Source organism: Enterococcus sp. DIV0561 (assembly GCF_050539875.1).
Lineage (GTDB): Bacteria > Bacillota > Bacilli > Lactobacillales > Enterococcaceae > Enterococcus > Enterococcus faecalis.
In genome coordinates, this window is the sequence record NZ_CP172927.1 from 1,481,544 (window position 1) to 1,596,886 (window position 115,343).

Consider the following 115,343-nt stretch of genomic DNA (forward strand, 5'->3'; position numbering starts at 1 on the left):
AGCTGATTCTCTCAAACGTTCTGCTAAAATTTCGTAAGAAAAATTTGTCGTAGAGAAAATGGTGTCGTCAGGTAAAAAAGTAACGGAGGTGCCGTTGCGTTTTTTTGTTTTGCCGATTTTTTTTAAGGTACCAACTGGTTTACCGCCATCCTCAAATCGTTCCATGTATTCTACGCCATCACGAACAATATGAACTTCTAACCACTTAGATAAGGCATTAACAACACTGGCACCCACCCCATGGAGTCCGCCTGAAGTTTTATAGCCACCTTGGCCAAACTTACCACCCGCATGTAAGACAGTAAAAATGACTTCTACTGTTGGGATACCAGAAGCATGCATCCCTGTTGGCATTCCGCGGCCAGAGTCTGCAACACAAATACTATTATCTTTTTGGATAGTTACGTTGATTTCATTCCCGTAGCCAGATAACGCTTCATCGACTGCGTTATCGACAATTTCATAGACTAAGTGATGGAGTCCACGGCTATCGGTTGAACCGATATACATACCAGGTCTTTTCCTCACTGCTTCTAATCCTTCTAGGACTTGGATAGAGGCATCATTGTACTCATTGTTAATTTTTTTAGCCAAAGAAAAAACTCCTTATACTTAGATTCTCGTTTAGTTAATAAGCGTACATTAACTATTTCTTAAAGAATTAGAAGAAGAGTGAGCCGGTTTCTTGCGTTTTCCGTTCGCTCCTTCTAAAACCATCATTACAATAATACTCTATCTGGGTCAAAAAAAAAAGAGCTTTCCGTTCAGGACGCTCTTTCTTTATAAAATTACACGTGTTTATTCAGCATCTGCCATTTTTGCCAATTCAATTTTAATACAACGGTTCATAATAACTTGACGACCTTCATTTAATAACAAGTTCGCTGCCTCTTCATTTTCCAAACCTAGTTGGGCCCAAAAGACAGGCGCTTCTGTTTTCAATGTTTCTGCGGCCACTTCTGGCAAAAATTCACTCCGCCGAAAGACGTCAACAATATCAATCTTTTCAGGAATCTCTGTTAATGTCCCATAAACCGTTTCGCCAAGCACCGTTTCACCTTTTAAAACTGGATTGACAGGTAACACACGATAGCCATGTTGCTGTAAAATTTCCGCAATTTTGTAACTCGTGCGGTCGGGCTTGTTACTCAAACCAACCACCGCAATATTTTTTGCTTGTTTTAAAATATCAAAAATTTGATTTTGACTTGGATTCTCAAATGTCATTCACTCAACCCCTTTTTTTCGTTCTTATTTATTATAACGCTGAGTAAAGGGTTTTGGCAAAATTATTCTCTGACTGCCGGTAAAATAATTATTGGCTTTGCCAATCTGCTGGATAAGTCACGTAGACAAAGCGGGCATCACCCGTCACTGAAAATTGAATTTTGCTACTTTTCGGGATTAAAATAATTTCACCGGCTGTTGCAGAAATTTTACGTCCGTCAATCAGTATATCCAGTTGTCCTGAAATAATATAATCAATTTCATCGTATTCTAGTGTCCAATCGAAGGTGGTATCTTTCATCACCATTAAACCGCAACCAAGGCGCGGGCTTTCTTCTAAAGAAAACAGATCTTTTGTGTAAACAATGTCCGCTGGGTTGCCTGTATCTAAGCGATCGTCTTCTGTTACGTCAATTTCGGGTAATTTGATGGACATAATTCCACTGGGATCCACTTGTTTAGTCGGCATTAATTTTTCTGTGACAATTTGTCGAACAAGCGTTTCAATCATTTCACGATTTAATTCTGTCATATTTACACCTCATTATTTCACTTCTGTTTCGGGTTTCCCTAGCATTCGATTTGCCATAAAGATAGCCACAAAAATGGCGGTAATCCCTCCAACTAATTTTCCAACAATCATTGGAAAAATCATTTCTTTTGCTACGCCTGCAGTAAAACCAAGGTGATCACCCAAAACGAAAGAAGCCGAAACAGCAAAAGCGATATTAATAATTTTTCCTCGATTATCCATGTCTTTTAACATTTGGAACATGGGAATATTGTTAGCTAATGTAGCAACCATTCCTGCAGCCGCTACTTCATTCATTCCTAAAACTTTTCCTAGTTTCATCAATGGTTTATTAAAGACTTTCGTAATCACAGCTACTAAACAGAAAGCGCCAGCTAAAGTTAAAGCAATCCCGCCAACGACTTCAATACCTTCAGTAACTGGTGCAATACCAGGAATCACTGTAATTCCTAATAATAGTTGAATCGCCCCAACAACTAAACCAAAGATAGCGACAATCACTACGCCTTGACCAAAAATTTGGAAGCCTTTAATCATGCCATTTGGCGCTAACCACAAACCTAAAATAATTAAAGCGGCAACAATAATAATTGGAATTAAGTTAGGAACAATCAATGACAATGGCATGCCAGCTGTTAAACCACCTGCTAATAAACCAAAAGGAATTGTAATAATCCCGCTCAAAACACCCGTTGCTAAGAATTGTTGGTCGTCTTTTTGGATAATACCAAGCGCTACTGGAATTGTAAAGACTAACGTCGGTCCCATCATTGCACCTAAGATTGCCCCCGCAAATAAACCAGCTTGTGGATCATTGGCTAATTGTTGTGCTAACGCAAAGCCGCCCATATCATTAGCCAATAAGGTTGTGGCAAACATTGCTGGATCAGCACCTAGTAATTCATAGACAGGAACGACAATCGGACTTAAAAGATTGGCTAAGACAGGCGCTAAAGTGATAATCCCTACCATAGAAAGCGCTAGAGAACCCATAGCCATAATCCCTTCCTCAAATTGCTCCCCTAAACCTAGTTTGTTGCCAATACATTTATCGATTCCTCCAATAATCATGAAAAGAACCATAATATACATAATAATTTCATTAATGCTCATGTCTCGTCCTCCCTATTCTTCCTCTGTAGAATCAATGACACCAACAATCATTGCATCAATTGGGACATTCGGATCTTCTGCCGAAATACGGGCAGCATTGCCTTGACTAATTAACACTTTGTCCCCGACACCAGCTCCAGCGTTGTCAGCAGCAATTAAAAATCCTTGCTTTTCGTCCTCTTGATTCAAAATATCAACCATCATAAATTTCCAGCCATTTAATTTTTCATCTTTTCTTGTTGACCAAAGGCTACCAGTCACTTTTCCTAAAAGCATCGTTTTTCCTCCTTACGTCAGCAATTGATGTTTCCTAGCATAATCTTTCGCTAACGGGGTTAAATAGGCATTTTTACTTAAAGAAACACCTGCTTCTGTCATTCTTATCAATTGTTTTTCAGTAATGTAGGTTCGTTTGGTCTCCGCCAAAGAACGAAATTGTTTTTGACAGGCCGCCTGAAACATAGCATAATTTTCTGAATCATGATAAAAAATCATCCCAAACTGTTGGCACATGTCCACGTTTTCCTGAATCGTTTGTTTCAAACGATACTTCAATCGTGAATTTTTAATCACTGAAGGTATTGGGGTTAAAACCAATACCGGCTTACCTTCAAATAAGAATGCTAAGATGTTTTTGACTAATTCATCCGTTTCCTGTAAATGCGCAATCGCATTTACTTGGGAAAGCGTTAGCCTCTTTACAATCAAACCTCGTGCTTGCTTCTGCTCCTTGGTTACCCAATTTACATCAGGAAAACGAATAAACATCTCTTCAGGAAATGCTTCTTTTGCTTCTGCTAAAGCCACTGAATAAGACGACGACAACAATTGTTGGCAAATTCGATCAGTAATCTGTTGAATCAAATTTTCCATTTCAGAAACGTTCATTGTCCTTCCTCCTTTTACTTAAGAATATAGCCACGAGCTCCTTTGGTTAAGCCGCAAGCGTTGGCTTCATCGTAGTCAATATGCATGTACGTTGCAAATCGCGGACTGATTCGCACAACTACATCATCAAAGATTAACGGACGTGTGCCTTCCACTTTGACTTGCACAATTTGGCTATTGCTTACTTTATTTTTCAAGGCGTCTTCGGGTGTCATGTGAATATGACGTTTGGCAACAATTAAGCCGTGACTTAATGTCACAACTGCTGATCCGTTCATCAGCGTGACACCTGGTGTCCCTTCTGTCTTGCCACTCTCTCTAACTGGGGCGTTAATTCCTAAAATACGTGTATCCGTCATAGAAACTTCAACTTGTGATTCGCTACGTTCAGGGCCTAAAATAACCACATTTTGAAAAAGTCCTTTAGGTCCAGCAACTGTAATTCGTTCTTTACAAACGAACTGTCCAGGTTGTGATAAATCTTTCACTTTTGTTAGTTGATATCCTGGTCCAAATAATGCATCAATCTCTTGACGAGACAAATGAACATGTCGGCCAGAAGCTTCAACTTCAAAAGTATTTTGTTGTTGTTGCTGAATTCGTTTAACAACTTCTTCAACAATTTCATTCATTGAATCCAATTTGTTCATCTCCTAGTTTCGTGATATTTCAGCCATGGTGCTAATTAATTCTGCAGCCCAAGATTGAAAAAGGCCGAACAGTTGTGATTCTCCTTTTAACTGGAGAATAATTTTATCTAGTTGTAATTGAATTTCTTTTGAGGAATAGCGCCATTGTCTCTGTTGGTTAGTTAGAATAGTTACCTTTGATTCCAAAATGACTGGCTCCATTACAAGCGACTGTTCTAAAATAAATTTCTCTAACCACAGTTGTTGTTGTTCGAAATATAACCAACCTTCTGTTGATAACGCTTCATTCGTTAAGAAAGGCAAATACAATAGATGGCTTAAGTGCCGAATCTCATAAATTGTTTCTTTTGATAAATGTTCTTGTTTTTGTTTTTGTGAGGAGGCCTTCACTGAATGAACCTCAGAAAGCAATGGGTTTGTTGAAGAGAAGCTGCTATTAATCCGATGCTCGCGTAGATAGCTTTTGGCGGCTGGCGTCAGAAAACTGCCTACAGGAAACACAAAATCCGTGCCATCTTCTAGTTCTTTTTTAAGCCTTTTGTTGCGAAGCATATCTTCTGTAATAACTGTCATAACACCCCTCCTCAATGAAAGTTTAGGACAGAAGTAATGAACCTACCTCTGCCCCAAAAAATCAAAATTATAATTCAGTTGTTGCGTGTGGTAAAATAGCGTCTACTTCTGTATGTGGACGTGGAATTACATGGACAGATAATAATTCGCCAACACGTTCTGCTGCGGCAGCACCAGCATCTGTTGCTGCTTTTACAGCACCAACGTCACCGCGAACCATTACTGTAACTAAACCGCCACCGACTTGTTCTTTTCCAATTAAAGTAACGTTTGCCGCTTTCACCATTGCATCGGCTGCTTCGACAGCACCTACTAAACCACGAGTTTCGATCATTCCTAAAGCATTTGTACTTGACATTATAATTTCCTCCTAAGATGTATGTTTTATTTTTAAAAATTTGGGACAATTAGCAATTTGACTTAGGTCCCAAACCCTAAATCCAATAATTTATTTGTTTTACTTTTACTCGCTCGTTTCTTGTTAGTTTAAGCGAGCTAAAACTTGAGCCACCACGGCATTTACTAGTTCTTCTTGATTGGTTGTTTCGCAAGAAGTAGCCACAGACGTGGTTGATGTTTGACCAAATTCTTGACGGATCTCTTCTAAATCACGCACGCCATATGCAACACGACGTAAATTGAACAGATTTTCAACCCCAATATTATCAGAAGTTGAGCTGCCACCAACTGCGCCACAGCCAAGTGTTAATGCTGGCACTAAGTTAGTTGAAGCACCAATTCCGCCAAGTGTACCAGAGGTGTTAACAAGTAAACGAGAGACGGGTTTTCTTAAGCCAAATTCACGAATGACTTCTTTGTTTTCTGTGTGAATACCCATCGTATGACCCGCACCTTCACCTTTCAAAATTTCAATTGATAACGCGCAAGCTGCTTCCCAGTTTTCAACTGTATAGAAAGCAATAATCGGCGCCAATTTTTCTCTTGAAAATGGATATTTCAAGCCTACATGTGTTTCCTCGGCAACAATTAAGCGGCGATCTTTTGGAATAGATAAACCAACTAATGAAGCAATATGTTGAACGGAACGTCCTACGATTTGCGGGTTCATTGTACCGTTTGGTCGTAAAATAAATTTAGCTAATTTGTCGGCTTCGGCTGGACTTAAGAAATACGCTCCCTGCTTAATTAACTCTTCTTTGACCGCTTCACGGTTGACAGTTTCAACAATAATTGATTGTTCCGATGCACAAATTGTACCGTTATCGAAAGTTTTTGAATCCATTATTTGTTTCACTGCATGAGGAACATTTGCGCTTCGTTCGATGTAGGCTGGTCCATTACCAGGCCCAACACCGATTGCTGGTGTTCCAGAAGAGTACGCGGCTTTAACCATTGCGTTTCCACCAGTAGCTAAAATTAAATTTGTTTCTTTATTTTTCATTAATTCGCTGGTCGCTTGCATAGTTGGCGTTTTGATGACCGAGACACAACCTTCTGGTGCCCCTGCAGCAATAGCCGCTTTTTGGATAATTTCTACTGTTTCAATAATCGATTTCAACGCATTGGGATGTGGTGAAAAAACAATGCTGTTGGCAGCTTTTAATGAAATTAATGCTTTGTAAATGACTGTTGATGTCGGGTTGGTAGAAGGAATTAATCCTGCAATTACACCAACTGGGACAGCAATTTCAGTGACTTTTTTGGCAGCATCATCATTGATCACACCAACTGTAGGTTTGTCCTTCATTTCGTCATATACTACTTTTGAAGCGAAAGCATTTTTGATGATTTTATCTTCATAGATACCAAATCCTGTTTCTTCATTGGCCATTTTCGCTAACTTTTCTCGTTGGTTAAACGTAGCCTCTGAAACTGCTTGGACAATCGCATCGATTTGTTTTTGCGAAAATGTTGCTAATACTTGCTGTGCCTCTTTGGCTTTTCTGATTAAATTTCTTGTTTCTTGGATGGAACGTAAGTCTTTATCTACTAATTCCACTCGTCTTCACTTCTTTCTATTTCAGCCATGATTGCTTGAATTAAAGCTTCTTTATTGGCAAATTTAATCTCACTTTTCTTTAAACTACTTAGGTTCATTTTGTAGGCTTGTTTGCGTAAATCAACCACGCGTTGTGTTTCTAATTTTTGGCGTGTGCCAGTGTGTTCTTCCAAGTCTGGTGTTTCAATCTCTTCTTCAATTACTTCTATTTGTTCCATCGGTTCAGGTGCTGACTTGGGTTCTGGATCTGATAAAATCACTTCCGTTTGAGCATCAACCCGTGAGATCACATGATGAGCAATTAAACAATTTAATTCTTTAGCTACTTCCGTGCCTACTTCAACGGCAGCTTGAACCGCGGCAACGTCACCAATCAGTTCCACAGTTGTTAAACCGCCATTAATAATTTCAGCTTTTAACAAAGTAACGTCGGCGGCTTTTAATGCCGCATCGGCCACACTAATGGCACCTAAAAACCCTTTGACTTCGACCATTCCTAATGCTTTCATTCAGGTCACATCCTTAATAACTCAACGGATTGTCAGCGATATTTTGAATGACTTGTTCAAACGCACTGCAAGCAGCTTTACATGCAGATTGACTACCTGTCAATAAGGCGCCGCCAAAGTTCGTTTCAGAAGGTGGGCCATAAAAGACACCCATTTGAACATCGGCAGCTTTCATTGCTGCATCTAAGCCAACCATTGCTTCTAGCGGTGGAGCAATCAGATAAGCAATCGCTTCACCTTCAGGAATATTCGCTTGTTCAGATAAAAAGCTACCCGTTCTTGATACTACATGTGCAAAATAAACAATGCTGTCATCTTCGTTAGCACTATAGAAGCTGGCTTCTTCTTCAATGACTTGCGTAATGACACTCAAGCCACTATTGACTTCGGCAGGACTCGGACCAGCAATAATGCCAATCACTTCACCGGCTAATTTGGTTGAAGCATTTGCTGCGCCAGCATACATACTTTTACCGTAAACTACAGTAACATCGGCGGCTTTAGTTGCTTCATCTAATGCAACATAAGTGACATCATCACAATCGGAAGTAACAATTCCTAATGAGCGATGTTCTGGTTTCAATGATAATTCTTTTGCTAATGCCGGATCGACATTGGGAATGACTTTCATACTTAGGACATTTGCACCTAGACGATCATTTTTCATGAGAAATCCTCCTTTATTCAGCTTCTTTTAAATCAATACCAGATTTTTTCTTGTCTAACATTTTTTTAATAATTTCGGCAATGTAGGCGCCTGCTTCAACAGCCGGTGTCCCACCTTTGTGAATATTTGAAATAACTGTCCGCCGTGCTTCTGGCATACCGACAGTTGGTTTGTAGGCAATGTAGGCACTCATAGATTCTGCTGTTACTAAACCAGGACGTTCGCCAACTAGCAAACAAACAACATCAGCGTCAGTGATTTCACCAATTTTATCCATTGCTGGCACGCGACAATATTTAACAAAAACAACATTGTCGAAATCTAAGTTGTACATGTTTAATCCTTGTTTAATTGCTGGTAGGACTTCTTTAATATTCGCTTCGATAGCTGCTGAACTAAGGCCATCCCCTACGACCATTTGGATTTTGGCTTTTGGTGTCGTATTTTTCCGAATGATTTCACTATTTTCTTCATCAAATTGACGACCATAATCTGGACGTGTTAAATATTCATCTTTACTGTTACAGATTGTTTTTGTAGAAATAAAATTCATTTCTTTTACCAAGTCTTCGCTTACGTCTGAAAAGACCGCATCTTGTGCTGCCGCATGGTCTGCTCGGAAACGTAATGTTGAACTAGTCATATAACGCGTCCCTGCACGACCAACGCCTAAACGAGCTGGCGAGAAAGCTTTCATTTTTAATAGTGCTTCAGGATCTACGGCATTTTTCAATAGTAATTGTTTACGTAAATCTACTTCAGTAATGTCAGGAATTAGGCCTTCTTCAATTTCTGTCGTTTCAGTGACGTGTGTTGTGACTGGTTTTTCTTCAGCAGTCACAGTGGCAGTCGAAACCGCTTGATTGTCAGCGACCATTTCTGTTAAAATTCCGGCAATCATTTCTTTTAATTCTTTTTCGTTCATTTGTATTCTCACCTCGTTTATTTAATAAATACAGATGCATCGCCAGCGCGACTTGTTAATTTTCCGTTTTCCATTAAGCCCATTTTTTCCATCCATTCTTCAAATTCTTTAATTGGACGTAAGCCTAATGTTTCACGAATCGTCGCAGTTTCATGGAACCCAGTTGTTTGATAATTTAACATGACATCATCGCCATGAGGAATCCCCATGATATACGTACAACCAGCTGTTGCTAATAACATTGCTAAGTTTTCCATATCATTTTGATCAGCTTTCATATGGTTGGTGTAGCAGACATCACAGCCCATTGAAATTCCAGTTAATTTGCCCATGAAATGATCTTCTAAACCAGCGCGGATGACTTGTTTTGAATCGTAAAGATATTCTGGTCCAATAAAGCCAACAACGGTATTTACAATATACGGATCAAATTTTTTGGCTAAGCCATAACAACGCGCTTCCATTGTGACTTGGTCTGCGCCAAAGTTCGCTTCAGAAGAAAGTTCTGAGCCTTGACCTGTTTCAAAATACATCACATTAGGACCAGCTGCTTGACCACTGTGAAGTGCTAAATCTTGTGCTTCAGCTAAAATTTCTGCATTTAAACCAAATGCTGTGTTCCCTTTTTCTGAACCAGCGATGGATTGAAAGACTAAGCCAGTTGGCGCGCCTTGACGCATGGCTTCCATTTGTGTCGTTACGTGAGCAAGCACGCAAGTTTGTGTTGGAATTTCCCATTCGCTACGGAACTCTTCAAATTTGTTTAAGATTCGTTTAACACTTTCTGTAGAATCATCAACAGGATTCAAACCAATTAAAGCATCACCGGCGCCATAAGAAAGACCTTCCATAACTGAAGCCATAATGCCATCGACATTATCGGTTGGATGGTTCGGCTGTAAACGATTTGAAAAAGTTCCGGGACGGCCAATCGTTGTGTTGGCGGTTTTTTCAATATTGATTTTTTTTGCGCCAACAATTAGATCCATGTTGGACATTAATTTACAGACAGCAGCAATCATTTCAGAAGTGAGTCCACGGGAAATTCGTTTGATATCAAAATCGGTTGTTTCCGAAGATAAGATAAATTCGCGTAATTCTGCGACTGTCCAATGTTTAATACTTTCAAAAATTCGCATATTGACTTGGTCAATAATAATGCGTGTCACTTCGTCTTCGTCATAATCAACAACGGGATTGTTAAACAAGTCATTTAAGGACAATTCCGATAAAACGACTTTCGCTGCCACGCGTTCTTCGGCTGAATTAGCAGCTACGCCAGCTAACTTGTCGCCAGACTTTTCTTCATTGGCTTTGGCTAAGACTTCTTTAACGGATGTAAATTGATAGACTTTGCCAAATAGTTTGGTTTTTAAAATCATCTTTGTGTCGCTCCTTTTTAATTAAATACTAAGGTCTTAACAATGACTGGAAGGACGGCCCCTTCTGCCACTGGTAAGCCGATATCTACATAATCACCGTTTTCTACTTTGACAGAGTCAAGACAGATAAACGGATAGTCTTTTGGCAGATGGGCACTTAAGGCATGCCCTAAAGCTTTCGCCATGTCTTCATCCACCATAACAATAATGGGAATTTGTTCAGCAACTAAACTAGCTAATCCTTCCACAATCCCTTGACCATAGCGTTGAATATCAGCAAATGTTGGATTGCTCATGCCTCTAATTGCTAGGGCAATCTGGGGTGTTTCTTCAATACGATGCCAATTGAGTTTTTCTTGGATTCGCTGGCCTAGTTCTGTCACAGTAAGGGTTTCATCCTCTTGCGCTAATTTTAGAATTGGGATATTTTTTACCGGCAAAATTTGCTCACGGTAAGCAATCGTGCTTCCGCTAATTTCAGCAGTATGTGAACCTGCTCCGACGACCGTTGCTCGGATTGTTTCTGCGCTTTCTAAGACTTCTTTTTCCGAAAAAATCAGTGACTTTCTCAAGTATTTCCCTAAAAGTAAGCCGATGTCCCCATATTTAAAGAGATTCGTACTTGTCGTATTTAAGCAATCAGCCACACCACCAGAAAATGTTACAATTGGTAATTCCTCACCTTTTCGTAGTGGATGGTTGGTTACTAATAACTGGTAGAACGGACTTTGTGTCCCCAAGCCAATGCTATTTTCTAACACGGCAACTAATTCCGAAATAATTGGCAGTAAGTTTTGTTCGGTGGCTTGGTCACCAAGGTGCAAGGTTAGCCCTTTTTTATTTATAATTTCTTGAATTTTCGGAGCTATATAGGTGATTTTTTGTTGTTGATCTAATTTAATTAAGCGTCCGCCAATGTCAAAACAAGCCGTGTCAATCACTTCACCATCTTTAAAGACAGCTAAATTTGTCGTTCCACCACCAATATCTAAATTAACCACCGGTCGGCGTTTCGTCTCAGAATAGGTTTGAGCGCCAGCGCCTTTTCCGGCAATGATACTTTCTAAATCGGGACCAGCCGTAGCAACGACAAAATCACCTGCGTAGCCACTAAGTGCTCGTAGCACATTGTTGGCATTGCTTTTTCGAGCAGTTTCACCTGTGATAATTACCGCACCCATTTGAATATCTTGTTTATGAATGCCTGCTTGGCGATATTGCTCCGCTACAAACGCTTTGATAGGTTCTGCATCAATTTCTGATTGGTTAAGTAAGGGTGTAAAGATAATGTCACTTCGGTAAATGACTTTTTTATCAGAAATGCTGATACGTGGTACTGTAAACGCAGAGGCAAAATTTTCAACAGTTAATTCTGACAAGACTAATTGGGTTGTAGACGTCCCTAAATCAATCCCTACGGTTAAAAGTGTTTCCTTCGACATCGCCTGACTCGCCTCCTTTTGCATACAAAAAGGCACTTAAAGAATCGTTAGAAAATTTCTTTCTACTTTTCTTTAAGCGCCTTTGCTTAATCAATGAACAACATCACTGGTGTTCTGTTCGAAATAGAAACAGGTTTTAGTTCCCTGTTTATTGGATTCAATTGTAATTTTTCCTTTTAATTTATCTTTTACGTAGCTTTTGACAATCATCAAACCTAAACTGGTCTCGTTACTTTGATGAACGTCATAGCCTTTACCATTATCTGTAACAGTAATGGTAATCATTTTATTATCTAATGTTCCACTAAGTTTAACAACGCCACTTGTTTGTGGCTCAAATGCGTGATCAAAAATGTTTTGTAATAGTTCGTTGACAACAAGGGAAATGGTAACCATTTGTTCGCTAGAAACCATAATGGCTGGATCAACATCCATCATCATCTCAATGGGTTGTGCGCCTTGAAAAAGATGTCTAAAATTATACATCACTGCTTCCAATGTTTGCCGTAAAGCAACGTCATCTTTGACTTGTTTTGACAGCAATTCATGGGTGGCTGCAATCGCCATAATTCGATTGACACTTTCATGAAGGACTTTCTTTGCTTCGGGGCTTTGCGTTCGCCGTTCTTGAATACGCAATAAGGAAACCACCGATTGCAAGTTATTTTTAACACGATGATGAATTTCACGAATCGCAACAGATTTGGAAATAATTTCCGCTTCTTTTTCTTTAAATTCTGTATTGTCTTGAATAATCATAATCAGTTGTTCTTCTGATGCCAACCACACTTTCCGAACCTTAAAATAATAATTAAGGTAGGTCGTTTTGCTTTCAATTGGTTGATTACTCATTTTATATTTCATTTGATACAACACATATTCAAAAGTTGTATAATCGATGGACAAATTGTCATAACTCATTCCAATGATATTGTCCCGATAACCAAGTTTGCGATAAAGCTCTTGTGCATTGTGATTGGTAATTAATAAGTGACCCGCCGCATCAAAAATCAAAACGGCTTCTGCCAATTGATCAATAAATAATGCGTCGACTTGACTAGTTGATTTCGCTACTTTTGCTAACTGGCAGTTATTTAGCTCCTCTTTTTGTAAGTCCGCTTGAATCTCTTCATCTGCCGCAATCTCGACAATAATGACACCAATCGTTCGATGTTCATTGCGAATGGGATAGATATTTTGCTTAATCAAACGATTTTCCTGAGTCACTGCTAACAAACCAATGCTATTTAAGCTAGTTTGCATGGTACGCAGAACACCAGGTTCATTTTTTAATAAAGCTTCCATCCCGACGACATCTCCGCTATATAAAGAAGTTGTTTTCGCAGGCGGCTTATGATAAACGACTAGTGCTTGTTGTGACATTTCCTTATACACATCAATAAAAACATCTGCACTTTGATAGAGTGTCGTCGAAGAAAGATAACGTGCTGTACGTTGTAATTCTTTAATGTCTGATTCTGAAAGATTGGTATATTGGTGACATAATTGCTCTAATCGTTTCATTTATTCATCATCCATTACAATCAATTCTGCAATTTCACTCATACGTGCGCGTTTGTTCATACTTAACGTACGCAACATTTGGTAGGCTTCTTCTTCCGATATATGATTTTCTTTTACAAGAATACCTTTGGCTTTTTCGATAATTTTACGTTCTTCTAATTTTAAACTTAATTTATCGATTTGATTTAGTAACAGCTGCGTTTGTTTGCCTCGTTCAATGCTCATTTCAATTGTAGGTATTAATGATTTTTCATCTAGAGGTTTAACTAAATAACCCAGTGCGCCTAATTTTTTAGCCTTGTCCGTATTTTGTACGTCACTGTATGCAGATAAAAAGACAATACTACTGGCTAGTTGGTCTTGAACAATTTTTTTACCTGCTTTTAGACCATCTAAAATTGGCATTTGAATGTCCATTAATACTAGGTCAGGTTGTGTTTTTTTACATACTTCAATTGCTTCAAAACCATCGGCCGCTTCACCGACTACTTCGTACCCTGCTTCTATCACAATATCACGAATATCGAGTCTCGTAATAGGTTCATCATCGACTATTACAATTCGTCCATCCATTTTCTTCACGCCCTTGTCCTTTCAACGCTATGTTCTGGTAATTTTACAAGTTACAGAAAAGTTTAAAATCTGTTGTAAACCTTCAATCACCGCTTGTAAGGCCGCTTCCACTGAGCTTACGTCACCAGAAATGACCACCGATCCAGAAAAACGATCAATAAAACCGATTTGGATATCTCCGCTTTTAGTCGCAATATCAACAGCGATAATTGCCGCTTCGCTCGGAGTGATTGTCAAAATACCTAGTGCATTGCTGGTGCCTTCTGGCAATCCTAATTTTGTATAAATTTCTTTATTAGGACTAGCAATGATGTGCGCTAACGTTACTTGTTTCCCAGGAACATATTCTTGAATCATTCGTTGTTTTTCTTCCAACCAGACTCGCTCCTTTAATTTAGCAAATAAAAAATCCTCAATAAAAAACGTAAAGGTTCCACTTTCGCTTTCTACTAAGGAGCTTCTTTGCTCTTAAATTTTGAAGCACGCCGTTGTGCTACCCACATTATATGTTATCGATTTCATCCTGTCAATCGCTTATAAGATAGAATTTAAAATTTTTGTCACTTCTGCTGCTGTTGGTTGGACAGGATTTGTTTTGGTGCAGCCATCCATCAATGCGCCTTCAGCTATTTTTGGGATTGCAGTTTGGACTTCTTCTTTTGGTAAACCATAATCACTAAAAGTGGCAGGCATGTTTAATTTGTGACGGAGTTGCTTGATTTGTCGAATAAATTGTTGAACACCAATCCGTGCATTGGTTGTCTGTGTATCATTTAGACAATTTGCTAACTGCGCATAACGTTTGGCTGTTGGTTCGTTGGTGACTTTGCCATTCGCTAAGCCACTGTTATATGCAATGACTTCAGGTAAGAGCATTGCATTCATTCGTCCATGTGGCACATGTAAACGCGCACCGGCCGCATGAGCAATACCGTGATTCAAGCCTAACGAAGTAACATTAAACGCCATCCCTGCCATACATGAAGCTAAATGCATATTTTCACGAGCTTCTTGGTTGCTACCCTCATTAAAGGCTATTTCTAAATTGTCGAATACCAGGCGAACGACTTTTTCGCACAACGCATCTGAAATCGGATTTGCTTCTGTTGAAACATACGCTTCAATAACATGCGTTAAGACGTCCATTCCTGTATCCGCTGTGATTTTTGGTGGCACACTCATCACTAAATTTGTATCTAAAATCGCAATTTCTGGTTGAATTTCATCCGTTACAAGCGGGATTTTCGTGCCAGTTTCTGCAACCGTAATCACTGAAAAATTCGTAACTTCTGAACCAGTTCCACTAGTTGTAGGAACCGCAATAAACTCAGCAATCTGAGTTTGCAAAGTACGTTTGCCAAAAAATTTCATTGCTTTGGCCGCATCAATAGCGGATCCCCCACCTAAAGCTAATATCGTATCTCCTTGAAATGTCGCTAACTGCTTAATTCCCGCAGCGATTTTATCAATTGGTGGATCGGGGATGATGTCACTAAAAATTTGCCATTCACTTTTTGTTAAATGCTTTGTCACTTCATTCACAAATCCAGAGTCAACCATGAATGGATCTGTGACAATGAAAACACGTTTATCATGAAGTGTTTCCAAATTGGCTAATGCGCCTTCTCCTACCCATAGTTCGGTAGGGAAATGAATTGTTTTCATCTAAATTCCTCCTTAATAAAATACAAAAAGACACTTCAAACAAACGAAAAATCATCTGTCTGAAGCGTCTTTGCTTCCTTATGTATACGCCATTGTACACGAAACCTTATCCATAGAGTACAACGCCTTTAATTAATTGTCAATAAAAAAAGGGAATATAGCAGTACGTCATTGTACCTGAAATCTCCTTCAACATTGAAAGACCAGCCCAAAATTCCCAAAAGCACTTCCTCGTGCCATTAATTGGATTAATACAAATATCTTGGGCTGGATTTTCAACACAAGCGTTGTTAAGAAACATCCTGTTTTGCCTCGAAACAGCATGCCCAATAATGAAAAAATGAAAAGACCTGACTTAAAAGCAACCTTGCTTCTTCACAGTGGCGGGACCGTGCCAGATTCTCACTGGCTTCCATTCATATTTTTCATAAAATATTCGTTTAATCTATCTGAAATTTACCATAAGTTTTTTAGAAAAGCAACTGTTTACAATCCATCCTCTTTAATTTTATGGAAAACCTTTTCGCTTCGTTCATAAAAAACATCAGGTCGTTGTGCTTGAACATTTAAATAGCGAGCCAACGCATAAAAATAATCTGATAAACGATTGGTAAAAATTAATACCTCTTCGTTAATTTTGGCTGTCCAATTTAAACGAACAATGATGCGTTCTGCGCGCCGTGCAATCGTCCGAGCCACATGAACCATACTGGCTGCTGAGGTTCCGCCAGGTAAAATAAAACGATCAATATCTGGTGATTGTGCAGTGTAGAAATCAATCCGCTGTTCTAGCCAATGGACACTTTCCTTTTGTAATTTAAATGGTCGTTGTGCTTCAATCGGTGTTGACAAATCTGTTCCCGCATCAAAAAGTAAATGTTGTAAAGCTTCTAGTTCTTCTTTAATTTCTTGATTTTCTTGTGGAAGTTGGCTGATAATGTAGCCGACCCAAGAATTCAATTCATCAATTGTTCCATAACTTTCAACTCGATCAGAATCCTTAGCGACGGTTGAGCTGCCGACTAATTTCGTCATTCCCTTATCGCCAGTTTTTGTATAAATTTTCATTCTGCTTCATCCTCCTCTAAATAATCTACTAATTCTTGCAAGCCAATTTTTTCAACAGAAGAAATTTCAAAAATTCTTGTTGCACCCGCACTTTTTAATTGTTGCCGAACAATCTCTAACTGCTGAGAATCTTGTGCTAAATCAATCTTGGTTAAAATACCAATGATTTCTTTCGGGAAAATACTACCAAATCCTGGTGAAAAAACTTGTTGTGTTTCTACAGCACTTTGAACCAAACCGATCACATCTGCTTCTGCCGCTGTGACGTTTAATGCATTATAATATTGCCGATGCAAAATAAACTCGCCCGGTGTATCAATCATTTCTGTATGAAATTCCACCGCCTGTGTTTTATCATAAATTAATTCTTTGCCTTGCAGAGCTTGACATAACGTGGTTTTGCCACAACCGATAGCTCCCATTAAAATGATTCGTTTCATCGCTACCTCCATAAAAAAGGAGCCCAAAGCAAGTACCATCACGTACTTAGTCTTGGGCTCCTTTGCCGATTTGTTAAAACACGCCATTGTGTTTCTGATTCTTTGCCTTTATCTTACCTGTTTCCAAAAAACTTGTCAAAGTTATTGAATAGTTTCCCAAACTTTATGTTGTTTCTGAAAATAGGAAACAATATCTGTTTCAAAAATCGTTTGTAAAAATTCTTTTGAAGCCAACGTTTGAAAATCACCTTGCGCGGCCACTTTCCCTTGCTTCATAAACACAATTTTTTCACTTAGCGTTAACGCTAAACGGATATCATGAAACACCCCGATTAACGTTTTCCCTTCTTGCGCACTCCACTCATTTAACTGCTGAATCAATTCTTGTTGATACCGAATATCCAAATGATTATTGGGTTCATCCAATAAAATAATTTCTGGATCTTGTACAAATAATTTAGCCAAAAATACTCGTTGTTGTTGTCCTCCTGAAAGCTGATTGACAACTTTATCTTTTAAAGGCAATAAACCCGTGCGTTCTAAATAATAAAGGACTCGTTCTTTTTCTTGTTTAGAAACAATAGGTAAAAAACGTTGTGCTTGTTGTCGATACGCCCCCATCAAAACTGTTTCGTAAACCGTATAATCAAAAGCAACTGTCGTGAATTGACTCATCATCGCTACTTTCGTTGCCAATTCCTTCCGCTTTTGTCCATGAACTTCTTGACCATCAATTAAAACAGAACCACTATAAGGGACAAGTCCGGCAATCGTTTTTAAAAGTGTCGTTTTACCGCAACCATTTGGACCTAAAATACAAGTTTTACTACCTGTCGGAAAAACGAGGGAAATATCTTTTAAAATGGGGGTTTGTTGGAGCGTTACAGCTGTTTCTTTTAATTCAATCATGCAGCAACGCCCCTTTTTTTAAAGTAAATATACAAGAAGAATGGCGCTCCAATCAAGGCTGTTACGGCCCCGATGGGAATTTCTCTTGGTGATAAAATCGTGCGAGCAATTGTGTCCCCTATTACCATGATGGTCCCACCTAAGATTGCTGAACCGGGAATCAGCCAGCGATGAGTCGCCCCTAGATAGCGACGGACAATATGTGGTGCTATTAAATCAACAAAACCAATCACACCGACAAATGAAACCGCACTTCCTGCTAGTAAACTAGCCAAAAGAATAATGCGTAGTTTTGCTGTTTTGACTTCTACTCCCGCTAACATCGCATGTTCTTCTCCTAAGCCAAGAACATCCAATGCGTTGGCATCAAACCAAAGAAACAGACTACTGACAAGCAAGATTGGACAATAAATAGCAATTTTTTGCCAATTACTGCCAGAAAAACTACCCATTTGCCAAAAGACTAATTGTTTCAAATAATCTTGGAAAAGTGCTGTAATCAACGTCAAAATAGCACCGACAAACAAGGTCATAATCATCCCCACTAAAACAACTGTTTGATTGGACATTTGACTATCCATTGTTTGCGTAAATAACAAAACTAAAAAGACCGTTGCTAAGCCAAAGATAAAACCAGTTAAAGGCAATAAAAATGCCCCTAAGATCGAAGCAGTTACTCCAGTTACCATGATTAACGCAGCGCCTAAGGATGCTCCCGCTGATACGCCCAAAGTATACGAAGAAGCTAAAGGATTACCTAAGAGCGATTGCATCACCGTGCCACTTACTGCTAAGCCTGCGCCCACGAGATAGGCCATCACGACACGCGGTAACCGAACATTCCAGATGATTCCCTCTAAAATCCCGTCTTCTGAAACCGTCTTTTTCACTAAAATTTGAAGCAAATCCGTTAACGAAATCTGAACACTTCCAATTTTAATACCCAAAAAGAGCATGCTCATACTGATCAAGAGCATCAGTATGAGACACGTTTTTTTACTCATCTTTTAAATCCTTATATTCCTCTGGATAAACAGCTTTTGCCATTTGTTTTAATGCTTTGGTAATGTGGTTATTTGGTAAAGAGCTAGACATATTATCAATTTCGAAAACTTCTTTGTTTTGAACTGCTGGAACGCTTTCCCAGTTTTTACGAGCTAAAATTTCTTTGGCGGGATCTTTCATATAGTTAACATTGGTTAAAATGACTTCTGGTTTTGCAGCAATGGCCGCTTCTTCTGTCACTGGTAACCAGCCTTTTTCATTTGCCAAAACATTTTTTGCCCCAATTGTTTCAATCATTTCATTTAAAAATGTCCCATTACCAAAACTATAAATGTCTGGTAAGGCAGCTACTTCAAACAAAACAGTTTTTGGTTTTTTAATAGTTTTCCCAATTTTCGCTACTTCGTCGATTTCTTGTTCCATTGTTTTGATTAACTTTTGTCCTTTTTCATGTTCGGATAAGCTATCCGCGATGAATTGGACGTCTTCTTTGATTGCTTTGATACTTGTACTAGTGGGGATATTAACGACTGTAATTCCAGCATCTTCCACTTGTTTCCAAACACTTTCTGAACTAGCTAAATTGATGTCATTCACATAAACAATTTGTGGTTTCAAGGCAATCAATTTTTCTGCATCGACAGCCATCATATCCATTTGTGGTAATTTTTTTAAATCAGTCATCATTGTGCTACTTTGAGTATCAACTGCGATTAATTGGTCGGTTTTACCTAAGTCTTCAATCACTTCTGTTGTTGAAGGCACTAGAGAAATAATTTTGGTTGCTTCTTTGGGTAAAGTAATTTCTTTGCCGCTACGGTCTTTGGTTGGTAACGTTACTTCTGTTTTTTCAGAAGAGGTAGTTGCTTTCTTTTCCTGTTTACCACACCCTGCTAAGCCAAGCGTTGCTACTAAACCTAAAGTCATCATTGTTAAAGTAAATTTTTTCATTTTTTCATCCTCGCATTCGTCTATTTTATTTTGGGGAAAATTTTCTGAAATGAACCTCCTTTGTCTCAACGTCAAAACAATACAAAAAAACCACTTTTTTCTCCAATAGAAAAAAAGCAGTCACTTAACTATGCTAATGATATACTCAGCCAGTTATCTTCAAAGCCCCTTCTTTTTCCTACAAAAGAATGATTAGACTTATCAAGCCGGTATCCTGACTTAGCTTCTTCTTACTCCCAATCCTTCCAGAATAATCTGTGGTCTTATTGGTTTCATCCACCATACAGTAGGTAGGTCTGTAGAGGATTCGCACCTCTTTCCCTGACACTTCATAAGTACATATATATTGTATCTTCGTTGATAACTAATTTTCAAACCAGTGATTAGACGTCTTTGTCTAATGACACACATTTATTATAACGGTTATCAACCATTTGTCAACGCTTCCTCAAGCAAAAGAAAAACTTTTCTTGTTTTAGTTATTAGACGTTGTTCCGTTTTTCTATTCATGATAAAATAAATCCTAGTTTGAATAAGAAAGAGGTTAACTTGATGAAAATCGTCATTTTGTTACTTGTTGCCTATTTATTAGGTTCGATTCCCTCAGGTGTTTGGATTGGTAAACTTTTCTTTAAAAAAGATATACGCCAATTTGGGAGTGGGAATACAGGAACAACCAATACATTTCGTGTCTTAGGGAAACCTGCCGGAATTACGGTATTATTAATGGATATCTTGAAAGGAACGTTAGCCACTTCATTACCCTATTTGTTTGGTTTACAAGGCGTGAATCCGCTCTTCTTTGGGGTAGCAGCTGTTTTAGGGCATACCTTCCCTATTTTTGCCAATTTCAAAGGTGGTAAAGCCGTAGCCACTAGCGCTGGCATGTTATTAGCATACAGCCCCACATTTTTTATTTATTCTGCTCTTATTTTTGTGATTTGTCTGTATCTAACCAGTATGGTGAGTTTAACAAGTATGATTAGCGCTGTACTAATTACACTTTCTACTATTATTTTGCCTTTCACTGTCCCAGCTATTTTACCAACATTTAACTGGTTATTAACCGTGATTGCGATTGCTTTGACTACTTTTATCTTTGTCCGTCATCGTGAAAACATTCAGCGAATTAAAAATGGAACAGAAAGTCGCCTTTCTTTTGGCTTACGTGCAAAAAAATAAAGAAAAAGGCTGTGAACAAATAATGTTCACAGCCTTTTTCTTTATTTTACACTAATCATATACTGTGTTTTAAATAGTTCGTTAGCTGGTAACTTATTGATGCCAAATTTTTCAGCAAGTTGGCCAGTTGCGTCGACAGCATCAGCAATCCCGCACCAAGGTTCGATACAGACAAAAGACGCTTCTTTCGGTGTCGGTGACCAAATCCCCACAAAAGGCATTTCTGGATAACTCAAAGTGACTTGATGGTCACTTTCGTCTGTGGCAATCGTAATTGCTGTTTGACCTTTTGTTTCAAAAATCATTGCATCATTTTCAAATAATTGATGCGTTAAGTCAAAGCTGGTATTCGTTTGGGCTAGCGTTTTATTCGCTAAATCAATAAACGGGCCTGCTAAGGGAATTTGTGTCCGTGATTTTTTAGGTGAAAAACTTAGATAATAATCTTCAAACGTTAGTGAAGATTCTAAAGGTACATTAAAGGCTGGATGACCACCAATCCCAAAATACATCTCTTCTTTCCCTGTGTTTTCTACTTGGTAGTTTACAGTCAATTCTTGATGTTCTAATGTATAAGTAATCACTAGTTCAAAATCAAAAGGATACTTTTTCTTGGTTTCTTTTGTTGATTTTAGTGAAAAAGAAACTTCTTCTCCACCTTTTTCAATCACATCAAATACTTGATCACGAGCAAAACCATGTTGAGTTAAATGATACGCTTGATTTTGGTACATATACGTATCTTCTTTTAGACGACCGACAATCGGAAAAAGTACGGGCGCATGGCGGGCCCAAAATTCAGGATTTCCTTGCCAAATATATTCAATGCCGGTTTCTTTTGATTGTAAACTTACTAATTCTGCTCCTTCTTCAGCAAATGTTGCGATTAGAAATTCATTTTCAATTTGTACAGTCATTGCGTTGTCCTCCTAGTTGATACGAGCAATTGCTTATTTTTCCAACTCTTTAATAAATTGTTGATTTAATACTTTTAAATAAGTCCCTTTCATACCAAGAGAACGTGATTCAATAATTCCAGCTGATTCTAATTTTCTTAAGGCATTCACAATTACGGAACGAGTAATGCCTATTTCGTCTGCAATACTTGAAGCAGTTAAACGACCTTCTTCGCCATCTAAGGCTTCAAAAATGGCATGGACGGCTTTTAATTCACTATAGGAAAGAGTGTTGATGGCCATTTGCACGGCAGTCGCACTGCGAACTTCTGCTTCAATTGTTCTGGATTGATGATACAAAATTTGCATGCCGACAACGGTCGCACTATATTCAGCTAACACTAAATCATCCTCGTTAAAGGATTTTTCAACACGCGCTAAAATAATCGTACCCAAGCGTTTGCCGGCACCGTACAAAGGCACAATAGTGGTTAAACCAAACGGATATAGCTCTCGTGATTCAAAAGGAAATGCAGTTAAATCACTATCTATTGGAATATTGGCTTCGGTTACTTTGAGCATATCCACGGCCTCGGTGTATCCTTGAGGAAATTTTTTCTCTTTAAACATATTTTTGATACGGGTATTATTAACATCTAATTTTTCAGTATACCCCAACAAATCCCCTGAACTGCTAATAATATACGCATTACTTTCTAAAATATCCCCTAAAATCATTGCCATTTTGTTGTACGGAAGTTCTGCTTGTACGTCAAACAGATTGTTTTTTTGCAAAAGCTCGTTCACTTGACGTGTTTTTTCTAATAATGTAGCCATCTTTTCTCCTCCAGCCTTTTTTATAAGATGTAACGACTTAAATCTTCATTTTGAACAATGTCATTCAATTTTTCATTGACATATGCTTCGGTAATCGTAATTTCACCCATTTGCATATCTGGTGCTTCATATAATAAATCTTCTAATAAACGTTCTAAAATTGTGTGTAAACGACGCGCCCCAATATTATCTGTATCACGGTTTACATCATAAGCGATGTGTGCTAACCGTTCAATTGCTTCTTTTGTAAAGATGACTGAAACATTTTCTGTGCCAATTAATGCTACATATTGTTTAATTAAAGCATTGTTTGGCTCAGTTAAGATACTTACGAAGTCATCAGCCGTTAAATCATCTAATTCAACTCGAATTGGGAAGCGACCTTGTAATTCTGGAATCAAGTCACTTGGTTTTGACAAGTGGAAAGCACCTGAAGCGATAAATAAAATGTGATCCGTTTGTAAAGGACCATACTTCGTGTTAACTTGGGAGCCTTCAACAATTGGCAAAATGTCTCTTTGTACTCCTTCACGAGAGACTTCGCCCGAATTTTGTTGGCTTTTAGAGGTGATTTTATCAATCTCATCGATAAAAATAATTCCGCTTGATTCAGCTAAACGAATCGCTTCACTATGAATATCAGCGTCATTGACAATTTTTGCTGATTCTTCTTTCACTAATAATTCTTGTGCTTCTTTCACCGTTACAGTACGTTCGATTTTTTTCTTTGGTGACAGAGCGCCTAACGTTTCATTTAAGTCGATGCCCATTTGTTCTAGGCCATTATTCATAGCTGGCATCGTTTTCTTCGGTTCTTCAATTTCAATTGTTACTTCACGATTATCTAATAGACCTTTTTCCAGCTGTTCCAAAATTGTTCGGCGATTCGCTCGAATATCTTCCGTTACTTCTTCTTGTGCTTCTTGCTGTTGCTGAGCCATGTTAAACATGTTCATCATTTGTTCAAATTGATTACCACCAGCCTGCTTTTGTTCTTTTTTAATTCCAGGCACTAATACTTTGACTAAACGTTGATTGGCTTTTTTCAACGCTTGCGCATACACGCGACTGTATTGTTGTTTTTCAACAATTTGGATCGCATTTTCTACTAAATCTCGAACCATTGATTCGACATCCCGACCAACATAGCCGACTTCTGTAAATTTGGTTGCTTCAACTTTTACAAAAGGCGCATTGACAATTTTTGCAAGACGACGAGCAATCTCAGTTTTACCAACACCTGTTGGTCCAATCATTAGTAAGTTTTTAGGCGTAATATCTTGTTGCATATTTTCTTCTAATTGCAAGCGACGATAGCGGTTACGTAAAGCTACCGCCACTGATTTTTTGGCAGCTTGCTGTCCAACAATATATTGATCTAGTTCTTTGACTATTTCTTTTGGTGTTTTGTTTAATTCATTCATGGATTTTCCCTCGCTTATAATTCTTCTACAATGATATTATGATTCGTAAATACACAGATATCTGCAGCAATATTTAAGGCATTTTTAGCAATCTCTTTCGCTGGCATTTCTTTATCGCCAAAGTTTTTCATGGCTCTTGCAGCGGACAAAGCAAAATTACCGCCAGAACCAATTGCTAAAATACCATCGTCTGGTGTGATGACTTCCCCAGTTCCTGAAACTAAGAGCATTTCTTCCTTATTCATCACAATCAGCATAGCCTCTAATTTTTGCATAGACTGTTGTGTCCGCCACTCTTGGGCTAACTCAACCGCAGCTCTCGTTAAGTTTCCGTTGTATTCATTTAATTTTCCTTCAAACTTTTCTTCTAATGTAAAGGCATCTGCCACACTTCCTGCAAAACCGACAACGACTTCATCATTGTAAATACGGCGCACTTTTTTGGCTGTACCTTTCATAACGACAGATTCGCCCATTGTTACTTGGCCGTCACCAGCCATTGCAAATTTTCCATCTTTTTCGACTGCACAAATTGTTGTAGAGTGAAATTGTGATTCAACCATTATTGTTCCTCCTAGACGTTTCCCTCCATTATGCACGAGGATGAAACGTTCGATAATTTTTTTGTAAACTTTCTTTTGTCACATGCGCATATATCTGAGTTGTTGATAAATTAGCATGTCCTAATAATTCTTGAACTGTCCGCATATCGGCGCCATTATTTAATAAATGTGTCGCAAATGTATGGCGTAACATGTGGGGATGAATTTCCGCATTTAATGAACTTTTTTTAATTAGTTGGTTTAAGACATATTCAATCCCTGTTGGCGTGATTTGTTCACCATGATGATTAACAAAGACATACGGATGTTTTTTTTGATATTTTGTCATTAGTAGCGCGCGGCCATTCTCTAAGTAATCCTTTAAGGCGTCTTGTGCAAATGAACCAAAAGGCACATAGCGGTCTTTATTTCCTTTTCCGTGAACCAATAAAACAGAAGCTTGAAAGTCAACTGCGTCCACCGTTAAGTTCGCACATTCACTGACCCGAATGCCAGTCCCATACAGAACTTCTAGCAACGCTTGATTTCTCAAATCAAGAGGTTGCTCACCTTGTGCGCTCTCAAATAATGCATCCATTTCTTTTTCATAAAAAAAACGGGGCAACCGTAACTGTTTCTTTTTCATATGAACATAGGAAAAAGGATTTTCTTGGATTGCTTCATTTTTTAATAAGAATTGATAAAAAGAACGCAGACTGGCAATTTTTCGACTAATCGAATTGCGGCTATATTCCTGATCGTATAATTCGCTCAAATAAGCCCGAACATCCAAATGTTCCACAGTCAAATAATTGTCACTACCTGAAGTCTTTAAAAACGAAAAAAAATGTTGTATATCTTCTTGATATGCTTTTTTTGTTTTTTCTGAATAGCCTCTTTCGACAATAAGATAACGAGCAAATAACTCAGGCCAATTCTTTTCTTCCATGTGATAGCCCTCCTCATTCGATTACAAAGTAACTTTAGCATAACCTTTTTCAAAAGACAATTAAGTTGTCAGAATTTAATCAATATTTCTAAATATGTTCACAATTTTAACTATTCTTTAGCTTTTGTTATTTTTTTCTAAAAATTAAAAGACTGAGTATCATCGCATTTCTTAGCAATGATGCTCAGTCTTTTCTCATATTTTTTCTAATTTAGTCTAAAGATTGGATAACTTGAGCTTGGACATCTAAGGCCCGATTAGCAATTGCTTCATAGCGTTCTTTTTTGTCACGAATTCGTTCAGGTAACTCTGGGAAAAGCCCAAAGTTTGCATTCATTGGTTGGAAATGTTTGCCTTCTGCATGTGTAATATAATAAGCCATACTTCCTAAAGTCGTTTCGCGAGGGAATTCAATCGGCTCTTCCCCTTTGGCAAGACGAGCTGCGTTAATACCTGCAAGTAAACCACTTGCCGCGCTTTCAACATATCCTTCAACACCAGTCATTTGTCCAGCAAAAAACAGATCGTCACGTTTTTTTGATTGGTAGGTTGGTTTTAGCAACTCTGGAGAATTCATAAAACTATTACGATGCATGACGCCATAGCGAACAAATTCAGCATTTTCTAATCCCGGAATCATACGGAATACTCGTTTTTGTTCGCCCCATTTTAAATGCGTTTGGAAACCAACAATATTGTATAAAGAAGCTGCAGCATTGTCTTGACGTAATTGAATTACAGCATAAGGGCGTTTACCTGTTTTAGGGTCTTCTAGTCCGACAGGTTTCATCGGGCCAAACAACATGGTTTTAATGCCACGTTGCGCCATTACTTCAATGGGCATACAGCCTTCGAAAAACTTCTCTTTTTCAAACGTGCGTAAAGGAACCACTTCTGCATTGACTAGCGCTTCATGAAACGCATTGAATTCTTCTTCAGTCATCGGACAGTTTAAGTAAGCCGCTTCGCCCTTGTTATAACGAGATTTTAAATAAACTTTATCCATGTCAATTGTTGATTTATCAATAATTGGTGCTGCTGCATCGTAAAAATAAAAGCCTTCAGAACCATTAAATTCTTGAATTTTTTGTGATAAGCTTTCAGAAGTTAAGGGACCCGTTGCAATAATTACAATCCCTTCTGGAATATCGGTAATCTCTTCATTTTTGATTGTAATTAATGGATGACTTTTAATTTTTTCAGTGATTGTTTCAGAAAAAGAATCACGGTCAACTGCTAAGGCGCCGCCAGCTGGTACAGCGGTTTGATCCGCACTACCAATAATAATTGAATTTAAACGGCGCATTTCTTCTTTCAAAACACCTACCGCATTGGTTAAACTATTTCCACGTAATGAATTAGAACAAACTAACTCTGCAAAATTTTCTGTTTGATGCGCTGGTGTCTTTTTGACAGGGCGCATTTCATATAAATCAACTGGTACGCCAGCATTGGCCACTTGCCATGCCGCTTCACTTCCGGCTAAACCGGCACCAATAATTGTGACTTTTTTTGTCATGTATAAAAATTCCTTTCTATGTCAAGAAGTTAAGAGCTGTCTCTTACAAACTCAATTCATTTTACTAAAAGAGAAGACCGAAGTAAATTCTTCGGTCTCAATTTTTCTTATTTTTGGACGTTTTCTTCATAATCGCCATTGATACAAACGACTTGTTTGCCGCCTTTAACTTTTTTCTCTACTAAATATTGCCCACATTTTGGACATGGTCGGCCAACTGGTTTGTCCCAAGAAGTGAAGTCACACTCTGGGTACCGACTACAGCCATAGAAAATCCGATTTTTCTTTGATTTCCGTTCAATAACTTGTCCTTCGTGACACACAGGACAAGTCACGCCAATTTCTTTGACAATCGCTTTTGTATTCCGACAATCTGGGAAATTACTACATGCATAAAATTTCCCGTAGCGACCCAGCTTAATCACCATTGGATGTCCACATAGTTCGCAGTCAAAACCTGCTGGTTCATCTTTAATTTGGATTTTTTCAATCTTTTCTTCGGCATTTGTTAATTCTTTTTCGAAGGGCTTGTAGAAACGATCGACAACTTCAACCCATTTTTCTTGACCTTCACCGACTTTATCTAAGTCCGTTTCCATTGTCGCTGTAAAATGTGTATCGACAATTTGTGGGAAAAACTCTGAAACTAGGGAATTCACAATTTCACCTAATTCCGTTGGTTCAAACCGTTTATTCGTTAGCTTCACGTAATAACGCCGTTGAATGGTTTCTAATGTTGGCGCATATGTTGATGGTCGGCCCACACCATTTTCTTCTAAAGTCCGGATTAACGTGGCTTCACTAAAACGAGCCGGTGGTTGAGTAAAGTGTTGTTTCGGTTCGATATCGACCGATTTAACAACGTCACCTTCCACTAATTCAGGTAAAATATTTTCCTTGTCTTCTTTACCATCATCGCGTCCTTCAACATATACTTGCATAAACCCTTTAAATTTCACTTTAGAGCCATTGGCAATAAACGTTACGCCGTTTTGTTGAAGCGTGACCTTCATGGTATCTAAAATCGCTGGTGTCATTTGACTAGCAACAAAGCGCGACCAAATAAGAGTATATAATTTTAATTGATCTTTATCTAAATACTTCTTCATTTCATCAGGTGTTCTTAAAACGCTTGACGGACGAACCGCTTCATGGGCATCTTGTGCACCTTGCGTATTTTTTGCTTTGCGACCGCCATGTGCTGAGAACTCATCTCCGTAGGTCTTTTCAATGAATTCAGCAGCTTCTGCTTTGGCGGAATCGGCAATTCTGGTTGAGTCTGTACGCATGTAGGTAATCAGCCCCACAGTGCCTTGTTTCCCTAAAGCAATTCCCTCATACAATTGTTGCGCAACCATCATGGTTTTACGGGTACGGAAATTTAATTTACGTGCCGCTTCTTGTTGTAAACTACTGGTTGTAAAAGGTAATGCAGGATTACGTTTCCGTTCTTTTTTCTCAACTTTTGTAACATCGTAATCTTTACCGTCAATCCGAGAAGTGATTTCTTTCACCGCTTCTGCATTTGGTAATTTTTTCTTTTTACCATCTACGCCCCAGAAATTTGCTTTGAATTTCTTGCGACCTTTTTGGAAATTCCCATCAATGCTCCAATATTCTTCAGGTTTAAATTCTCGAATTTCATTTTCTCGATCAATAATCATTTTTAAAGCAACAGATTGCACACGACCAGCACTCAAGCCTTTTTTGACTTTACGCCATAAAATAGGACTAATCGAGTATCCGACTAAACGGTCTAAAATGCGCCGTGCTTGTTGTGCATCAACTAAATCAACGTTGATGGTTCTAGGTTCTTTAAATGCCGCTTTTACCGCTTCTTTAGTGATCTCATTGAATACCACACGGTTTTTATCTTTTAAATCAAGGCCAAGAAGATAAGCTAAATGCCAAGCAATTGCTTCACCTTCTCGGTCCGGATCGGCTGCGAGATAGACTTTTTCCGCTTTTTTTGCAGCCGCTTTTAAACTTTTGATGACATCGCCTTTTCCGCGAATCGAAATATAATGAGGTTCATAATTATTTTCAATATCAATCCCCATTTTACTTTTTGGTAAATCGCGAATGTGACCAACACTGGCAACCACCTTGTAGTTTCTTCCTAGATATTTTTCAATTGTTTTGGCTTTGGCAGGTGATTCTACAATCACGAGATACTTATAGGCCATTCAATTAGCTCCTTTCGCGTTCGCTTTCCTACTATATAATATATGTAAAAAACGCACAAATCGTAATACATCATATGCTATATAGAATAGGTTTGTCAAGACTAGGCTTTCTAACATTTCTGTCATTTATGTTTGACTGTCCGAATTTATAAATAAAAAATGCCTATGATTTATAGATTTTATCCTAAAGCATTAAAATACCCAAAACATTCCAAATAAAATGAGTCAAGACAGCAGCTTCAAAGCGACCCGTGCGTAGATAGACCCAACTTAACGCTAAACCCATGCCCCAATAAATAATAAAACTACCTATATCTGTGGGTGTGTGCACAAGTGCAAATAAAATAGAAGAAACGAGTATTCCTATTTTTGAAGCTGGCTTGAAAAACGCTTGAATCCCGACACGAAAAATTCCCTCTTCAAAAATTGGTCCAATCACACCTGCAAAAATAAGTATAAGCCCTTTAGGAATGGCTTGAACAATTTCTTCAACACTTTGTTGGTTAGAGGTCGTCTCTAGTCCTTCCAGACGTAATAAGAAATCACCAAGTATTCCCACACAAAAGATTATCACCAAACCTAACAAGACCACTGGCAAGGTTTCTTTGATTCCTAAAAAAGTCCAAGTTATGAGCTTTTTCTTTTTCAAAAAAGCAACAAATAGATAGACGAAATAGGCACCAAGTCCAACAGCCACTAATCCACTAACAAAGCGAAACCAAAAGTTTTCTGTAGAAACTTGAACAACTGAGACCATCATCAAAGGAATTTGATCCAAAACCAAAAAGCCCAGTAGCTGCATACCAAACAACCATCTTTTCCTAACAACCGTTTCCATTTAGACACTCCTAACTGCCAACCAAAAGATTAAAATCTGATTAAATAGTACCGAAGTGAACGTAGGTTGTCAATTCACAATTAGTAAAAGTCACAATTCTTCACAAATATCATCAATTGTCTGAACACATTTAGCGCCGTCCTGAATCAATTCATGGCAGCCTGTTGAAAAAGACTGGAAAATACTTCCCGGTACGGCAAATACCTCGCGCCCGTAATCCATCGCCGCTTGTGCAGTAATTAAAGAGCCACTATTCTTACGAGCTTCCATCACGCAGACCCCTAAAGATAATCCAGCAATAATGCGATTACGTGCAGGAAAATGATATTTTTTCGGCCCACTCCCATTCACATATTCTGTTAAAACAAGCTGATTCTGCTTCATAGTTTGCTGTAATTCTTTCTTTTCGTACGGATAATATACATCTAATCCAGTGCCTAAAATTCCAATTGTCTGACCCCCGCTCTGGATGGCCATCTCATGGCTACGACTATCGATACCTTTGGCAAGACCGCTGACGATTGTGAACCCTTCTTTGACTATTTTAGGAACCAGAGCTTCAGTCACTCTTAACCCATACGAAGTGGCATAGCGAGCGCCGACGATGCCAATTTTCCTTCTGCTTAACAATTGTAAATTTCCTCTATAAAAAAGAATTGCTGGTGGATTATAAATTTCTCGTAATAATTTAGGATAGACGGCATCTAAAATTGTCATAAATTGGTGTTGGCATTGTCGTATATATAACGCTTCACTATGAATCGTATGGTGTAACCAAGATTGTTCAAATAATTCACGATATTTCTTGATTTCAGCAATTCTAATAATTTCTGTACTGGAAAAATCAACACGCTTTTGTGCGATAGCTTCTTGTAATACTTTTAAGATACCTAAATTGCCAATTCCTTGGCATACCGCTAATTTAAATAATAATTGTCGTTGTAAAATTTCCAACAAAAAACACCTCTTTCACATCTTCTTAAAATAAGAATACGTAAAAAAAGTGTTTTATTTTTAAATCATATCTTTTATTGGCGCAAAAGTACGTCGATGAATGGGTGTTACACCGTATTTTTCTAACCCGAGAAGATGTTCTTTTGTTCCATAGCCTGCATTGTTTTTAAATCCGTATCCAGGATATAATTCATCATATTCTTCCATTAATCGATCTCTTGTTACTTTTGCAATAATACTGGCTGCTGCAATTGAAATGGAGCGTGCATCCCCTTTAATCAAACTTTCTTGTGGTTGGGGAACGTCTAACTGCATTGCATCAATTAATAAATAATCTGGTGTAAAAGCTAAATCGTCAATTGCCATTTTCATCGCTTGTTTAGTTGCTTGATAAATATTAATCTGATCAATGACTCCTTGATCAGCGATACCTAACCCGATAGCGACAGCCTGTTCTTGAATCTGGTTATATAACGTTTCCCGTTTTTTAGCAGATAGCTTTTTTGAATCATTTAAGCCTAATAATTGACAATCCTTCGGTAAAATAACTGCAGCTGTCACAACAGGACCAGCTAATGGTCCGCGGCCTACTTCATCAATTCCCGCAATTAAACGATGGCCTTTTTTATAGGCCGCTTCCTCAAATTGACTCATTTCTTTAAAAAGTTGCCACTCTTGTTCTTTGGCTAACTGGCGACGTTCCCATTGTTTGATCGCTTGTTGCACTCCTGAACGTTCATCTTCTCGCCAGCTTGCTAATCGTTCATCGGTTGCATCAGTGACAGTTAACAACGCTTCTTTGATTGCCTGAATCGACTCTTTTGCCATGTTATTCGTCTCCTAGTTCTTCCCAGCGGTCCAAAGTATACGTACCTAATTTTCCACTGCGAATTTCTAAAATAATCATTTCGCTGGCTCGATTATAATCATCTCTAAAACCACGTTTTTGGCTAATTAACATCAACTGTTCTGGGGCAGGTAAAAATAGCTCTTCCTCTGTTAAACCATATCGTTCCGTCAAACGTTGCGGATAAAAACGTGCAAAAAATTCTAATCCATAAATCGCCAAATCATCTAGATGCAATAATTGATCTTTTATAGCGCCAGTTAAAGCTAATTTTTTTCCAATTTCTTCATCTTCAAATTTTGGCCAGAGAATTCCTGGTGTATCCAGTAATTCCAATTGGGAACCAGAGCGTAACCATTGTTGTCCTTTTGTCACGCCTGGCTTGTTCCCAGTTTGCGCAATTTTTTTTCCGACTAAACGGTTCATTAAGGTTGACTTACCAACATTGGGGATCCCAATACACATTGCGCGAATCGCACGCGGTTTCAAACCTTTCGCCTGTTCACGAGCCAATTTTTCTTTTAACGCTTCCTTGGCTGCTGGCACAATTTTATTGATTCCTTTATTTTGTTGGGCATTGATAACTAGGGTTTGGTACCCTTTCTTTTGAAAGTAATGTTGCCATTTTTTATTTTGGTCGTTATCTGCTAAGTCCCCTTTATTTAAAAGGACTAATCGTGGTTTTTGTTGGACAATTTGGTCCATCATTGGGTTACGAGAAGAAAGCGGTAACCGCGCATCAACTAGTTCAAATACAATATCGACATATTTGATTTTTTCAGAAACTTCTCTTCTTGCTTTGGCCATATGGCCGGGAAACCATTGAATGGTCATAATCTGTTCAAATCCCTTCTTTAACACATTGTTTCTTTGATTCAATTCTTCAACGAGTCCTGTGTCCCGCGTAGATTCTTGCGAAAAAAACACCTTCTCTAGTTTAACATATTTTTCACGGATTTGATTTATTTTCTGCAGTGTTCTTTAAAAAACAAAAAAGCTGAAACAAACTCACTTTGGATTTTGTCTCAGACTTATACACTGGCAAAGTATAGAAAGAAGTAGGTCAAGCTCTTCTCAAGACCGACTCAAGAGTATTTCTGTTTTTACTTGTTATTTAGCATGAAGTAAATTTTCTTTACAATGAATTAACTCTGTTAAAAACTGACAGTACGGTGTAGCAATCCCATAAGCTTTCCCTTTGCGAACAATTGCTCCATTGATATAATCAATTTCGGTTAAACGATGATTGGTTATTAAGTCCTGATACATCGATGGATGGTGCAAACCAATTGTTTCTCGATTATAACACGAGCGGATTTGTTGAAGAACTGCTTGTTTATCTAACGTAACTTGTTCCACTTCAGCGACTGCTAAAAATTCATTAACTATTTGTTGAACAATTTGATCTGCTTGCTCTGTTTCGCCAAAGTCTGCCATATTACAATCCAACAAAGTACATAAACCATTCATTGTTCCATTCACACAGGCCTTCTTATAAATGGATGATAAAATATTCTCAGAATAACGTGCATTTAAGCCAGCGTTATTTAATACCTTAATGACTGCTTCTGCTGCTTGTTCACTTTGCGCCCCTAAATTTTGTAAATCAATCGAACCATTACCAAATAATTTTACTTTGCCCGGTCCTTCTAACCCAGCGGTCCACATTGTGTTTCCTAATAAAATATTTTCGTAAGGCACGTATTTTTTGATAATATCTTCGTGCCCAATTCCATTTAACAAGCATAAAACTTTCGTATTTTTATTAAGGAAATGTTCTAATGCTTCAAGCATTCCTTCCAGTTGCATTGCTTTTGTAAATAGGATAACTAAGTCTGCTGTAAAATCGATGCTTGCTACTTCTGTCTGAGGATAGATAGGAATTTTAGCGGTCACCACTTCGCCATTAAAATCAGCAACTAACCCGTTTTTTCTTATTGCTTCAATATGTTCTGGCCAACCATCAACAAAAATAACATCATTTCCTGCTTGATGTAACATTAGTCCAAAGCGACTGCCCATAGCGCCAGCACCTGCGATAATAATCTTCATTTCTTTTCCTCCGTTCAATTTTTTATTTTTAGGTAAAAATCTGCTAAGAAAATCTCTATCTCTTACTTTTATAGCAATAAAAAGGCAAAACATATGTTATATTATAAGTGATCTATTTGTTATTTTTTATCCAAGCACATTCGTGTAAGCGCTTTTAAAAAGAAAGGGAGTTTCTGATGAATATTCAGCTTTTAAAGTACTTCATTGAAATTGTTAATACCCGCAGTTTATCGGCGGCCGCTCGCAATTTATTTGTCACCCAACCAACACTTTCTTTAGCATTGAAAAAAATGGAATCTGAGTTAGGCACAGCGTTGTTTGATCATTCTGATCAACCGTTTCAATTAACCGATACTGGTGTTTATTTATATGAACATGGCCAAGAAGTTGTTTTTCAATTCGATCAATTGGTAACAGATATTCGTGAAATGAACCAGAAACCAGTCAAAAAGCAATTACGTTTAGGCTTAACTACTTTATTTGCTGTACAATTTATGAAAGAAATTTCACGATTTTTAACAACCCATCCACATGTGAATTTAATATTACAGCAAGATGGCTCGCCAAAATTACAAACGATGTTAGCAAATAAAGAAATTGATATGGGACTAATTTCTTTCCCAAATACCTTACCTGAAATTATTCATATTGAACCTTTAGAAACGACTACCAAAGGCTACCATGTTTATGTCGTGGTACCAGAATCAAATCCTCTCTCCCAATATGAAAAATTAACTTTTAAAGATTTGAAAGATCAACGATTTTCATCGTTAAGTGATAATTTTATGATTGGTCGCCTACTGCTAGATCGGACTCGGAGCTTCGGTTATGAGCCGAATATCATTTTGCATAACGATGATTTACAAGTACTTCTTTATAGTTTACAAAAAAATAATTCGATTTGTTTGCTGCCGATTGAATATTATGAAGTGGGAAAAAGTCAGGGACTGAAATGGATTCCTTTAAAAGATAAGTTTGACTATTTCCCCATCGGCATTGCTTTGCGCCGCGATTTTAGTATGACAGAAGATGTTAGAGATTTTATCCAAATCATTAAAGAAAATTAATGGATAATCTAGCCTTGATAAGCAAAGACGACTTTACTATCATAAAGTTTCAACACTTTTTCAAATAAGAATTTTGAGAATAAACCCGCGACAATTGGAACAACAAACCAAGAAAAGAGTAAGGGTAAGATCCCTAAGCCCGCATCCAATGAAGCAAGTGGTCCCACGAGTCCAACCAAGCCAAATCCAGCCGATTGTGGGGTTCCTGAAATGTTGAATAGAACCACAGGAATTGCTGAAATAGTCGCTGTAAATAAACAAGGAATTAAAATAATTGGGTATTTAAATAAGTTAGGCATCATCATTTTCATGCCGCCCAAAGAGACAGCCAGTGTCACTCCCGATTGGTTGACATTCCAAGAATTAATCACAAGAACAACAGTTGTGGCTGCAATTCCCATTGCAGCAGCACCTGCAGACAAGCCATTCAACTGAATCGCCAAACCGATTGCCACAGTAGTGATTGGCGAAATAATCAGTGCAGCAAATGAACAAGCAATTAAAATACTCATGATAATTGGCTGAAAATCAGTAAAATTGTTAATCACTTTCCCGATGGCGACCGTGATTTGTGTCACATATGGATAAATCAACATGCCAAACAAGCCTGCACCTACTCCAACAACGATCGGTAAAGCAATGATTTCCACTGAACCGAATTTTTTATCGATGACCAATAAAAGTAAGACTGCAACAGAAGCGGTAATCATAATATTAATGATGTCACCAGTGCCTGCACCAATAAAGCCTTTCACTTCTGAATTAAATTTAATCACGCCAGAGCCAGCAAATGCTGCACCTCCAGCAATCATCATTTTCTGTGGCGTTAAGCCAAATTGAAAAGCAATCAGTCCACCAATAATTAAAGGGGTGGCTAGTTGGAAAATTTGCGCCGCATGAATAATCATTTCGATAATCTTGTATTCTGCAAAATATTTTAAAATGGCTCCTAATACAGCATTGGGAATTAAGGCGATAATGGTGCCGGAAGCTGTTCCAGCTAACACTTTGTTAAAAAATATTCTTGGGGTTAATTGAGCATCCAGTTTATCAGTGGGCATTTTCAACACTCCTATTGATTATTTTTGTTTTTTTAGAATAAGTTTGAGAATGATTGAACTTTCTGTTAGATAAAGAGCGGCCTCAAAGAAGAGCGTTTATTTCTTTGAGGCGCTTTTTATTTAACTAAAGTAAGGAACGATTTTTAATATACATCCGTATCCGCATTATATTTCGCTAAATTATCTTTAACATCTCGCAAGAACTTACCTGCTTGTTGTCCATCTAAAATTCGATGATCAATAGAAAGACATAAGTTAACCATATCTGCCACTTTAAAGCCTCCATCTGCGGTTGGCACAAGGCGTTTATTAATTGACTCTACTTGTAATATCGCAGCTTGTGGATGGTTAATAATTCCCATCGATTGGACGGAACCTAGTGTCCCAGTATTATTAAGGGTAAAGGTCCCTCCTTGCATTTCTTTGCTTGCCAGCGTTCCTTGTCGGACTTCTTGTGCCAAACGATTGATTTCTTTAGCTAGCCCTGCAATCGAATAGTTATCCGCTTGTTGAATCACTGGCACGTAAAGATGCTCGTCTGTCGTTACAGCTATGGATAAATTAACATCTTTATGATAAATAATTGAGCCATCATCCCAAGATGTATTGATTTTTGGATTTTTCTTTAACGCTTGAATGACTGCTTTGGCAAAAAATGGGAAGAAGCTTAGAGACAGTCCCTCTTGTTGTTTAAATTCATCTTTTAATGAATTTCTAAGTTGGACTAAGTTGGTCACATCCGCTTCCACCATTAACCAAGCGTGAGGGATTTCGTTGACACTTTGTACCATTTTTTTAGCAATCGCTTTACGTACAGGATCTGCAGAGACAATTTTATCTGTGGTTGTTTCAGTTGGACTAGCTGTTGCGGCGCTTTCATTTTGCGAAGCAACTGGCTCCTCTGAAATTGAAGGGCTAGTTCCTGGACTCACTGTTTTCTCAGGTGTTCTTGCCTGTGTTGGTGTAAAGTTTGTGACATCTTTTCTAGTAATTCGACCATCACGACCTGTCCCTGTAACTTGTGTTAAATCAATCTTTTTTTCTTGGGCAATTTTAAGGACTGCTGGGGAATAACGACCATTATTTTTTTGATGGGACGTCGCAGTGCTTGTTGTTTCAGCCGTTTCATGTTCTTGTGCTTGTTCCGCACTTGCTTCTTTCACTGGTGCTAAAGTAGCTACTTCTGTTTCTTCTGTTGTTTCTTCTGTCTCTAACGTCATCACCGCTGTTCCGATGGGCACATCTGTATCTAGAGAAATCAGAAATTCTTTTACTACACCATCAAAATCTGATGGGACTTCCGTGGTGACTTTATCAGAAACGACTTCCATTAAGGGATCATAGCGTTTCACTGAATCCCCTGGTTTAACTAACCATTGAACAATGGCTGCCTCTGTGACACTTTCGCCTAGATGAGGCATTTTGATTTCTTTTGTGGCCATTTATTTTTTCCTCCTTGCTTCAATTAAAATTCTGCTAATTCTTTCATTGCTGCTAATACTTGCTCTTCATTGATTAAAAATTCTCTTTCTAAAGGTAATGCATAAGGCATGCTTGGACAATCAGGTCCTGCAAGTCGTTGAATCGGTGCATCTAAATCAAAGAGAGCATCTTCTGAAATCATTGCTGCAATTTCACTCATCACACTGCCTTCTTTATTGTCTTCTGTTACGAGTAAAACCTTCCCCGTTTTCTTAGCTGCAGCCACTAATGTTTCGCGATCTAAAGGATATAATGAGCGAACATCGACGATTTCGGCATCAATTCCTTCAGCGGCTAGTTTCTCCGCCGCAGCTAAAGCTAATTGCAAGGTCATGCCATAACTAATCACGGTTAAATCACTACCCGTTCTAACGACATTGGCTTTGTCAATTGGTACGATATAATCATCTGCAGGCACTTCATCTTTTAGTAGACGATATAAACGCTTATGTTCGTAAAAAATGACTGGATCATCGGAACGAATTGCTGCTTTAATCATCCCTTTTGCATCATAAGGATTAGAGGGGGTCACCACTCTTAATCCTGGTTGTCCACAAAAAACTTTTTCTGTAGACTGAGAATGATACAGCCCACCACGAACACCGCCGCCATAAGGGGTCCGATAAACGATTGGCGCAGTCCAATCGCCTTTTGTTCTATAGCGCATTGTCCGAGCCTCTGATAACAATTGATTGGTTGCAGGCAAAATGTAATCCGCAAATTGAAATTCACCAATTGCACGATAACCCATTAAACCTAAGCCGACAGCTAAACCACCAATTAAGCCTTCTGTTAACGGTGTATTAAAACAACGCTCGTCACCGTATTTAGCAGCCAAGCCCTTTGTTACACCGAATACGCCGCCTTTGTCCCCGCCGACATCTTCCCCAAAAATAACTACTTTTTCATCACGAGCCATTTCTTCAGAAATTCCTAAGTTAATTGCTTCTAAATAAGTCATCTCAGCCATTATATTTCTTCTCCTCTTCTCTTATTTTGCATACACTTCTTCTAAAATTGATGTCGGTACAGGATCTGGCATTGCTTCTGCTTCATCCGTTGCTTGATTGATTTCTGCACGAATTTCTTCATCAATTTTGGCAATGTCTTCGTCTGTTAAATAGCCCTCTTCTAATAATTGTTTTTCAAAAAGCTTCACTGCATCGTTCTTTTTCATTTCTTCAAGTTCTTCTTTTGAACGATAAACAGATTGATCATCGTCAGCGGAATGAGAAGTCAAGCGAGAAACCATTAATTCAATCAATTTTGGTCCTTTTTTCCCGCGAGCCGCTTTTACTGCTTCTTTAAATGCTAGATAGACTTCAGTAAAATCACTACCATCAACGGTTACACCTTCAAAGCCATAAGCTTTCGCGCGATCGGCCATTCGTTTATTGGCATACTGTTCTTCAATTGGGACAGAAATCGCATATTCATTATTTTCAACAACAAAAATGACTGGTAATTTTTTTACGCCTGCAAAGTTCATAGCTTCTTGGACTTCTCCTTGATTGGCAGAGCCTTCCCCAGTGGTGGTCAATGCAACAAAATCAGCTTTTTGAAGTTGCGCTGCATAACCAACACCTGTTGCTAATGGCATTTGTGTACTTACTGTTGAAGAGAAGGAAACAATATTATGCTCTTTTGAACCATAATGATTCGGCATTTGACGACCATGGGAAGAAGGATCCGCCTCTTTTCCAAAAGAACCCATTAAAATATCTTTGGAGGTCATGCCCCAAACCAAGCACGCGGTCATATCACGATAATACGGTAAAAAATAATCTTTTTGAGGATCAAAAGCCATCGCCATCGCTACTTGTGCAACTTCTGCCCCTTGACCAGAAATATTGAAAGAGGTCTTACCAATCCTTGTTAATTGCCACAACCGTTCGTCTAAACGACGTCCTCTTAGTACTTGACGATATGCCTGAATCAATTCTTCTTTTGATAAACCCGATTTTTTAAGCGCTTTCATTTTCATCAACCTTTCTCTATTTGTGAATCGCTAAGCCATAAGTATCTAAGGCTGCTTCTTGCAATACTTCTGTCATTGTTGGATGCGCATGGATTGCTTCGCCAATTTCAATGGGCGCGGCATCTAAATACATGGCAGTACTTGCTTCGGCAATTAAATCCGTGACATGTGGGCCAATCATAGAAACCCCTAATAAATCATCGGTATTCTTATCACGAATTACTTCTATAAAGCCATCTGTTTCTCCATAAACAAGTGATTTACCATTACCATTAAAATTAAAGGTACCAATCACTACTTCTTTATCTGCTGGTAAAGTTTCTCTAGTATAGCCGACACTTGCTATTTCAGGATTTGTATAAACACCTCGAGGCACGTTTGTATAATTTAAAGGTTCAACTGTCTCGCCTAAAAGATGCTGAACAGCTAACTCTCCTTCTTTCATAGCCACATGTGCTAGTTGGAGTGTATCGATACAATCACCGATCGCATAAATATGTCCTTCTGTGGTTTGATAAAATTCATTTACTTCAATGCCTTTGTCAGTATATTTCACTGAGGTATTCTGTAACCCTAACTTATTGATATTGGGCTGACGTCCAATTGCTACCATGACTTTGTCAACGGTGAGGGTTTCTTGTCCTGCAACTTCTACTTGAACCTTTTGTCCAGTAACTTTCGCTTCTTGGACTTTGCTACCTAATAGAATGTTAATTCCTCGTTGCTCTAAACGTTTCTTTAATTCTTTAGAAATTGTTGCACTCTCATTTATAAGTAAACGATCCAAAAATTCAATGATAGTTACGTTGACACCTAAACTATTTAATAAAGAAGCCCACTCGACGCCAATAACGCCACCACCAATAATTGCAATTGATTCTGGTAATTCTTCTAATTCAAGCATCCCATCAGAAGATAAGATAAATTCTTCATCTAATGGCAAATTAGGTAATGTTTTAGGACTAGAGCCTGTCGCAATAATGACATTTTTAGGAACAATAATTTCTTCTTCCCGTGTTGGATCATTAAACGTAACTGCCACTGCGCCAGAGACTGGTGAAAAAATAGAGGGACCTAAAATCGCACCTTCGCCTGCTAAAATTTTGATTTTATTTTTCTTGCATAAGCCTTCAACACCTTTGTGTAACTGCTCAATAATTCCTTCTTTCCGTTGTTGTATTTTAGAAAAATCAATGGACGATGCCTCTGTTTCAATCCCAAAAGAAGCCGCTTGTTTTAAGGTATCAAAAACCTCTGCGCTTCTTAATAAAGCTTTTGTAGGGATACAGCCTTTGTGCAAACAAGTGCCACCTAATTTGTATTTTTCAACAATTGTGACGTTTAGCCCTTTTTGTGCAGCTCGAATTGCTGCTACATAGCCTCCTGTTCCGCCACCTAAAATCAGTAAATCTGTTTGTTCCGCCATTTTGATCACTCCTGCTCAATTTTTGCTTCACTATAATTTAAAGCTTGTTCTTCCCCTGTTAATACTCGATTGACGCCTTCATATAAAGCAGCCATCTCCATTTCACCTGGGTAAACCTTAATTGGTGCAATCCAAGTGACTTTTTGACTAATTTCTTGAACAACGGTTTGCGAATAGGCTGCGCCCCCTGTTAAAATAATTGCATCAATTGTGCCTTCAAGAACCACGGCCATCTCGCCAATACTTTTTGCGATTTGGTAACACATTCCTTTTAAATAGTAATTTGCTGTTTGATCACCTGCAGCTATTTGTGCTTGGATATGCCGTAAATCTGTTTCACCTAGGTATGATTTAAGACCGCTATTACCCGCAATTAGCTTTTTCACTTGGCTAATCGTCAACTCCTTTTCAAGTATCCATTGCGCAAATTCAACGAGCGGTAAGGCGCCACTGCGTTCAGGCGTATAAGGACCTTCACCATCAAGCCCATTTACCACATCCACCATGCGGCCTTTTTGATGCGCCCCCAAGCTAATGCCCCCACCTAAATGAACAACGATAAAATTGCTTTGCTCATATGTTTTCCCTAAATCCTCAGCGATTTTTCGAGCGACCGCTTTTTGATTTAAGGCGTGACCAACGCTACGCCGCTGAATGCCTTTTAATCCAGAAATCCTGGCTAATGGCTGTAGCTCATCTACAACAACAGGATCGACAATAAAGGCTGACACGTGATATTTTTCTGCAAACTCATTAGCTAAAATCGCCCCTAAATTTGAAGCATGGGTATTAAAGCGTTCTGTCCGCAAGTCTTCTAGCATTTGTTGATCGACAAGATACGTACCGCCAGGAATAGGCTTAAGCAAACCACCACGCCCTACGACAGCGGCTAATTGTGTGATGTTATGTGTTTCTAAAAATTCCGCGATCATTTGTTTTCGAAATGCTGTTTGACTGACAACATTTTCAAAAGGTGCCAATTCTTGGACGCTATGTCTAAGCGTTTCTTCTGCCAAGCAATCATGATTAGCAAAAAGCGCTAACTTCGTGGAGGTCGAGCCAGGATTAATAACCAATACTGTTTCCATTGTTTTCTGCTCCTTTTTTTAAACTTGTCTCATGGCAAATCTTAATGAATGGAATTTGCTTTCTGTCGAATCGCTTCTAGATGTTAAAACGACTGGGACTTTTGTGCCAACAATCGTTCCTCCCACCTTGGCGTGCCCAAACAAGGTTAATGATTTGTATAAACAATTTCCAACATCAATAGTTGGGACCACTAAAATATCTGCATCCCCCATGATAGGACCGCTGTAACGTTTATGCGCAACCGCTTCTTCAGAGGTCGCTAAATCAAGCGAAAGTGGCCCAAAAACCGTAGCCTCTTGTTGATCATTAAAATGTGCCGTGACTTCTTTTGCTAAAACAGACGAAGGCATTTTAGGATTGAAATTTTCCGCTGCGCTTAACAAAGCAATTTTCGGGTGGTGCAGTCCCAATTTTTGGGCGACTTCTTTAGCATTTTCAACAATTTCAATGAGGGTCGCTTGAGTGGGGGCGATGTTCATCGCACAATCGGTTAACAAGAAGGTTTTTCCCGCAGGCAGCTCCACCATTGCTACATGGGAAAGAATCGGTTTATTTTTTAATTGATGCTCGCTTTTCAACATTTCTTTCAGTAATGTGTGGGTCTGAATAATTCCTTTCAATAAAATTTGTGCTTGACCGGTTGCAACTAGACTGACAGCTTCCTGTGCTACCGCGGCCTCATCTGAGCAATGAACATATTTCCAGAGATTTTCAGTATCAAGATTTTCATTTGTATCAAATACAATAAACTGCAACGGTTGCTCGGCTTCTTTTAGCGCTTTTTTAACTAGCTGTAAAATCTCTGGTTGTGAACCTCCTGCAATTGAAACAGTGATCATTTTCTCACCTCATTTTTTCTTCTTTACACTTTAAATCTACCTCATTATGTAAGCGCATACAAATTGTTAATTTTTATGCCCTTATTAATATTTTTTATAGAGAAGGAAAAGCTTAGTAAATCAAGCTTTTCTTTCTCTAAACAATTGTTATCTAATTTACTTTTCATGAAAAAAATTCTTTTCTAAGAATGAAAGGAAAACTTATGCTTCGGCACAGCTGTTTATTTATGTCCGATCCTAAAGCATGTTATACTTTAGATACTTATTTTTAGGAGGAATTAAATGGCACTACTACTATTCTTTTTGTTTATCGCCCTACTAGGATTTGGTATATTAAAAATTAATAACCGCAGTATCCTCGGCGGTATCACTCTGGCTTCTGGCACCTTATTGTCATTAGTCACCTTACTATTTATCGGACTAGACAAAATTTATTTACATTTTAAGAATGGCGACTTAATTACCTTGGCTATTGGTTATCTATTAATTCCCGCTGTGTTTATCGGCATTTGCATTTACTTTATTTTTAACTCACGTACAATGCAAACGAAAGAAGGCAAAAGTGTCACGGCTAAATTGTCGGCGGGCTTAGGACTGAACTTATTAATTGCTTTACCCGCCTTTCTATATTTATTATCAGTTGGCACAGCGCAAATACCTTATGTGCTTTTTCTGTTCTTACTTTTTCTATTGTTAATGGATCTTTTACTGACCTTTCTATTTGCTGCTTACGTCTTGTATTCATGGATGTACCAAATGATTCCTTTAAAAAAAGCGGTTGATTATATCATTGTTTTAGGTTCGGGAATTCGTAGCGAGGAAGTGCCTCCACTTTTGAAGAGTCGGTTAGATAAAGGGATTGAATATTATGAAAAAAATCCCACCGCTAAATTTGTAGTCAGCGGTGGTCAAGGTCCTGACGAACCTGTGGCCGAAGCTTTCGCAATGAAAAAATATTTGCTTTCACAAAATATTCCTGCGGAAGCAATTTTGTTGGAGGACCAATCCACAACCACTTATGAAAATATGTTGTTTTCTAAAGCAATCATTCAGGCGGATTGGCAAAAGATGCCGTCTGATTCTAAACAACCCTCTGTTATTTTTTCAACAAATAACTATCATGTCTTACGAGGAGCTATGTATGCCCATCGTGTCGGCTTAAAAGCTGAAGGTGTTGGAGCACCAACTGCCTTATATTTTTTACCAACTGCTCTAATCCGAGAATACATTGCCTTACTGGTTCATGATAAGCGAATTGTGTTTTTTGTTTTTCTACTTGTCACTCTTCTTTTAGGAATCAGTAGCTTACCCATCTAAAAAAACAGCGGCTCACATTTTGGTGAGTCGCTGTTTTTATTCTTTTATTATAAAAAGTTTAATGAACGTAATTGGCTATTAACGCAATCAGCCATAAATGAAGCGGATAGAATCCGTAAAATAAATATTTGAAAAATGGTGCTTTGCTCCCTCTCTCACCATTGTAAAGCGATATAAATGGTAACACAGTGATAAACATAAAATCAGAATTATAAGCTAACATTTCAATTGTCGTTGGCCAATCTCCCAACCATTGAAAACTTGTAACTAAGAAAAAGAGCGCTAATGCACCATATAAACAGTTCCGTAAGACAAGTCTCTTTCTGGCTAAATACGTAATCAACATAAAAGGTAACATCACAATGCCACCTTCAGCAAACATTGCTCCTATTCCTAAAATGGCTAATATACTAATCAATAAAACAATCTTTAAACTGATTTTTGGCATCTCTAGCATCGCTTTTGTCACAATTAACATACTGACCCCAAGGGCTAAGGTGAAGAAAATATTGTTGTGAACTGCGACAGCTGGATTATTCACTAAATGATTTAGAAGCGTATTTCCAACAAACATGATTGCTGCCCAAATATACAAACGACCATTGTAACGATAAACATTCCGTGTATAGTTGAAACCTTCTACAGCCATGTAACCAAAAAACACGCCGACACAACGAGTAATTACATGAAAAATCAGTGCCCATTCTGGCGGAACAAAATAACTAATATGGTCAAGAACCATTAACCCCATCATCAATAACTTTAAGCGATTTGCGTTCATGAATCGTCTCCTTTATTTTTTCTACAGAAACTATCATATCTTTTTATATAACAGAAAACAACGAACATTCTTGTTAGATTCAACCATTCTTTTTGTCACTTTCGTTAAACTTGGTACCGCAAAGATAAATCTTCAAATAAATAATGTTGGTATTTAAATTGTTCAAAATGAATTTTTCGAATTTCTTGCTTAATGGCTGTTAAGCATTCATCGACCGTCATCAATGATTCTTCTTTTAGAAGCGCCTCTTCTATTAATAATTTGCATTGGCAATCAATCAATAAAAGTTGACTATAGAATGTGTAAAATGTTTCTTTATTTAATTTTTCAATCAAATTTTTAGCTTGATTCTGCAGCTTTTGATAACATTTGGTCAATTTTTGATAATCCATTAAATCAACTAACTGACCTTGTTTTAACATGTTACTAAAGTCTAAATCCCAAAGCATTTCTTTAGTCGGCTGTTGCAATAAATAATACATAGAATGACTACTAATAATTTCAGTGGTCGGTTCTTCAATTGTTTCATAAAAAGTCACAAAATATTCTCGCTCAATCACAGTAATAATTTCTTCTTCTGAAAGCTCACAATCTTCTAAATTTTGATAGAATATCAATAATTTAATCCGCTCATCTATTTTATTCAGCGAAGCGACTAATTCAGGAAAAAGAACCGACTGACAATTCTCTACTAATTCTCTTGCCTTATTTTGTTCATTTTTATAAAAGCTGTATAACTTTTTCCGCTGTTTTAACGAGTTTAGTAAGTTATCGGGTATATTCCAGTAATATTGTTTCTTCATAGCATTCCCACTCTTCTTTTTTATGTACAATTTTACAAAATTGGTCTTAGCCAATTTCGTCTCTAGTTATTCTATCAAAAAAGTGACGCTTTTTTACTGACAATAATTACTCGTTTTACGCCCAAAAAGTGAAAATTCAGCTGTTAAGTAGTTATTGGGGCTTGTTTCCCGCGGGCCGAAAAAACTTTTTCCTTTTAAAAGTCCAGAAAAAGACCTACACTAGATATAGACATATAGACAAACGTTGGAGGGATTTAAATGGATTTACACTTAACGAATAAATTAGCATTAATTACTGGTTCAACCAAAGGAATTGGCAAAGCAATTGCGATTGAAATGGCTCGTGAAGGGACCGATGTCATTATCAATGGGCGCAATGAAGCCGAAGTAATCAAAGTTGTTGAAGAAATACAAACAATGTTTCCAGACACTCATCCTCAAGCAGGAACTGCCGATATTTCCATTGAAAGTCAACGAACTACTTTACTTGAAAAATTCCCTAAAGTCGACATTTTAGTGAATAATATGGGGATTTTTGAACCAATGGAATACTGGGACATCGATGACGCCACTTGGGAAAAATTTTTTACTGTGAACGTGTTGTCAGGCAATGCATTAGCAAAAGCTTATCTACCTAAAATGCTTGCACAAGATTTTGGTCGCATTATTTTCATCGCTAGCGAAGAAGCGGTGATGCCTTCTGGCGAAATGCCCCAATATAGCATGACAAAAACGATGAATCTTTCCTTAGCTAAAAGTTTATCCAACTTAACTGTCGGCACACATGTCACCGTTAACACGGTTATGCCTGGCTCAACCCTTACCGAAGGTGTAGAAAAAATGTTGGAAGATATGTACGCTGATTCAGACATTCCCAAAGAGGATTGGGAAAAAGATTTCATGAAAAATCATCGTTCTCGTTCACAAATCCAACGGCTCATTCGACCAGAAGAAATTGGTCGTTTTGTTACCTTTGTGGCCAGCCCAGATTCTTCTTCCTTCTCAGGAGAAGCCTTAAGAATCGATGGCGGCTTAGTTCCAACGATCTTCTAAAATAAACAAAAAAGACAGCCAGCAAAAATTCACATTTTTTGCTGGCTGTCTTTTTAAGCATATTAATTGATTACTTACCAAAAGTAAGTTATATTTATCTCGAATTCGAAATAAAAAAAGAGGTGAAACAATGAGCCAACAGCAAGAAGCTTTAAAAGCCTATATCGGTTTATTAAGAACCAGCCATCGACTAGAGCAACTTGCCAAGCAAGATGTCGCTTGTTATGACTTAAACATTACAGAATTTTCAGTATTAGAGCTGTTACTCCATAAAGGTCCTCAGACCATCCAAAAAATTAAGGAGAAAATTTTAATTGCCAGCAGTAGCACCACTTATGTTATTGACCAATTACATAAAAAAGGCTATGTAACGCGCACCCCCAGTGAAAAAGACCGACGCATTACTTACGTTGAATTAACAGAAGCTGGAAAAACATTAATTAAAGAAATTTTCCCGACGCATGCAAAGCGAATTGCAGAAGCATTTGAACAACTCTCTTCTGAAGAATTAACTCTTCTTCAAAAAACTTTACGAAAAATAACAAATGAAACGAAATGAGGAAATAATGATGAAAAAAGAAGATCAATTATTAGGAATCCACCACGTTACAGCTATGACAAGTAATGCAGAAAAAAACTATCACTTCTTTACAGACGTTTTAGGGATGCGTTTAGTCAAAAAAACAGTGAATCAAGATGATATCTATACTTACCACACCTATTTTGCCGATGATTTGGGTACACCAGGTACAACCATGACCTTTTTCGATTTTCCCAATAACCCTAAAGGATTAAAAGGAACCAATACAATTTCAAGAACAGGGTTCCGGGTTCCTTCAGATGCAGCTTTGACTTATTATGAAAATCGCTTCAATGAATTTGCTGTCAAACACACAGGTATTTCTGAAGAATTTGGCAAAAAAGTCCTTCGCTTCTGGGATTTTGATGATCAAGCGTATCAATTAATCTCTGATGAATTAAATCAGGGCGTTGCAGCGGGCACCCCTTGGAAAAAAGGACCTGTCCCTACAGAATTTGCGATTTATGGCTTAGGACCTGTCGAAATAGCTATTTCCTATTTTCATGAATTCAAAAAAGTCTTTGAAGAAATTCTAGGCTTTCACGTAGTGGCACAAGAAGGCAATCGCTATTTACTAGAAGTTGGCCAAGGTGGCAATGGTGCCCAAGTCGTTTTGGTAGACGATGATACTAGCTCACAAGCGCAACAAGGATATGGTGAAGTACATCACGTTGCATTCCGCTTAGCGGATCGCAAATCACTTGGGACTTGGCAAACGCGCTTTGATCATTTAGGCTTACAAAACTCTGGCTATGTCGATCGTTATTACTTTGAATCATTGTATGTTCGTATTGGGCATATTTTAGTCGAATTAGCCACCGATGAACCAGGATTTATGGGGGATGAACCTTACGAAACATTAGGAGAAAAGTTATCTCTAGCGCCATTTTTAGAAAACCGTCGTGAATATATTGAGAGTGTGATCACGCCTTTCAGTACAAAACGAGCCTAAGGAGGAAAAAAACATGCATTCAATTTTTAAAAAAGGACATCCTGAAGCACCTGTCTTTGTGCTACTTCACGGTACTGGTGGTGATGAAACATCTCTCCTACCAATTGCTCAAGAACTAAATAAACAAGCTACTGTGCTAAGTATTCGTGGTGATGTTTCAGAAAATGGAATGAATCGTTATTTTAAGCGCCTAGCGGAAGGTCATTATGACTTAGAAGATCTAGAAAAACGCGGCGAGGCGCTTCATAAGTTTATTCAACAAGCCGCTAACGAGCATCAATTTTTATTGGATAAAATTATTTTTATTGGCTATTCAAATGGGGCCAATATCGCTATTCAATTATTGCTTACTCATCCCGATAGTTACCATCAAGCTGTCCTCTATCATCCCATGTTTCCTGTTGAATTGACCAATCAACCAGACTTGACCGACACTTCTGTTTTATTATCTCTAGGAGAGCATGACCCGATTGTTCCACTTCCTGAAAGTATGCGTGTGATTCAATTATTTCAGAATCATGGAGCAACCGTACAAGAGGTTTGGACACAAAGTCATCAATTAACTTATCAAGAAATTAAGGAAACACAAACTTGGTTGGCACATCTGTCCTCTTAACAAAAAAGTGAGGTCGGGACAGAACCGTTTAGCTCCGAGAAATAAGAAGAAATTTCCGAAAATTGCTCTTTAATTTTTGGAGAATTTCGGCTTATTTCCGAAGGAGTTGGTTCTGTTCCCGCCGTTTATCAGGTTTTGAGCCTGGGACAAAAATCTCTTTGGATTTTTGTCCCAGGCTCACTTTTTCTATTTTAAGATAATTCACTGTCTGAGCTTCTTTTATTTTGCCATTTGAACAACTATTTTGCCAACTGCATGGTGCGTTTCACTGAGTGCATGTGCATCATAAATCCCTTGTCTAGAAAAAGGGAAAACTTCACCAATAATTGATTTCACTTTTCCAGCTGCCATCAAATCAGCAATTTTTTGTAATTGTTCTCCATTTGGTTGAAGCCAAATACTTTCAGCAGAAATATTTTTTTCGGCTGCCAATTGTTTGTCTTCAATACCCACAATTGAAACAAGACGACCTGTGTTTGGTTTTAAGACGTCAAAACTATTTTTTTGAACCTCACCACCCATTGTATCAAAGACCAAATCAACATCAGCTAATACCTCTGCAAAATTCGTTGTATGATAATCAATCACTTCATCTGCACCAATTTTTTTCAGTAAGGCATGATTTTTTGCGCTAGCGGTCGTGATGACATGTGCGCCCGCTTCTTTTGCTAGTTGAATCGCATAAGTACCGACCCCACCTGCACCAGCATGAATTAAAACAGTTTCTCCTTCTTTAAGGTGGCCATGATCAAACAATGCTTGCCAAGCGGTTAAACCAGCCAACGGAACGGCAGCAGCTTCTTCAAAGCTAATTGTTTCAGGGATTTTTGCTAATAAATGATCATCCACAATCGTTACTTCTGCATAGGTACCAAAACGAGTAGTTTCAGGACGAGCAAAAACTTTATCGCCAACTTGCCAATCCGTTACTTGACTCCCCACCTCTGTAATCACACCAGCGACATCCCAACCAAGAATAATCGGAAAGGACCAATCAAACATCTGTTTTAAATATCCTTCACGCAATTTCCAATCAATCGGATTAATTGATGTCGCGTATTCTTTTACCAATACTTGATGTTCCGATAATTTCGGTAGTGTTACTTCTGCTTCTTCAAGTACCTCTTTACTTCCGTACTGATTAATCACAACAGCTTTCATAAACCAACTTCCTCTCATTTGTTTCATTTTTCACACTTTTAGTATACGCCTATTGTCTTCTTTTTATATAAGAATATGCTTTAGTTAAATTGAGAGAAAGTGGCTGTTTTTAATCTATTATTCATAACGTAAAGATTCAATTGGATCTAATTTTGCTGCTCTTCGAGCTGGTAAAGTTCCTGCTAAAAAAGCAATAAACATAATAACTAAGATAATCGTTAGTGAAGATGGCAATGAAAATTGAATTAATTTAAATCCTGTTAAAGCCTTTAAAAAAGAATCCGTTGCCAAACGATTAACTAAATTTCCAACCCCAACAGCTCCTAAAATGCCTAACATTGAGCCAAAAAAGCCAATTAAAGCCGCCTCAACACTAAAAATTGTAAAGACTTTCCCATTGCTAAGTCCCATGGCTTTCATTAAACCAATTTCTCGCGTTCTTTCTTGGACAGACATATACAGCGTGTTAATAATGCCAAAGCTTGCAGCTAACAAGGCAATTGCACCAAACATGGTTAAAACACCAGTGATTGCATTGATTATATTACGAATCATACCAATTTCATCTTCGACAGTAGTCGCTAAATAGCCAGCTTTATCTAAATCTTTTTTGATGTCCTTAATCTGCTCTGGCGTGCTGTCTTTTTTAACTTCAGCAATAATCATCGCGTATTGATTTTTTAAATGTTCTGGAAGATCTGCTTGATTGATTGAGACAACTTTATCAATCAATGCTTTATTCATCAGCGAGAGCCCATTTTGAATGACACTGGTATTTCTAACGCCAACAATTTTTGCTTCAATAACTTGCTCTTGTCCTTTCAAGGAACTTGAGATACCTAATTGAACTGTTTCTCCCACGGCAGCTTTACTAGATGTATAGCCGAGCGCCTTTACATATTCTGGTGACAAATTAATTTCGAAGTCCTGGCTCGTTTGCGAAACTTTACGGCCAGCCGCTAAATCAATGGTCATCTCATCTAGCGCAGAAGTTGCTGAAAATACATATTTATGCTTATCTGCTCCTTTTATATAATCGATAGCAACGGATTTCATTGGTTCCACTGATGTAACATCCGAGATTTTTTTAATCTTCTCAATATCTTTTTCAGCAAGCATACTTTGTTGTTGAATCGTACTGGTTTTTTTCTCTGGATTATATTTACTTGGTTCTGTTCCGTTACCAACATTCATCTCCATTTTTGGCTGAATAAATAGCTGATTTGCACCACCGACACTGCCGACTTGTTTGTCAATATAATCATTTACACCAATATTGACTCCTGTAGTTAAAGCTATGGTAAATGCTCCAATAAAGATTGCAATAATGGTCAATACGGTTCGACCTTTATTACGCATTAAATTGGTACTAGCTGATTTTAAAATATCTCTAAATTTCATTTACTCATCTCCTCCTACAATCAAGCCGTCTCGAACATGAACTTGCCGATCACAACGTGCTGCTAAGTCTGGATCATGTGTCACAATAATTAAGGTAATTCCTTTATTTTTATTTAAATCAAATAACAATTCTTCAATTTTCTTCCCAGTGGCAGAATCTAAATTCCCTGTAGGTTCATCTGCAAAAATAATTTGCGGATTATTAACTAAAGCACGCGCTATACATACCCGTTGTTTTTGGCCACCAGATAAATTATTCGCTTTGTTTTGAACTTTATCTTCCAAACCGACTGCTTTTAACGCATCTAAAGCCATCTTTTTCCTCTTGCTACCGGAAATACCACCAATTTTTAATGGTAAAAGAACATTATTTAAAACTGTATCCTTGGCATTCATAAAGAATTGTTGAAAAACAAAACCAAATTCTTCATTTCTCGTTTTATTCAGCACTTTCTTTCTAATACTAGTAACATTTTTACCATTTAAATAAATATCTCCTGAAGTTGGTTGATCTAACAATGCCAAAATGTGCATAAATGTTGATTTCCCAGAGCCACTTTTACCAATTATGGCCACAGATTCACCTTTTTCAACTTTTAAATCAACACCTTTTAACGCATCAAATTTTGTTTCGTTCTTTCCATAACTTTTTTTGATATTTTTTGCTTCAATTACCGCCATGTTACCCCTCCATTTTTCATTCTTTGTCGTTTACTTATTTACAAAGTTTTTTTACTCTTTTCATACTCCTTTCTTCTCTTTCTATTTTGACGGAAGCCCTTTCCTTTGTCATGGTACTTCCGATGTATCTCTCAATTAAAACAATAAGAACATGTTCCAAATTCACCTCATTGAACATGTTCTTATTAATTAGTTATGCATTTACGCGTTTAATTTCACGATGTTTATTCAATAAATAGGCCAAACCAAGATTAATGCCAACAAAGCAACTGATTGTCAGAAGAAGTGGCAGGACAGTAAAACCAGTGGATTGATAACCAACCATTGCTTGCAAGACGTGGAGCATTCTCAGGCGCATTGGTGTCCCCCCTAATTGTGCAATCGTGCCCAGTAAAATAGGAATCATTAATAACAGCAATAAAACAATGAGTTTTTTTACGCCATCTATCCGATCATTAAAGACACCTGCTAACAAGCCAAGTGAGCCGCTAAGCATTAGTAAGATAAAAAAGAGCAACCACGACATGAAAAAGTTTCCTTGAGCATAGACATCAATTAATTTCATTGATAATTGAAAATGAGAAATGAAATTGCCGCTAAATACTTTAATCAGTACAAGTACAGCCAAGGATCCAACCAAAGATAAAATAGCATTACTTACAAAATTCACCAAAAAAATTGTCCAGCGGGAAAGCCCGTTTTGAATAAACAGTTTAAAATCTGTGTTCATCCCAAAAAATGATAGTATCCCCATAAAAACCAGACAAGGAATTACTGCATCAGAGCTGACAGTATTCACGTCGTTAGAAAAGAGCAACCCAATAAGAGGAAAAAGAATGCCGAACAAAGCATAAAAGCCAAAATAAATTGCTAAGGAACGGACTTGATAAATTACACGATACCGCAAAGCTGTTTTAAATTTCATTTTACTTTTCCTTCTTTCTATTGGTTAATTGCACAAAATATGTTTGTAAATTTAGCGGCGCAATTTGAACCTCTGCTTTTTCAGTTGGCAAGTCGCCGTACACGTAAGCCGTAACTGCCCCACCTAAAGTGTCCATGCCTAAGATTTCCAATGACTGAGTATAGCGCTCTACTTGTTCTTTCGGCCCAGAAACAATGCGACCGTTTTTCAAAATTGTTTCAATAGATTCTGCGCGAATCAATTTTCCTTGATCAATGATGATAATATCTTCTAATAAATTCGCAATTTCTTCAATCAAATGGGTAGAAATCACAAACGTACGGGGACGTTCTTGGTATGTCTCAATTAAATAAGTATAAAATAATTCCCGATGATTGGCGTCTAAACCTAAGACCGGCTCATCTAAAAAAATATACTCACAGGGGACGGATAGCGCCACTATTAGTTTAGCAATACTCCGATAACCAGTTGATAATTTTTTGAATGCCTTTTTACTATCTAAACCAAAATCGCTTAACATTTGTTCGGCCAAAGACCAGTCAAATGATCCATAAAAACCTTCAGTCGTTTTAAAAATATCTTTAATTTTTAACTGAGGAGGAAATAAATTATCTTCACTCATTAAGTAAATATGATTCAAAGCAGTCTCATTATCGGTCACTGTTTCTCCCGCCAATTGAACGGAACCTGAAGTGGCAAAACTTCGATTATTAATGATATTTAATAACGTACTTTTACCAGCCCCATTCCTGCCTAAAAGCCCATAAATCGTTTCTTTTTCAAAAGTAATTGAAATATTATCTAATGCCTTTTTTTGATGATATTTTTTGCTTACTGATTCCACCCGCAAACTCATGCGTCATACCCTCTTTCAATTAGTTGTTTTAATTGTTCGGCTGTAATCCCTAATTTTTTAGCTTCTGCGACAACTTCTAAGACTTCTTTATTTAAAAATTCTTCTTTCCGTGCCCTTCTTACTCTCTCTTGAGCGCCTGGTAAAACAAACATGCCAATCCCCCGTTTCTTTTCAATCAGCTGTCGTTCTACTAATAAATTCATTCCTTTTAAAACGGTGGCTGGATTGATTTGGTAACTTTTTGATATTTCTGTGGTTGAGGGAATTTGTTCGCCTTCTAAGTAAGCGCCATTAAAAATTCCTTCGGCAATCTGATCGGCTACTTGCTGAAATAAAGGCTTTTCCCCCGAAAAATTAAATTCCATTTTTACACCTCGCTTAAACGGTTAACTACTTATGTAACTAACTATATATCTTAGAAATTCTTTTGTCAACAAAAAAACCATTGTTTCCAAAGAAATTTTTCTTTGAAAACAATGGCTATACTTTTGAATTTATTGAATGGTTTCGTTCTTATAGGGTTCCATTGTATAACAATTCATCGGTTGTTTCGTTGACAATTTTTAAGCGATTTTGTTTTTTGATCAAAATACTTTTATAGGTTGTTTCTGTAGCCTTTTCTTCCATCACAAGAATGCGTTTATACTCATTATCAGTGACTTGCTTAATCGTTGTTTGATTTAAGGACGGAATTTTTTCTTTTAGCGTTTTTTCTTCCGCCAGACCTTTTAAGATTTCTGATTCTGTAGTGGAACTTGTGGATTTACTAGAATCGCTTGATACACCTTCGTTATTAGACGCACTTTCAGATGACTTGCGACTTGATTCGGTTACTTTAGGCTGTGATGATTCACTGGTATTGGTTGAATTCATTTGCGTTTGGGTTTGATTCCCACATGCACCAATTAGCAACCCAACGCCTAAGATAGAGCTTGCTAAAATAGTTTTTCTAATCATTTGCATGACCTCCTACATCTATCATTACTTTAACCTTAACATTTTTCAGCTAAGAGAACAATTTTTCAGATTAGAAAAGACCACTAGTCGTTATTTAAATAAACGAACTAATGGTCTTACTTATTTAGGAATGATCTTCATATGAGTGAGTGGGTAATAAACAAATTGTGCTTTCCCTAAGATTTGATCTGCATGTATTGCACCAAAAGAACGGCTGTCTTTGGACATACGGCGATTATCACCAAGCACAAAATAGCTATCTTTAGGTAACTTTTCTTGCATTAACAATTCTTTTGAATCAAAATTCGTAGTATAAGGCATCGTTTCATGATCTTTTTTTCTGTTTTTAGTTAAATAGGGTTCAGCGATTGGCTGATTATTGACATATAATTGATCGTTTTCGTAACGCACAGCTTCTCCTGGTAAACCAATCACACGTTTAATCAGAATCGATCCTGTGTCTGTTTTAAAGACCACCACATCAAACCGTTTAATGGCGGAGAATTTTTCCATCACAATCATATCTCCTTGATTCAAGGTTTTTTGCATGGAATGGCCATCCACCCGAACAGGAATCAGGAAAAATCCTCTTAAAATAAAAACGGCTACGATTGCTGGTACTAAAATTTTCAGAAAGTACATTAAATACCCAACATAATCACGTTTCTTCTTCAACTTCGTGCCACCTTTTTTCTAGTTTTTTTGAATTTCTTTGACTGCTGTATCGTAGGCAGCGTCATTTTCAAGAATTAATTTACCTAAAGTGGCTTCAATTTTTGTGGCTGTTTCATTGTCGATTTCTCCAGTTACAGGCAAGCCATTTTTCTGTTGAAAATCGCTAACCGCTGCTTTTGTTTCTGCGGTGTAGTTTGCATTGTTTTCATCAACAGGATACGCTAATACAGCTAAAATAGCATTTAAGTTCTGAATATCTTCAGATTGATCCCCTTCTTTTAGCGTTTTATCGCGAGGAATCAATTTTAAATAGGCATACTCGGGGTAATCAGCTTTGATGGTTGGTTCAATTCCTTTTTCGTTGATCCATTCGCCTTTTGGTGTTAACCATTTTAAAACAGTCAATTTTATTTCGGTTTGGTCATTTAAATCCTTCACCGTTTGGACCGTTCCTTTGCCAAATGTTTTCGTTCCAATTAGTGGGACATTCGCAGATTCATGCAGTGCTGCAGCAAAAATTTCGGATGCACTGGCACTATTGCCATCAATGATAACTGCAACAGGTTCTTTTACTTTAAAGCCGTCGTCTAATTCTTTGGAAGCAACTTCTTTCATCGTACGTCCTTTTTTGTCTTCAAATTGAACAATTGTTTCGCCATTTTTTAAAAACATACTGGCCATTCGCTCTGCTTGATCTAGCAGTCCACCAGGATTTTGGCGTACATCAATTACAAAGGATTTAGCTCCTTTGGCTCGTAAATTCGTGATTGTTTCTTTCAATTCTTGATATGTTTTTTTACCAAAGGACGTAATTTTAATCGAGCCAATTTGTGCATCTTTTTTGTCTAACTCACCTGTCACTGTTTTAACGGGAATTTTCCCACGTTTGATTGAGATATTTTTAGTTTCTCCCTCTCTTTGGATAGTCAATTCAACGGAAGTTCCTTTTTTACCTCGGACTTTTGAGACGACTTCTGCTAGTTTCATCCCTTTTGTAGCTGTACCATCAACTTTTTCAATAATATCGCCTTCTTTGATTCCCGCTTTTTCAGCTGGGGAATCTGCTACAGGGGCCTCTGCTACAACTGGTTCGCCATCTTTTATTGTCATAGTGGCACCAATTCCTTCAAAATCGCCAGATAAGCTTTCGTTTAAATCATTGGCAGCAGATTCATTTAGATAAGTTGAGTATGGGTCTCCAATAGCTTCAGACATGCCTTTTAAGGCGCCTTCAACTAATTCATTTTTATCTACTTCACCTACATAATTGGTACTAATTTCATTATATAAATCCTGCACTTTGCTTAAATCAGCATTGGTAATTGCCCCTTCTTGACTCATCTTTTTAACACGATGATCAAAATAAATATAACTACTTCCTCCAGCTAAAAATGCGACACAGAGGAGCGAAATAATATATTGATAAAAAGGAACAGTTCGTTTGTTCTTCATAGATTTCATCTCATTTCTAACAAATTCGTCACTACTTTTGTTTACTATAACATGAATGAAAAAAGAGGAAAAGCTTTGTTTGCTTTTCCTCTGGATTTATTTATTGTTTTCAAGGTACTTTTCCCATAACTCATCAAAGATGTCCATGTTGCTTAAATAGTCAGCATTCATTTCTAAATAAGAAGAAAGTTCATGATAATCCTCGGTTTGTTTTGGAAACTGAATATCTTTGGCCGCTTCATTGGCAAAATCAGTTTCAGGATCTTTAGCCGGACCTTTTAATGTCATTAAGTAATGGTAAAAGCTTCGTCTCATGTAAATTAGTCACTCCATTTTTCTTCGATAAATTCACTTCTACGTTGATGGGACAATCCATAACGCAAAGCGTCTTTTTTATAAAAGTCTTGATGGTATTCTTCAGCAGGATAAAATGGTGCTGCTGGTTCGATGGTGGTAACAATTGGTTCTGTAAAACGGCCACTATTAGCTAGACGTTCTTTACTTTTCTCAGCAATTTCTTTTTGTTCTTGAGAACGATAAAAAATAACTGGCCGATAATTATCGCCGCGGTCTTGAAACTGACCGAAAGCATCAGTAGGGTCCGTTTGTTGCCAATAAATGTCCACTAATTGTTCGTAAGAAATAATCGCTGGATCAAAAGTGATTTCTACTGCTTCCGTATGGCCTGTTGTGTGTGTTAGAACCTGTTCATATGTTGGATTAGGCACGTGCCCACCTGTATAACCCGAAACAACTGAGATAATCCCTGGTTGTGTATCAAAAGGCTGCACCATACACCAGAAACAGCCGCCTGCAAAAATTGCTTTTTCTTCCATCTCTAACACTCCTTTTTTATTTCTCTTTTGGCAAGTATATATTCATCCGAATGTCATCGTCAACTAAATTAATCTTTTCTGCTCGAACAAATAGACCATTTTGCATTCTAAACTGATCTAAACGTAATAAAACAGTTTGATCATCTGGATTGATTTCAACCCATTTAGGTAGTTTGTAAGAACGTTTAGCAAATTTCAATACTTCTTTAATTGGCAAGCCTAACGTTCCTATAGATAAACTTTTTGCTTTTAATTGTACATTACCATTCGCCATCACGTAAGGATCAAAATATAAGTAAAAAGGAATGTCATGCCCTAACACCTGAAATGTTCCATTTAATAAAGCATCATTTTCTAAATAAAATTTATATTTGATCTCCGAACCTTTTTGAAAGTCGGCTAAATAAAAGTCAATCAGTTTGTTCACTTGTTGTTTTTTTGACTGAATTGTGACGACTGGCTCGCCTTCTTTTTCAACAATTGCTGGTATTTTCTTTAAATCTGGTTCGCGAACTTGTGTTGCTCGAAATGTCACGAAAGCTACACTACCAATGACTAAACCCACTAGAACAAGAAAAGCGATTTTCCAGGGATTTCGTTTAGGATTGGTTGGTTGTGTCTTTTTAATTGATTTACTTGTTTTTGGCTTTTCTTCATTCATTTTATTCACTACCTTCTGATTTGGTTATCCATTCTTTCTCTGTCTTGACCATTTCATCCCGGACAGCTCCGGCCATAATTTGGTAGCCAAGATTATTCGGATGGAAGCGATCTTCTTCATATAACAAATTGTTTAAATCCTCTTTGCTAGCACTACTTCCTGTAGTTTCTGAGTCGCCACCAGTTACGCCAACTTCATCGCCACGACCTTTATAGAGTAAATCATTGATAGGAATGAAATAGGCTCGTTTTTGCTCTTGAACCATTTCTTCGGTTGCTTGATTCCAGTTATCAACGATTTCTTGCATTTCTGTAATTTCGGAAAAGTTTAAGTAGAAGGGATTGTAAATTCCTAAGACATAAATAGGGGCCTTCTTGTTGTACTCTCGGATTTCTTCAAGTAGTCGTCTTACTCGGCGTTGATAGGCTTTTTGTGGACGATTGAACGAGCTGACTTTCAAGTCGAAAATATTACTACTAATTACTTTCATTAAGTCATTTCCACCAACCGTTAGCGTAATCACGTCCGCAGAGGCAAGGCCCTTTTGAATTTCAGGTTTTTCTTTGATTCGTTTTAAAATTTGGTCACTACGATCCCCATTTTTCCCAAAATTGTCTGTTTGAACACCGTTCAAGTTGTAGTGTTCTTTTAAATCATCTGCCACAATAGGAACAAAACCTCCACTATTCGTCAAATCGCCAATTCCTTCAGTTAAAGAATCACCGATAGCTGTATAATGAATGACTTCTTTTTGATTTTTTTGAAAAGTTGTGGCCACTTTCTCTTGCTTTAATAGTGGCTTTGCTTTGGGGATGGCCACACTTAACAATGTAAAAACACCTAGCGCAATGAGGATAGGTGTTAAGACGGTCAGCAAAATATGCTGTGTTTGTTTTTTCATCTTCGTCACTTCCTTTTAAATAAACCAACAAGAAATTTTCCTTTTCTTGTTAGAAAGAGGTTGCGTCTACTCATTTAAGAGTGAGACCCAACCTCGTTATTTCTTAGTCTGTATAGTACATAATAGCAAAGGCATTTTTTCCTGTATGTGTTGCAATGACTGGATTCGTATGTAATACGGGAATATCCATGTCTTTAAAGATTGCTTGTAATCCTTCTTTGAATCCATTTGCTAGTTCTAGCCCATCCGCATGAGAAATGCCAATTTGTCGAACATTTGGAATCTTACTTAATTCTGATTTCAATTCGTCAAACCATTTATTAAACGTTTTAACGCCGCGGCCTTTCGCTACAGGAATCAATTCCGTATTTTCAAAGTCCATGACAACTTTCATATTAAAAATGTTTGATAATAATCCTGTTGTACGGCTGATTCGTCCACCTTTAACCAAATTATCCAATGTTGAAATGCCAATGTATAATTTAGTATTTTGTTTGACGCGTTCAATTTCAGCTAAAATTTCTGGAACACCCGCTCCCGCTTGTGCCAATTTTGCTGCTTGAATGACTTGGAAAGACAAACCTTGGTCTGTAAAATCGCTATCAATCACCGTTACTTTACTTGATGATAAGTTGCTAGCTTGACGGGCCGCTTCAACCGTTCCACTTAAGCCTTTTGTCATGTGAATCGAAATTACTTCACTGCCATCTTCACCTAAGCGATCATATAATTCTACAAATTCACCAATTGGTGGTTGACTGGTTTTTGGTAAGGCCTTCGCATTAGCCATCATGTCCATAAATTTTTCGCCTGGCAAATGTTCATCATCTGGATAAACAACGCCATCAACCATAATTGATAAAGGCATCATATGGATATTTAATTCATCTCTAAGACTTTTTTCCATCGTACATGAAGAATCCGTTACGATTTTAACGTTTGTCATAAATTTATCACTCTTTCTTTAAAAGGAACCTGTTTTCATGGTAGAATACCATTAAACGGTTAATTATCTAGTTATAGTATAACAGACACTGCCGAATTTTTCATCAAATTAAAATAAAGGAAGTGAATTTATTGGAAAAAACGCATTTCTCAAAAAAATACCTAATCGTGAACGAAGTCTTAAATGCAGTTACACATGGCATAGGCGCAGGTTTAAGTATTGCTGGCTTAGTCATTTTACTTGTTAAAGGAGCTCGTTTAGGCTCACCGATTCACGTGGTATCTTATGCTATTTATGGCTCCATGTTGATTCTACTTTTTTTATCTTCAACGTTATTTCATAGTTTAATTTTTACAAGAGCCAAAAAGGTCTTTCAGGTCTTCGATCATAGTTCTATTTTCTTATTGATTGCTGGCAGCTATACGCCGTTTTGCTTAATTAGTATTGGCGGTTGGTTAGGTTGGACCTTGTTCAGTTTAGTCTGGTTAATCGCCATCGTCGGTATTGTCTATAAATCCCTCACGTTGCATAAACAAGAAACAGTGAAAAACATTTCAACGATTATTTATATTGTTTTAGGTTGGCTCTGTATCATCGCTGCTCGTCCGTTATATGAATCTCTTGGATTTACAGGAACAGCGTTATTGGTCGCAGGGGGTGTGTCTTACACATTAGGTGCAGCCTTCTATTCATTGAAAAATGTGCGGTTTATGCATGTGGTTTGGCACTTGTTCGTCATGCTTGCAGCGATTCTCATGTATTTTTCTGTTCTCTTTTATACGTAATCACAGCACAATAAGAACACGATGCTCAAAGCATCGTGTTCTTTTATTGCCCTAAATCTCTTTATTATAAAGGATTATTCTTCTTTTCGAATTATTTTAACATAAATTAGTAGAAAAGACTTTACAAAACGAACATACATTCGTATAATAACAATACGAACACTCGTTCGAATCAAATGAAGAGGTGATACACATGGAAGCAATTCGTCGTGTTGGATTTTTATTTTTTGTATTGGTTATAGGTATTTTTTTGGGAACATTAGGATTACGTCTTGCTTTTATGATCGTGACGCCGTTATTTATTCTTTGGTTTATGTCATGGGATGAGAAGCGTTATACACGTACACGTAAACAACAGCAAGCAAGATACGTTTATCGTAAGTTCCCTTAAAATAAATAATAAAACGGTGTGTTCCCCCCAAGCTATGCTCCGTTTTTATAAATATGTCAAAGAAAGAGCGAAGGATTAAATTCCTTCGCTCTTTCTAATTAAATTAGATTAGTATTCCATTAAGGTAACAATATCGTAGCCATCAATTTTATCGCGGCCATGTAAATCCATTAATTCAATTAGGAACGCACAACCAACCACAATACCACCTAATTGTTCGACTAATTCGATAGTTGCTTTAATTGTACCACCAGTTGCTAGCAAATCATCACAAATCAAAACACGTTGGCCTGGTGTGATGGCATCTTTGTGCAACGTTAATGTATCTGAACCATATTCTAAGTCATAAGTCACTTCGATGGTTTCACGAGGAAGTTTTCCTTTTTTGCGAACCGGAGCAAAGCCAACCCCTAGTTCATAAGCCACTGGACAGCCGACAATAAAGCCACGAGCTTCCGGTCCTACAACCATATCAATTCTTTTTTCTTTCGCGTAATCCACGATTTGTTTCGTTGCTTCACGGTAGGCATCCCCATTAGCCATTAATGGAGAAATGTCACGGAACACGATCCCTTTCTCAGGATAATCTGGAATGCTTGCAATGTAATCTCTTAAATCCATTTTTATTTGTCCTCCTCATTCCACAGCCATTGTTGTATTGTTTGACAATCACTGTAAAGTAGAAATTCTTCTGTTTTTATTTTTTTCAATCGTTGTTGGTACACTTGACTTTCAGTCAATGGTCGATTGTCGGGTTTCTCAATACTGTTTAAAACACCGCTTTCTATTGTAACAAATCCTAAGTCAAAAAACACCTGTATCATGAAAATTAATAATTTTTCTTGGATATTTAAGTAATTTGCCACCTTCGATAGCTGGGAACGTAGATTTACTTCTTTTTGCTGCAAAATAAATTTATACAATGTTGCAAATTGTTCACGTGAAGCCATACCGTTTAAATAAGCTTCTTCTGGTGAAATAAACATCATGTATATACGTTGTATCTCAGTCGCTTCAACAATTTCTTTAACCGTGATTGCTTCCACAGGACAGTCGACAAAAACCAGTTGTTCGATTTGATTTTGAGAAACAACTTCCACCAATTCTTCTTGGTTTGACCAAACAATAATATTAGCGGTTGGATCTGAAATGAATTTTTGATTTTTTTCATCAAACAAAAGATAAGCTGTTGCTTCTGAAGAAATTGGTTTCGTTTGATTATTTTTGCCACGAAAATCAAATAATTGTCTTCCCGATACAGCAAAATCAGTCACCATTAATTGTGGTTTCTTACGACCATTCCATTCATTGATGGAAAGTTGGCCTGCCACATCGGCGGTTCCTTGTGCTAGTTCATCCGCTTGAGGCCCCATTTGAAAAGCAATTGCATCCAATTGTGCCCCTTCTTGATTCATTTGAAATTTGAGATGTGCATTATCTGCACCAATTTGACGAATTTGCGTAGGCGTGATTTCCTTAAATACAAAAGTTGGAACAGTATTATCAGTCCCAAAAGGCGCCAAAATACGCAATTGATCAATAAAAGCAGTCGTTGCCTGCGAAACCGCTAAGCTCTCACTAATGAGTAACTCTTGTCCATTAGCCATATCAATTTGATTTTTTTCAATAAAGTGTGCCAAATGTTCCTGAACAAAAGGAATATTTTCAACAGGTAAAGTCATTCCCGCTGCCATATGATGCCCACCAAAATGAGTGAATTGCTCACGCACTTCGTTCAACGCCTCATAGAGATTCAATGCGCTAATGCTACGTCCAGAGCCTTTTGCGGTTTTACCAGATTCATCTATTGCTAAAATAATGGTTGGTTTCCCCGTTTCTTGCATAATGCGGCCCGCGACAATCCCTAAGACACCTTCATGCCAGCCTTGTTTCGCTAAAATATGGACCGGCGCATTCGGGTCGATTAAATCCAGGGCTTCTTTGGCAATCGTCGTTACAATGTCTTTTCGTTCATTGTTTTGTTGATCAATATATTTAGCGATTTCCAGCGCTTGTTCTTCATCAAATGTAGTCATTAATTCAACACCTGGTGCGGCTTCCCCTAATCGACCTAACGCGTTTAAACGAGGTCCAATGGTAAAGCCAATTGATTCTTCTGAAACAGATTCCTTTTTTACACCTGCTTCTTGTAGTAAAACGTCTAAACCAATTCGATCACCAGTTTGAATCATTTGCAGGCCCATTTTGACAAACGTTCTATTTTCATCGGTTAATGAAACCAAGTCAGCAATTGTCCCAATTGCTACCAAATCTAATAACTCAATTGGCAATTCACCAAGTAACGCAGTAGCGACTTTGAAAGCCACGCCAACACCAGCTAAATCTCCAAAAGGATAGTCACCTTGTGGATGTCTAGGGTGGACAAGCGCATAGGCCTCTGGTAATTGTTCAGGCAATTCATGATGGTCAGTAACGATTACATCTACTCCTTGTGCCATAGCGTAGTTAATTGCTTCATGTCCAGCTACACCATTATCAACGGTTACAATTAATTGGACTCCTTGTTCAATTTGTTCAGCAAATACGTCTTTATTAGGTCCATATCCATGAACAAAACGATTCGGTAGAAAGTACTGAACCATGCCACCGACTAATTCGATTGCTTCTTTCATAACCGTGGTACTAGTGATGCCATCTGCATCATAATCCCCATAGACAAGGATTTGTTCACCCGCTTCGACGGCTTGCTGGATGCGGGCTACCGCTTTCTCCATATCATGCATTAAGAACGGATCATAAATATCTTCGATAGTCGGATGTAGAAACTTACGTAATGCTTCTTCTGTCCGGATATTGCGGTGCCATAAAAGTTGGCCAATTAATGGATTAATTTGTTCTTTTTTTAATTGTTCTATAAATTCTACAGGTAATTCTGTCTTTGTCTGTAACTGCCATTGATAGTTTGATTTTTTCACGACGTCACTCCTAACCAAGTAATTATAGCAAAATTTTTCCAAAAACTAAAGAAAGCATTTTTTTAAATCTGAGAAAAAAACTGTGATATCTGTTAGATAAATAGCAGATATCACAGTTTTATTTTAAAAGAAACTTAGCGATAAAGTCTCTTCCTTATTTTTGTTCCTCTTCATTCACACGAGGTTTCACATAACGATCAATACGACTACCTGACACAGGCGTTGCGTCTACTTCTGTGTTTGATGTTTGTTCGTTGACCACTGGTTCTGCGACTTGTGGTGCTGCCGCTTGTTTGGCTTGCAAATCAGCCAATTGATTATCAAAAGAACGTTGAACTTTTTCCGTTTCTTCTTTGACTAATTTATCCATATCATTTTTATAAATATCCAACTCTTTTTGTACAGCTTTTAATTCCTTACGTTGGTTCCAAATGGTGGTTGTGGAGGTTAGTAACCCAACTAGTGCGCCAATAATTGCAGAACCTAAAATAATTAAGATTAACGGTCCACTAATTTTAGTAAAACCAAAGTTTACTGGAACAGCTTGATTATTTAAAACAGCAAAAATAACAACAATTAAGACCAACACAAGGCCCAAAATAACACGCCATTGATTTTTCATGACTTGATCGACTCCTTTATTTTTTATTTAAAATATTTCCCGCTATGAAATCTCCTAAATGTGGAAACAATGTATAAAAGCGGGCAGCTGCTTCCATGACAAACGGACGATTAATCTCACGTCGAGAAGTCCCCATACTCCCAACCACTTCTTTCGCTAATTTCGTAGGGTCCAAAACAATTTTATCCACCGCAGCTAGATAAGTGCCTGTCGGGTCCGCTTTATCAAAGAATTCTGTTTGGATTGGTCCTGGATTGACAGTCGTTACTGCTACACCCAACGGTTTCAATTCTAAACGTAAAGCATTTGAAAAACCTAACACAGCAAATTTCGTTGCAGAATAAACGGTTGATTTAGCTGTAGCCATCTTCCCAGCCATTGAAGCAACGTTGATAATATGTCCTTGCCCAGCTTCAATCATTTTAATAGCTACTTTTTGAGTAAACGTCATCATTCCTAGAACGTTGACATCAAACATTTGGCGTGCAACAGCCAAGTCAATCTCAACAAAATTTTCAAACAAGCCAAAACCAGCATTATTGACTAAAACATCTATAGAACCAACTTCTGCTGAAATAGCTTCAACCACACGTTCAACGCTTTCTGGATCGGCAATATCTAATTGATAAGAAAATGCTTCTCGTCCGCTTAAAGCGGCACACTGCTCGCGAACTTTACCAATCAAATTAATTCTGCGGGCACAGACAACGACGACCGCCCCTTGTTTAGCTGCTTCATAACAAATTTGTTCACCTAAACCAGCTGAACCTCCAGTTACGACAACGACTTTATTTGTTAAATCCATCTAAGCTCCTCCTTCATTGGCAAATGGAATCTCAATGATATCCATATCTTTCACGATTTTTGTATTGGGGAAAATTTCTTGGGCTTCTTCTTGAAGCTGATAGGCCTCTTTGGTTAAATAACGGGCACTAATATGCGTTAAGATAAGTTGTTTTACTTGCGCTTCTTTTGCAACTTCAGCTGCTTGTTGACTGGTTGAGTGGAAGTAGGCTTTTGCCATTTTTGCTTCGTGTTTATTAAACGTACTTTCATGGACTAAAACATCCGCTCGTCGTGCTAAGGTTACGCTATTTTTAGTTTTGCGAGTGTCTCCTAAAATCGTCACGATTCGACCAGGTTTACGCTCTCCCACAAACGCTTGTCCATTAATTTCCTGTCCATCAAAAACGATCGTTTCACCACGTTTGAGTTTGCCATACAATGGCCCAGAAGGAATCCCTAAAGCTTGAAGTTTCTCTACTTGTAATTCTCCTTCATGCGCTGCTTCCTCAATTCGATAGCCAAAGCTCGTGATGCCATGGTCCAAGATATTACAGCGAACAGTGAATTGTTTATCTTTAAAAATAACGTCATTTTCTTTTGTTAATTCAATAAATTTCAGTGGATAGGACAACCGCGATTGTGAGACCCGTAAAGAAGTTTTAACAAAATCAGCAATCCCAACTGGTCCATAGATTTCTAAAGGTTCTGTCCCGCCCTGAAAAGAACGACTACTTAACAAACCAGGTAAACCAAAAATATGATCCCCATGTAAATGTGTAATAAAAATCTTTTCAATTTTTCTTGGGCGAATACTACTTTTTAAAATTTGCAATTGCGTCCCTTCCCCACAATCGAAGAGCCAAACTGCATTTCGTTCATCTAATAATTTCAACGCAATACCTGTGACATTGCGATGTTTTGCTGGCACACCAGCGCCTGTTCCTAAAAATTGTATTTCCATCTGCTACCATACTTTCTTTTAAACTTCCTTTTTATTTTAGAAGAAGTTTGCTCCTTTAGCAAATAATAATTTATCTATTTTCTCAAAGTTTTCTTCTTAGTTTACCGCATTTTACGATAAAATAACAAAAAATTAGCAAACTACCATAAAAAACCGTGATTTCTTAGTATTTTAAAAGACTGTTTCCCTTTATTCAGAAAACAGTCTTTAATCCTTATTCTTCTTTCGATGTCGCTTCTTTATGTTGTTCTTTTTTTGCTTGCCACGATTGTTTCGCTTCATTTGCAACTTCGTTCGCATCGTTAATTTCTTGTTGGACTTCCTCTAAATCAAGCCGCGTGATTTCGCCACCTAAGTCAAACATAACCAATTGGTTGAGCGGACGGTTGTCTTCTTCTTCTGCAATTAATAATAATCCCGTTTGTCCTTCATCAATCTTTTGAATCACATGTTCAAAAACCGTTTGTGCTTCTTGAATTTCTTTGGCGTCTTTGCTTGCACCATACATACTTCCAGCAAACCAGCCAAAAAGAATGCCCAGAGGACCACCTAATATGCCTACTAACATCCCAATCATACTATCTTTTGATGTATGATTGTTGCCTGTAAAATCGATAAAATCATTGATTTTAAATTGATGCTGGCCATCATTAACATGTGTAACAACCGCCATTTGCTCACCTTTAAGCTGTCTTTCTGCCTGCATCTTTTTTATTTCGGAAAATGCTTGGTACGATTTACTTTCAATATCAAAGTTCATAATGATAATTCGTTTTGCCATACAAATCGCTCCTTTATTCTGGATACATCTATTTTAGCAAGAAAGGTCTGTCTCTAGCAATGAAAACTTTTTGGTTATGTATAAAAAAAGAAGATAGCTAGGCTACCTCCTTGTTGCTGCTTATTTACCATCAAGAATATTTAAACGGACCTTTTTCGGACCATCGATACGTACACTATAAACAATTGTCCGAATTGCTTTTGCAACACGCCCTTGTTTACCAATGATACGTCCAATATCTTCTTTGGCCACAGTCAAATTATACTCGAGGAAATCAGTTGATTCCTCAATTTCTAATGAGACTGCTTCAGGTTGACTGACTAACGGACGGACAATAGTTAAAATTAACTCTTTCACATCTGCCATATTCAATCACCTTATTTCTTAACGTTTTTAGCTTCATGATGTTTTTTCATAACGCCTTCTTTTGAAAGGATGTTACGAACTGTATCAGAAGGTTGCGCACCTTTAGATAACCAATCTAAAACTAAATCTTCTTTTAAAACTACTTCTGCAGGGTCTTTCAAAGGGTTGTAAGTACCTACAGTTTCGATGAAACGTCCATCACGAGGAGAACGAGAATCAGCTACTACAATACGGTAAAAAGGACTCTTTTTAGAACCCATACGTTTTAAACGAATTTTAACTGCCATTATTAAATACACCTCCATTAACTTAATCACAAGAGTTAGTTTAACAGATTAACAACAACCTGTAAAGAGTTTTTTCTTGACACCTTTACTTTTTTTCAATTTTTTTAGCCAATTTGCAGGAAACCAAACGAAATAATGAAGAATTTTTACAAAATTTGATAATAGTTGTACTGGTTTCTCACTTGAAAGCCTTCTGTTTGATAGAGATGAAGCGCTGCTTGATTTTCTGTTTCAACTTCTAAAAAAATAGTCGCTGAGGCTGAATTTTCTAAAATCATTCGGAGCGCAGACTGTAACACTTGACGGCCAAGACCGCGACCTCGTTGCGTTTTTGTCACAACAAAGCCATAAATCCCCCATTCGTTTTCAAAATGATCCAAACGTAGCGTGGCTAAAAGTTGATTGTTTTCTTTATAAATAAGTGTTCGTTGAAGGTCCTCCGGTAAAGGCGTACCTTCTAGTAACCTAGCCAAGGAATGCAAATCAGCCGCTTGTGGTCGGAGAAGTGTCAGCTTCGCCAACTCCTGTGAGTAAGTTTCTCTTTGAAAAACCAGATACTGTTCTGAAAAAGCTGGCACAATTCCTTGTCTATTAAAATAATTCAGGCCAACAGATTGCTTGTCGTCCATCACGAGAAAGACTTCTTTCATTCCCCACAAAGCTGCTTGCTTTTCGAGTTCTTGAACAAGTTCTTCAAAAAATGGCCCTACATTTGGCGCAACAATCGTCGCTTCCAAGGTTTCCCCATCAAAACAATACCCTACGATATACGCTTGAATGGCTTGTCCCTTCCTGTATAAACCATAATAAGTATAAGCTGATTCCTCAGGAAATGTTTGTTCCAATTTATAAAAAGTTCCTTGTTTAATCATTTCCTTGTTTCTTAATTCAGTCAATGTTTGTTTCTCCGACGGTGTTAATTGTCGGCGCCAATTTATTTTTTTATTCAAGCAGTTGCTCCTTTACTCATCCTTTTACTAGCTATTATACGTGAAGTTACGAAGTTCAACAATGTACAAGGATAAAACGTTTGCGCTTTTTTTGAAAAAGTACTATCATAAAGTAAGTAAAAGAAAAATGGAGGGATTTACATGACAAAAAAAATTGGTATTTTTGTAGGGAGTTTAAGAAAAGATTCATTTAACAAATTGGTAGCAAAAACAATGGCGGACTTATTTCCAGCTGATTTCGAACCTGTTTTTATTAACATTGGTGATTTAGAATTATACAATCAAGATTTGGATGATGAAGGAACCCCCACCGAAGCTTGGACAACATTCCGTGAAGAAGTCAAACAAGTAGATGGTGTGATGTTTGTAACACCAGAATATAACCGTTCAGTACCAGCTGTTTTAAAAAATGCATTGGATGTCGGTTCACGTCCGTATGGCGAAAGCGTTTGGGATAAAAAACCCGGACTTGTGGTGAGTGTTTCACCAGGTGCAATTAGCGGATTTGGTGCGAACCATCATTTAAGACAATCATTAGTCTTCTTAAATGTTCCAACTTTACAACAACCTGAAGCCTATATTGGCGGTATTACGAACTTAATTGGTGAAGATGGTAAAATTATTGATGGCACTGTTGGCTTCTTACAATCAATTGTAGATGCTTACGTGGATTTCTTTAATCGCTTAACTGCCTAATTGAATCAATCGAGAAAAAGTGAGGCAACTTTTTACAGGTTGTCTCACTTTTTTTATTTTTTTGCTTGACCTTCTCGTTACGTAAAGGTTTATGATAGATTTTGTCAGGAGGAATGAATGATGGAATATACAATTAAAAAAATGGCTTCACTATCTGGCGTCAGTGCACGGACGTTACGATATTATGATGAAATTGGTCTTCTTCAACCAGCCAGAATTAATTCTTCTGGTTATCGAATTTACGGGCAAGCCGAGGTGAATCGTTTGCAACAAATTCTTTTTTACCGTGAATTGGATCTGAAACTAGATGAAATTAAAGAAATTTTGGAGCAACCTGACTTTAATGTTGAACAGGCTTTATACGAGCATCAACAAAAACTATTGGAAAAGCGCAATGAAATTGATCGTCTTTTAGCCTCTGTTCAACAAACCTTACACCATTACAAAGGAGAGATAAACATGTCAGATCAGCAAAAATTCGAAGCATTCAAACAACAACGAGTTCAAGAAAACGAAGAAAAATATGGTAAAGAGATTCGGGAAAAATATGGCAACGAAACGATTGAACAAGCCAACAAAAAATATTTAAACTTGACGGAAAAAGACATGCAAGCAATGCAGAACGTGGAAAAAGATTTATTTTCTAAGTTAGCCATGTATCAAAAATCACCCAAGTTGACTAGCCAACTTGCGCAAGAAATTTTCCAATTACACAAAGATTGGTTAATGTACTCTTGGTCAAGCTATTCGCCAGAAGCACACAAAGGGTTAGGCCTTATGTATGTTGGCGATGAACGATTTACGTCATATTATGAACAACACGGCACTGGTTTTGCCGAAGCGTTAAACGCAATTATCCAAAACTACGCTTAAACAGAAAGTGCGCCATCAGTCGAAGAGACTGATGGCGCACTTTCTGTTTCTTATGATAATTAACTAAAGCCTGTTTATCTTTTTTTCTTTTTCTTTTTTTTGTTTTTCTTCATCATACGATTCATGGCCATTTTACCTAACTTGCCTTTAACACCGCCACCTAGCATTTGATCCATACCAGGAATGTTCATATCCCCTTTGGACATTTGTTGCATCATTTTTTTGGATTCTTTAAATTGTTTAATCATACGATTGACTTCAACCACACTATTTCCTGAACCAGCTGCAATTCTGCGACGGCGACTAGGATTTAATAGATCAGGATTTTCACGTTCTGCAGGGGTCATTGATAAAACCATCGCCCGTTTCCGTGCCACATCTTTTGGATCGACTTTGACATTTTCAATACCAGGCATGTTACTCATTCCAGGGATCATTTTTAATAAGTCTTCAATCGGTCCCATGCCCATAACTTGATCCAATTGCTCAATGAAATCGTTAAAGTCAAAACTGTTTTCTTTCATTTTTTGAGCAAGTTCTTCTGCTTTTTTCTCATCGTAATCTTGTTGCGCTTTTTCAATTAGCGTCAACATGTCCCCCATACCTAGGATACGACTCGACATACGATCGGGATGGAAAATTTCTAAATCGGTTAATTTTTCACCAGAACCGACAAATTTAATCGGAGCGCCCGTTACTGCCCGAATTGACAGCGCAGCCCCCCCACGAGTATCGCCGTCCATTTTGGTAATAACAACCCCAGTAATTCCAAGCTGTTCATTAAAACTATCTGCAACGTTGACAGCATCTTGCCCCGTCATCGCATCAACAACTAACAGAATTTCATTGGGATTAGCCAACTCTTTAATTTGTTTCAATTCGTCCATTAAAGCTTCGTCAATGTGTAAACGGCCGGCCGTATCAATTAAGACATAATCATTTTTCTTTTCTTTTGCTAACGCTAACCCTTGACGAACAATTTCCACTGGATTAGCATCGGTTCCCATATCAAAAACGGGAACTTCTAATTGTTGACCTAAAACCTTCAACTGATCAATCGCTGCTGGACGATAAACGTCACCAGCGATTAAAAGCGGACGAGCGTTTTCAGTTTTCATTAAGTGTTTGGCTAATTTACCAGTAAAAGTTGTTTTACCAGCCCCTTGTAACCCTGTCATCATAATCACTGTTGGGATTTTTGGAGATTTATTCAGTTCAACCGTTTCTGAACCTAACGTTTTCGTTAATTCTTCATCAACAATTTTTACAATTTGTTGGGCGGGTGATAAGCTTTCTAATACTTCGACTCCTACTGCCCGTTCTCTGACACGTTTTGTGAAATCTTTGACCACTTGTAAATTAACGTCGGCTTCTAATAAAGCCAAACGGATTTCTCGCATCATTTCTTTTACGTCGGCTTCGGAAACTTTTCCCTTACGACGGATTTTACTCATTGCCTGTTGTAGGCGGTTTGTTAAACTCTCAAAAGCCATAGTTTCATTCCTCTATTTCTTGAATTTGTTCAATATATTTTTTGATTTCACTATCTTTGGGATAAGTTTCTTGAACATACTGCTGTAGCTGTTCAAGATATTCTTTCCGTACAACATAGTTTGAATAAAGATGTAACTTTTTTTCGTATTCTTCTAAAATTTTTTCGGTTCGTTTAATGTTATCATAAACCGCTTGGCGACTAACCTCATATTCTTCCGCAATTTCTCCTAAAGAAAAGTCATCAGCATAGTAAAGCTCCATATAATTCATCTGCTTTTCCGTTAATAATGTCGAATAAAATTCAAATAACGCATTCATGCGGTTTGTTTTTTCCATTTCCATGAGCCGTGCTCCCATCTTCAATCCCTTATAGGTTACCGATTTCATAGGGAATAGTCAATCTTTTTTTACTAAGTTTTTACCTTTTAAAAAGAAATGTCAGCAAGTTGCCATGTTTCTTCAGAATAAACGGTCATTCCTTGTTGAATAAAATAAGCAGTTGCGACTCCAACTCCAGCTTTTTTAATGCCAGAAAATTGTCCATCATAAATCAGCTGGCTGCCACAGCTGGGACTTTTTTCTTTCAAAATCAAGGTTGTAATTTGTTGGGCTTTTAATTTTTGATACGCGCGTTGTGCCCCTGCTTTAAATGCCTCAGTCACATCTTCCCCGTTATCCGTATATACATAAGCAGTATTCGCCCAAACATCAAAGCCATCCCCGCCAATGATTTCTGCTGGCGGACGTGGAATGGGCAACTCCCCTAAAACTTCGGGACAAATCATTATTGCTTTTCCATTAGTTACAAGTTGTTTTAACGCTTCTTGTTCTTGAGATTTTCCATCGTAACGGCAACAAATCCCACCTAAGCAACTACTAATACCAATCATTCGCTTCTCCTCATTTCATTTCTCTATTATACCATGAGTTGACTTTTCTCAAAAGTAGCATTCTCGCTTACTTTAAAGTACGTTCTTCCTCTAAAAATATGTTAAACTAACAATAGTGAAATATACACTTATTTTCAGAAATTTCTTGAAGGAGTTATGTAAATGAAAAAAGTTCTTGTCGTCGATGATGAACCATCGATTTTAACTTTGTTAACCTTTAATTTGGAAAAAGAAGGCTATCAGGTGACTACTTCCGAAGATGGTAAAAACGGCTTCGAATTAGCTTTGTCTAATCAATATGATTTTATAATTTTAGATGTAATGCTTCCTGGTATGGATGGCTTAGAAATTACCAAAGCACTTCGTCGAGAAAAAATTGACACGCCTATTTTGATTTTAACTGCCAAAGATGAACAAGTAGATAAAATCATCGGCTTAGAAATTGGGGCAGATGATTATTTAACAAAACCTTTTAGTCCCAGAGAAGTCTTAGCACGTATGAAAGCTATTTTTCGTCGTTTAAAACCTACCACGACCGAACCGCTTCAAGAGGACACACCTAAAGCTCCGCTTGTGATTGGCGAGATTCGTGTGGATGAACAAAATTATGAAGTCTTTGTGCGCAATCAGCCCATCGAGCTAACACCAAAAGAATTTGAATTACTCGTTTACTTCATGAAACGCAAAGATCGGGTCATTAATCGGGAAACCTTGTTGGAGCGAATTTGGCAATATGACTTCGCTGGACAAAGTCGCATCGTCGATGTCCACATTAGTCATTTACGTGATAAAATCGAGCCCGATCCCAAACGGCCCGTTTACTTAGTAACTGTCCGTGGCTTCGGCTACCGTTTTCAGGAGCCAAAACGATGAAAAAGAGACTGCGGATTGAATATTTTTTAGTTGCGGCAGTCATGCTTTTATTATTTGTCGGGAGTATTGCAGCGACCAATTTTTTCTTTCAAAAAGAAATGGTTGCTCAGCAAGAAACCTATTTAAGAAGAAAAAATACCCTTTTAACAGACCAGTTGCCCCCTTCCGTTTTCGAAAAAGGGCAACTGACAAACCAACAACAACTCCTTGTCACCCATGCGTTAGATGATGCAGAAGAACGGGTAACTTTGTTGCAAAAAAATGGTACCGTCTTTTTTGACAGCAGCCAAAATGAACCGCTAGAGTCGCACAAAAAACGGCCTGAAATCGCTGCGGTTCTATCAGGAGCTACCTATGGTTCAGCTTTACGAAAGAGTAAAACGTTAAATAAAGAACTTCTGTACGTTGCCACGCCCGTTTTAAAATCAGGAGAAATCGTTGGCATTATTCGGATTTCGGAACAAACCGCGCTATTTTCTAAAAATATCCAATCTTTTCGTCGCTATATTATCTTTACATTTGGCATTTTGTTCCTACTAATTACCTTGTTTATCTTTTTACTGTTACGGCAAAAAAATCAACCGCTAGTGACTGTCTTACCGATTCTGAAACGAATGCTTAAACATCCAGATGAAAATCGATCCATTATCCAGCAATCTTCTGAATGGAATGAACTTTACGAAACTATTAACCTACTGAGTCAACAAGTAAGTCAAACGTATAAAGCGTATACGTCTGCGGATGAGCAATTTCACGAACTTTTAGATGAGCTGATGATTGGTGTCTTTATCATTGATACGCAAGGACGGCTTCGTCTGTTGAACCCTAAAATGCAGGAAATGTTAGGACTCTCTGCTAAAAATATGCAAAGCAATTATCTTGAAGTGATTCAAGACGCCGATTTGATTCATTTAATCCATCAAGTCATCGCTGAAAAAAACAGTTTACATCAAGAAATTACTGTGACACAAGGACCAACACCTTTACGATTAGATCTTTCTCTTCGTTACTTGGATGATCAAAGTGCCAATGATTATCAAGTATTAGGAATTGCCTATGATTTAACGCGCGTTCGCCAACTAGAAAAAATGCAAAAAGATTTTGTATCAAACGTGTCTCATGAATTAAAAACGCCTGTCACTTCTCTTTTGGGCTTTACCGAGACACTCATAGATGGCGCCAAAGAAGATCCGGAAGTCCTTGATCAATTTTTGCACATCATGCAAAAAGATGCCCAGCGTCTGCAACAATTAATTCAAGAAATTTTAGAACTTTCTCGGGGCAGCGCAACAATTCCTTATGCAGAACAAGAAATTACTTTAGAAAAATTTATTACAGAAATTCTCGGCTCTTATCAGCAACAATTGGCAGCAAAACAGCTGAAAACAGTCGTTCATGGTCTGCCAGAGAGCCAATTTTTCACCAAATACGAATTGTTTTATCCAATCGTGAAGAATCTAATTGAAAATGCCATTCAGTATTCCCAAGAAAATGGTCAGATTACTATTTCTTATGCTATTGAAAATCAGCAATTACGTTTATCTGTTCAAGATACTGGCATTGGCATTAGTCAAAAAGACCAAGAACGGATCTTTGAACGGTTCTATCGCGTCGATAAAGCACGTAGCCGTCATTCTGGTGGCACCGGTCTAGGTCTAGCTATTGTCCAAAATTACACAGAATTATTAGGCGGTAAAATCGCCATTGATAGTCACTTAGGGTTAGGTACCACTTTTACAATCACCTTGCCTTTAACAAAAAAAGAAGCCTAAAAAAACTCAGCCAATCCTGTTTATTGGCTGAGTTTTTTGTTTATTTTTCAGTTACTTTTCCATTTACATCACGTTCTACTTGCATATCTGTGATGGCTAAATAACCTAAGTCTTTGACAATTGTTTTTTGAACATCATCAGTGACCATATAGTCTAAGAAGGCTTTTACATCTTTATTAGGCTCCCCTTTTGTATACATATGTTCATAAGACCAGATTTTCCATGAATTGTCTTTCACGTGTTCTTCTTTTGGTTCAACACCATCAATGCTTAAGGCAACAGTGGAATTATCCATATAAGAAAAAGCTAAATAGCTGATTGCTCCTGGTGTTTGTTCAACAATTTTACGAACTGTTCCCGAAGAATCTTGTTCTTGTGATTGAACTGGTTTAGCTCCATCTAAGCCCCATTTTTCAAATGTTGCTCGGGTGCCACTTCCGTTTGCGCGGTTTATTACGACGATTTCTTGATCTTTGCCGCCCACTTCTTTCCAGTTTTTGACTTTGCCAGTAAAGACATCAATCAATTGTTGCTTCGTTAAATTCTTCACGCCGACTTCTTTGTTGACCACTGGTCCCATACCAACCACGGCTACCCGATGATCAACTAATTTAGAGGCATCCACGCCATCTTTCTCTTCGGCAAACACATCGGAATTTCCAATGGTCACTGCGCCATCTGCAACTTGCGAAAGTCCTGTTCCGCTGCCGCCACCTTGGACAGAAACTGTATAATTGGGATGTTCTTGTGTAAATTGATCTTTCGCAGCATCTACTAACGGTTGTAAAGCGGTGGAACCAACAGCGACAATTTTAACTGGTTTGTTACTATCCGCTTCGCTGGATTTTTCAGTTGTGCCTCCTTGAGCTCCGCACCCAGTTAATAATAACCCTAGACTCAGCATAGTTGCTGCAATTACACGTTTTTTCATCTTTGCACTTCCTTTTCAATTAGTTACAAGTTTAGTCTACCAAGACTCTGTTAATTCTGTTTCAATTAAATGTAAATAAAAGGTAAAGGTGTGTAAAGAATCTATAAAGGTTAGTGTGTTACGCGTTGTGTCGCCATGTAATGTGCAATTCGTTCCATGGCCGTTGTTAATTTATCCATATCGGACGCATAACTAATTCGGACGTATCCTTCTGCTTCTGGGCCAAAAGAAATACCTGGAATCAACGCTACTGCTTCTTTTTGCGCTAAATCAATACAAAATTTCATAGAATCTTGTTCATAACCAGTAGGTATCTTAGCAAAAATATAAAAGGCGCCATTTGGACGTGCAACCTCAAACCCCAATTGAGTCATCTGTTCATAAACAAAATCGCGCCGTTTCCGATACTCTTCTTTCATAATTTCAGCATCATGCATTCCTTCGATTAAGGCACGAACAGCCGCTTTTTGAGACACTGTTGCAGCCGCAGTAACTAAATACTGATGAACTTTAATGATCTCCGCTGTTAAAATCGCTGGTGCAAAAATAAAGCCAATCCGCCAGCCTGTCATGGCATGTGATTTCGACAAACCGTTAATTAAAATCGTTTGGTCACGTAACATTTCAGCAATCGAAACATGACTCTCATCATAAGTTAACTCACTATAAATTTCATCGCTAATCACAAAAATGTCGTATTTTTTTAGAACATCAGCAATTGCTTGCAACTCTTGGCGGTTATAGGTGACACCAGTTGGGTTACTAGGATAATTTAAAATAATTGCTTTGACTTGTTCCCCATGCTCGGCCATTGCCGCTTCAATCATTTCAGGGGTCAAGACAAAATCGTTGTCTCGTGTGTCCAAATATACCGGCTCCGCCCCCGCCAATGTAATAATTGGTTCATACCCTGGGTAAATAGGTGCTGGCAATAGCACTTTGTCACCTTGTTCTAAAATTGCTAATAACGAAGCTGAAATCGCTTCTGTTGCTCCAACTGTTACTAAAATTTCTGTCGCAGGCTGGTAAGTCAAATGGTACTTTTCTTTCATAAAATAAGCGGCTGCTTCACGAACATCTAACAAACCAGACATCCCTGTATAATGAGAAAAATTCGCATCAATTGCTTCTTTGGCTGCTTTTTTGACATGCTCAGGTGTGTTAAAATCCGGCTCTCCTAGCGTTAATTTTAAAATACCTTCAATTCCTGAGACTTGTTCGTCAAATTGACGAATTAAAGAAACAGCAATTTTATTTACTTGACGATTAAAACGATTGGTTAAATCCATTTAGCTTCACTCCTTCAGTTGACGTTATAGTAGCACAAATTGACCGTAAAATGAATGATTTTCTCATTGTTTCGCTAGATTTTTATTATAAATATCTCAAAAAAACGACAGAGAAGAAAATAGGAGAACTTTGCCCTTTTCAACAAAGTTCTCCTATTTATTTATTTTTCGAAACGCCATGTCCGAATTTCAAACGGACGTAATGGTGCATCAACTTCTATCGCCGGTGTCAACGGTTCTTCTAATACATTTGTTAAACAAGTCGCTGGTTGTGTCTCTTTGTGAAGTTCACAAGGAATATTTTGCGCTGTTAGATTAAAGCCACGAACGACTAAATGATTCGTTTGCTCTTGACGTTTAACGGCTGTCCAACCAATTGGTCCTTCTGCCGTTGTCAAGTAGACATGGTTCGGTGCTAGTTTACCTTCATGACGCGCAGTAGTAGCTACAGTAAAAGGAATTTGTGCACTATAGGCTTGTTGATACGTAGCAAAGCGTTCTTCTGGTTTTCCATGCAATGACAAACCATATTTAAAGGTATATTCTCCTTGGCATTGTGCTTCTGGTGTTGCAAAATAGCCCCAATCACCTAGTTCGCCAACACAACGAATTAATGTGACCGCAATGGTTCCATCTGCCAAGACTTCATACTCATTTAAGCCTTCATTGAAGATAGTCACGCCTTTGTTTTGGTCATGAACATTCACAAACGCTTGTTGGTGCTGCGGGTTTGTTGGATTTTCCCATGTATCGCTTACTTGATTTGGTCGTGTCACGACTTCATAAATACTATCCGCTTCGTGTGTTTCTGTGACCATGCCAGTTGGGAAAAGCACGCGTAAACGATGATCTTTGATTTGATTATTAATGGTTGTTTCAAAGAACAATTGGTTACTTTCTTTGATCATTGTAACCACTGTCGTTATTTCGAACGGGCGAAGCGTCGTTGAACGTTGTGCTTGGCGTTCTCTAAACTCACGAACAGCCTTTTGTTCTTCTTCTAATCGTTCATCTGCTGCAACTGGTAACATGACGGTTTGTTTAATTTGATAACTTGCTTTTACAGGGGAATTTTCTTTATTCGTGATTTCAGCCGTTACATTTTCAGTTGTAATTCCTTGGTCTTCGGTCGGTTTGAAAAAGATATATTCATTCCCAATATCGCCAGTATCTTCAAATGTTAACAATTTTGAAAATGTTTCTCCTGTTTTTTTGTCAGCAATGGTTAAGCTACCATTGTTTTCAATTTTCACTTGAATAAATTCGTTTTCCATTTCATTTGTTGCTGGTTGAGCCAAAAGACTTCCTTCAAAAGCTTTCGTTTCTCCTTGAATCAATGCAAAGCTATCCCAAGAGAATGGCGCCATTTCTTTGACAGATAATTCGACCGTTAAGTATTTAGCCATGTACGGTTGACGGAAGGCATCTTTAGGTAAATCGTAACCAAAACGAACATCTTCTTTGACAATACGGCTTGCAACGGCTTGTCCTGTTGGATCAATCACATGATAATCTGGGGTGGCTTTTTGTTTTAATTCATGATAAAGATCTTCAGGTTTTCCTGTATAAAATGGCAATCGTTCAATCTCCACTTCCACAGTGACAACCTCCGTTTTCTGATAGCCACTAGTATTAAATAAAACAAACGGGTGCGCTTTTTCTGGGAAAACACTTGTATCAATTGCTTCTGTTAATTGTCGTGTTGCTTCATCTGCTAAGAAATGCCCGACATCATTGGCATTTTCAAAGCGAGTCATCATGCCTCGGTGAACCTCGTCGACAGAACAGCCACAAATACTATCGTGCGGATGGTTTTGAAGCAATGTTTTCCAAGCATAATCAAATTGGTCATGTGGGTAGTCGCCAGTTACTTCGTAAGCCATTGCTGCTAAAGGTTCTGCGATATTTTCTAATTGGCGTTGGACTTTTGTGTTCCACTGTTTTAAATAGACGCGAGCAGAAGAAGTATTGGCTAATGTGTACCAGCCATCCGTTTCTTGACTCGTTAATTCGCCTGTTACTGTTCCTAAATCTTCTGGTAACTCCTCTTGAACAGCTTTCAAATAGTCATCGAAATTGGAATGAATAAATTCATATTCTGGGAATAGTTCATTGGCTAAAGCGATGGCCTTAGTAATATCTCTTTGTACCGGTTGGTGGTCGACCCCATTCATCATCAATAAATGGTTTGTGGAAGCGTAACGTTCCACATCAGCCAATTTTTGTTTCCAAAAAGCGATTGCCGCTTCTTTTTCTGAAGGAATTTCGTTCCCGTTACTATACCAGTTCGCAAAAAGCAAGCCGAAAATTTTCGTTTGGTCAGGACCTTCCCACCACATTTCAGAATATTGTGAGCTATAGTCGCTTTCTAAGACTTGATTATCAAAGCCAATCGGTTTCACCCCGCGTCCAAAGGCAGCCGCAGGCAGATTTGCTAATTGCATCATTTGAGGTGTTTGACCCATATTCCCAAATGTATCCGGGAAGTAACCTAATTGAACTGGTGCTCCCCATTTTTGACTTTCTAAATGCCCAATCAGCATGTTTCGAACATTGGATTCAGAGCTAATTAAAAAGTCATCTTGTAAAATATAAAATGGTCCGATTTTTAGTTTGCCTGCTTGGACAGCTTTTTTCACGGCTTCTTTTTTCTCTGGGCGAACTTGTAAATAGTCGTCTAAGATAATCGTTTGTCCATCTAAATGGAAACTGTTAAACTCTGGATCATTTTCAATTAAATCTAATACATTATCCACTAATTCAATTAAGCGCATATGATGTTCTTCATAAGGAAGATACCATTCACGATCCCAATGACTATGGGAAACAATATAGACTTTTTTCTTTGTCATCACTTTTCCTCCTATTTTTCCACTCGGATGTCAAAATAATCCATAACTAATTCACAAAACATCATATTAGCCCATGAAAACCATTCTCTTGTATAATTTTCAGGATTATCTACGTCAAAACCTTCATGCATCAAATGAGTCCCCGCATCTGTGGCAACTAATAAATCTAAAATTCGTTCTTTTTCTGCTTTATCTTTGGTTGTCATTCCTTCCATTGCTAAAGCAATCGGCCACACGTAATTTTCTGGTGTATGCGAGCTACCAATCCCTTTCGCGTATTTGCCTTCATAGAAGTAAGGATTTTCTTTACTTAATAAGGTTTGACGCGTTGTTAAATATTGTTCATCCTCTGTTGAACAATAACCCAGATAAGGGGCTGCTACTAAATTGGGAACATTACTGTCATCCATCACGCTTGCATTGCCTAAGCCATCCACTTCATACGCGTAAATCGTTTCGTTATTTTGATTTTTTGTTCGTCCAAATGTTTGGATGCCTTCTTCAATCTCTTCTTGTAATTTTTTAGCAATCGCCACAATCGTAGCATCTTCTAAAACATCAGAGAAAGTTTCTTGAATATAGCCTAAAATTACAACTGCAAACATGTTAGAAGGAACTAAGTAACCATATTGGCAGGCATCATCACTAGGACGGAAGCCTGACCATGTCATCCCTGTTTTGCCAACTGGTGTTCCTTTCCCTGCTTCAACCAACGTATCTTCTTGACGCCACGTATCTCGTTCAAATAAATAAGGTGACTGTGCGTGATCTTGTTCTGTTGTGAAAACGTTGAGAATTTTTTTGACGCCTTCCACAAAATCTGAATTAAATTGTTCGGTCATCCCAGTATTTTTATAAAGTAAATAGGCTAATTGGACCGGGTAACATAATGAATCAATTTCATATTTCCGTTCCCAAATCCAGCCATTCATTTCTGTCTTATCAGTTTGATGGCCTGCATGATTATCTGTTTCATTAAACGCATTGGCATAAGGATCAATGCAAATATAACGAAACTGGCGCTTAACCAAACCAGCAATCATTTGAGCAAGGTCTTCGTCTTCTTTCGCAATCACTAAATAGGGACGAACTTGTGCTGTTGAGTCTCTCAACCACATTGCTGGAATATCGCCTGTTAATAAAAAGGTAGTACCATCTTCTTGACGTTTCACTGTTGTTAGTAAAGTATTGGCAAAGGCCGCCTGAAAGTTTTTTGCCCAATCTTGATGTGCTTCACCGCATTTTTCTGTAATTGTCTCCATAAATGTTGCTACGGATTTTGGAACTTCTGTATAAACCATTCTCGTCACCTCTTAAATTTGATATATCATTTCACAATTGAATTATAGCGTTTACATTTCACTTTGTCTAGTGATTTCGATCATTTTTTTCATTTTAAAACCAATTAATTTATGGTAAACTATAAATAAGATATATCTTATTGTGAGGTGAAATGAATGAAGCAACCATTATATCAACAAATTATTGATTATTTACAAAATGAAATTGATTCAGGGCGATTGCCTGTTGGAGCGCAAGTGCCTACCGAAAAAGAATTATCGGCTCAGTTTAACGTCAGTAGAATTACGTCCAAACGAGCGCTAACTGAGTTGGAAACGCAAGGCGTAATCCAACGTCACCAAGGAAAAGGAAGTTTTGTTCAAGCACCAAAGCACCCTCTCCATACCTCTTTAAATAAAGTTCTTTTTTTATTACCTTTTGCAGACGATTTATCAGTAGGAAATTTCTATAGCGGTTTGGCCCCTACTATTCAAGCAGCTGGTTTAGAAGTCTTTATGACCTCGCCTAATTTTTTGAGAGAGAAAAATGCTGCGGACATTGTGAATGAGTTTGCCGGGCTTGTCTATTATGCTGCTACTAGTAATGACTACCTCGACTTATTGTTTGAGTTGGCTTTGATGAATTTTCCAGTCGTTGTCTTGGATAAAAAGATCCATGATTTACCTTTTACAACCATTCAATCAGACAACTTTGCTGGTGGTAAAACAGCAACCGAACGCTTAATTGGCTTAGGACATACGAAAATTGGATATATCCTTTCTGGAAGTCCAGCCCTACAATCCGTTCGGCAACGTTATTTAGGTTATCTCCAAGCTTTAAAAGAAGCCAATCTGGCGTTCCATACAGCAATCACAGAAACCAATCTCTTAGATGAACACAACTTTAAACAGTATTTTGAGGCGCACCAACTCACAGCCGTGGTCTGTGATAATGACTTCAGCGCGTTACATTGTTTACGAAACTGTAAAAACCTAGGTATTCATGTGCCAAAAGAATTATCGATTATTGGTTTTGACGATATTCAAGCAGCAGCATTTGTCGAACCGCCATTAACAACCATGGCGCAAGACTTTAAAGAAATGGGAAAACTAGCTGGCGAAGTGTTATTACAAACGATGCAACAAGATCTTCAAATCTTAGAAGACATTCAAGTGCCTGTCACATTAATTGAAAGAGAAACCATTTCTACTGTTTCAAAATGAGCCAAAAAAGAAGAGCGTGGGACAAAAATCACTTTGGATTTTTGCTCCACGCTCAAAAACTAATAAACGGCGGGAACAGAAGCAACTCCTTCGGAAATAAGCCGAAATTCTCCAAAAATTAAAGAACAATTTTCGGAAATTCCTTCTTATTTCTCGGAGTTAAACACTTCTGTCCCGACCTCTTCTTTTTATTCCTTAGTGCTAAATGTTTTGGTATCTACCTCTTTTTTAAACAACGCTTTTAGTTCTTTGATAAAGTAGCGACCAATCGGACTGATTTCCCGATTTTTGGGAAAGAGTAAACAAATACGATTTTCCAAAGCTGGCGCCAATGGCACTAACCGAATTTCTTTCTTCGTAAAACCCGTTACGACTCCTGAACCAGAAGCATAAGCATTGGTTTCTACCAACAAATTCATCAAGGTTCCACGATCTGTAGTATGAATGACCGATTCCTGTTCAGGAATTTCAACTAAATCTTCAGAAAAATAGGAAAAATTGCTTCCTTCTTGATTAAAGCGGACTTGTGGATAGGGAACTAATTCCTCTAAATGAATTTCTTTTTGCTTGGCTAAAGGATGATGATTTCCTAAAAAAATGTGTGTATTAAAGGTACTAATTACCTCGTAGGCTAGATTAGCTTGTTCTAAATACCGTTCAATACTGACACTATTTTGTTCATTTAAATAAATAATCCCCAACTCACTGTGAAATCCTTTGACGTCTTCAATTACTTTTAAGGTTGTGGTTTCAAAGACACGAAAATCTTTATATTGATCCCCATACTTTTTAAGAACTTTGGCAATTACTTCACCTAAAAAATCGTAATGTTGCGAAGAGATGGAGAATCGTTCGCTGGTCACTGTCTCGCGATAGCGATTTTCCAATAACTCCATTTGAACTAAGACTTTCTCTGCTTGTTCTAAAAAAACCATTCCTTCTTCTGTTAAAAAAGCGCCTTTATTAGTACGTAAAAAGAGGGAAATCCCTAGTTCTTCTTCTAATTCCCGAATACTATTTGACAAGCTAGGTTGTGTAATAAATAGTTTTTTGGCTGCTTCCCGAAAACTCCCATTGTTAGCTATGGCAGCAACATACTTCATTTGTTGAATATTCAACACTTTTTCCTCCACACACTAATCATTTGAAAAATAAATTTTACGCCCATTCAACGGCTGAAGGGGCCGATTGTTAAAGGCCAACATGCCTTCCTTGATCTTATTTAAAAAGGCTTGATCCATTTTTTGAATGGTATCAAATACAAACCATTTCACTGGACCCTTAGTTGGCGGTGTTGTTAACGAGCCTACATAATGGTAGTGTAGACGCTCCTCTGGTAAAAAGATTGACGGATTAAACCATTGTTGGTGCGTGCCGTTTTCCCAGTCCATCGGATGATTCGCTTCTGAAAAACGATTTTCTTCCTCTGTGATGGTAAACAGGCAACCGACAACTAAATTTTCGCCAGCATCATTCATATGAACCAAATGGAATTCTAGCGGATACTGCTTTCCCGACAGCAAATGTTCGCTAGGCATATGAAAATGGATATCGGTTAAATGATACGCAACATTTTCAAACATTACGTAACTTTCCGTATTTGGTGGTACAAAATGAAACGTATTTTTGAATTCTTTTTCAGTGAATTCTTCTTTTTTATAATGAAACGTAATCTGAGAATTTACTGTCTCAGCACTTTCTTTTTCTAAAGCAATTGGCGATTGATAAGCAAACTTAGCACCTTCTGCAAACCAGTCACATAGCGTATGCCAATGTTCCGGTCCATCGTTGCCTGTATAGCTCCATTCAACGTCCATATTTTTTATTTTTTTCATACACTCTTCCTTCATTTCCACATAGTAATCAGGTAAAACTCATGTTAAAACTCTATCCTAACATCTTTTCTACGTCAAACAAAAGAACTTAGATCATTACGCTCCTCGGCAAATGACCTAAGTTCTCCTACCGTTAAATCTGGTTACTGAAAATGACACTAAAAATCAGACGACAAGAACCATCTTTAGTTCAACGGTTATTTGCCCCAGTTTTCAGGATCTTTTTTCCATTCTTGTAATAAGGTAACATCTTTTTCTTCGATATAGTTTGCTTCTAATGCAGCATCAATTAAAGTTGAATAATTGGTTAACGTTAGTAACGTCATCTGTTTATCTGCAAAATTTGCCGTTCCTTTGGGTAACTCATAAGTGAAGATTGCCGCAACGCCTAAAACCGTTGCTCCTTCACGTTCCGCCGCTTCTGCCGCTTCTAACACGCTACCGCCGGTTGAAATTAAATCTTCGATAACTACCATTTTTTGTCCTTCAGAAATTCGGCCTTCAATTTGATTCCCTTTGCCGTGATTTTTGGCTTTACTGCGGATATAAACCATTGGTAATCCTAAAATATCGGCTACCCATGCCGCATGTGGAATCCCTGCGGTAGCTGTCCCAGCAATCACTTCGACTTCTGGGAAAGTTTCTTTAATTTTTGCCGCTAAGCCTTCTGCAATTTCTTTACGCACAGCAGGATAACTCATCGTGATACGGTTATCACAATAAATCGGGCTTTTTATGCCACTAGCCCAGGTAAACGGCTCATTAGGGTTTAAAAATACCGCTTCAATCTCTAATAAATCTTTGGCAATCTTTTTTGCTACTTTTGTCATGTTACTTTCCGCTCCAGTCTTTTTTGATTTCTTGATAGGCTTCATAAGGATTTTCTGCTTGGGTAATAGGTCGGCCAACAACGATATATGTGGACCCGATTTCGCGAGCATGTTGCGGCGTAACGACCCGTTGTTGGTCACCTACTGCACTTCCTGCTGGACGAATACCAGGTGTTAAACAAATAAACGTCTGCTTGGTTGCTTCTTGAATACCACGTGCTTCTAATGCTGAACAAACCACGCCATCCAGACCCGCTTTTTCCGCACATTTAGCATAATGAATGACACTTGTCTCTAAAGAAACGTTAATTAATTGATCATGGTGCATCTCTTCTTCACTAGTAGAAGTCAACTGGGTTACAGCAATTAACTCAGGAACCTTAGCGCCTGGCTGAGTCCCTTTGATTAGACCTTCCTTAGCTGCTTGCATCATTCGAACGCCCCCTGCTGCATGGACATTGGTAATGGCAACGCCTAATTTTGCTAAATTTGTCATCGCTTTTTCCACAGTATTCGGAATATCATGTAATTTTAAATCCAAGAAAACATCGTGCCCTTGTTCTTTAAGCCAGCGAACAATCGCTGGTCCTTCTGCGTAAAAAAGTTCCATCCCCACTTTAACAAACAAGGCTTCTTCCTTAGGAAATTTTTCTAAAAAAACAGCCACTTCTTTTTGCGTGGGAAAATCTAACGCAATAATTGGTCTATCGTGCATTTTGCTGCTCCTCTCTCACTTCTTTAATTAATTGTTCCAACGATTCAATACCTAACTCTTCCATTCGCTTAGGTAATCCGTCAATCAACTTCGGACAAATGTATGGATCTGTAAAGTTGGCCGTACCAACCCCGACAGCGCTAGCGCCTGCCATGAACATTTCCAAGACATCGTCCACTGTTTGAACACCACCCATTCCAATAATTGGCAACTGAGAAACACTGGCGACTTGTCGGATTAAGCGAATGGCAACAGGTTTAATGGCTGGGCCAGATAGTCCACCAGTTTGATTGGCTAAAATAGGTTTTCTCGTTTTTAAATCAATGCGCATCCCTAGCAATGTATTAATCATAGAAAAACCGTCTGCACCCCCTGCTTCAATTGCTTGGGCGATTGGCACAATGTCCGTTACGTTTGGTGATAGTTTAACATAAATCGGAACAGAGGCGACTTTTTTGACTGCTTGTGTTAATTGAAAAGCAACCTCTGGATCTGTACCAAAAGCTATGCCGCCATGTTTCACATTGGGACAGGAAATATTCAGTTCAATTGCTTTGACGTTAGGCGCTTGCCCAATTTTTGCGCAAACAGCCACATAATCCTCTTCGCAAGCACCTGCAACATTTGCAATAATCGGTAAGTTAGGGTATTTTTCTAATTTTGGTAATTTTTCTTGCATAACCACGTCTAAGCCTGGATTCTGCAATCCAATGGCATTTAGCATACCACTAGGTGTTTCAGCTACACGTGGTGTGGGATTTCCATATCGTGCTTGGGGGGTTGTTGCCTTAATCATAATTGAACCTAATTGATCAAGGTCATAATAGTTAGCATACTCTTCCCCGAACCCAAAGCAACCACTGGCGGGAATAATTGGATTTTTTAATGTTAAACCTGGAATTGAAACAGCTAAAGGATTTTTCATTATAAGATAACCTCACTTGCTTTAAAAATCGGACCTTCATCACAGACCTTGACACTTTTTGCTCCAGTAGTGTCTCCTTTTTTATGGCAAACGCAGGCATAGCAAGCCCCAATTCCACAGGCCATCCGTTCTTCTAAAGAAAGGTAAACGTGTGGATGTGTTGGAAATAAAGAATCAATTGCTTTTAACATACCATTCGCACCACAAGCATAAACTGCATCAGGGATCCGTCCTTTTGCTAACGCTTCTGACAATAAACGGCCCACGTTGCCATGAGCGCCAAACGAGCCGTCATCTGTGGCAAAATGTGTTTCTCCTAATGCCATAAATTCTTGTTGGTAATAAGCAACCTCTTTTGATGCATAACCAAGAAAATGAATCACTTTCACGCCTTTTTCATTGAGTTGTTTTGATAATTCATACAATGGGGGAATCCCGATTCCTCCACCAACGATAAAAGCAGTCTGACCAGCTGCTACGGCAGTTATATCAAAGCCGTTTCCTAAAGGACCTAAAATATCTAATTGTTCACCAGCCTTCATGGTGGCAAACACTTCCGTTCCAGCGCCTTCGACTCGATAAATCAAACGACAGGTTTCGTTCGAATGATCAATTTGGTTGATGCTAATCGGTCGCCGCAAAAGTAAATCTGCACGCGGAACCTTGATATGCACAAACTGTCCAGGTCGTGTCATCTCTTTCACTAACTCGCCTTGTAAGTCTAACTGATAAATCCGTGGCGCTAACTGTTTTTGAGCTACAATGGTCATCATTTCTTGCTTTCTCTGCATCAGTATCCTTCACTCCTTTATTCTCTGATTCCCCTATAAATGATTTCTATTTCTTCGTAAAAGAATCTGGAACAGTCCTCCTCAGACGATTGTTCCAGATTTTTGCTTAAATGGCTTCTGTCGTAAAGGCTCTTGATTCTAAAACTTTTAAAATCGCATTTGCTGTGTCAAGTGAGGTAAACAATGGAATCCCATGTTCGACTGCTTCCCGACGGATTGAAAACCCATCTTGGTTGGCACTGGAACGATTTTTATCCATGGTATTGATTACCACTTGTGCATTCCCATTACGGATGACATCCAGCACGGTTTCCCCTTCAGGATTAGAAATTTTTGTCACTTTCTTAACAGGCAACTGATGCTTCGCTAAAAAGTCAGCGGTTCCTTCCGTTGCGACTAAACTATAGCCAATTGCTGAAAAACGCTTAGCAATTTCTAAAGCCTCTTCTTTTGTTTCATCAGCAATGGTGAAAAGTACAGCCCCATAACTTGGCAAATGCAAGCCAGATGCTTCAAAGGCTTTATACAAGGCTTTTTCTAAATAATAATCACTACCCATAACTTCCCCAGTTGATTTCATTTCAGGCCCTAAGTACGTATCTACTTTTTGTAGTTTCGTAAAGGAGAATACAGGGGCTTTCACATGAACTTGTTTACTTTCAGGGTATAATCCATCTTGATATCCTAGGTCAGTCAATTTCTCACCAAGAATCGCTTTTGTAGCAACTTGGGCCATCGGAATCCCTGTGATTTTACTTAAGAAAGGAACTGTTCGACTCGCACGAGGATTCACTTCAATCACATAAACACGATTTTCATGAATAACAAATTGAATATTCATCATACCTACACAGTTTAAACCAAGTGCCAGTTTTTTTGTATAATCGGCAATCGTTGCTTGAATTTCTTGAGAAAGATACTGCGGTGGATAAACCGCCATTGAATCACCAGAATGCACGCCAGCTCGTTCAATATGTTCCATAATCCCTGGAATTAGTACTGTTTCACCATCACAAATGGCATCAACTTCACATTCTTGTCCCAATAAATAGCTATCAACCAAGACAGGATGTTCTGGAGAAGCTTTGACTGCATGTCGCATATAATCTTCCAAATCCTTTTGATTTTCGACAATTTCCATTGCACGACCACCTAAAACATAACTTGGACGCACTAAAACGGGATAGCCGATACGATCAGCAATCACAACTGCTTCTTCTGCACTTGTGGCTGTATCTCCTGGTGGTTGAGGAATCGCTAACTCTTGCAAAGCTTGTTCAAATAAATCACGATTTTCCGCACGATCTAAATCTTCAATCGTTGTTCCAAGAATTTTAACGCCTTGTTTTGTGAGCGGCTCAGCTAAATTAATCGCTGTTTGTCCACCAAATTGGACGATCACGCCAATCGGATTTTCTAAATCAATCACATTCATGACGTCTTCTAAAGTTAATGGCTCAAAGTATAATTTATCAGAAACAGAGAAATCTGTTGAAACTGTTTCAGGATTACTATTCATAATAATTGCTTCATAACCAGCCGCTTGGATCGCTTTGACAGAATGAACCGTTGCATAATCAAACTCGACCCCTTGACCAATGCGAATGGGACCAGAACCTAATACTAGTACAGAAGGCTTTTTCGAAACATTGCTTTCGTTTTCTACTTCATACGTGCTATAAAAATAAGGCGTGTGTGATTCAAACTCTGCAGCACACGTATCCACCATTTTATAGACGGGCACAATTTGATTGGCTCTGCGGAAGTCAGCGATGGCTTGTTCTGTTTGTCCCCAAAGTGCTGCAATTTTTCGATCAGAAAAGCCATTTTGTTTGGCTTCTTTCAAGACAGCTACGTTGTCCACGTGACTTTCAAGGGCCGTTTCAATCTCGATAATGTGTAAAAGTTTATCCAAGAAGAATAAATCAATTTTCGTTAAACTTTGTAATTCTTCGATGCTATATCCTCTACGAATGGCTTCTGATAAGTAGAACAATCGATCATCTTGCGCATGGACCATTTTCTTCGTTAATTCTAAATCACTGACATGACTTAGTTCTGCTAACTCGTTGTGATAAGCACCAATTTCTAAAGAACGAACTGCTTTTAATAAGGATTCTTCAATATTGCGGCCAATTGCCATGACTTCCCCGGTTGCTTTCATTTGTGTTCCTAGTTCTCGAGCACCTTTTTCAAATTTGTCAAAAGGCCAGCGAGGAATTTTGGAAACAACATAGTCCAAAGCGGGTTCAAATTCGGCATAAGTGGTTCCAGTAACTGGATTTTTCATTTCATCTAATGTTAAACCAACAGCAATTTTTGCAGCTAACTTCGCAATGGGATACCCTGTGGCTTTGCTAGCAAGTGCAGATGAACGAGAAACACGAGGATTCACTTCAATCACATAATAATTAAAGCTATGTGGATCCAAAGCTAATTGAACATTACAGCCACCTTCAATTTTTAATGCACGAATAATTTTCAAAGACGCATCTCGCAACATTTGGTATTCATAATCTGATAAGGTTTGACTCGGAGCAAAAACAATCGAATCCCCAGTGTGAATGCCGACAGGATCAAAGTTTTCCATGTTACAAACCACAATCGCATTATCAGCCGAATCACGCATTACTTCATATTCAATTTCTTTAAAACCAGCAATACTTTTTTCAATTAAACATTGTGTAACTGGTGATAATTTCAGACCGTTTTCGGCAATCTGACGGAGTTCTTCTTCCGTATCGCACATGCCGCCGCCTGTTCCACCTAAGGTGAATGCGGGACGAACGATAATTGGATAGCCAATTTGTTTGGCAAAAGCCACGGCTTGTTCCACCGTATTGACAATTTCACTTTCTGGAATCGGTTGTTCTAATTCTTCCATCAATTGTTTAAATAAATCACGGTCTTCCGCTTGGTCAATCGCACTGAGCTTTGTTCCTAGCAATTCTACATTTAGCTCATCTAAAATTCCTGATTCCGATAATTCCATCGCCATATTTAATCCAGTTTGACCACCTAATGTTGGTAGAAGAGCATCAGGACGTTCTTTTCGCAAAATTCTTGAAACAAATTCTAAAGTAATCGGTTCAATATAAACATGATCCGCGATTTCCTTATCGGTCATGATAGTCGCTGGATTTGAGTTTACTAAGACAACTTCATACCCTTCTTCTTTTAGCGCTAAACAGGCTTGTGTGCCTGCATAGTCAAATTCTGCTGCTTGTCCAATAATGATTGGTCCTGAACCAATCACCATGATTTTCTTGATGTCCGTTCGTTTTGGCATTAGTTTTGCTCCTTCCATGCATCCATTAATTCCATAAATTCGTCAAATAAATGAAGACCATCGTGCGGTCCTGGAGCCGCATCTGGGTGATATTGCACAGTAAAAGCTGGATAATCTCGATGACGCACGCCTTCAACCGTTCCATCATTGACTTCCACGTGGGTCACAAGTAATTTTTCTGGATCAATTGTTGCTTCGTCCACGGCATATCCGTGATTTTGTGAAGTGAAATCAATGCGTCCTGTTGCAATTTCTCGTACAGGATGATTCAAACCGCGATGTCCAAACTTCATCTTATACGTATCCGCACCATTCGCTAATGAAAATAACTGATGACCTAAGCAGATGCCGAAAATTGGAACTTTTCCTTGGATTGCTTGAATCATTTCAATAGCTTCAGGTACATCTTTGGGATCTCCAGGCCCATTTGTCAACATGACACCATCGGGACTTAATTCTAAAATCTCTTCGGCCGTTGTATTATAAGGCAACACGGTTAAGTTGCATTGCCGTTTTGATAATTCTCGCAAAATACTATGTTTCAACCCGAAATCAATGACGACTACATTACGCCCAATACCTGGACTCGGATAAGGTTTAGTGGTGGAGACTTGTGCCACTTGATTTTTCGGCATGACCGTCGCTTTTAGTTGATCAAATGCATGCGGCAAATCATCCACGGCATCAATGATGCTCCCTTTCATTGTTCCAGCTGATCGTAACTTACGAGTCAGCGCACGCGTATCAATTCCTGAAATTCCCGGAATCCCTTTGCGCTTTAAAAATTCATCCAAGGTCATTTGTTGACGCCAATTTGAAGCAACCCGCGCATGCTCTTTAACAATGACACCTTTACAGGTTGGTGCAATGGATTCATAATCATCTCGGTTGACCCCGTAATTTCCAACTAATGGATACGTAAAAGTAATCATTTGTCCATTAAAACTTTGGTCAGTAATTGCTTCTTGGTAACCTGTCATGCCAGTAGTAAAAACAACTTCTCCTACTACATTGCCTTCTGCACCAAACGCTTTTCCTTCAAATACTGTTCCGTCTTCTAAAATCAATAACCTTTTCAAACCTACTGCGCCTCCTCCGACCAAGCTAATGCTCCGTCAACAAATGTCATAAGTGTCTTTCCTTTGACTGTCCACCCTGTAAATGGTGTATTGACAGCCATTGATTCAAATGCTTCTGCATCAATTGGTGCAGCTGTTGCTAAGTCAAAAACTGCAATATCTGCTGGTGCACCAATTGTTAGTGTTCCTGCGTTTAATCCGAAAATTTCTGCCGGTTTCACTGCCATCCAATCAATTACTTGTTCTAATGTGAAAATGCCTGTTTCGACAAAGTTCGTATAAATCAATTGGAAGGCCGTTTCACTACCGACAATGCCAAAAGGTGCGTTTAAAAATGATTGTTGTTTTTCTTCTAAACCATGGGGCGCATGGTCGGTAGCAATACAGTCAATCGTGCCATCTAACAAGCCGTCAATCAATGCTTGTCGATCTGCTAAACCACGTAATGGTGGGTTCATTTTCCAAAACCCTTCGTCACCAGGAATATCCTCATCGACTAAAATTAAATGGTGAGGCGAAACTTCGGCTGTTACGTGAATCCCTGCTTTTTTAGCATCCCGAATAACGCGCACGCTTTCTTCTGTTGAAACATGACATACATGATAATGAACGCCTGTTTCTTTTGCTAAAGTAATATCCCGAGCAATTTGTGAAGCTTCCGTTGCACTTAAAATCCCTGGCAGGCCTAATTTCTTAGAAATTTCTCCTTCATGCATCACACCACCAAATAATAAAGATTCATCTTCCGTGTGCGCAACAAGCGCCATATTTAATGCAGCAGCTTCTTTCATGGCTAAGTACATCGTTCCTGCCGTTTGGACACCAACACCATCATTCGTAAATGCAAAGGCGCCCGCTTCTTTTAAGGCCTTCTGATTGGTTAAAACTTCACTCCGTAGCTCTTCTGTAATGGGGGCATATTGTAAAACTTTCACGACTGCATCTTTTTGAATTAAATCGTAAACTTCACTTAATTTTTCAGCCGTATCTGGTACTGGATTCAGATTGGGCATTGCACAAACCGTAGTAAAACCACCGCGAGCAGCAGCTTTACTACCCGTTTTAATCGTTTCTTTATACGTAAAGCCTGGTTCTCTAAAGTGAACATGCACATCCACCAAGCCTGGCGTGATTAGTTGCCCTTTCGCATCAAAAACTTGCTCAAAATCTGCTTCGTCAAACGATTCCCCGATTGCGTGAATCACACCATTTTCTAGCCAAAGTGCTGCCTCAATCAATTGATTCTCTTTTTTGATGATTTTTCCATTCTTAATTAACGTCTTCATTTCTCCACCTAGGCCTTTCCATGTAAAATTGCTTCTAAAATTGCCATGCGCATAAAGACTCCGTTACTCATTTGCGCGACGATTCTTGATTGCAGACTTTCCACTAATTCATCTGCCAGTTCAACATCCCGATTGACTGGCGCTGGATGCATAATAATTGCGTGTTTCTGTAAACGAGTTGCCCGTTCGTTGGTTAACCCATATTCCAAATGATAGCCTTCTTTTGAAAAACTTTCCTTACCATCATGACGTTCGTGTTGCACGCGAAGCAACATCATCACATCGACTTTTTCAACAATTTCATCTAGCGGCACATATTGTCCATAGACATCAAACTGATGATCGTACCACTCTTCTGGACCTGAAAAATAAATTTCAGCGCCTAAACGGTTTAATAACTGCATATTTGATTTAGCAACGCGAGAATGTGTAATATCTCCCACAATCGCCACTTTCAAGCCTTCAAATCCACCAAATTCTTCATAAATGGTCATCAGATCCAATAAACATTGTGTAGGGTGTTGTCCACTCCCGTCCCCACCGTTAATAATAGAACATTGAATCGTTTTACTTTGAATCAATTCATCGTAATAATTTTCTTTACCATGACGAATGACTGCTACATCTACACCAATTGCCGACATCGTTAGTACTGTGTCGTATAACGTTTCTCCTTTTTGAACAGAACTTCTACTCGCTTCAAACTCAATCACTTCTAAGCCTAATTTTTTCTCAGCTACCTCAAAACTTTTATGTGTTCGAGTACTATTTTCAAAAAACAAGTTTGTTGCAAAATATTGACGTTCTTCTGGGTGCCATTTTGCCCCCTGTTTAAATTCTCCTGCGCGACGGATTAACCCCATGACTTCACGGTCGGTTAAAGCCTCAGCAGTTAAAAGATGTTTTAAACTAATTCGTTCAGATGTAATAATCATTCGTCCAGTCCTCCTACTGTTCTTCGCTACGTGCGTTTTCCGGTAAAATTAAATTCAAAACAATTCCTAAGACAGTTGCTAATGCCATTGAAGACAATTCAAAAGTTCCTACTTTGAAGACTAAGCCACCAATGCCGATGACTAAAATTACTGAAGCAATCAATAAATTCTTTTTCTTATCAAAATTAATCTTATTATCGATTAAGATTTTCAAACCACTTGCGGCAATCACACCGAACAAGACGAAACTAATTCCTGAAATAACTGGTCCTGGGATACTTAGAATCAAGGCACTTAATTTTCCAACAAAGCCTAAAGCTACAGCGAACACCGCGGCTCCACCAATCACGAAGACACTGTGTACTCTTGTAATTGCCAACACGCCGATATTTTCACCATAACTTGTAACTGGCGGTCCACCAACAAAACCTGCTACAATTTGCGCTAAGCCATCTCCCATTAAAGTTTTAGATAAGCCTGGGTCTTGGAAAAAGTTGCGCTTGGTTAATTTATTCAAGACCATTAAATGACCAATATGTTCTGTCATTGTTACAAAAGCAATTGGTGCCATTGTTGTAATGGCATTTAAATACAATTTCGGTTCATATTGAACAAAAGGTACTTCAAAATTCGGTAAAGCAAACCAAGCAGCTTCTTTAATAGGGGTTAAATCAATAATTCCGAAAGCTAAAGCGACTAGGTACCCACTAACAATTCCCAAAAGAATTGGAATTAATCCTAGGAAGCCTTTGAAAAACATGTTGTAAAAAATGGTTAAACCTAAAGTAATTAAGGCTACGGCAATATATTTAAAATCATAAACGTTGTTGTTATACATTGCGTTATTTGCGGCATTAGCTGCCAAGCCTAAACCGATAACCATCACGACAGGTCCTACAACGATAGGCGGTAAAATTTTATCCAACCAGTCGGAACCAATTTTTTTAATGATTAATGAAACGATTAGGTATACCAAGCCGGTTGTCATAGCACCTTGAGCAATGGCTGGATAACCATCACTCTTCATTAACATCTGCATCGCTGCAATAAAAGCAAAGCTACTGCCAAGATAGGCGGGGATTTTTCCTTTTGTAGTAATCAGATAGACCATTGTTCCTAATCCTGAACTGACTAACGCAATCCCTGGGTCAATTCCCACTAAGATTGGTACTAAAACCGTTGCGCCAAACATCGTAAATAAATGTTGTAAACTTAGGCCAACCCAGTGAAAAGCTTGCGGTCTGTCTTTAATATCTAAGACTGCATCCTCATTTCGAAATTCTTTTTCTGACAACGTTGTTCACTCCTTTTTATTCGTTTCCTTTACTGATCATAATACGATCTGCGCCGTCACGCTCTTCCATTTCCACAATAATTTCCTCAGTTTTTGATGTTGGAATATTTTTTCCTACATAATCGGCACGAATCGGTAGTTCCCGATGCCCACGATCTACTAAGACTGCTAAAGAGATTTTTCTTGGACGACCTAAATCCATAACAGCGTCCATCGCAGCACGAATGGTCCGGCCTGTGTACAAGACATCATCCACTAAAATAACTTCTTTACCTTCAATTGAGACTGGTACGTCAGAAGAATGTAATTCAGGTTCCTCCATATCTTTCACATCATCACGATACAAAGTAATATCTAATTCACCAACTGGCACGTCAATATCTTCTAATTGTTTTAAGCGTTCGGCTAGACGTTGTGCAATGTATATCCCACGCGTTTTAATTCCTACTAAAACAATGTCTTGAATTCCTTTGTTTCTTTCAATAATTTCATACGAGATTCGAGTAAGCGCTCGTTTCATTGTGACTGCGTCAACAACTTCTTTCTTTGGCATAATAATTTCCTCCTCATTTCTTTTTTATCTACGTCCTCGCTGTCTTGGGGTCAGCGATTCTTCCTTCAATTGAGCAGCTGAAAAATAAGTGGGTTTTTATTGAAATTGTCCTGTTATTTTTTCCAACAAAAAATCCTCCTACCCGTATGAGGATAGGAGGATGTTGGTTACAGTTTAAAAAGGTACAAGGGTACCATGTAGCCCACACAACTTACTAACTAAGCGCACTTAGTGTTCTTTTGCATGATTCCTTCTTAGCCTCACGGGACTAAACTTAAAGGTTACAGTTATTTAGTTATTTTTCTTCTTAAAAAAGAGTTTACCTCTTCTTCAGAAAAAAATCAATGATTATTTCTTAATTGGTGTAAAGTTTTTTCAAAAACTTCTGGTAAAGGTGCTTCAAAAACTAATTGTTCACCTGTAGTAGGATGTGTAAAGCCTAATAACTTCGCATGTAAAAATTGCCCATTGCCAGGCAATGTTTTTTTCGGTCCATATAACGGATCTCCAGCTAATGGATAACCGATATATTTCATGTGAACACGGATTTGATGTGTCCGGCCTGTTTCTAGTTGTAATTCAACTAAGGTAAATGCATCAAAACGCTCTAAAACAGTAAAGTGCGTGACTGCTTCTTTACCGCCTTCAATGACCGCTTGCATTTTGCGGTCAACCTTGGAACGACCAATAGGTGCATTTATTTCTCCCTTATCGTGAGGAATAACACCGTGGACCAAGGCAACGTATTTACGTAACGATGTTTTTTCTTTTAGCTGTTTCGCTAATGATTCATGGGCTTGATCATTTTTAGCCACCATCAATAGCCCCGAAGTATCTTTATCAATTCGATGAACAATTCCCGGTCGCACCACATCATTTATCGCCGATAAGTGATCCGCATGATGAAGTAACGCGTTCACTAATGTACCATTGGGGTGCCCTGCCGAAGGATGAACAACCATGCCTTGAGGTTTGTTGACGACAATCACATCATTGTCTTCATAAACAATGGTCAAAGGAATATCCTCTGCTACCATATCTAGAACTTCTGGTTCAGGAATTGTTACCACAATTTCATCGCCTGCTGTAACTTTGTAATTTGCGCGGACCGTTTCACCATTAACTGTTACGTGTTTTTCTTTTAACCATTGTTGAATTTGCGAGCGGGAATGATTGGGTAAATGTTCACTTAATACTTTATCAATCCGGCCTTTTTCTGTTTGAATCGTTACGTTAATTTGTTCCATTTTTGCCTTCCTTTGCTGCTTTTTCATCTAAAATCAAATAAATAAATATACAAATAACGCCGACCACTAACGTACTATCTGCAACATTAAAAATAGGAAAATTCATAAAATCCGTTTGGAGCATGTCCACCACGTAGCCTAAACGTACACGATCAATAAAATTTCCAATGGCACCTGCTAAGACAAAAGATAAACCTACAGAATACCAGATACTTTTTTTATAATTCTTAATTAATAAATAAATAATCACGACACTAACAATTACTGTGATGACATAAAAGAATATCATCTTTCCTTCTAATAAGCTCCAAGCGGCTCCGGTATTTCTTAAATGGGTCAGCGACAAAAATCCAGGAATGAATTCTTTTGTTTCACCCAAAGAAATGTTTTGGACCGTCAAATATTTGCTCCATTGGTCAAGCCCTACTAATAAGGCACTGATTAAAAAATATACTACTAACAATCGCGTCATTCCTTTTCTCTATGAATACTTGCTAAATCTCTTGGTCGAACAATGCCTACTAACTCACCATTAGGATGGCCACTTTTACTAATAAGCACAGCTTCTAAGCGTGGCTGCTCCCGAAACATTTGTTCAACTTCAAAAACGGTTGCTTCAATTGAAACAAATTGATAGTTGCTGCGTTTATAATTTGATGCCAACAATTCTCGCACCGTTCGGTTGGCAATGTGAACTTCGCCTTTGGTGCTCTCAATGGCAAACCATACACCAATCCCTCGAACCGTGATTAATCCTTTAAATACACCTTTTTCATAAATCGGAAATTGAGAATATTGTTTTTTTGCAATAATCGTTAATAACGTTTCTAAAGAAGTGGTGATTTCAAAAGCTGTAACACGTTTCGCAAATTTAGGCACTACTTTTTCTGGTTTTGTTAAAGCTTGTTCAATCGTTTCAATTCGTTGAACTGCCCATTCGTTTGGCTCTGCAATTACAAAATCATCAGCAATTCGCTCATGAACGATGGCATTTCTTAACTGAGCCATTTGAAGCAAATCCTCTTCAAATTGAGCAATCTGTCCTTTTTCTTTTCGGGAAAGACGTCTTGTCATTTCACTGAATCCCATATTGACAGGATTGTTCAGTCTCTCTCTCATCCACTTTTCAATGCGATTAAAGTGTGCTAAAAATGTATCTGCTCGTTCCCCCATAGTCGTTGCTCCTTATAATAAACTACGCAATAAATTTCCGTCATTATTTTTTATTGAGCTACTTTCAAGTATATACTAAAAATAGGTCTCAGGAAAGAGCGGCTTTAAAAGAGACCGCTCGCTTGACCCGTTTCGTCCACATCCATATTTAACGCAGCAGGAACTTTCGGCAAGCCAGGCATCGTTAAAATGTCACCCGTTAACGCCACGATAAACCCTGCACCGATTTTTGGAACTAGCTCACGAATCGTAATCGTAAATCCTTCTGGCCGTCCTAGTTTTTGAGGATCGTCAGAAAGTGAATACTGTGTCTTCGCCATGCAAATTGGTAATTGATCCCAACCATTTTTTGTAAAATCTGCGATTTGTTTTTGCGCTTTCGGAGAAAAAATCGCCTGTTCCCCGCCGTAAATCGTTTGTACAATGGCTTGAATTTTTTCTTCAATTGTTTGGCGAGGGTTATATAAAGGTTGAAACTGTTTTGTATTGGCTTCAATCTCTGCTACTACTGTTTTCGCTAGATTCGTGCCACCTGTGCCACCTTGCGCCCAAACACTTGTTAACTCGACGGACACGCCTAACGTTTGGCAGGCTTCTTTCAACAGTTGAATTTCCTTCTCTGTATCCTGTGTAAACTCATTAATTGCAACAACTACTGGTACATCATAACGTTGCATGTTTTGAATATGTTTTTCTAAGTTGGCAAAGCCTTTTTGTAACGCTGGTAAATTTTCTTCTGCTAACTGATCTTTCGCCAAACCGCCATGCATTTTCAGCGCGCGAATCGTTGCCACAATCACAACGGCATCTGGTGCTTTTCCTAAAGAAGGTACTTTAATATCTAAAAATTTTTCGCCACCTAAGTCGCCACCAAAACCTGCTTCTGTTACGACATAATCCCCTAGATGCAAAGCCGTTTTTGTCGCTAAAATACTGTTACATCCATGAGCGATATTGGCAAAAGGACCACCGTGAACAAAAGCTGGAGTTCCTTCAATCGTTTGAACTAAATTAGGTTTTAAGGCGTCTTTTAATAATAAAGTCAGGGCACCTGCCACGTTTAAATCTTTAACCGTCACCGGCTCTCTTTGGTCATTATAGGCGACAATAATCCGACTTAAGCGTTCTTTTAAGTCCGTTAAATTTTGCGCTAAACAAAGAATCGCCATAATTTCGCTCGCCACAGTAATATCGAAACCGTCTTCTCTTGGTACACCTTGGAAAGGACCGCCTAAACCAACAACGACCTGTCTGAGCGCACGATCATTTAGATCCACTGCCCGTTTCCAAATCACCCGCCGAGAATCAATCTTTAATTCATTTCCTTGCTGTAAATGATTATCTAGTAACGCAGCTAAGGCATTATTGGCTGTCGTAATCGCATGCATATCACCAGTAAAATGCAAATTGATTTCTTCCATTGGTAATACTTGTGCGTAACCGCCACCTGTTGCGCCACCTTTAATCCCCATCACAGGACCTAATGATGGTTCTCTTAGGGCAATAACTGTTTTTTTATTGATTTGATTTAATGCATCTCCTAAACCAATGGTCACGGTTGATTTTCCTTCTCCTGCTGGTGTTGGATTAATCGACGTAACGAGGATTAATTTACCTTCTGGCTTCGCTTCTAAGGATTGAAGCGTTGGAAAATCTATTTTCGCTTTGTATTTTCCATAAAGTTCGAGCGAATCTTCTGAAAGACCGATTGTTTCGGCAATCTCTTGAATAGGTTTTAATGTTGCTGCTTGTGCAATGTTAATATCTGTCTTCATAACGGACCCCTTTTCAATTCTTTATCGTCTTTGTGACACATTGTTTCTTTTAAATTATAGCTTGTATTGAATAGAATGGCTAGAATAACCTTTTTTAAACAACCCAACCATTGACGTTTGGTAGCCTTTTCTCGTATAATGAAAGTGTCTTTACAAATCTAAAAGGAGCGTGAATTGGATGCAAAAAGGAATTGTCAAATGGTTCGATAACAGAAAAGGTTATGGTTTTATCGTTTACAACGAAGAAGATGAGATTTTTGTCCACTTCACTGCTATAGAAGGTGACGGATTCAAATCACTTGATGAGAATCAATCTGTAGAGTTCGAGATAATGGAAGGCAATCGTGGGCTACAAGCAGCACATGTCAAAAAAATAGATAACTAAAAAAGCTGAACCAACAACGCTTTGCTCCAAAAAGTAAGTAAACGTAGCGTTTGTTTCAGCTGATTATTTTAAGATTTTGAGAGTGGGTCACCAGTCGTTTCGACTTATGACTCACTCTTGTTTTTTTCTTCTTTTTTATGAAGGCCCAAAGAATGATCTTCTGCTACCTTCAATTCAGGCTTTTTTACCTTAAGTGCCTCAAGAAATAACGGAATCGTTTTCTTTTTCATTAAAAAGACTTTTGAGCCTTCCTTAAATTCTGAGGAAAAAATTTCGATGCTTTTTTCATTGTAGGTTACTTTTTCTATCTGAGAAAGCGGAAGTGCTTTTTTACGAAACCATAAAACATCTCTAACAATTAAAGATGTTTCTGTCAGGTTAAAAGACCGCGCAATTCCTAGATAAGCAAACACAAAAAATGGAACCATCACCAGATTACTAATCAAGTAAGGACCATTATTTTCCAATGCTAAAATTAAACTAATAAATAATATACAAAATGTGCAAGACCAGTAAATAATTGTTGATGCTAATTCTGGCTGCCAATAAAATTTCTGTTTTTTCATAAAGTGCCCTCACTACTTCTGGATCAACGCCGCTAAATTTAAATATGTTATAATAGTAACATACTTTTTTTAAGAACAAAAAGAAATTAGGAGTAATTTTATGTTAAGAATTTATGTAGATGCTGCAACAAAAGGCAATCCAGGTGAATCTGGCGGCGGTATCGTTTACCTCACCGACCAATCGCGGCAACAATTGCATGTGCCTTTAGGTATTGTTAGTAATCACGAAGCTGAATTTAAAGTGCTGATTGAAGCTTTAAAACAAGCGATTACCAATGAAGACAATCAACAAACCGTTCTTCTCCACTCAGATAGTAAAATTGTTGTTCAAACAATTGAAAAAAACTATGCTAAAAATGAAAAGTACCAGCCTTATTTAGCAGAATATCAACAACTAGAAAAGAATTTCCCTTTGCTCTTAATCAAATGGCTACCTGAAAGTCAAAACAAAGCGGCCGATATGCTCGCACGGCAAGCATTACAAAAATTTTATCCCAATAAAAAGTAGCACTGTTTACTTAATGCTTTTCCTTTATTAATTTGATAATTAAACACGTGGAGCAAAAAACACTAGAGATTTTTGCTCCACGCTTAAAAACAGATAAACGGTTCTGTCTCGACTTCTTCTTATAGCCCACTTATTCTTCTGTCGTTATTTCCGCAAATTGTCCATTGGTTAGCGAAAGGATTGCTTCAGGCGCTAATTCAATTTGCATGCCACGTTTGCCTGCAGAAACAATAATTGCAGAATATTGTTGAGCTTCTTCAGCCAAATAGGTGGGAAATTGTTTTTTCATCCCAATTGGTGAACAGCCACCACGAATATAGCCTGTGGTTGCTTCTAAATCTTTTAAGTGAAGCATTTCTACCTTTTTGTTGCCACTAGCTTTCGCTAATTTTTTCAAATCTAATTCTTGATTACCAGGAATGACAGCCACCACTGGACCTGTTTTATTACCTACTGTAACCAAGGTTTTAAAAATTCGTCCTTTTTCAATACCTAAACTTTCAGCGACACTTTCTGCACTTAAATGATCTTCACTCCAAGCGAATTCATATTCTTTATATGGTACTTTATGTTGTTCTACCATGCGCATCGCATTCGTTTTTTGTTGTGTTTTTTTCTTTGCCACTTTTTTCACCTTCTGAATCACTTGTTTTGTTCGAATATCTTTAAATAATTTCTTAATACTTGTACGGATAGTTGGCCTGGTGCAGACGCTTGCTGGGCTGAGCCAAAAGTTAGTGCCGACCCGAACAGTTGACCTGTTACGCGACTAATCATCCCTAACTGTCCCATTGACATAGTAACGATTGGGACGGATGCATAATGGGTGTACATTTCATTGGTTGCTGAAAGTAACGTAAGTACATCTGTCGCATCTTGTGGCATCACAGCTATTTTACAAATATCCGCCTGACGCATTTGCATTTGGCGTAACCGCGCGACAATCTCCTCTTGCGACGGTGTTTTCTGAAAGTCGTGATTACAGAGAACAATTTTAATCCCCGCCTTTTTAGCTTCGTGAATTAACGTATCTGCCGCCAGCGGATTCGCAAATAATTCAATATCTAATAAATCCAACGCACCCTTTTTCACTAATTCATGATACAAAGCAAAATAATTTTCCTCGGAAAAAGCCATTTCGCCGCCTTCTTTTTGTGTACGAAAAGTTAACAATAACGGTTTTTGCCCCAACCGTTCCATTACTTGTTGTGAAAGATTACATACATCGGAAAAATCAGCGACATTTTCATAATAGTCTAAACGCCATTCTACCAAATCACAATCTAGTGTTTGGCTCGCCGTTGCTTCGGCCAAAATATCCTCGGCTGTTGGAGCAACAATGGGCACCACAATTTTGGGATTCCCTTCACCTATTCGCACATTTTTGACTATAACTGGCTTCACAGTTCCACCTAACTTCCTCGTTTGTTTTTCTCTCTTCATATCATACCATTTCTATTCTTTTTTGCAATTTAAAGAGCTACAAAGACACCTAGAATTAGGAATTTCCTAACACTAAATGCCTTTGTTTAGGTTATTTAACTCTTTCAGTTGTTACGTTAAACTTCCGTACTTTGTAACTGATACATATCCGCATAAAGGCCACCTTCTGCCAGTAACGTTTCGTGCGTTCCTCGTTCTACAATCTGCCCTTTGTCTAAAACTAAAATCAAGTTTGCGTCACGAATCGTCGAAAGGCGATGCGCAATCGCAATTGTCGTTCTCCCTTGACGCATTTTGGCTAATCCTTCTTGAATCAATCCTTCTGTTTCTGTATCAATATTAGCGGTTGCTTCGTCTAAAACTAAAATTTTGGGATCAGTCACAATCGTTCGTGCAAACGAAATTAATTGACGTTGTCCGCTAGAATAACTCGCTCCTCGTTCAATGACTTTCGCATGATAGGTATTGGGTAACGTGTGAATAAATTTATCCGCCTGAACAAATTCCGCTGCCTGTTTAATTTGTTCATCTGTAATATTGGGATTCAGTAAACGGATATTTCCAGCAATATCTCCATAAAACATGAAAGCGTCCTGTAATACCAAGCCCATCTTTTCCCGTAATTCTGTCATGGGAAAATCACGAATGTCACGATCATCAATTAAAATCTGCCCTTCATAAAATTCATAGAAACGCATGAGTACATTAATAATTGAACTTTTACCACTTCCTGTATGACCGACTAAAGCGACGGTTTCCCCGGGATTTGCGACAAAGCTAATATTTTTCAATACTTCGTTTTTGCCGTCATAAGAAAAAGTAACATTGCGAAATTCAATTTTTCCGCGAATAATTTCCCCACTCGCTCCTACTGATTGTTGCGGCGTTAATTCTTCCGTATCCATAATTTTTAAAATACGGCTACCTGCGACAATCCCATCTGTAAAGATACTTAGGAAGTCCATCATTTGTGTCATCGGATTAAAAAAAGCTTGGACATACGTTACAAAAGCATAAATCATCCCCGCTTCAACAGGTGAATGTAAAGCATCGATGCCAAACATAGTTAAGGCCAATGCAATCGCCAATGTATACAACAAATTAATGATGGGACTTAATAATAATGAATTCATACGAATCATTGCTACTCGTGTTTTTAAATAATCATCATTGGTTTCCTCAAATTCTTTTTCCAAACGCTTTTCTTGGCGAAATTGTTGAATGATTTGCATACCAGAGATGTATTCATTTAGTTTGGTGTTTAATTGACTTAATTTTTCACGCATACTGCGATATAATTTTGAACTAAATTTTTGGTAATACCAAATTACAACTAATAAAATTGGCAAGAAAATTAGACAATAAAATGAAATTTTTGGACTGAGTTGAAACATTGCAAAAAATGACGAGATTACGGCAAAAATTCCTGTAATCACCATTAAGAATACATACCAGAATTCAAACAATGTTTCTGTGTCATTTGTAACACGAGACACCGTTGAACCCGCTGGTGTTTGATCAAAATAACGCATACCTAAAGTGTGTAATTTTTCAAATAATTTCACTCGTATATATTGATACGTTTTTAAAGAAGCCATCGAATACAAATACCATTGGAAAAACCAAACAATACTTTTGACAATGACACCAAAAAAATAAATAGCAGCAAAAGTTAGAATCACTTGCATTGTAGCAGTTTTAGGCGTTAAATAATTATCCATAAAAACTTGAATGACTCTAGGCAAAAGAATATTGATAATTGATAAGCCAAATGCAAAGAGAATAGCTGTGTAAAACATGCGTCGAAACGGTTTGGCAAAACGAAACAAACGCTGAACAATCGTTAATTGTTCTTTCAGCGGTAACTCTCTGGACCATTCGGATTGATACTTTTCTTCCATTAACTCTCACTCCCTTCAATTTTCGCTTCTAATTGCTGTTTTTCCCACATCCGCTGATACCAACCCTTCTGAGCCAGTAACTCTTGATGCGTCCCCCGTTCAATAATTTTCCCTTCATCCAACACTAAGATTTCTTTGGCATGCATGACACTACTTAAACGATGCGCTGTAATGATAGTGGTTTTTTCTTGGCGCGTTTCTTTTAGATTTGATAAAATCGCCTCTTCAGTCTTCGCATCGACTGCAGATAAGGCATCGTCTAAAATTAACAATTCTGGTTCAACAATCAAGGCCCGTGCAATAGAAATCCGTTGTTTTTGTCCGCCAGAAAGCGAAACGCCACGTTCCCCAACCATTGTGTCATAGCCTTCAGGGAATGCTTTAATTTCTTGGTTAATAAATGCTAATGCTGCCGCTTGTTCAACTGCTGCTTGTTCCAAGTGTGGTTTAGCAAAACGAATGTTATCTCGTACCGTCATGGAAAAGAGAAAATGGTCCTGTGGCACGTACCCCATTGCACCCATCAATGCATCTAATGTGTAATTTTTAATGTTATGTTTTCCAAAGAAAATCGTTCCTTGGTATTGGTCATATTCACGCATCAACAATTTCAAAATAGTGGTTTTACCAGCGCCTGTTTTGCCAACAATCCCCAAGGTTTCTCCTTCTTGCAACGAAAATTGGATATTTTCCAACGCCACCGTCTCTTCTTTTGGATAAGAAAAAGAATCAATCTTCATTGAAATTGTCCCTTGGGCCATTGTTTTGATGGCATCTTTTCGTTCGATAATATGCGTTTTTTCATGTAATAATTCGTTCACACGATCGTAACTAGCATTCCCACGTTCTAACACATTAAATAAGCGCCCAATCGCAAACATTGGCCAAACTAGCATCCCAATATAGGCAATGAAAGAGACCAACTGACCTAAACTAATCGTTCCTTCCATGATGAAACGACCACCAATAATAATTGTCAAAACATAAGAAACACCAATAATCAGCGTAATAAACGGATCAAATAGTGCATCTAAAAAGTTCGTTCGTTTATTTTTGACGATAGCATCATCAATTTTCTCTGTAAAATCAGCAAGATCTTCTTTTTCTTGCCCAAATGTTTTAATGACTTTAATTCCAGTGATACTTTCTTGTGTTTTATCATTAATCGCTGAAAAAGCAGCTTGTGAATCTCGAAAGGCATCATGCAACTTAGAACCTAGAACTCGTGAGGTGACCGCTAATAAAGGCAGCGGTAATAAAGCAATTAATGTTAAGCGCCAATCGACAAATAGAACCATTGCGATAATCGTTGTTCCTCCCGTAATCACAGAGTCGGCAAACGTTAAAATCCCAGCTCCAGCCACATTTTGGATGGCATTTAAATCATTGGTTGCATGCGCCATCAAGTCACCTGTCCGATATTTCTGATAAAAGATGCTATCCATTTTTGTGAAATGATGAAATAATTGAGTCCGTAGCTCTTTTTCCAAACGAGCGGCACTCCCCCAAATATGCATCCGCCAAATATAGCGAAAAAGATATTGGGCAAGCCCAGCACCAATCAAGAGTGCAACCCATACGATAATTTTCGTTAAGCGAATTTCTTTGTTAACGATTTCATCTACAACGACGCCAATAACTTTGGGCGGGACTAATTGAACAAGAGCGACCATCATTAATGAGAAAACCCCAATAATATAACTTTTTTTCTCTTGCTTAAAAAACCAGCCTAATTTTTTGAATATGGACATTCAGTTGTCCCTCCTTTACTTTGTTGTTCTACGAAGACTACTTTCGAGCTAGAAGGTTTCTTCGTTATTGTTGTTTTTGATTAAACGTTTCGCTCTTTTCCTCCTAGATTATCCTATTCTCCCGCAAAACAACAAAAAAACGGACTGAAAATCAGCCCGTTTTTACACTTATTCATGATTACCTGAATAACCTTTACTATTTTCCTTGGTTTTTCATTTGTTGCATCATTTGTCTAACCTTTTTCTCTGACGGTTTTTGACCCATTGATGCCATCATCATGCGTAACATATCCTCATTAACGGGAGGATTTTTTTTGAAATAATCTTGCATATATTTGCGTGCAAGGAAAAAGCCCCCTGCAGCGCCTACTAATAAAGCGATTACTGCGATTAATACTACCCAACCTGTTGCCATTGAAACTCTCTCCTCTCCGTATAGTTTTGCTCTCAATGAATTATTTTACTAGAAATAGCAAAAAAAGAAAAGTTCTTTTTGCGGGATTTCTCTTAAATAATGAAAAAAGTCTGATTTTTTTGCAAAATAGTGATTAAAAGTCAAAAATATACGCTCTTAAATGTCAATAGGACCTTTAAGAGCGATTGTTGCTTTAGTTTTGTCCTTGAATTTTTTCTAATAATTCTGGATCAAATGTTTGATTTTTTAACATCGCAATTTCAAAACCGTAAGGGGCCTTTTTATTTTTTTTGTCTTCTCCGACATAAGGTGTTTCTAAAATTTTTGGTAAAGCAGTTAATTTTTCATGGTGAACCACACCGTTTAAAGCTTCAAAACCAATAGTGCCAAAACCAATATTGGCATGACGATCTTTATGTGAGCCCATAGGATTTTTAGAATCATTCACATGAATAACTTTTAAACGATCCAATCCGATAATTTTATCAAATTCAACTAATACGCCATCAAAATCATCTTTTACATTATAACCTGCATCATTAATGTGGCAAGTATCCAGAGTGACAGAAAGTTTATCATTTAGCGTAACTCCGTCAATAATTACAGCTAGTTCATCAAACGTACGGCCGATTTCGGTTCCTTTACCAGCCATTGTTTCTAAAGCGATTTGAGGGATTTGCTCTTTCCACAAGACTTCATTTAGACCTTTAACAATTTGTTTGATGCCGGCTTCTGAACCTGCGCCAACATGCGCACCTGGGTGTAACGTGATTTGCGTTGCTCCCAACGCTTGTGCTCGCTCAATTTCTTGTCGCAAAAAGTCTACGGCAAAACCGAAATTTTCCGTTTTGATTGTATTGCCTAAATTAATAATATACGGGGCATGAACGACGATATTACTCAAATTGTGTTCCTTCATAAACGCTTGCCCAGCTTCAATATTCATTTCTTCAATCGGTTTCCGGCGCGTGTTTTGTGGCGCACCTGTATAAATCATAAAGGTTGTTGAGCCATAACTAGCCGCTTCCTCGGCAGAGCCTAATAGCATTTTCTTGCCACTCATACTAACGTGTGATCCTAATAACATGTGGTTCCTCCTAATAATTCTTCTTTTTCTTTTGGTAGTGTTGATACTGTTGCAGCCATTCTTCAAGCGTGATTTTTGTTACTAATTCGCCAATTAGTTCATAGGGTATTCGCTTAGGATTAGTGAAGCGAAAACAACTTTTCCCCATGTTTAGCTTTGTTGACACTTGTTCCTGATAGGCTTCTTGAAACCAACTTCGGACGGCTTCATTTCCCATTAATCCCATGTGATATAAAGCTACTTGCCTTTTAGTAGCGCCTAAACTGATAAATGGTAACGGTTCATCACTACGGTTGAGATAGCCTTCTGGAAATACTGAAAGCGGTACAACAAAGGTTGGCATGCCATATTGCATTGTTAATTCAAATCCTGCTGGCAAATTTTGCGAAACGACATCTAATACTTGCTGATAAGCAATTCGCCAGTTTGGTTCAACTGTTTCGATATATGCTGTAACTGTTTCAATTGACTGCGCCATTATTTCTTCCTTTGCTGATAAAGCGCTTTGGTTTTATAGCCTTCTTTTAAAATGACTAACATTTCAGTTTGCCGCTTTTTCCGTGTCTCCGCTCGCTTTGCACTAAATACATACCGCGCCCACTCTTTTTGATAACCAGGCGTTAATGCAGCGAATGTCGCTGCAGCAGCTGGTTCTGTTTGTACCAACGCTTCAATTTCTGGTAAATATTGAACATAATCCCCAACAGCAGAACTGGTCTGATTCTTCGCTGGCTTTTTAAGAACATTCTTCATGCCGACAACCGTAAAAGTCTCATCTAAACTAACCATGCGATTAAATTTTAAGGTTGAGCCTTTAATATACCCATCTGCCTCGTTTACTTGTAATGTTGGAAAAATTTCATCTCGGTGGACAAAGGTTGGATAGATTTTATTGCCTTTTTTCGGATAAGCCACATATAACAACCCATTTTCTACTAAATGTTGACCTTCAATCACCATTGAAACAATCTCTTGAAATTCCGCCATCGTTTTCACAAATGCAAAAATCAGCTCAACTGGTTCTGAGGGTAATTGCTGCGCGGCTGAAGCAAATTCAGATAGATACTCTGCCTGTGGTCTATTTAAAATAACTGGGTGCTGATACTTCGTTAAGTTTAACTTTTCGACAATTGATTTCATAACCTACTCCTTATAGCGACTGCACTTTTTATTCTAGCATAGCACAAGTTATCTGTAATTGAATATGCCCAATAGTAAAAAAGAGTTTTTTGTAACAGAATTAATCCCAATTTATCTTTTTTAAAAGCGAAAGCTTGGAACCTGTTGTCTAAACGACCTTCGTCCCAAGCTTTCATTTTTTTAGTATTTTAACAAGAAATATTTTTTCTTCCCGCGACGAATCACAGTAAATTGCCCTTCGATTTTATCAGTTTCTGTCAATTCAGCTGCTAAATCTTGTCGACGTTCTCCATTGACGTAAATCGCTCCATTTTGAACATCTTCACGGGCTTGACGTTTGGATGGTTCTATTTTTGAGGTAACTAATAAGTCAACTAAACTTAATTGATCCTCTGGTTGCACCTCGTACGTTGGTACATCTTTAAAGCCTTGTTTAATTTCTTCTGCTGTTAAGCTTTGGATATCCCCGCTGAATAAAGCTTCTGAAATTTTAACCGCTTGATGATAGGCTGCTTCACCGTGGACTAAAGTAGTCACTTCTTTGGCTAACGCTTTTTGCGCAGCACGTTGCCCTGGGTTCGCTGTAAATTCTTCTTCAATTGTTGCAATTTCATCCAATGTTAAGAAAGTAAAGTATTTCAAGAATTTCACGACATCACGATCATCTGTGTTAATCCAGAATTGATAAAATTCATATGGCGAAGTTTTTTCCGCATCTAGCCAAACTGCGTTTCCTTCTGTTTTACCAAATTTGGTACCATCTGCTTTTGTAATTAAAGGCATAGTTAAGCCAAATCCTTGAACTTCTTGTTCTCGGCGTAATAATTCAATCCCTGAAGTAATGTTTCCCCATTGATCACTGCCACCTAATTGCAATAAACAACCTTCTGTTTCGTACAATTTCAAGAAATCATATGCTTGTAATAATTGATACGCAAATTCAGTATAAGAAATTCCTGTTTCGATTCGGCGTTTCACGCTTTCTTTACTCATCATATAGTTAATTGTAAAGTTTTTTCCAACATCACGTAAGAAATCAATTAACGAAAGCTCTCCAAGCCAATCATAGTTATTTGCTAGAATCGCTGGATTTTTTTCATCTTCAAAATCGATAAAACGTGACAACTGGCCCTTAATACTTTCAGACCAAGCTTTCACTGTATCAAGTGTGTTTAAACTACGTTCTGCATCTTTGAATGATGGATCACCAATCATGCCTGTTCCGCCACCAACTAAAGCAATAGGCACATGACCATTTTGTTGGAAACGACGTAACATAAGAATTGGCAGTAGATGCCCGATGTGTAAACTGTCTGCCGTTGGATCAAAGCCGATATATAATTTAACAGATTCTTCATTTAATTGTTTTTGTAAGGCTTCTTCATCTGTGACTTGGTAGACCAACCCACGGGCTTTTAATTCTTCAAAAAAAGCTGAATTCATGATTTTCCTCCTATAGTAAAACATAATAATAGATCAAATTCCCCTATTCATAGTAACCGATTCTGTCACACTTGAAAAGTCAAAAAATGAGATTTCCCTATTTTCTCTTAAGTTTTTTCAACAAAAAATGGCAATTGGTGTAGAAACTATTCATAGAAGCTTTTTTTTGCTATAATAACACAGAATGTATCATTTTATTGAGGTGAAGCTTTTGAAAAATAATTCAAGTAACAATAAGCAAAAACCAACGACCTCTTCTGGCGGCAATGTCTTTTTACTTATTTTAAATGTCATTATTCGCGTTTTTCAGTCATTAGTGGTTTTTGGGGTTATTCTGATTGTCTTAGGTGGCTCTCTTGGCTTAGGTATCGGAATGGGCTATTTTGCTTTTCTAGTTGAAGATACACAGCCCCCAACGAAGGAAGAATTGCAAAAAGAAATCAGTGATATTACTGAAGTGTCAAAAATGACTTACGCAGATGGTACTCCGATTGCTAACATCAAATCAGATTTAATTCGGACACGAATTAATGGCGATCAAATGTCTCCATTGCTAAAAAAAGCCATTATTTCAACAGAAGATGAATATTTTGAAGAACATCATGGGGTGGTACCAAAAGCGCTAGTTCGAGCGTTGATTTCTGATGCGACAGGTATCGGCGGTTCTTCTGGTGGTTCAACATTGACTCAGCAATTAGTCAAGCAACAGATTTTAACTGATGAAACGACCTTTAAACGGAAAGCCAACGAAATTTTATTAGCTTTACGCATTGAAAAATACTTTTCTAAGGACGAAATCGTGACAACTTATCTAAATGTCTCCCCTTTTGGTCGTAATAACAAAGGTGAAAATATTGCAGGCGTGGAAGAAGCAGCCAAAGGACTATTTGGTAAAAGTGCCAAGGACTTGAATCTTCCTCAAGCGGCCTTTATCGCAGGACTTCCCCAAAGTCCCATTGTTTACACGCCCTATACTAACACAGGTGCCTTGAAAGACGATTTGTCTTTAGGAATGAAGAGAAAAGATTTTGTTCTTTTCAGTATGTACCGAGAAAAAGCTATTTCGCAAAAGGAATATGAAGAAGCCAAAGCTTACGACTTGAAAAAAGACTTTTTACCAACTGAACAGGCCAATGTCAATACAGAAGGCTATCTATACTATACGGTGTTAGATAAAGCAGTTGAGATTGTCATGGATTTAGATATGAAAAAAGCTAAAGTTAATCGTGATGATTTAGATCAAGTTGGTTTAGATCAATATGAAGAACAAGCACGTCGCGAAATCCAGTCGCAAGGCTATACAATCCAATCGACCATTGATCAGAACATTTATAACACGATGCAAACCGCTGTCGCAAATTATGGTTATTTGCTTGATGATGGAACTGCAGATGTCAATGGGAATACAATGATTGAAACTGGGAATATTTTAATGGATAACGCTACTGGTCGTATCCTCGGTTTTATCGGCGGCAGAAACTTCGATATTAATCAAAACAACCATGCCTTTAATGCCGATCGTCAAGTTGGTTCTACGATTAAACCAATTTCTGTCTATGGTCCTGCGATTGATCAAGGAATCATTGGTTCTGAAAGTCGTTTGGCCAACTACACGACTACTTATTCAGATGGTACTCCTTTTGCTAACTCAACAACTGTGGATTTAAATCAATTTGTAACCGTTCGAAATGCGTTAAACTGGTCTTTTAACATCCCTGTGTATCATGTAAATGAAGAATTGAAAAAGAAAAAAGGTGATGATAATTTTTCTTACAATCACTACTTAAGTAAAATGAACTATCCAGCTTCAGATGCTTGGGCTTACGAATCTGCGCCATTGGGTCCAGTAGAAACAAATGTTGTAACTCAAACAAACGGTTTCCAAGCACTTGCTAACAAAGGTAAATATCAAAAAGCCTACATGATTGAAAAAATTACAGACAATAGCGGACATGTAGTCTACGAACACAAAGATGAAGGAACGCAAGTTTATTCACCGGCGACCGCTTCTATTATGAATGACTTGTTGCGCTCAGTGGTGGATTCTGCGAATACAACAAAATTCAAACCAACGTTAGCTGGCTTGAATCCTCATTTAGCTAGTGCTGATTGGGTCGGAAAAACTGGGACAACTGATGACTATAAAGATTCATGGCTGATTGTCTCTACCCCAACTGTGACACTAAGTTCTTGGGCAGGACATGATCTACCAGCGCCAATGACGATGACCAGCGGCGACAATAATGGGAATTATATGGCGAACTTAGCCAACGCGCTGTACTATGCGAATCCAGAATTGTTTGGCATTGGTCAAAAATTTGAATTAGACCCAAGTGTTATTAAATCAAAAGTTTCTGAATTTACTGGTGAAAAACCTGGCTCAATTACCTATAATGGTGCCAAGTTCAATACACCTGGCAAAACAACGACTTCATACTATGCCAAAGATGGTGCACCACAAAGTACCTATAAATTTGGGATTGGTGGAACAGACAGCAATTACGCTTCTTACTGGGGAAATCTTGCTCCACGTGCCACTACAAATAATAACAACAACAACAATAAAAACAACGATAATAAAAACAACGATAATAAAAAGAACAACTAAAGAATTTGGTAAGTTAAGCTTGTAACCAAAATTATGTAAAAAAGTAGAGACGTAATCCATCAATTGATGAATTACGTCTCTACTTTTATTGTTTCTCTTATTCTTTACCATCGATACTAGCTCGAGCTATTCAAAAATAGCTCCTACATTTAATGAAATAATATGCAGCAATCAACCTATTTTAACTAAAATAATCCTTTTCTGTTTCTCAAAACAATAGCAGATACTATTAAACTTATTAATACATAGACAACTATCATCTTTAAAGAAAAATCAAATGTGAGACCTATCTCATCCATCGGCTCATACCCATTTCCTCCATTAATAATTTTGGGAAAATTCATATAAGATGTAAAGAAAAATTTATTGGAAAGCATGCTAAATCCTGAAGATAATACCACACCAACAATTAGCAAGCTATGAACAATCAAATTTCCAGTAAACAGTGAAAGCAAGAAACTGAATACTGTCAATGCTAATAACAGCATACCAAACATAATTAGGCTTCTCGACAAATAGTTAGAAAGAGAAATGATTGTAACACTTTGTCCCTTTTCAATAATCGCGACTGGATAATCAGGGTTTCCCAGACCATTTTTGAAAAA

The 115,343-nt window shown here is 38.0% G+C and carries 119 protein-coding genes, 2 pseudogenes and 2 riboswitches (2 of these 123 cut by a window edge); of the genes and pseudogenes, 17 read left to right on the top strand and 104 right to left on the bottom strand.

Annotation, left to right across the window (positions count from 1 at the left end):
* The 24 genes from parE to IGM13_RS07270 form a co-directional block, all read right to left on the bottom strand.
* Positions 1 to 594: the 5' portion of a DNA topoisomerase IV subunit B gene (gene parE, locus IGM13_RS07155; protein ID WP_002415560.1), read on the bottom strand. The gene continues 1,464 nt to the left of window position 1, outside the view; only the first 594 of its 2,058 coding nucleotides appear in the window; its start codon is at positions 592 to 594; its stop codon lies off the left edge, out of view.
* 204 nt (positions 595 to 798) lie between these two features.
* On the bottom strand, positions 799 to 1,227 hold the full coding sequence (locus tag IGM13_RS07160; protein WP_002363980.1) for a CoA-binding protein: 429 nt from the start codon (positions 1,225 to 1,227) through the stop codon (positions 799 to 801).
* Positions 1,228 to 1,315: 88 nt separating this feature from the next.
* On the bottom strand, positions 1,316 to 1,759 hold the full coding sequence (locus IGM13_RS07165; protein WP_002357522.1) for an ethanolamine utilization protein EutQ: 444 nt from the start codon (positions 1,757 to 1,759) through the stop codon (positions 1,316 to 1,318).
* A gap of 12 nt (positions 1,760 to 1,771) precedes the next feature.
* Positions 1,772 to 2,872 (bottom strand): ethanolamine utilization protein EutH, encoded by a 1,101-nt coding sequence (gene eutH, locus IGM13_RS07170; protein WP_002379468.1) that lies wholly within the window; start codon positions 2,870 to 2,872, stop codon positions 1,772 to 1,774.
* Positions 2,873 to 2,884: 12 nt separating this feature from the next.
* Positions 2,885 to 3,148 (bottom strand): EutN/CcmL family microcompartment protein, encoded by a 264-nt coding sequence (locus IGM13_RS07175; protein WP_002357519.1) that lies wholly within the window; start codon positions 3,146 to 3,148, stop codon positions 2,885 to 2,887.
* Positions 3,149 to 3,160: 12 nt separating this feature from the next.
* Complete coding sequence (locus tag IGM13_RS07180; RefSeq protein WP_002420177.1) at positions 3,161 to 3,760, bottom strand: TIGR02536 family ethanolamine utilization protein; 600 nt, start codon at positions 3,758 to 3,760, stop codon at positions 3,161 to 3,163.
* A 14-nt stretch (positions 3,761 to 3,774) separates the two neighbouring features.
* Positions 3,775 to 4,410 (bottom strand): ethanolamine utilization phosphate acetyltransferase EutD, encoded by a 636-nt coding sequence (gene eutD, locus IGM13_RS07185; protein ID WP_002357516.1) that lies wholly within the window; start codon positions 4,408 to 4,410, stop codon positions 3,775 to 3,777.
* A gap of 3 nt (positions 4,411 to 4,413) precedes the next feature.
* Positions 4,414 to 4,983 (bottom strand): hypothetical protein, encoded by a 570-nt coding sequence (locus tag IGM13_RS07190; protein WP_002420176.1) that lies wholly within the window; start codon positions 4,981 to 4,983, stop codon positions 4,414 to 4,416.
* 67 nt (positions 4,984 to 5,050) lie between these two features.
* Positions 5,051 to 5,341 (bottom strand): BMC domain-containing protein, encoded by a 291-nt coding sequence (locus IGM13_RS07195; protein ID WP_002357513.1) that lies wholly within the window; start codon positions 5,339 to 5,341, stop codon positions 5,051 to 5,053.
* Positions 5,342 to 5,464: 123 nt separating this feature from the next.
* Positions 5,465 to 6,943: an acetaldehyde dehydrogenase (acetylating) gene (locus IGM13_RS07200; protein ID WP_002371118.1), complete on the bottom strand. Its 1,479-nt coding sequence runs from the start codon at positions 6,941 to 6,943 to the stop codon at positions 5,465 to 5,467.
* A complete protein-coding gene (locus IGM13_RS07205; RefSeq protein WP_002360254.1) occupies positions 6,934 to 7,452 on the bottom strand; it encodes a BMC domain-containing protein in 519 nt (172 codons plus the stop codon). The genes IGM13_RS07200 and IGM13_RS07205 overlap by 10 nt, the downstream gene beginning before the upstream one ends.
* A gap of 13 nt (positions 7,453 to 7,465) precedes the next feature.
* On the bottom strand, positions 7,466 to 8,119 hold the full coding sequence (gene eutL / locus IGM13_RS07210) for an ethanolamine utilization microcompartment protein EutL (RefSeq protein WP_002357509.1): 654 nt from the start codon (positions 8,117 to 8,119) through the stop codon (positions 7,466 to 7,468).
* A 13-nt stretch (positions 8,120 to 8,132) separates the two neighbouring features.
* Positions 8,133 to 9,044: an ethanolamine ammonia-lyase subunit EutC gene (gene eutC, locus IGM13_RS07215; RefSeq protein ID WP_002363986.1), complete on the bottom strand. Its 912-nt coding sequence runs from the start codon at positions 9,042 to 9,044 to the stop codon at positions 8,133 to 8,135.
* A 17-nt stretch (positions 9,045 to 9,061) separates the two neighbouring features.
* Positions 9,062 to 10,426, bottom strand: a complete 1,365-nt coding sequence (locus IGM13_RS07220) for an ethanolamine ammonia-lyase subunit EutB (RefSeq protein ID WP_002357506.1) — start codon at positions 10,424 to 10,426, stop codon at positions 9,062 to 9,064.
* A gap of 17 nt (positions 10,427 to 10,443) precedes the next feature.
* Complete coding sequence (gene eutA, locus IGM13_RS07225; protein ID WP_002420175.1) at positions 10,444 to 11,892, bottom strand: ethanolamine ammonia-lyase reactivating factor EutA; 1,449 nt, start codon at positions 11,890 to 11,892, stop codon at positions 10,444 to 10,446.
* Between the two features lie 66 nt (positions 11,893 to 11,958).
* Positions 11,959 to 13,392 carry a sensor histidine kinase gene (locus IGM13_RS07230; RefSeq protein WP_002357504.1) on the bottom strand — a complete coding sequence of 478 codons (1,434 nt, stop codon included), beginning with the start codon at positions 13,390 to 13,392 and terminating at the stop codon, positions 11,959 to 11,961.
* Positions 13,393 to 13,965, bottom strand: coding sequence for an ANTAR domain-containing response regulator (locus IGM13_RS07235; protein ID WP_002357503.1), 573 nt, complete (start codon positions 13,963 to 13,965; stop codon positions 13,393 to 13,395).
* 27 nt (positions 13,966 to 13,992) lie between these two features.
* Positions 13,993 to 14,340, bottom strand: coding sequence for an ethanolamine utilization microcompartment protein EutS (eutS, locus tag IGM13_RS07240; protein WP_002345864.1), 348 nt, complete (start codon positions 14,338 to 14,340; stop codon positions 13,993 to 13,995).
* Between the two features lie 159 nt (positions 14,341 to 14,499).
* Positions 14,500 to 15,630, bottom strand: coding sequence for a 1-propanol dehydrogenase PduQ (locus IGM13_RS07245; protein WP_002420173.1), 1,131 nt, complete (start codon positions 15,628 to 15,630; stop codon positions 14,500 to 14,502).
* A 292-nt stretch (positions 15,631 to 15,922) separates the two neighbouring features.
* A riboswitch (adenosylcobalamin (AdoCbl) riboswitch) is annotated at positions 15,923 to 16,072 on the bottom strand.
* Between the two features lie 44 nt (positions 16,073 to 16,116).
* Positions 16,117 to 16,698: a cob(I)yrinic acid a,c-diamide adenosyltransferase gene (locus IGM13_RS07250; protein WP_002408470.1), complete on the bottom strand. Its 582-nt coding sequence runs from the start codon at positions 16,696 to 16,698 to the stop codon at positions 16,117 to 16,119.
* The gene (locus IGM13_RS07255) at positions 16,695 to 17,138 is read right to left on the bottom strand and encodes a EutP/PduV family microcompartment system protein (RefSeq protein ID WP_002363995.1); all 444 of its coding nucleotides are present in this window, start codon (positions 17,136 to 17,138) and stop codon (positions 16,695 to 16,697) included. Before IGM13_RS07255 ends, IGM13_RS07250 begins: the two co-directional genes overlap by 4 nt.
* A gap of 141 nt (positions 17,139 to 17,279) precedes the next feature.
* The gene (locus tag IGM13_RS07260) at positions 17,280 to 18,047 is read right to left on the bottom strand and encodes an ABC transporter ATP-binding protein (RefSeq protein ID WP_002365688.1); all 768 of its coding nucleotides are present in this window, start codon (positions 18,045 to 18,047) and stop codon (positions 17,280 to 17,282) included.
* The gene (locus IGM13_RS07265; RefSeq protein WP_002361862.1) at positions 18,044 to 19,051 is read right to left on the bottom strand and encodes a FecCD family ABC transporter permease; all 1,008 of its coding nucleotides are present in this window, start codon (positions 19,049 to 19,051) and stop codon (positions 18,044 to 18,046) included. The genes IGM13_RS07260 and IGM13_RS07265 overlap by 4 nt, the downstream gene beginning before the upstream one ends.
* Positions 19,044 to 20,072 carry an ABC transporter substrate-binding protein gene (locus IGM13_RS07270; protein ID WP_002408467.1) on the bottom strand — a complete coding sequence of 343 codons (1,029 nt, stop codon included), beginning with the start codon at positions 20,070 to 20,072 and terminating at the stop codon, positions 19,044 to 19,046. The genes IGM13_RS07265 and IGM13_RS07270 overlap by 8 nt, the downstream gene beginning before the upstream one ends.
* A 118-nt stretch (positions 20,073 to 20,190) precedes the next feature.
* Positions 20,191 to 20,350, bottom strand: a riboswitch (cobalamin riboswitch).
* Positions 20,351 to 20,555: 205 nt separating this feature from the next.
* Here IGM13_RS07270 and plsY point away from each other — a divergent pair.
* On the top strand, positions 20,556 to 21,185 hold the full coding sequence (gene plsY / locus IGM13_RS07275) for a glycerol-3-phosphate 1-O-acyltransferase PlsY (protein ID WP_002360243.1): 630 nt from the start codon (positions 20,556 to 20,558) through the stop codon (positions 21,183 to 21,185).
* Positions 21,186 to 21,226: 41 nt separating this feature from the next.
* Here the strand turns inward: plsY and IGM13_RS07280 are convergent, their stop codons facing one another.
* From IGM13_RS07280 to IGM13_RS07335, 12 genes are all read right to left on the bottom strand, one after another.
* Positions 21,227 to 22,102 (bottom strand): aldose 1-epimerase family protein, encoded by an 876-nt coding sequence (locus IGM13_RS07280; RefSeq protein WP_002420172.1) that lies wholly within the window; start codon positions 22,100 to 22,102, stop codon positions 21,227 to 21,229.
* Positions 22,103 to 22,135: 33 nt separating this feature from the next.
* The gene (gene codY, locus IGM13_RS07285) at positions 22,136 to 22,918 is read right to left on the bottom strand and encodes a GTP-sensing pleiotropic transcriptional regulator CodY (RefSeq protein ID WP_002408465.1); all 783 of its coding nucleotides are present in this window, start codon (positions 22,916 to 22,918) and stop codon (positions 22,136 to 22,138) included.
* Positions 22,919 to 22,938: 20 nt separating this feature from the next.
* A complete protein-coding gene (gene hslU, locus IGM13_RS07290) occupies positions 22,939 to 24,342 on the bottom strand; it encodes an ATP-dependent protease ATPase subunit HslU (protein ID WP_002366731.1) in 1,404 nt (467 codons plus the stop codon).
* A 14-nt stretch (positions 24,343 to 24,356) separates the two neighbouring features.
* A complete protein-coding gene (gene hslV, locus IGM13_RS07295; RefSeq protein ID WP_002357489.1) occupies positions 24,357 to 24,905 on the bottom strand; it encodes an HslVU peptidase proteolytic subunit in 549 nt (182 codons plus the stop codon).
* A 28-nt stretch (positions 24,906 to 24,933) separates the two neighbouring features.
* Entirely contained in the window at positions 24,934 to 25,833 is a 900-nt protein-coding gene (gene xerC, locus IGM13_RS07300) for a tyrosine recombinase XerC (RefSeq protein ID WP_002398307.1), read from the bottom strand.
* Between the two features lie 211 nt (positions 25,834 to 26,044).
* Positions 26,045 to 27,352: an FADH(2)-oxidizing methylenetetrahydrofolate--tRNA-(uracil(54)-C(5))-methyltransferase TrmFO gene (gene trmFO, locus IGM13_RS07305; protein WP_002357486.1), complete on the bottom strand. Its 1,308-nt coding sequence runs from the start codon at positions 27,350 to 27,352 to the stop codon at positions 26,045 to 26,047.
* Between the two features lie 107 nt (positions 27,353 to 27,459).
* On the bottom strand, positions 27,460 to 29,538 hold the full coding sequence (topA, locus tag IGM13_RS07310; RefSeq protein WP_002357484.1) for a type I DNA topoisomerase: 2,079 nt from the start codon (positions 29,536 to 29,538) through the stop codon (positions 27,460 to 27,462).
* A 184-nt stretch (positions 29,539 to 29,722) separates the two neighbouring features.
* Complete coding sequence (locus tag IGM13_RS07315; RefSeq protein WP_002420171.1) at positions 29,723 to 30,376, bottom strand: CPBP family intramembrane glutamic endopeptidase; 654 nt, start codon at positions 30,374 to 30,376, stop codon at positions 29,723 to 29,725.
* Between the two features lie 90 nt (positions 30,377 to 30,466).
* Positions 30,467 to 31,330 (bottom strand): DNA-processing protein DprA, encoded by an 864-nt coding sequence (dprA, locus tag IGM13_RS07320; protein WP_002393384.1) that lies wholly within the window; start codon positions 31,328 to 31,330, stop codon positions 30,467 to 30,469.
* Between the two features lie 60 nt (positions 31,331 to 31,390).
* Positions 31,391 to 32,158 (bottom strand): ribonuclease HII, encoded by a 768-nt coding sequence (locus IGM13_RS07325; RefSeq protein ID WP_002408462.1) that lies wholly within the window; start codon positions 32,156 to 32,158, stop codon positions 31,391 to 31,393.
* Position 32,159: 1 nt separating this feature from the next.
* Positions 32,160 to 33,011: a ribosome biogenesis GTPase YlqF gene (gene ylqF / locus IGM13_RS07330; protein ID WP_002357480.1), complete on the bottom strand. Its 852-nt coding sequence runs from the start codon at positions 33,009 to 33,011 to the stop codon at positions 32,160 to 32,162.
* 276 nt (positions 33,012 to 33,287) lie between these two features.
* A complete protein-coding gene (locus tag IGM13_RS07335) occupies positions 33,288 to 34,229 on the bottom strand; it encodes a 2-dehydropantoate 2-reductase (RefSeq protein ID WP_002357479.1) in 942 nt (313 codons plus the stop codon).
* A 176-nt stretch (positions 34,230 to 34,405) separates the two neighbouring features.
* Here IGM13_RS07335 and IGM13_RS07340 point away from each other — a divergent pair, with 176 nt between their 5' ends.
* Positions 34,406 to 35,296 carry a LysR family transcriptional regulator gene (locus IGM13_RS07340; RefSeq protein WP_002357478.1) on the top strand — a complete coding sequence of 297 codons (891 nt, stop codon included), beginning with the start codon at positions 34,406 to 34,408 and terminating at the stop codon, positions 35,294 to 35,296.
* 8 nt (positions 35,297 to 35,304) lie between these two features.
* Here IGM13_RS07340 and IGM13_RS07345 read toward each other — a convergent pair whose 3' ends face one another.
* The 8 genes and pseudogenes from IGM13_RS07345 to ptb form a co-directional block, all read right to left on the bottom strand.
* Positions 35,305 to 36,357: a PTS sugar transporter subunit IIC gene (locus tag IGM13_RS07345; protein WP_002384478.1), complete on the bottom strand. Its 1,053-nt coding sequence runs from the start codon at positions 36,355 to 36,357 to the stop codon at positions 35,305 to 35,307.
* Positions 36,358 to 36,500: 143 nt separating this feature from the next.
* A pseudogene (locus tag IGM13_RS07350) lies at positions 36,501 to 37,433 on the bottom strand (dihydrolipoamide acetyltransferase family protein); the annotation flags it as partial.
* Positions 37,434 to 37,628: 195 nt separating this feature from the next.
* A pseudogene (locus IGM13_RS07355) lies at positions 37,629 to 37,799 on the bottom strand (biotin/lipoyl-containing protein); the annotation flags it as partial.
* A gap of 23 nt (positions 37,800 to 37,822) precedes the next feature.
* On the bottom strand, positions 37,823 to 38,809 hold the full coding sequence (locus IGM13_RS07360; RefSeq protein WP_002357475.1) for an alpha-ketoacid dehydrogenase subunit beta: 987 nt from the start codon (positions 38,807 to 38,809) through the stop codon (positions 37,823 to 37,825).
* A 21-nt stretch (positions 38,810 to 38,830) separates the two neighbouring features.
* On the bottom strand, positions 38,831 to 39,823 hold the full coding sequence (locus IGM13_RS07365; RefSeq protein ID WP_002420169.1) for a thiamine pyrophosphate-dependent dehydrogenase E1 component subunit alpha: 993 nt from the start codon (positions 39,821 to 39,823) through the stop codon (positions 38,831 to 38,833).
* Between the two features lie 10 nt (positions 39,824 to 39,833).
* Positions 39,834 to 41,243: a dihydrolipoyl dehydrogenase gene (gene lpdA, locus IGM13_RS07370; RefSeq protein WP_010715232.1), complete on the bottom strand. Its 1,410-nt coding sequence runs from the start codon at positions 41,241 to 41,243 to the stop codon at positions 39,834 to 39,836.
* Between the two features lie 5 nt (positions 41,244 to 41,248).
* Entirely contained in the window at positions 41,249 to 42,331 is a 1,083-nt protein-coding gene (gene buk / locus IGM13_RS07375; RefSeq protein WP_002420167.1) for a butyrate kinase, read from the bottom strand.
* 18 nt (positions 42,332 to 42,349) lie between these two features.
* Positions 42,350 to 43,171 carry a branched-chain phosphotransacylase gene (ptb, locus tag IGM13_RS07380; RefSeq protein ID WP_002360223.1) on the bottom strand — a complete coding sequence of 274 codons (822 nt, stop codon included), beginning with the start codon at positions 43,169 to 43,171 and terminating at the stop codon, positions 42,350 to 42,352.
* Between the two features lie 282 nt (positions 43,172 to 43,453).
* Between ptb and IGM13_RS07385 the strand changes: the two genes are divergently transcribed.
* The gene (locus tag IGM13_RS07385) at positions 43,454 to 44,488 is read left to right on the top strand and encodes a YdcF family protein (RefSeq protein ID WP_002420166.1); all 1,035 of its coding nucleotides are present in this window, start codon (positions 43,454 to 43,456) and stop codon (positions 44,486 to 44,488) included.
* Between the two features lie 58 nt (positions 44,489 to 44,546).
* Here IGM13_RS07385 and IGM13_RS07390 read toward each other — a convergent pair whose 3' ends face one another.
* Both IGM13_RS07390 and IGM13_RS07395 read right to left on the bottom strand, forming a co-directional pair.
* The gene (locus tag IGM13_RS07390) at positions 44,547 to 45,269 is read right to left on the bottom strand and encodes a TraX family protein (RefSeq protein WP_002357468.1); all 723 of its coding nucleotides are present in this window, start codon (positions 45,267 to 45,269) and stop codon (positions 44,547 to 44,549) included.
* 104 nt (positions 45,270 to 45,373) lie between these two features.
* Complete coding sequence (locus IGM13_RS07395; protein ID WP_002384475.1) at positions 45,374 to 46,126, bottom strand: DUF7006 family protein; 753 nt, start codon at positions 46,124 to 46,126, stop codon at positions 45,374 to 45,376.
* Positions 46,127 to 46,330: 204 nt separating this feature from the next.
* Here IGM13_RS07395 and IGM13_RS07400 point away from each other — a divergent pair, with 204 nt between their 5' ends.
* From IGM13_RS07400 to IGM13_RS07415, 4 genes are all read left to right on the top strand, one after another.
* Complete coding sequence (locus tag IGM13_RS07400; protein ID WP_002360217.1) at positions 46,331 to 47,125, top strand: SDR family NAD(P)-dependent oxidoreductase; 795 nt, start codon at positions 46,331 to 46,333, stop codon at positions 47,123 to 47,125.
* Between the two features lie 130 nt (positions 47,126 to 47,255).
* The gene (locus IGM13_RS07405) at positions 47,256 to 47,684 is read left to right on the top strand and encodes a MarR family winged helix-turn-helix transcriptional regulator (RefSeq protein WP_010715233.1); all 429 of its coding nucleotides are present in this window, start codon (positions 47,256 to 47,258) and stop codon (positions 47,682 to 47,684) included.
* Positions 47,685 to 47,694: 10 nt separating this feature from the next.
* Positions 47,695 to 48,657 (top strand): ring-cleaving dioxygenase, encoded by a 963-nt coding sequence (locus IGM13_RS07410; RefSeq protein WP_033591663.1) that lies wholly within the window; start codon positions 47,695 to 47,697, stop codon positions 48,655 to 48,657.
* Between the two features lie 13 nt (positions 48,658 to 48,670).
* Positions 48,671 to 49,273 carry an alpha/beta hydrolase gene (locus tag IGM13_RS07415; protein WP_002420163.1) on the top strand — a complete coding sequence of 201 codons (603 nt, stop codon included), beginning with the start codon at positions 48,671 to 48,673 and terminating at the stop codon, positions 49,271 to 49,273.
* Positions 49,274 to 49,492: 219 nt separating this feature from the next.
* Here IGM13_RS07415 and IGM13_RS07420 read toward each other — a convergent pair whose 3' ends face one another.
* The 14 genes from IGM13_RS07420 to IGM13_RS07485 form a co-directional block, all read right to left on the bottom strand.
* Positions 49,493 to 50,461 (bottom strand): NADP-dependent oxidoreductase, encoded by a 969-nt coding sequence (locus IGM13_RS07420; RefSeq protein ID WP_002420162.1) that lies wholly within the window; start codon positions 50,459 to 50,461, stop codon positions 49,493 to 49,495.
* Positions 50,462 to 50,551: 90 nt separating this feature from the next.
* The gene (locus tag IGM13_RS07425) at positions 50,552 to 51,835 is read right to left on the bottom strand and encodes an ABC transporter permease (RefSeq protein WP_002420161.1); all 1,284 of its coding nucleotides are present in this window, start codon (positions 51,833 to 51,835) and stop codon (positions 50,552 to 50,554) included.
* Positions 51,836 to 52,516: an ABC transporter ATP-binding protein gene (locus IGM13_RS07430; RefSeq protein WP_002357457.1), complete on the bottom strand. Its 681-nt coding sequence runs from the start codon at positions 52,514 to 52,516 to the stop codon at positions 51,836 to 51,838. It lies immediately after the preceding gene.
* A 193-nt stretch (positions 52,517 to 52,709) separates the two neighbouring features.
* A complete protein-coding gene (locus IGM13_RS07435) occupies positions 52,710 to 53,441 on the bottom strand; it encodes a hypothetical protein (protein ID WP_002408443.1) in 732 nt (243 codons plus the stop codon).
* Position 53,442: 1 nt separating this feature from the next.
* Complete coding sequence (locus tag IGM13_RS07440) at positions 53,443 to 54,297, bottom strand: ATP-binding cassette domain-containing protein (RefSeq protein WP_002408442.1); 855 nt, start codon at positions 54,295 to 54,297, stop codon at positions 53,443 to 53,445.
* Positions 54,294 to 54,662, bottom strand: coding sequence for a GntR family transcriptional regulator (locus IGM13_RS07445; protein WP_002408441.1), 369 nt, complete (start codon positions 54,660 to 54,662; stop codon positions 54,294 to 54,296). The genes IGM13_RS07440 and IGM13_RS07445 overlap by 4 nt, the downstream gene beginning before the upstream one ends.
* A gap of 148 nt (positions 54,663 to 54,810) precedes the next feature.
* A complete protein-coding gene (locus IGM13_RS07450) occupies positions 54,811 to 55,260 on the bottom strand; it encodes a hypothetical protein (protein WP_002420159.1) in 450 nt (149 codons plus the stop codon).
* A gap of 114 nt (positions 55,261 to 55,374) precedes the next feature.
* Complete coding sequence (gene lepB / locus IGM13_RS07455; protein WP_002382369.1) at positions 55,375 to 55,929, bottom strand: signal peptidase I; 555 nt, start codon at positions 55,927 to 55,929, stop codon at positions 55,375 to 55,377.
* Between the two features lie 18 nt (positions 55,930 to 55,947).
* On the bottom strand, positions 55,948 to 57,390 hold the full coding sequence (locus IGM13_RS07460; RefSeq protein ID WP_025188670.1) for a S41 family peptidase: 1,443 nt from the start codon (positions 57,388 to 57,390) through the stop codon (positions 55,948 to 55,950).
* A gap of 87 nt (positions 57,391 to 57,477) precedes the next feature.
* Positions 57,478 to 57,696, bottom strand: coding sequence for a YozE family protein (locus tag IGM13_RS07465; RefSeq protein ID WP_002357449.1), 219 nt, complete (start codon positions 57,694 to 57,696; stop codon positions 57,478 to 57,480).
* Between the two features lie 5 nt (positions 57,697 to 57,701).
* Positions 57,702 to 58,217, bottom strand: coding sequence for a peptide-methionine (S)-S-oxide reductase MsrA (gene msrA, locus IGM13_RS07470; RefSeq protein WP_002357448.1), 516 nt, complete (start codon positions 58,215 to 58,217; stop codon positions 57,702 to 57,704).
* A 16-nt stretch (positions 58,218 to 58,233) separates the two neighbouring features.
* A complete protein-coding gene (locus IGM13_RS07475; RefSeq protein WP_002377303.1) occupies positions 58,234 to 58,887 on the bottom strand; it encodes a YpmS family protein in 654 nt (217 codons plus the stop codon).
* Complete coding sequence (locus tag IGM13_RS07480) at positions 58,880 to 59,779, bottom strand: SGNH/GDSL hydrolase family protein (RefSeq protein WP_002420157.1); 900 nt, start codon at positions 59,777 to 59,779, stop codon at positions 58,880 to 58,882. The genes IGM13_RS07475 and IGM13_RS07480 overlap by 8 nt, the downstream gene beginning before the upstream one ends.
* Positions 59,780 to 59,882: 103 nt before the next feature.
* Complete coding sequence (locus tag IGM13_RS07485; protein ID WP_029692867.1) at positions 59,883 to 60,725, bottom strand: DegV family protein; 843 nt, start codon at positions 60,723 to 60,725, stop codon at positions 59,883 to 59,885.
* Between the two features lie 131 nt (positions 60,726 to 60,856).
* Here IGM13_RS07485 and trhA point away from each other — a divergent pair, with 131 nt between their 5' ends.
* Both trhA and IGM13_RS07495 read left to right on the top strand, forming a co-directional pair.
* Positions 60,857 to 61,510 carry a PAQR family membrane homeostasis protein TrhA gene (trhA, locus tag IGM13_RS07490; RefSeq protein WP_002357443.1) on the top strand — a complete coding sequence of 218 codons (654 nt, stop codon included), beginning with the start codon at positions 60,857 to 60,859 and terminating at the stop codon, positions 61,508 to 61,510.
* Positions 61,511 to 61,703: 193 nt separating this feature from the next.
* Positions 61,704 to 61,901, top strand: coding sequence for a hypothetical protein (locus IGM13_RS07495; RefSeq protein ID WP_002360203.1), 198 nt, complete (start codon positions 61,704 to 61,706; stop codon positions 61,899 to 61,901).
* 108 nt (positions 61,902 to 62,009) lie between these two features.
* Here IGM13_RS07495 and IGM13_RS07500 read toward each other — a convergent pair whose 3' ends face one another.
* The 9 genes from IGM13_RS07500 to IGM13_RS07540 form a co-directional block, all read right to left on the bottom strand.
* Positions 62,010 to 62,522, bottom strand: a complete 513-nt coding sequence (locus IGM13_RS07500; RefSeq protein ID WP_002357441.1) for an adenine phosphoribosyltransferase — start codon at positions 62,520 to 62,522, stop codon at positions 62,010 to 62,012.
* Positions 62,523 to 62,524: 2 nt separating this feature from the next.
* A complete protein-coding gene (gene recJ, locus IGM13_RS07505; RefSeq protein ID WP_002420153.1) occupies positions 62,525 to 64,837 on the bottom strand; it encodes a single-stranded-DNA-specific exonuclease RecJ in 2,313 nt (770 codons plus the stop codon).
* A gap of 154 nt (positions 64,838 to 64,991) precedes the next feature.
* Entirely contained in the window at positions 64,992 to 65,459 is a 468-nt protein-coding gene (locus IGM13_RS07510) for a LapA family protein (RefSeq protein WP_002357439.1), read from the bottom strand.
* 16 nt (positions 65,460 to 65,475) lie between these two features.
* Positions 65,476 to 66,264: an SDR family NAD(P)-dependent oxidoreductase gene (locus IGM13_RS07515; RefSeq protein WP_002377298.1), complete on the bottom strand. Its 789-nt coding sequence runs from the start codon at positions 66,262 to 66,264 to the stop codon at positions 65,476 to 65,478.
* Complete coding sequence (rnz, locus tag IGM13_RS07520; protein WP_002360200.1) at positions 66,265 to 67,206, bottom strand: ribonuclease Z; 942 nt, start codon at positions 67,204 to 67,206, stop codon at positions 66,265 to 66,267.
* Positions 67,207 to 67,420: 214 nt separating this feature from the next.
* Positions 67,421 to 67,987 carry a hypothetical protein gene (locus tag IGM13_RS07525; RefSeq protein WP_002357436.1) on the bottom strand — a complete coding sequence of 189 codons (567 nt, stop codon included), beginning with the start codon at positions 67,985 to 67,987 and terminating at the stop codon, positions 67,421 to 67,423.
* Between the two features lie 120 nt (positions 67,988 to 68,107).
* Positions 68,108 to 68,353, bottom strand: coding sequence for a KH domain-containing protein (locus tag IGM13_RS07530; protein ID WP_002357435.1), 246 nt, complete (start codon positions 68,351 to 68,353; stop codon positions 68,108 to 68,110).
* A gap of 11 nt (positions 68,354 to 68,364) precedes the next feature.
* Positions 68,365 to 68,640: a 30S ribosomal protein S16 gene (rpsP, locus tag IGM13_RS07535; protein WP_002357434.1), complete on the bottom strand. Its 276-nt coding sequence runs from the start codon at positions 68,638 to 68,640 to the stop codon at positions 68,365 to 68,367.
* A 146-nt stretch (positions 68,641 to 68,786) separates the two neighbouring features.
* A complete protein-coding gene (locus IGM13_RS07540; RefSeq protein ID WP_002408437.1) occupies positions 68,787 to 69,590 on the bottom strand; it encodes a GNAT family N-acetyltransferase in 804 nt (267 codons plus the stop codon).
* Between the two features lie 141 nt (positions 69,591 to 69,731).
* Here IGM13_RS07540 and IGM13_RS07545 point away from each other — a divergent pair, with 141 nt between their 5' ends.
* Together IGM13_RS07545 and IGM13_RS07550 are read left to right on the top strand one after the other, a co-directional pair.
* Positions 69,732 to 70,286, top strand: coding sequence for an NADPH-dependent FMN reductase (locus tag IGM13_RS07545; protein WP_002357432.1), 555 nt, complete (start codon positions 69,732 to 69,734; stop codon positions 70,284 to 70,286).
* Between the two features lie 117 nt (positions 70,287 to 70,403).
* Entirely contained in the window at positions 70,404 to 71,159 is a 756-nt protein-coding gene (locus IGM13_RS07550; protein WP_002420152.1) for a MerR family transcriptional regulator, read from the top strand.
* 74 nt (positions 71,160 to 71,233) lie between these two features.
* Here the strand turns inward: IGM13_RS07550 and ffh are convergent, their stop codons facing one another.
* From ffh to IGM13_RS07565, 3 genes are all read right to left on the bottom strand, one after another.
* Positions 71,234 to 72,652: a signal recognition particle protein gene (ffh, locus tag IGM13_RS07555; RefSeq protein ID WP_002360194.1), complete on the bottom strand. Its 1,419-nt coding sequence runs from the start codon at positions 72,650 to 72,652 to the stop codon at positions 71,234 to 71,236.
* A gap of 4 nt (positions 72,653 to 72,656) precedes the next feature.
* Positions 72,657 to 72,995 (bottom strand): putative DNA-binding protein, encoded by a 339-nt coding sequence (locus IGM13_RS07560; RefSeq protein WP_002357429.1) that lies wholly within the window; start codon positions 72,993 to 72,995, stop codon positions 72,657 to 72,659.
* Between the two features lie 83 nt (positions 72,996 to 73,078).
* Positions 73,079 to 73,543 carry a DUF523 domain-containing protein gene (locus tag IGM13_RS07565; protein ID WP_002364031.1) on the bottom strand — a complete coding sequence of 155 codons (465 nt, stop codon included), beginning with the start codon at positions 73,541 to 73,543 and terminating at the stop codon, positions 73,079 to 73,081.
* A gap of 162 nt (positions 73,544 to 73,705) precedes the next feature.
* On the opposite strand from IGM13_RS07565, the gene IGM13_RS07570 reads away from it, so the two are divergent.
* Together IGM13_RS07570 and pnpS are read left to right on the top strand one after the other, a co-directional pair.
* On the top strand, positions 73,706 to 74,416 hold the full coding sequence (locus tag IGM13_RS07570; RefSeq protein WP_002360193.1) for a response regulator transcription factor: 711 nt from the start codon (positions 73,706 to 73,708) through the stop codon (positions 74,414 to 74,416).
* The gene (gene pnpS, locus IGM13_RS07575; RefSeq protein WP_002420151.1) at positions 74,413 to 76,188 is read left to right on the top strand and encodes a two-component system histidine kinase PnpS; all 1,776 of its coding nucleotides are present in this window, start codon (positions 74,413 to 74,415) and stop codon (positions 76,186 to 76,188) included. The genes IGM13_RS07570 and pnpS overlap by 4 nt, the downstream gene beginning before the upstream one ends.
* A gap of 40 nt (positions 76,189 to 76,228) precedes the next feature.
* Here the strand turns inward: pnpS and IGM13_RS07580 are convergent, their stop codons facing one another.
* The 4 genes from IGM13_RS07580 to IGM13_RS07595 all read right to left on the bottom strand — a co-directional run bounded on the left by IGM13_RS07580 (position 76,229) and on the right by IGM13_RS07595 (position 82,561).
* The gene (locus IGM13_RS07580; protein ID WP_002420150.1) at positions 76,229 to 77,119 is read right to left on the bottom strand and encodes a phosphate ABC transporter substrate-binding protein PstS family protein; all 891 of its coding nucleotides are present in this window, start codon (positions 77,117 to 77,119) and stop codon (positions 76,229 to 76,231) included.
* Between the two features lie 110 nt (positions 77,120 to 77,229).
* Positions 77,230 to 78,408, bottom strand: coding sequence for a pyridoxal phosphate-dependent aminotransferase (locus IGM13_RS07585; protein ID WP_002365726.1), 1,179 nt, complete (start codon positions 78,406 to 78,408; stop codon positions 77,230 to 77,232).
* 161 nt (positions 78,409 to 78,569) lie between these two features.
* Positions 78,570 to 81,260, bottom strand: a complete 2,691-nt coding sequence (locus IGM13_RS07590; RefSeq protein WP_002420149.1) for an alpha-mannosidase — start codon at positions 81,258 to 81,260, stop codon at positions 78,570 to 78,572.
* Positions 81,261 to 81,271: 11 nt separating this feature from the next.
* Positions 81,272 to 82,561: a glycoside hydrolase family 125 protein gene (locus tag IGM13_RS07595; protein WP_002420147.1), complete on the bottom strand. Its 1,290-nt coding sequence runs from the start codon at positions 82,559 to 82,561 to the stop codon at positions 81,272 to 81,274.
* Between the two features lie 156 nt (positions 82,562 to 82,717).
* Here IGM13_RS07595 and IGM13_RS07600 point away from each other — a divergent pair, with 156 nt between their 5' ends.
* A complete protein-coding gene (locus IGM13_RS07600; RefSeq protein WP_002420146.1) occupies positions 82,718 to 83,764 on the top strand; it encodes a GntR family transcriptional regulator in 1,047 nt (348 codons plus the stop codon).
* A 188-nt stretch (positions 83,765 to 83,952) separates the two neighbouring features.
* On the opposite strand, the gene IGM13_RS07605 is transcribed toward IGM13_RS07600, so the two are convergent.
* The 16 genes from IGM13_RS07605 to IGM13_RS07680 form a co-directional block, all read right to left on the bottom strand.
* Complete coding sequence (locus IGM13_RS07605; protein WP_002361904.1) at positions 83,953 to 84,882, bottom strand: LysR family transcriptional regulator; 930 nt, start codon at positions 84,880 to 84,882, stop codon at positions 83,953 to 83,955.
* An 18-nt stretch (positions 84,883 to 84,900) separates the two neighbouring features.
* Positions 84,901 to 85,614 (bottom strand): carbonic anhydrase, encoded by a 714-nt coding sequence (locus IGM13_RS07610; RefSeq protein WP_002382382.1) that lies wholly within the window; start codon positions 85,612 to 85,614, stop codon positions 84,901 to 84,903.
* 182 nt (positions 85,615 to 85,796) lie between these two features.
* Positions 85,797 to 86,429, bottom strand: coding sequence for an orotate phosphoribosyltransferase (pyrE, locus tag IGM13_RS07615; RefSeq protein WP_025188669.1), 633 nt, complete (start codon positions 86,427 to 86,429; stop codon positions 85,797 to 85,799).
* Between the two features lies 1 nt (position 86,430).
* Positions 86,431 to 87,144 (bottom strand): orotidine-5'-phosphate decarboxylase, encoded by a 714-nt coding sequence (gene pyrF, locus IGM13_RS07620; protein WP_002365730.1) that lies wholly within the window; start codon positions 87,142 to 87,144, stop codon positions 86,431 to 86,433.
* Entirely contained in the window at positions 87,134 to 88,072 is a 939-nt protein-coding gene (locus tag IGM13_RS07625; RefSeq protein ID WP_025188668.1) for a dihydroorotate dehydrogenase, read from the bottom strand. The genes pyrF and IGM13_RS07625 overlap by 11 nt, the downstream gene beginning before the upstream one ends.
* Positions 88,069 to 88,860: a dihydroorotate dehydrogenase electron transfer subunit gene (locus IGM13_RS07630; protein ID WP_002420143.1), complete on the bottom strand. Its 792-nt coding sequence runs from the start codon at positions 88,858 to 88,860 to the stop codon at positions 88,069 to 88,071. Before IGM13_RS07630 ends, IGM13_RS07625 begins: the two co-directional genes overlap by 4 nt.
* A gap of 106 nt (positions 88,861 to 88,966) precedes the next feature.
* Entirely contained in the window at positions 88,967 to 92,149 is a 3,183-nt protein-coding gene (carB, locus tag IGM13_RS07635) for a carbamoyl-phosphate synthase large subunit (RefSeq protein ID WP_010707526.1), read from the bottom strand.
* Positions 92,149 to 93,228, bottom strand: coding sequence for a carbamoyl phosphate synthase small subunit (locus IGM13_RS07640; protein WP_025188667.1), 1,080 nt, complete (start codon positions 93,226 to 93,228; stop codon positions 92,149 to 92,151). Before IGM13_RS07640 ends, carB begins: the two co-directional genes overlap by 1 nt.
* A gap of 2 nt (positions 93,229 to 93,230) precedes the next feature.
* On the bottom strand, positions 93,231 to 94,514 hold the full coding sequence (locus IGM13_RS07645) for a dihydroorotase (protein WP_002420140.1): 1,284 nt from the start codon (positions 94,512 to 94,514) through the stop codon (positions 93,231 to 93,233).
* Positions 94,515 to 94,522: 8 nt separating this feature from the next.
* Positions 94,523 to 95,449 carry an aspartate carbamoyltransferase catalytic subunit gene (locus IGM13_RS07650; protein ID WP_002357411.1) on the bottom strand — a complete coding sequence of 309 codons (927 nt, stop codon included), beginning with the start codon at positions 95,447 to 95,449 and terminating at the stop codon, positions 94,523 to 94,525.
* A gap of 13 nt (positions 95,450 to 95,462) precedes the next feature.
* A complete protein-coding gene (locus IGM13_RS07655; RefSeq protein WP_002357410.1) occupies positions 95,463 to 96,743 on the bottom strand; it encodes a solute carrier family 23 protein in 1,281 nt (426 codons plus the stop codon).
* 16 nt (positions 96,744 to 96,759) lie between these two features.
* On the bottom strand, positions 96,760 to 97,299 hold the full coding sequence (gene pyrR, locus IGM13_RS07660) for a bifunctional pyr operon transcriptional regulator/uracil phosphoribosyltransferase PyrR (RefSeq protein WP_301280621.1): 540 nt from the start codon (positions 97,297 to 97,299) through the stop codon (positions 96,760 to 96,762).
* 338 nt (positions 97,300 to 97,637) lie between these two features.
* Positions 97,638 to 98,543, bottom strand: coding sequence for an RluA family pseudouridine synthase (locus IGM13_RS07665; protein WP_002371061.1), 906 nt, complete (start codon positions 98,541 to 98,543; stop codon positions 97,638 to 97,640).
* Positions 98,530 to 99,006 (bottom strand): signal peptidase II, encoded by a 477-nt coding sequence (gene lspA, locus IGM13_RS07670; protein ID WP_002360174.1) that lies wholly within the window; start codon positions 99,004 to 99,006, stop codon positions 98,530 to 98,532. The genes IGM13_RS07665 and lspA overlap by 14 nt, the downstream gene beginning before the upstream one ends.
* 5 nt (positions 99,007 to 99,011) lie before the next feature.
* Positions 99,012 to 99,716, bottom strand: coding sequence for a CBS domain-containing protein (locus IGM13_RS07675; RefSeq protein ID WP_002360173.1), 705 nt, complete (start codon positions 99,714 to 99,716; stop codon positions 99,012 to 99,014).
* Between the two features lie 104 nt (positions 99,717 to 99,820).
* Positions 99,821 to 101,491, bottom strand: a complete 1,671-nt coding sequence (locus IGM13_RS07680) for a formate--tetrahydrofolate ligase (RefSeq protein ID WP_002420139.1) — start codon at positions 101,489 to 101,491, stop codon at positions 99,821 to 99,823.
* Positions 101,492 to 101,669: 178 nt separating this feature from the next.
* On the opposite strand from IGM13_RS07680, the gene IGM13_RS07685 reads away from it, so the two are divergent.
* Positions 101,670 to 101,876 carry a cold-shock protein gene (locus tag IGM13_RS07685; protein ID WP_002357404.1) on the top strand — a complete coding sequence of 69 codons (207 nt, stop codon included), beginning with the start codon at positions 101,670 to 101,672 and terminating at the stop codon, positions 101,874 to 101,876.
* 104 nt (positions 101,877 to 101,980) lie between these two features.
* Here the strand turns inward: IGM13_RS07685 and IGM13_RS07690 are convergent, their stop codons facing one another.
* Positions 101,981 to 102,442, bottom strand: a complete 462-nt coding sequence (locus IGM13_RS07690; RefSeq protein WP_002366775.1) for an EbsA family protein — start codon at positions 102,440 to 102,442, stop codon at positions 101,981 to 101,983.
* Between the two features lie 100 nt (positions 102,443 to 102,542).
* Between IGM13_RS07690 and IGM13_RS07695 the strand changes: the two genes are divergently transcribed.
* Positions 102,543 to 102,950, top strand: coding sequence for a ribonuclease HI family protein (locus tag IGM13_RS07695; protein ID WP_002379500.1), 408 nt, complete (start codon positions 102,543 to 102,545; stop codon positions 102,948 to 102,950).
* Between the two features lie 130 nt (positions 102,951 to 103,080).
* Here the strand turns inward: IGM13_RS07695 and ybaK are convergent, their stop codons facing one another.
* The 10 genes from ybaK to tyrS form a co-directional block, all read right to left on the bottom strand.
* On the bottom strand, positions 103,081 to 103,596 hold the full coding sequence (gene ybaK / locus IGM13_RS07700; protein WP_002420138.1) for a Cys-tRNA(Pro) deacylase: 516 nt from the start codon (positions 103,594 to 103,596) through the stop codon (positions 103,081 to 103,083).
* Positions 103,593 to 104,354, bottom strand: coding sequence for a type I 3-dehydroquinate dehydratase (aroD, locus tag IGM13_RS07705; protein ID WP_010715250.1), 762 nt, complete (start codon positions 104,352 to 104,354; stop codon positions 103,593 to 103,595). Before aroD ends, ybaK begins: the two co-directional genes overlap by 4 nt.
* A gap of 155 nt (positions 104,355 to 104,509) precedes the next feature.
* The gene (locus tag IGM13_RS07710; protein ID WP_002420137.1) at positions 104,510 to 106,294 is read right to left on the bottom strand and encodes an ABC transporter ATP-binding protein; all 1,785 of its coding nucleotides are present in this window, start codon (positions 106,292 to 106,294) and stop codon (positions 104,510 to 104,512) included.
* On the bottom strand, positions 106,294 to 108,045 hold the full coding sequence (locus tag IGM13_RS07715) for an ABC transporter ATP-binding protein (protein WP_002365739.1): 1,752 nt from the start codon (positions 108,043 to 108,045) through the stop codon (positions 106,294 to 106,296). The genes IGM13_RS07710 and IGM13_RS07715 overlap by 1 nt, the downstream gene beginning before the upstream one ends.
* Positions 108,046 to 108,241: 196 nt before the next feature.
* Positions 108,242 to 108,460, bottom strand: a complete 219-nt coding sequence (locus IGM13_RS07720) for a YneF family protein (RefSeq protein ID WP_002357397.1) — start codon at positions 108,458 to 108,460, stop codon at positions 108,242 to 108,244.
* A gap of 193 nt (positions 108,461 to 108,653) precedes the next feature.
* On the bottom strand, positions 108,654 to 109,547 hold the full coding sequence (locus IGM13_RS07725; protein ID WP_033591660.1) for a deoxyribonuclease IV: 894 nt from the start codon (positions 109,545 to 109,547) through the stop codon (positions 108,654 to 108,656).
* A 10-nt stretch (positions 109,548 to 109,557) separates the two neighbouring features.
* Positions 109,558 to 110,025 (bottom strand): DUF1801 domain-containing protein, encoded by a 468-nt coding sequence (locus IGM13_RS07730; protein WP_002420134.1) that lies wholly within the window; start codon positions 110,023 to 110,025, stop codon positions 109,558 to 109,560.
* Positions 110,025 to 110,687 (bottom strand): YdeI/OmpD-associated family protein, encoded by a 663-nt coding sequence (locus IGM13_RS07735; protein WP_002408425.1) that lies wholly within the window; start codon positions 110,685 to 110,687, stop codon positions 110,025 to 110,027. The genes IGM13_RS07730 and IGM13_RS07735 overlap by 1 nt, the downstream gene beginning before the upstream one ends.
* On the bottom strand, positions 110,684 to 110,863 hold the full coding sequence (locus IGM13_RS07740) for a hypothetical protein (protein WP_002365741.1): 180 nt from the start codon (positions 110,861 to 110,863) through the stop codon (positions 110,684 to 110,686). Before IGM13_RS07740 ends, IGM13_RS07735 begins: the two co-directional genes overlap by 4 nt.
* A gap of 4 nt (positions 110,864 to 110,867) precedes the next feature.
* A complete protein-coding gene (gene tyrS, locus IGM13_RS07745) occupies positions 110,868 to 112,130 on the bottom strand; it encodes a tyrosine--tRNA ligase (RefSeq protein ID WP_002357324.1) in 1,263 nt (420 codons plus the stop codon).
* Positions 112,131 to 112,314: 184 nt separating this feature from the next.
* Here tyrS and IGM13_RS07750 point away from each other — a divergent pair, with 184 nt between their 5' ends.
* Positions 112,315 to 114,738 carry a transglycosylase domain-containing protein gene (locus IGM13_RS07750; RefSeq protein WP_002420133.1) on the top strand — a complete coding sequence of 808 codons (2,424 nt, stop codon included), beginning with the start codon at positions 112,315 to 112,317 and terminating at the stop codon, positions 114,736 to 114,738.
* 185 nt (positions 114,739 to 114,923) lie between these two features.
* Here the strand turns inward: IGM13_RS07750 and IGM13_RS07755 are convergent, their stop codons facing one another.
* Positions 114,924 to 115,343, bottom strand: partial view of an ABC transporter permease gene (locus tag IGM13_RS07755; RefSeq protein WP_002420132.1) — the 3' end only. The gene runs 681 nt beyond the window's last position; only the last 420 of its 1,101 coding nucleotides appear in the window; the start codon falls outside the window, past its right edge; its stop codon occupies positions 114,924 to 114,926.

Excerpts from the sequence above, each read along its gene's own strand:
- IGM13_RS07160 (WP_002363980.1), bottom strand. The coding sequence starts at position 1,227 with ATGACATTTGAGAATCCAAGTCAAAATCAAATTTTTGATATTTTAAAA.
- IGM13_RS07165 (WP_002357522.1), bottom strand. The coding sequence starts at position 1,759 with ATGACAGAATTAAATCGTGAAATGATTGAAACGCTTGTTCGACAAATT.
- eutH (WP_002379468.1), bottom strand. The coding sequence starts at position 2,872 with ATGAGCATTAATGAAATTATTATGTATATTATGGTTCTTTTCATGATT.
- IGM13_RS07175 (WP_002357519.1), bottom strand. The coding sequence starts at position 3,148 with ATGCTTTTAGGAAAAGTGACTGGTAGCCTTTGGTCAACAAGAAAAGAT.
- IGM13_RS07180 (WP_002420177.1), bottom strand. The coding sequence starts at position 3,760 with ATGAACGTTTCTGAAATGGAAAATTTGATTCAACAGATTACTGATCGA.
- eutD (WP_002357516.1), bottom strand. The coding sequence starts at position 4,410 with ATGAACAAATTGGATTCAATGAATGAAATTGTTGAAGAAGTTGTTAAA.
- IGM13_RS07190 (WP_002420176.1), bottom strand. The coding sequence starts at position 4,983 with ATGACAGTTATTACAGAAGATATGCTTCGCAACAAAAGGCTTAAAAAA.
- IGM13_RS07195 (WP_002357513.1), bottom strand. The coding sequence starts at position 5,341 with ATGTCAAGTACAAATGCTTTAGGAATGATCGAAACTCGTGGTTTAGTA.
- IGM13_RS07205 (WP_002360254.1), bottom strand. The coding sequence starts at position 7,452 with ATGAAAGCATTAGGAATGGTCGAAGTCAAAGGGTTTTTAGGTGCCATT.
- eutL (WP_002357509.1), bottom strand. The coding sequence starts at position 8,119 with ATGAAAAATGATCGTCTAGGTGCAAATGTCCTAAGTATGAAAGTCATT.
- eutC (WP_002363986.1), bottom strand. The coding sequence starts at position 9,044 with ATGAACGAAAAAGAATTAAAAGAAATGATTGCCGGAATTTTAACAGAA.
- IGM13_RS07220 (WP_002357506.1), bottom strand. The coding sequence starts at position 10,426 with ATGATTTTAAAAACCAAACTATTTGGCAAAGTCTATCAATTTACATCC.
- eutA (WP_002420175.1), bottom strand. The coding sequence starts at position 11,892 with ATGCAAAAGGAGGCGAGTCAGGCGATGTCGAAGGAAACACTTTTAACC.
- IGM13_RS07230 (WP_002357504.1), bottom strand. The coding sequence starts at position 13,392 with ATGAAACGATTAGAGCAATTATGTCACCAATATACCAATCTTTCAGAA.
- IGM13_RS07235 (WP_002357503.1), bottom strand. The coding sequence starts at position 13,965 with ATGGATGGACGAATTGTAATAGTCGATGATGAACCTATTACGAGACTC.
- IGM13_RS07245 (WP_002420173.1), bottom strand. The coding sequence starts at position 15,630 with ATGAAAACAATTCATTTCCCTACCGAACTATGGGTAGGAGAAGGCGCA.
- IGM13_RS07250 (WP_002408470.1), bottom strand. The coding sequence starts at position 16,698 with ATGAAAATTTATACAAAAACTGGCGATAAGGGAATGACGAAATTAGTC.
- IGM13_RS07255 (WP_002363995.1), bottom strand. The coding sequence starts at position 17,138 with ATGAAACGAATCATTTTAATGGGAGCTATCGGTTGTGGCAAAACCACG.
- IGM13_RS07260 (WP_002365688.1), bottom strand. The coding sequence starts at position 18,047 with ATGATTGAATTAAAAGAAACAGCTGTAACGCTCCAACAAACCCCCATT.
- IGM13_RS07265 (WP_002361862.1), bottom strand. The coding sequence starts at position 19,051 with ATGAGTAAAAAAACGTGTCTCATACTGATGCTCTTGATCAGTATGAGC.
- plsY (WP_002360243.1), top strand. The coding sequence starts at position 20,556 with ATGAAAATCGTCATTTTGTTACTTGTTGCCTATTTATTAGGTTCGATT.
- IGM13_RS07280 (WP_002420172.1), bottom strand. The coding sequence starts at position 22,102 with ATGACTGTACAAATTGAAAATGAATTTCTAATCGCAACATTTGCTGAA.
- codY (WP_002408465.1), bottom strand. The coding sequence starts at position 22,918 with ATGGCTACATTATTAGAAAAAACACGTCAAGTGAACGAGCTTTTGCAA.
- hslU (WP_002366731.1), bottom strand. The coding sequence starts at position 24,342 with ATGAATGAATTAAACAAAACACCAAAAGAAATAGTCAAAGAACTAGAT.
- hslV (WP_002357489.1), bottom strand. The coding sequence starts at position 24,905 with ATGGTTGAATCACAATTTCACTCTACAACAATTTGTGCAGTCGAAAAA.
- xerC (WP_002398307.1), bottom strand. The coding sequence starts at position 25,833 with ATGGAAGAAAAGAATTGGCCTGAGTTATTTGCTCGTTATCTTATTGTC.
- trmFO (WP_002357486.1), bottom strand. The coding sequence starts at position 27,352 with ATGACAAAAAAAGTCACAATTATTGGTGCCGGTTTAGCCGGAAGTGAA.
- topA (WP_002357484.1), bottom strand. The coding sequence starts at position 29,538 with ATGGCCTATAAGTATCTCGTGATTGTAGAATCACCTGCCAAAGCCAAA.
- IGM13_RS07315 (WP_002420171.1), bottom strand. The coding sequence starts at position 30,376 with ATGGAAACGGTTGTTAGGAAAAGATGGTTGTTTGGTATGCAGCTACTG.
- IGM13_RS07325 (WP_002408462.1), bottom strand. The coding sequence starts at position 32,158 with ATGGCAAAAGAGTCGATTCAGGCAATCAAAGAAGCGTTGTTAACTGTC.
- ylqF (WP_002357480.1), bottom strand. The coding sequence starts at position 33,011 with ATGACCATTCAATGGTTTCCCGGCCATATGGCCAAAGCAAGAAGAGAA.
- IGM13_RS07335 (WP_002357479.1), bottom strand. The coding sequence starts at position 34,229 with ATGAAGATTATTATCGCAGGTGCTGGCGCTATGGGCAGTCGCTTTGGA.
- IGM13_RS07340 (WP_002357478.1), top strand. The coding sequence starts at position 34,406 with ATGAATATTCAGCTTTTAAAGTACTTCATTGAAATTGTTAATACCCGC.
- IGM13_RS07345 (WP_002384478.1), bottom strand. The coding sequence starts at position 36,357 with ATGCCCACTGATAAACTGGATGCTCAATTAACCCCAAGAATATTTTTT.
- IGM13_RS07360 (WP_002357475.1), bottom strand. The coding sequence starts at position 38,809 with ATGGCTGAGATGACTTATTTAGAAGCAATTAACTTAGGAATTTCTGAA.
- IGM13_RS07365 (WP_002420169.1), bottom strand. The coding sequence starts at position 39,823 with ATGAAAATGAAAGCGCTTAAAAAATCGGGTTTATCAAAAGAAGAATTG.
- lpdA (WP_010715232.1), bottom strand. The coding sequence starts at position 41,243 with ATGGCGGAACAAACAGATTTACTGATTTTAGGTGGCGGAACAGGAGGC.
- buk (WP_002420167.1), bottom strand. The coding sequence starts at position 42,331 with ATGGAAACAGTATTGGTTATTAATCCTGGCTCGACCTCCACGAAGTTA.
- ptb (WP_002360223.1), bottom strand. The coding sequence starts at position 43,171 with ATGATCACTGTTTCAATTGCAGGAGGTTCACAACCAGAGATTTTACAG.
- IGM13_RS07385 (WP_002420166.1), top strand. The coding sequence starts at position 43,454 with ATGGCACTACTACTATTCTTTTTGTTTATCGCCCTACTAGGATTTGGT.
- IGM13_RS07390 (WP_002357468.1), bottom strand. The coding sequence starts at position 45,269 with ATGAACGCAAATCGCTTAAAGTTATTGATGATGGGGTTAATGGTTCTT.
- IGM13_RS07400 (WP_002360217.1), top strand. The coding sequence starts at position 46,331 with ATGGATTTACACTTAACGAATAAATTAGCATTAATTACTGGTTCAACC.
- IGM13_RS07405 (WP_010715233.1), top strand. The coding sequence starts at position 47,256 with ATGAGCCAACAGCAAGAAGCTTTAAAAGCCTATATCGGTTTATTAAGA.
- IGM13_RS07410 (WP_033591663.1), top strand. The coding sequence starts at position 47,695 with ATGAAAAAAGAAGATCAATTATTAGGAATCCACCACGTTACAGCTATG.
- IGM13_RS07415 (WP_002420163.1), top strand. The coding sequence starts at position 48,671 with ATGCATTCAATTTTTAAAAAAGGACATCCTGAAGCACCTGTCTTTGTG.
- IGM13_RS07420 (WP_002420162.1), bottom strand. The coding sequence starts at position 50,461 with ATGAAACAAATGAGAGGAAGTTGGTTTATGAAAGCTGTTGTGATTAAT.
- IGM13_RS07425 (WP_002420161.1), bottom strand. The coding sequence starts at position 51,835 with ATGAAATTTAGAGATATTTTAAAATCAGCTAGTACCAATTTAATGCGT.
- IGM13_RS07430 (WP_002357457.1), bottom strand. The coding sequence starts at position 52,516 with ATGGCGGTAATTGAAGCAAAAAATATCAAAAAAAGTTATGGAAAGAAC.
- IGM13_RS07435 (WP_002408443.1), bottom strand. The coding sequence starts at position 53,441 with ATGAAATTTAAAACAGCTTTGCGGTATCGTGTAATTTATCAAGTCCGT.
- IGM13_RS07440 (WP_002408442.1), bottom strand. The coding sequence starts at position 54,297 with ATGAGTTTGCGGGTGGAATCAGTAAGCAAAAAATATCATCAAAAAAAG.
- IGM13_RS07445 (WP_002408441.1), bottom strand. The coding sequence starts at position 54,662 with ATGGAATTTAATTTTTCGGGGGAAAAGCCTTTATTTCAGCAAGTAGCC.
- IGM13_RS07450 (WP_002420159.1), bottom strand. The coding sequence starts at position 55,260 with ATGCAAATGATTAGAAAAACTATTTTAGCAAGCTCTATCTTAGGCGTT.
- IGM13_RS07460 (WP_025188670.1), bottom strand. The coding sequence starts at position 57,390 with ATGAAATCTATGAAGAACAAACGAACTGTTCCTTTTTATCAATATATT.
- IGM13_RS07465 (WP_002357449.1), bottom strand. The coding sequence starts at position 57,696 with ATGAGACGAAGCTTTTACCATTACTTAATGACATTAAAAGGTCCGGCT.
- msrA (WP_002357448.1), bottom strand. The coding sequence starts at position 58,217 with ATGGAAGAAAAAGCAATTTTTGCAGGCGGCTGTTTCTGGTGTATGGTG.
- IGM13_RS07480 (WP_002420157.1), bottom strand. The coding sequence starts at position 59,779 with ATGAAAAAACAAACACAGCATATTTTGCTGACCGTCTTAACACCTATC.
- IGM13_RS07485 (WP_029692867.1), bottom strand. The coding sequence starts at position 60,725 with ATGACAAACGTTAAAATCGTAACGGATTCTTCATGTACGATGGAAAAA.
- IGM13_RS07495 (WP_002360203.1), top strand. The coding sequence starts at position 61,704 with ATGGAAGCAATTCGTCGTGTTGGATTTTTATTTTTTGTATTGGTTATA.
- IGM13_RS07500 (WP_002357441.1), bottom strand. The coding sequence starts at position 62,522 with ATGGATTTAAGAGATTACATTGCAAGCATTCCAGATTATCCTGAGAAA.
- IGM13_RS07510 (WP_002357439.1), bottom strand. The coding sequence starts at position 65,459 with ATGAAAAATCAATGGCGTGTTATTTTGGGCCTTGTGTTGGTCTTAATT.
- IGM13_RS07515 (WP_002377298.1), bottom strand. The coding sequence starts at position 66,264 with ATGGATTTAACAAATAAAGTCGTTGTCGTAACTGGAGGTTCAGCTGGT.
- rnz (WP_002360200.1), bottom strand. The coding sequence starts at position 67,206 with ATGGAAATACAATTTTTAGGAACAGGCGCTGGTGTGCCAGCAAAACAT.
- IGM13_RS07525 (WP_002357436.1), bottom strand. The coding sequence starts at position 67,987 with ATGGCAAAACGAATTATCATTATGAACTTTGATATTGAAAGTAAATCG.
- IGM13_RS07530 (WP_002357435.1), bottom strand. The coding sequence starts at position 68,353 with ATGGCAGATGTGAAAGAGTTAATTTTAACTATTGTCCGTCCGTTAGTC.
- rpsP (WP_002357434.1), bottom strand. The coding sequence starts at position 68,640 with ATGGCAGTTAAAATTCGTTTAAAACGTATGGGTTCTAAAAAGAGTCCT.
- IGM13_RS07545 (WP_002357432.1), top strand. The coding sequence starts at position 69,732 with ATGACAAAAAAAATTGGTATTTTTGTAGGGAGTTTAAGAAAAGATTCA.
- IGM13_RS07550 (WP_002420152.1), top strand. The coding sequence starts at position 70,404 with ATGATGGAATATACAATTAAAAAAATGGCTTCACTATCTGGCGTCAGT.
- ffh (WP_002360194.1), bottom strand. The coding sequence starts at position 72,652 with ATGGCTTTTGAGAGTTTAACAAACCGCCTACAACAGGCAATGAGTAAA.
- IGM13_RS07560 (WP_002357429.1), bottom strand. The coding sequence starts at position 72,995 with ATGGAAATGGAAAAAACAAACCGCATGAATGCGTTATTTGAATTTTAT.
- IGM13_RS07565 (WP_002364031.1), bottom strand. The coding sequence starts at position 73,543 with ATGATTGGTATTAGTAGTTGCTTAGGTGGGATTTGTTGCCGTTACGAT.
- IGM13_RS07570 (WP_002360193.1), top strand. The coding sequence starts at position 73,706 with ATGAAAAAAGTTCTTGTCGTCGATGATGAACCATCGATTTTAACTTTG.
- pnpS (WP_002420151.1), top strand. The coding sequence starts at position 74,413 with ATGAAAAAGAGACTGCGGATTGAATATTTTTTAGTTGCGGCAGTCATG.
- IGM13_RS07580 (WP_002420150.1), bottom strand. The coding sequence starts at position 77,119 with ATGAAAAAACGTGTAATTGCAGCAACTATGCTGAGTCTAGGGTTATTA.
- IGM13_RS07585 (WP_002365726.1), bottom strand. The coding sequence starts at position 78,408 with ATGGATTTAACCAATCGTTTTAATCGTCAAGTAAATAAAATTGCTGTT.
- IGM13_RS07590 (WP_002420149.1), bottom strand. The coding sequence starts at position 81,260 with ATGACAAAGAAAAAAGTCTATATTGTTTCCCATAGTCATTGGGATCGT.
- IGM13_RS07595 (WP_002420147.1), bottom strand. The coding sequence starts at position 82,561 with ATGGTTTATACAGAAGTTCCAAAATCCGTAGCAACATTTATGGAGACA.
- IGM13_RS07600 (WP_002420146.1), top strand. The coding sequence starts at position 82,718 with ATGAAGCAACCATTATATCAACAAATTATTGATTATTTACAAAATGAA.
- IGM13_RS07610 (WP_002382382.1), bottom strand. The coding sequence starts at position 85,614 with ATGAAGGAAGAGTGTATGAAAAAAATAAAAAATATGGACGTTGAATGG.
- pyrE (WP_025188669.1), bottom strand. The coding sequence starts at position 86,429 with ATGACAAAAGTAGCAAAAAAGATTGCCAAAGATTTATTAGAGATTGAA.
- pyrF (WP_002365730.1), bottom strand. The coding sequence starts at position 87,144 with ATGCACGATAGACCAATTATTGCGTTAGATTTTCCCACGCAAAAAGAA.
- IGM13_RS07630 (WP_002420143.1), bottom strand. The coding sequence starts at position 88,860 with ATGCAGAGAAAGCAAGAAATGATGACCATTGTAGCTCAAAAACAGTTA.
- carB (WP_010707526.1), bottom strand. The coding sequence starts at position 92,149 with ATGCCAAAACGAACGGACATCAAGAAAATCATGGTGATTGGTTCAGGA.
- IGM13_RS07645 (WP_002420140.1), bottom strand. The coding sequence starts at position 94,514 with ATGAAGACGTTAATTAAGAATGGAAAAATCATCAAAAAAGAGAATCAA.
- IGM13_RS07650 (WP_002357411.1), bottom strand. The coding sequence starts at position 95,449 with ATGATTATTACATCTGAACGAATTAGTTTAAAACATCTTTTAACTGCT.
- IGM13_RS07665 (WP_002371061.1), bottom strand. The coding sequence starts at position 98,543 with ATGGAACAAATTAACGTAACGATTCAAACAGAAAAAGGCCGGATTGAT.
- IGM13_RS07675 (WP_002360173.1), bottom strand. The coding sequence starts at position 99,716 with ATGGGGGAACGAGCAGATACATTTTTAGCACACTTTAATCGCATTGAA.
- IGM13_RS07680 (WP_002420139.1), bottom strand. The coding sequence starts at position 101,491 with ATGAAGACAGATATTAACATTGCACAAGCAGCAACATTAAAACCTATT.
- IGM13_RS07685 (WP_002357404.1), top strand. The coding sequence starts at position 101,670 with ATGCAAAAAGGAATTGTCAAATGGTTCGATAACAGAAAAGGTTATGGT.
- IGM13_RS07690 (WP_002366775.1), bottom strand. The coding sequence starts at position 102,442 with ATGAAAAAACAGAAATTTTATTGGCAGCCAGAATTAGCATCAACAATT.
- IGM13_RS07695 (WP_002379500.1), top strand. The coding sequence starts at position 102,543 with ATGTTAAGAATTTATGTAGATGCTGCAACAAAAGGCAATCCAGGTGAA.
- IGM13_RS07710 (WP_002420137.1), bottom strand. The coding sequence starts at position 106,294 with ATGGAAGAAAAGTATCAATCCGAATGGTCCAGAGAGTTACCGCTGAAA.
- IGM13_RS07715 (WP_002365739.1), bottom strand. The coding sequence starts at position 108,045 with ATGTCCATATTCAAAAAATTAGGCTGGTTTTTTAAGCAAGAGAAAAAA.
- IGM13_RS07720 (WP_002357397.1), bottom strand. The coding sequence starts at position 108,460 with ATGGCAACAGGTTGGGTAGTATTAATCGCAGTAATCGCTTTATTAGTA.
- IGM13_RS07725 (WP_033591660.1), bottom strand. The coding sequence starts at position 109,547 with ATGTTATTAGGATCACACGTTAGTATGAGTGGCAAGAAAATGCTATTA.
- IGM13_RS07730 (WP_002420134.1), bottom strand. The coding sequence starts at position 110,025 with ATGGCGCAGTCAATTGAAACAGTTACAGCATATATCGAAACAGTTGAA.
- IGM13_RS07735 (WP_002408425.1), bottom strand. The coding sequence starts at position 110,687 with ATGAAATCAATTGTCGAAAAGTTAAACTTAACGAAGTATCAGCACCCA.
- IGM13_RS07740 (WP_002365741.1), bottom strand. The coding sequence starts at position 110,863 with ATGAAAGCTTGGGACGAAGGTCGTTTAGACAACAGGTTCCAAGCTTTC.
- tyrS (WP_002357324.1), bottom strand. The coding sequence starts at position 112,130 with ATGAATTCAGCTTTTTTTGAAGAATTAAAAGCCCGTGGGTTGGTCTAC.
- IGM13_RS07750 (WP_002420133.1), top strand. The coding sequence starts at position 112,315 with ATGTATCATTTTATTGAGGTGAAGCTTTTGAAAAATAATTCAAGTAAC.